We start from the raw sequence: 115,343 nt of genomic DNA, 5'->3' as shown, positions 1-115,343 counted from the left end.
AACCATCAGCGGTAGCGTAATCGCCAATGTCGTGACAACCGGCGCCGTAACCATCCCACTGATGAAACGAAGCGGTTATAAACCCGAACTCGCCGCTGCGATCGAGGCCTCTTCCTCAACCGGTGGCGTTATCATGCCCCCCGTTATGGGAGCGGCAGCTTTCATCCTGGCACTATTCGCTGGTGTTCCCTATCGGGATGTCATGCTGGCCGCTGCAATCCCGTCTTTACTGTACTTTTGGTCAATCTTCGTAACCGTCCACTTAGAAGCGAAGAAAGGCAACATCGGCGCTCTGCCGGAAAGCGAAATCCCCCGCCTCTGGCCACTCCTGCGTTCGCGCGGGTACATGCTACTGCCGCTCGTTGCCATTACTACCATCTTGATTATAGGGTACACGCCCACCGTTGCCGCCTTCTACGGATGCGTATCTACCATCGCGCTGTCTTACGTACAACGTGAAACCCGACTGACATTTCAAGGCTTTATCGAATGTCTGGTAGAGACCGCGCGAACCGCTGTTCCCGTCGTGATCGCCTGTGCTACTGCGGGAATCATCGTGGGCTCCGTGATGATGTCGGGCCTCGGCCTACGGATCAGCAGCCTGATTCTGGAGCTTTCACATGGCAGTCTATTACTTTCACTACTACTGACCGCGGTGGCAGCCATCATCCTGGGTATGGGCATGACCACGACGGCAGTCTACGTCACTTTGGCAGCACTGATCATTCCCGGGCTGGAAAGAACTGGAGTGGAGCCACTGGCCGCCCACCTATTCGTACTTTATTTTGGCGTAATTTCCTACGTCACACCGCCCGTTGCTCTCGGCGCTTTTGCCGCAGCGGGTGTGGCGCGTACCAAACCAGGGCGGACCGCGCTAACTGCATTCCGAGTAGCTGCAGCCGGCTTCATTGTTCCGTTTATGTTTGTCTACGGCCCGGAATTGCTCCTTATCGGGTCCCCAGGTGCCATCATACTGTCCGTGGCGACCGCCATTCTAGGAGTTACCTGTCTATCCGCCACTCTGTGTGGATGGCTACTCCTCTCGCTTAATTGGATAGAAAGAGTCTTGCTTCTAGGTGCTGCCATTCTGCTGATGCTATCGGGATGGGGAACAGATCTTCTCGGGATAGTGGTCTTACTCTCAGTCTTTACTTTCCAAAAATACCGGGTTCGGCCCACCCCCGAGCCAAGCGCATAACGTTACCCAAATATAAGCGCCAACCCAGTACCTTCAAACACTCGTCTTATGAGGTGATTTCATGAAAACAACAGCGTCCATTTGCTGCCTAGCTGCTGTTTTACTAGTTCTGTCATATATCGGAGAGAGAAGCCTCTTCTTCTCCAATTACCCCATGTTCGTGACAGTTTTTGCAGCACTGGCTTTGCTCATCTCAGCGATGGCCACCTGGGTGGGGGCCTCAGGCTCTGCGGGTGACAAAACAGAGTCGAACGACACCTCAAGCGATCACAACGGGAACGATGCCCGCGCGAATACGGAGTTTTGATGATGTTTAACCATGATTTTATTCAATCCTTGCCCGACACGATTGTGGATAACGGCAAGGGACCTTTGAGCGGTTTTTTAGTGCTTGATCTGACCCACTACTTGGCCGGCCCTCTAGCCAGCATGCTTCTTGCAGATATGGGAGCAACGGTGATCAAAATTGAGTCCCCCGGAGGAGACCGCTTCCGCTCCTATCCTTCCCATGATGAAAGAGCTTTAGATGAAGGGGCTGCATATCTTTGGGCGAACCGCAACAAGCAAGGCATGGAAATCGACTTAAAGCATCCCGAAGGCAAAAAGGCCATCCGTGCGTTGCTGGAAAAAGCCGATGTTTTAATTGAGAATTTTGCAAGCGGTGTAATGAAACGTTTGGAATTGGATTACGAGACAATCCAAAAAGCCCGACCATCGATCGTCTATTGCTCGGTGTCGGCCTATGGTAAGGATACCGAATTCTCGGCCCGCCCCGGCTTCGACTCGGTCGTACAGGCGGAAAGTGGCTTCGTCTCGATGAACGGCTATGGAGACCGTGAAGGCGTACGCACTGCCTCTTCGGTTATGGATATCGCGACAGCAATGTTCGCTTCTAGCGCGGTTCTTGCGGCCTTGGTACGCCGTCAAGTATCAGGAGAAGGCAGCCACGTGGAGGTGCCGCTATTCGGCAGCGCCCTTTCCATGACGGGTTATGCGGCGATGCAAACGCTATGCCGCGGCACCCCCCCCGAGCGTCATGGCAATACAAGCCCTGACAGCTGCCCCACTGGTGTATTCAGTTGTCGGGATGCAAGCTTCTTCTTACATTGTGGCAATTCCGAGATCTTCGCGCGCCTGTTCCGTGAGGTGGTTGGTCGAGAGGATATCGCGACATCAACCAAATACCAGACAGGCCCCGAACGCCTACGTCACCGCGAAGAACTGTTTGAAGTCCTCGAACCTTTCTTCGCCTCTCTCGACTGGAACGATTTACAAACGATGCTGGCCCGGGCACGAGTGCCCGCGGGCAAAGTACGCGATCTCAAAGATGCTCTTCTTAGCGACGAAGCTAAGTCACTTGGACTCGTCAGCAAAATTGCTCATCCCCAACTCGGGTGGGTACCCAACATCCAAAGCCCAATCTTCTTCAACGGTAGGCTTGTAGGCGCTAAAAAAGCAGCCCCTATGCGGGGAGAGAACACCGTGGAAATTCTGAAGAGTTTGGCAGCTTATTCCGAGGAAGATATTAATCGAGCTCTCAAAAGCGGCGCATTCGACAAACGTTGATGTGGTCAAGGCGGGTCATACCCGCACATAACATGAAATCCAAAGGTATATTTTATATGGCACTTGATAACGACACCTTCAACCTTCTTCGCGCCACGGTTCAGCGGTTTGTGAATGAAAGACTTATCCCTGCTGAGAATTATGTCGAGGAAAACGATAACATTCCTGAGGAGATCGTCTCTGAAATCAAGGAGATGGGCCTCTATGGACTTTCCATACCTGAAGAGTACGGTGGTATTGGATTGTCGATGGAGCAGGAAGCCGAACTGATCTATGACATCAGCCACACCTCCTTCGCCTTCCGCTCGCTATTCGGAACGAACGTCGGAATCGGCTCACAGGGAATTCTTATGGATGGAACCGCGGAACAAAAGCAATCTTGGCTGCCGCGTTTCGCATCAGGAGAGATCACGGTTTCCTTTGCCCTGACCGAACCCGAAGTCGGCTCTGACGCTGCGTCGCTGAAAACCCGCGCAGTCAAGGACGGGGATTTTTATATCTTAAACGGAACAAAACGGTTCATTACCAACGCAAACCGGGCTGGGGCTTTCACCCTAATGGCGCGTACAGGCGAAGCAGGCGCGAAGGGGATCTCCTCCTTTATCGTTCCGGCGGGGCTGGACGGCCTGACCATCGGCAAACACGACAAAAAGATGGGGCAGCGAGGGACTCGAACCGCAGATGTCATTCTTGAGGATGTGCGTGTACCCGCTGAAAATATTATCGGCGGTGTTCCCGGTAAGGGGTTCTATACTGCAATGAAGGTGCTTGATCGGGGGCGGCTGCATATCGCAGCTCAAGCCTGCGGCATGGCTGATCGCCTTATACGGGACGCCATGACCTATGCATTGGAACGCAAGCAATTTGGTCAACCGATTGCTAATTTTCAACTGATTCAAGGCATGTTTGCCGACAGCCAAGCGGAACTCTACGCCGCAAAAAGCATGTTGCAAAAATCGTCAGCGCTTTATGATACCGTGCCTTCAGGGTCCCGCAACGATGAGCTGAGTATGGCTGCCGCCTGCACAAAAGTTTTCTGCACGGAAATGGTGGGGCGAGTCGCTGACAGAGCGGTTCAGATCCATGGTGGGGCGGGGTACATCAGCGAATACAAAGTGGAACGCTTTTATCGCGATGTCCGATTGCTGCGGCTTTACGAAGGCACCACACAGATCCAGCAGGTCATTATCGCCAAACACCTGATGAAAAGAGATAACTCAATCTTTGGATAATGCCTATGCCATCGGACATAGCCTTATCCTTTTTGCCATGCCCGATGGCACCTTCGTCATTTACTCAATGCGCTGTAAGGGGGCTCAGGTAGTAGCGCCAGTACTCCCGTTCAATGAAACACCTGATCACCTACTGGCCGTCTGCTGCCAGATGCGGGTGATAACTCACTTATCGAGCTTCGTGCCTTGAACTTAGCCAAGACCGTTTACCGCTCACCTGCGCAGTGTTTGAGTTTGAATACAAGAAGAAACGAGCCTAAGGGGGTTTTATATGAATACGTATAGCGTCGCACTGGTGAACGGCAAAATCACCAAACTAAAGGGTAGTCGCAGCACGGAACTTGCCAGCCCACTAACAGGACTGTTGGATCGCCGGATATATCATGGCGATGCTGAGGATGTGAGTGCCGCAGTGTCGGCGGCTCAAAGAGCCTATAGCTCATGGTCAAAAACCGACGGAGCAGCACGTCGCAAAGTCATCGAGGCTCTGGCCCAAACCATCGAGAACCGTGCGGAGGCAATAGCGGCGGCCATCAATAGCGAGGTCGGCACTCCAGAAAAAATCGCACTCGCAGTGCAGGCAGGGTTGCCAGTAAATGTATTACGCGGCTTTGCCCATGACCTGGACTTGGCCCTGACGGATGAGACTATCGCTCACTCGACGATTCAATATCGTCCACTTGGTGTGGTGGCCGCCATCACACCTTGGAACTATCCACTGCATCAGGCAATGGCCAAAATAGGTGCTGCATTGGCAGCAGGCTGCACACTGGTCTTGAAGCCCAGCGACCTAACACCGAAAACCAACGCACTGATCATGGAAATGTTGGCAGAAACCACCCCTCCCGGTACCGTCAACATCGTTCCAGGAGATGCGACGACCGGCGCGGAGTTAATTGCACACGCAGGTATTAACGCTGTGTCTTTCACTGGTTCTGTCAAAGGAGGCCGCTCGGTCGCTCAAGCCGCTGCTAAAGCCCTAAAGCCCTGCTTCTTAGAGCTTGGTGGCAAGTCGGCAGGCATCCTGTTAGACGATGCAACCCCAGCAGTTGCCCTAAAGGCCATCGTCAATAGCGGCTTTCTGAACAGCGGCCAAACCTGCACAGCGCTAACACGGATTCTCGTTCCGAATACGATGCTGGACGAGGCAACTGCCCAGATTGGGAACTTGGCCGATAAGATGACCCACCGACTTGGGCCGATGATTTCGCAGGAGCAATACGACCGCGTGCAGGGTTTTATCGCGCGCGCCCAGCAGGACGACGCCGTCACACTAGTCACCGGGGGCGTAGGCCATCCTGATGGACGGGAAGATGGCTATTACGTTCGACCAACCGTGTTCATATCCAGGGATCCGAAAGCGGAAATCGTTCAGCAGGAAGTCTTCGGCCCAGTTCTGGTCATAATGGGGTATGACAATGATGATGACCTAATTGCCCTGGCGAATGGTACCGACTATGGCCTAGCAGCCGCAGTCTGGGGCAGCGATACCACACGCATCAAGGAGATTACCGGGCGCTTACTCGCTGGACAGATCGATGTCAACGGGGCTCTCTTTAACCCCCGCGCACCGTTCGGTGGTTTCAACTGCTCAGGTAGTGGCCGAGAAATGGGCTTACATGGAATCCGTGAGTTTCAGCGTCCGGTTTCCATCCAGCAAAAGAATTAAAAGCGCCGTTCATAACCTGGCAAATGCGTTCGAGCAAAAGAATTAAAAGCGCCGTTCATAACCTGGCAAATGCGTTCGGCTTTTCTGACGGCTTGAGAAGTCCCGGTGTCCAGTCTTCAAAATTGAGGTGCACGCCCCGTCTGACTGGGAAGGATCTGACTTCATTTGGGGAGAACTCATGCTGCATTTGGAGCTGCCAGAAGGCGGATATCTACTGTATATCCAGTTACTCACTGGAGTATGCCCTGAAACAAGAAGGCCTCGAAGCCTTCGAGAAGGCACTGGCTAGCCTCCCTGTCAAGTGGGGGGGCAGCGGTGGCCTACAGCGGCGGTATCGGTGTCGAAATCCCGCATGTCACAAGACCTTCAATGCCTCATAGGCACGCCCCTGACCCAGCGGCAGCACCGCGACAAGTGGTTCGACTACCTGCGCTGCATGCGAGACAGCCTGACGTTACGCGCCTCAGCGGATCGAGTGGGCATCGATTTGAAGACGGCCTTCCGCTGGCGTCATCGCTTTCTGCAAACGAGTGCACGAGACAATGCCAACGCCCTGTCCGGTATCATCGAGGTGGACGAAACCTTCTTTCTGGAGTCCTACAAGGGCAAGCGTAACCTCACACACTGCCAGCCCCGGAAACGCGGCGACCAATGGCAGCATCGAGCAACCGGACCGCAACATCCGTCAGAAAGCTGGCCTCAATCGCGCCATTCCCGACCAGGTTTGGTACGAGTTTCGGCGTCAACTCAATTACAAACTGGCCTGGCGCGGGGCGCATCTGATCCTGGTGCCACCGCACAACACCAGTCGTACCTGCCCAGAATGTGGGCATGTGTCGGCGGAGAACCGGCGCAGCCAGGCGCGATTCGCCTGCCTCGAATATGGCTTCGAGGCCAATGCCGACCATGTGGCGGCCATTAATGTGTTAAGGGCAGGGCATGCGGTTAACCTGTGAAGTGAGCGGCGCGGTAAGGCTGCCAGCAGCAGGAACCCACCGAAGCGACTCAGGGGCGACTCACTGCCGCGCCTGAGCGCCGTAGGAATCCCCTTCCTTTCCGCCATGGGTGGCAACATCCAGAAGGCGTTGAGGAAGGGGAGGATGTCAATGAGTGTCCAGGCTAGTGCTGTCAGGCTTAGCGAAACACGCATTGGAATACCCCGGAGCAAAAACATGCCCACCATCCCCATCGCTACAATGGCAGGCAGACCCGCCCAGCTCTGCCAGGTAAACATGGAAGTTACGCCACTGGCCGCCAACACAACTACCATTGCTACCTTACTGCCCGGATAGCGGAGTGCGAGTGCAACTCGCACGATCACCAGCAGCGACAAGGCAGCGGCTGAACAGTACCTATAGCGGGTTCAAACTTTCGGAAAGGCACAAGGCTGCAGACAACACATGCATCAGACCACCCAAGGACAAGCCCAGTGTCGAGGCGACGACTTCCGCCCTGCCGCCAGCGACGGTGCGTGCCACCACATAAGCGACACCGGGCTTCCTCGGCAACCGACTGGATACTGAGTTTGCGGCCCTGCTTGATGACCTTTGGACGACCTTTCTCTGGCCTGACGTATGGCCTTTGCCGTTAATTCGCCCCGCGCAGGGGGTGTTTAGGTTCTTCAGGTTGCGACATAAGCCAGGTCCTCTTTAGTTGCCCCAAGACCCGTCAAGACCGTCTCGCAGCGCTTAATGTCACGCTCAACCCGCTCGGCTCCTCCAGGTCCAATATCTGTGAGGTCGCGCATTTCGATCTGCTGGGCATAAATACCTTGCCACACAGTCTTCCGTGACTCATCAATGACCGCATTGCTACAGTCAGCACAACTTGTTTTCTCGACGCCTTGGCCACCGTTACAGCCTCCCGTATCGGCGGTACACCACGCGACGCCAGTAGCCCGCAGATGCACCAGGGGGCTAATCGTTTTGGCCATTTCAGCTCGATCCTCTTTGACGGTTAGAGCCTCGTTCTTCGTACGGAAGGCGCGGATTGGATCGGCAGCTCCACCCGTCAAAACTGCGTCAGGCTCCAGCCAGTGCTCCAGAAGGTCGGTCTTGATGCCCAGTGCGGCCAGACCTACGTTGTCGTAAAGCTCGGTATCTTGCTGCCGAGACATGGCGTACAGAGTGGTCATGGCTAGCGACCAGTGCTTGAAATGGTCCCGCAGGTAGCGAAGGTCGCCAAAGGCGTTGTGAGCCGCATAAACCGCAAAGATGCGCCGAAACTGATGAGGCGCAAAACACCAGTCCAGTCCACACTGGGCGGCAAACTCATTGAGACGGATAATCGCGCTTGCTTTGGAAAGCGTTCCAACCCAGTTTTCCTGTTGCCTTGTGACCGCGAGGAATAGGCGATTGGCATGCCCCTTCAATTGCGTAATTTCGGGATTCTTTGGATTGTCAGTTCTCAGGTCGAAAATGCGTTGCTCCAGTTGCGCTTGCAGCGGATGTACAAAGCGCTCAGCTACGGCAAATGCGCGGTGAGTTTCGGCCACCAGCCACTCACAGGTTCCCGCTCCTGTCTTGTAAGGGGTGCCACGCATCCAGTGAAAGGGTTCACCCTCTTCATCCAGCGTTTTGAACGTGCAATGATTTTCCAGTGAGCAGAGTTCGGACACGCGGACACCGCTGGTAATCAAGATGATGCACATGCACGCCGTTTGCAGGTGTTGATCCGCTTTGCGCATTCTTTTTAACGTCCAGCCAAGTTTTTTCAAGTGGTTGTGTATGAACTCCAGTCTTCCAGTTATTTTCGGCAATTAATGCGACGCTCAAAGCGTAATATCAGTCTATTATGGTAATCTATTTAGAATTGAATGCGACGAAAAGTAGGCTAATAACTGCGCCGGCCATGAAATTTTCAATATTTGGTGCGACAGCCCATGACACGTCCAACATCTGTTCGTAAAATCGGCCCTACTCGCCGGAGTGTATCTGGCTACTACGCATTTCGCGGGGATGAATCTATTGCTTTAGAGTCGACGCTTGAGCGTGACTTTCTGGTGAAAGCTGAGTTTGAACTGAACGTACTGGGAGTGATTTCTCAGCCATGAGAGATACCGTTTCACCATCCAGTTACCGGAAGACGCTACACCTATACCCCCGATTATTTGGTTTATTACCGTCTCGGTAACCGCCATTACGGGGACTACCCGATGAATCGCCCCGGATATTCTAGACACCCGTTAGGCTCTTAAAGTAACGCCTTTCATACTCAACCGGTGACAAGTTATCACTTGTGCCGTGTCGGCGCTTTGGGTTGTAAAACATTTCGATATAATTGAACACGTCGCGTCTAGCCGCTTCCCGTGTCGAATAAATCTGCCGCTTGATCCGCTCTCGCTTGAGGAGTTGAAAGAAACTCTCAGCAACGGCGTTATCATGACAGTTACCAAGCCGACTCATGCTGCCCACTAGGTGATTGGCTTTCAGAAAGCTTTGCCAGTCTCCACTGCTGAACTGGCTTCCTATCCGAATGCATCATCACAGTTCCTTGCGGCTTGCGTCGCCAAACTGCCGACAATAAAGCATTCAGCACTAACTCCATGGTCATACGAGACTTCATCGACCAGCCAACCACTTGACGAGAAAACAGGTCGATAACCACCGCTAAGTAAAGCCAGCCTTCGTACGTTCGGATGTACGTAATACCCGTCACCCAAGCAACATTTGGCGCTGTTACTTCAAACTGACAGTCTAAATGGTTGGGTGATACAACAGCCGGATTTCCACCGCCATAGCAGCCAGGGCGTCGTCGATAGCCCGTCTGAGAGCGTAAACCTTCTCTACGCATCAGGCGGGCCACTCGGTACTTACCGCAGGTTTCACCAGCCTCACGCAGATCTTGATAGATTTTGCGATAACCGTATACACCACCGCTCTCAAGCCAGGAATGCTTGATCAATCCCAAGAGACGCTGATCATCCCGGTCTCGATTAGACAGTGCTTTTTTGGGGTATCCGGATTAAATGGTTGATATGCGAGATTGGAAGATAAGCGACAAGTGAAACTCACAACGGATTAACTGATTGATGGCTGCTCAGTATGTTCACTTGATCGAAGTTGAGGGTATCCAGATAAATGGTGGATCCGATCCGACGAGCAGGGGCCGAGCCGGCATCCTCTCGACGGCATCCTCTGAGAGTCGCGATAAGCCAGGGATCTCGGGGAGAATCATATGCTCGAGGACGATGCGGGGCAGTGACCTGTCCTGATGATCCGTGGCAGCGCACGTCGCTGGGCGACAGCTTGGCTATGCCGCTCGCCTTGCTGGAGACCCGCTGGTGAGCACTGTGGCACGTGCCCTTCTGCCTGGGGCAGGCTTTGACAAGGAAGAAACGCCCATGCTAAGTTCACGACCATGATTTCATATTTGGCAGTTCGCCTCACTCCGCGATTTATGCACCCCCGGGATCCTTACGGCATCGGCGGGCGGTGAATTGTACACCTCTGAAAGCGGAACCCCCGGGCCAGACCCCGGGGGTTTTTGCTTTCAGCCGGCCTCCCATTCATCGAGAGTTTGATGAGTAACGCCTGATTTTTCCGCCGGTACCTACATCCTGGAGAAATCAGAAAATGTCTACGTTGTTATCCTCCGAAGCACTATGCTCCGCCCTCAACCTTGCGGACCTGACCAATCCGCGCCAGGGTACGCATGCCATGCAGTTGCTGCTGCAGGAAATCAGACAAGCGCTCACCAAGCAATGGCGCTGCAGGCAGCTCATGATTCGCAGCGGCTCTGTTGTGCCAATTACTAACAACTACGACCGTTTGGGCTATCCACCGGAAGGTGCAGCGCGAGACGCTCGCTACACACGCTACGTCGCCGATGGTTATATCCTGCGCACCCAGACGTCGGCGGCCATTCCCGATCTGCTGGACGGGCTGAGCTTGGACCCACCCGATGACTTGTTGCTGCTCTTACCGGGACTAGTCTATCGGCGCGACAGCATCGACCGCTTGCACTGTGGCGAACCGCACCAGTTGGACCTCTGGCGCCTAGTGGACGCTGCCCAAGGATCGGAGATGTCGGTATCCGAGTTACAGCAAATGGTTTCGGTGGTCATGGCCGCCGCCGTGCCCGGCCTGGAGTGGCGCACCCTAGCGTCGCCTCACCCTTACACCGAGCAAGGGATACAAATCGACGTTCGCTGGCGGGATGAATGGATGGAGGTTGGTGAGTGCGGCCTAGCGGCACGCGGGATACTGAACCAAGCGGGCCTTACTGGCCATACTGGTTTGGCCATGGGACTGGGGCTCGATCGGTTGCTGATGCTGCGCAAGCGGATCCCCGATATTCGGCTACTGCGAAGTGAAGACCCGCGCGTGCGCACGCAGATGAATGACCTGGTTACCTACAGGCCGGTATCTGCGATGCCTGCCATTCGTCGGGACCTATCTCTCTGCGTCGATACTTGGATTAACGAAGAACTTATCGGCGACATGGTCCGCGAACGGTTGCCCGAAGCGGAGAACATTGAAGCTCTGCTGATCAAGGCGGAAACGGCTTTCGAGGATCTACCGGCGTCGGCCCATCAACGCATGGGAATGAAGCCAGGGCAGAAGAATATCCTGCTGCAACCGACCCTTCGACACTTGGAGCAGACTCTGACCGACGAGGATGCCAACTTTATCCGCAACCAGGTCTATCGCCTGCTCCACCAAGGTGAACGCCAAGAACTGGCGCAGGATGGCAGTTGAAAGCAACCGCACCCGGGCATTTCCCTGGGTGCGGCTTCCGATCAGCCCCACCGCATAGTGGGGCAGCACTCGACACTGTCCAGCACCGCCTTGAGGGAACGCCTACTCCAAGCGGTGCAGTGTGTCTCAGTTAGAGAACCACGATCACCGATTGTCAATGTCGACAAGGAAAGTTTGCATGACCAGCCTGCCTGATAACATCCTTCATCTTCCTGAGTACCATATCCTGGATATTAAGGATGAAGAGCACGACCTCCACTTCCGGTTGGAAGCCCCCCATTCTGTAGCCTGCGAGGAATGTGGCGTAGAGGGGGAGTTTGTCCGATTCGGTAAGCGCGATGTTGCTTACCGAGACCTTCCCATCCATGGCAAGCGGGTCACCTTGTGGGTGGTTCGCCGGCGTTATACCTGCCGTGCCTGCGGGAAGACATTCCGTCCGACACTTCCAGAGATGGAGGATACCCACCGCATGACGCGGAGGCTTTACAGCCATGTCGAGAAAGAAGCTTTCAACCACTCTTACGCCTACGTGGCCGATAGCACGGGCCTTGACGAGAAGACCGTTCGCGAGATATTCAAGAAGAAGGCCGAGTTTCTGGGCCGCTGGCATCGCTTCGAGACGCCCCGCTGTTTGGGTATCGACGAGCTGTACCTAAACCGTCGATACCGCTGCATCCTGACCAACCTGGAGGAGCGCACCCTGTTGGACCTGCTACCCGGTCGTCAGCAGGAAGCGGTGACGAAGCGGCTCATGAGCATGGCCGAGCGCAATCAGGTCGAGATCGTCAGCATGGACATGTGGAAGCCCTACCGCCGTGCCGTCCAGATGGTGCTGCCACAGGCTCGGCCGGTTTGTGCCCTTTCCTTCACAGAGTGGTTTGAGTAGGCAGAAGAGATGCTGGCTCGCATTGGAGCACGGCAGCGATCTCATATAACTTTTCCACGGTGATATTAACTTCTCCTCGTTCGACTCTTCCTATATAGCTGCGGTCAATGCCAGCAGCTAAGGTAATCCCCCCGAAAAATAATCGCGATGATAAGTGGAATTTTGTAACCTGAACAGACAGGAGATTCCACATGCGCAAATCACGTTTTACCGACAGCCAGATCATGGCGATTCTGAAGCAAGCCGAGTCTGGCATGCCCGTTCCTGAGCTGTGTCGCGAACACGGTATGAGCAGTGCCACGTTCTACAAGTGGCGCTCCAAATACGGCGGCATGGACACCTCCATGATGAAGCGCCTCAAGGAGTTAGAAGACGAAAATCGGCGACTGAAAAAGATGTACGCCGAGGAGCGTCTGAAATCGGATCTACGCCAGGAAGCCCTTGAGGGAAAGTGGTAAAGCCATCTCAACGCCGAGAGATGGCAAAGAGTGCTGTTAAGGCCGGGTGCTGCAGTATCCGGCTAGCCTGCGAGGTATTTGGCATCAGCGAGACCTGTTATCGCTATCAGGCGAAGCTGAACCACGAAAACAGGGTCATTGCCGATTGGCTGGTGCAGCTCACGCACAACCAGCGCAACTGGGGCTTTGGCTTATGTTATCTGTACCTGCGCAACGTGAAGGGGTTTGCCTGGAACCATAAACGCATATATCGGATTTACCGAGAGCTAGAGCTAAATCTGCGGATCAAACCAAAGAAGCGGCTGGTGCGTGAGAAACCAGAGCCATTGACGGTACCAGTGGCGTTGAATGACTGCTGGTCAATGGATTTCATGCACGATCAGCTGGCTGATGGTCGAAAGTACCGGTTGTTCAATGTCATCGACGACTACAACCGGGAAGGCCTGGTCATTGATGCGGACTTCTCATTGCCGGCAGAGCGCGTTATACGGTCTCTCACCCAGTTGATCGAATGGCGCGGTAAGCCCAAAGCCATTCGATGTGACAACGGGCCGGAATACATTAGCGGCAAACTGATCAGTTGGGCAAAGCAGGAAAACATTGAACTGCAGTACATCCAGCCGGGTAATCCGCAGCAGAATGCTTATGTTGAACGCTATAACCGAACGGTACGCTATGACTGGCTAAGCCATTATCTGTTCGAGTCGATCCGCGAGGTCCAGGACTTCGCAACACGCTGGCTCTGGACTTACAACCATGAACGACCGAACATGGCACTAGGCGGCCTAACCCCGAAACAGAAGGTGGCCATGGCCGTGTGAAGAGCTTCTACTTATCACCCCGGTTATAAAAGGGGGGATTACCCTAAGGCAAAGGCGTCTTGTGAGTATTCCCAGCGTCGTCGCTAACTCACTCATACCCGCCTCATCAACACAGATCGGAACAACGCGCCTAATGCTGTCGGTCTAGTCGTTGCTACTGATATTGAACATGCGCATCAAATCGCTGAGCTTTTGCTTCATTAAGGGTGAAAGTTATGTGGTGGTGACCAGCCAAACACTGAAGTCGCATCAGCTAATTGACCAATACCGATAAAACAGTACGCGCTGGATTGTCGCGGTAAGCATGATTTCCGAAGGAACTGATATCCAACGGTTATGCGTTTGTGCGTACCTGAGCAGGATTCGAACAGAGCTACATTACCGGCAGGTTTTAGGGCGCATTTTACGCAAAATGAGCGATTCGGATGATAAAGCATGGCTCTATGTGATCGCCGAGCCACTACTGAGGAAATACACACAGCGTATTGCTGAAAGATTTGCCCGAAGATCAGGCGATGCTTCAAACACAAAAGCTGAACCTGCATTTAGAGCGCGCGCGTTCCAAGCAAAAGAACAAGACCGGGGAGAGTGAATCTGCAGCAAACAAACGCCAATCGTTATCTGCAGAAAGCATTAACGAGCCTGAGATGCTGTCTATCGAGCCTCCATCGCTAACGCTAACCTTCTCTGAACACTACCGCCAACATCTTTTATCTCTTATATAGGCTCTGCTTCTGCAAGGTTTGTCGGTCAAAAATTGTACCTTTCATTATAGAACGTTATTACGGTCACCATTTTTCGAAGGGAACCCTACCACTTTCTCGTTCTCCACGATGGCTCTTAGACGCTGGTTTTCCGCGGCTAGAGAGGCCATTTCAGAAGCTATGTCCTGATTAAGCTGGCGGGCATGGACATACTCCTGTCTTAGGTCTCTGTACTTGCTTCTCAGTTCTTTGAGCTCGGTATTCTTCTCATCTCTTTGTACTCGGGCAGCCTTATTTCCAGCCTCCCGAATACGCTCTGCAAGACCAGGATGATTGTTGTGAATGGTTGCTCTACTGACCCCGGCTTCCTCAGCCACAGCCTGGATGCTGAGCTTGCGCCCCGGCTTGACCACCTTTGGGCGACCTTTCTCTATTCGCACAATGGCCTGGCGTATGGCCTTTGCCGTCAATTCGCCCCGCGTAGTGGTTTGTGATGTGGCTTCAGGTTTCAACATCATCCAGCTCCTCTTCAGTTGCTCCAAGATCCTTCAGGACCATCTCGCAACGTTTAATATCACGTTCGACCCGCTCGGTTCCTCCAGGTCCAATGTCTGTGAGGTCTCGCAATTCCAGCTGCTGGGCATAAATACCCTGCCACACAGACTTGCGTGATTCATCGATGACCGCATTACTACAGTGAGCACAACGTGTTTTCTCGACGCCCTGACCGCCATTGCAGCCTCCTGTATCGGCTGTACACCACGCGACTCCAGTAGCCCGCAGATGAACCAGGGGGCTGATCGTTTTGGCCATCTCAGCGCGATCCTCCTTGGTGGTCAGAGCCTCGTTATTTGTGCGGAACGCCCTGATTTGATCGGCGGCACCTCCCACCAAAATGGCATCAGGCTCCAGCCAATGCTCCAGAAGTTCGGTTTTGATGCTCAGTGCGGCCAGACCCACACTGTCGTATAGTTCGGCATCTTGCTGCCGGGACATGGCGTACAGCGTTGTCATGTCTAGCGACCAGTGCTTGAAATGGTCCCGCAGGTAGCGGAGGTCTCCAAAGGCGCTGTGAGCCGCGTAGACCGCAAAGGTGCGCCGAAACTGATGAGGCGCAAAGCGCCAATCCAGTCCGCACTGGGCAGCAAACGCATAGAGGCGGACAACCGCCGTACCTAGGGAAAGTGTTGCTATCCGGTTGTTCTGCCCAGGTGAAACCGTCAGGAACAGGCGTTCAGCATGTCCCTTCATCCAGGCAATGCCGGGGGCCTTCGGATTGTCGGTTCGAAGATCGATAATACGTTGCTCAAGCTGCGCTTGCAGCGGACGCGCAAGGCGCTCAGCCACAGCAAGGGCGCGGTGAGTAATCTCGGCCACTAGCCACTCACAGGCTCCCGCGCCCGTTTTGTACGAGGTTCCGCGCATCCAGTGGAAGGGCTCATCCTGTTCATCCAGGGTTTTGAACGCACACTGATTTTCCAGTGAGCACAGTTCGGATACGCGGATACCACTGGTGATCAAAGTGATGCACATGCAAGCCGCTTGAAGGTGTTGCTCTGCTTTACGGATTCCGTAGAACGTCCAGCCGAGTTTTTTCAGGCTCGTTTTGATGAAACTCGGGTTCCGATACTCTGACTTCCAACTTTCAACTCGAGCACGGAGACTGATGAGCTCATCGATCCGATCCAGCCATTCAACCGCCGACTGGAACAGCGGCCCCAGGATGTCATCTGGGATGATTTCGGTCCTGGCCTCCTGAATTTGAGGATTGCCTTTCCCCGTCAACCCTGCCAGATGGCTAGATGATGATTCCGGCCAAGGGTGCCGCATGGGGTAATCGGACTGTTGACTGAGGATATGGAGCTTTTCTACAGCATGGAGACGGTTACGTAGAGCTGCCCCTGAAAACGTCTCTCCTTTAGCTCCCTTTAGCCCTTTGCTGAATTCCACATATTGCTGACAAATTAGCGGCGTCACATCGCTCAGTCGGTCTATGTGCTGTTTTTGAAGCCAAGTCAGGAAAGATACCGCCTTAACGAAAAACTTGCGTATCGTGTTGCCCTTGGGCCGACTGCCGCCTTCAGAGCCACTCAAAATATAATACAGTGTGCAGACACGTAGCGTTTCTCGAAACGGCAGAGGAACACGTGAGAAGTTGAGCTTTTTCTGGGAATCGACCATTCCCGCAGAGAAAAGGCTGTCAGGCAGACTCCAGACATTATCTCCAAAGCGACTCAGAACGTGGTACGAGCCGTCTTCCAGACGCATGCCGGTGACAACGGCGTTTGGGTCGATCGTTCCAGCGTGGAGGGCATGGAGTGCTTTGAATTGCTCTGCACAAAATTCGGCTGCGTTTATGCTAAGTCCTCCAATCTCTCCAGATCACGCCAGAAGGGGTGAGGATCAAATTTTGCCCGCTGCCTTTGAATGACCACCAGTTCGGCATCAAATTGCGGTGTGATCTCCTGGTCGATGATCCGAATGATGTGGCCATAAACCCGTTTCCATGCGTTGGCACCCATTTTCTGGCGCATCCGAACAAGCGCCCAGTAAAGGCTGAAACATCGGTGCAAATCATCACCTGTTACAACGAAGGACCGGCAGCGAAAGCAAGCAAGAAACTTCTGGCAGTGCTCGCCATTCTTGGGCGCATACCCACCGTTCAAGGTATCCCGACAACGTGCTACCGGCGTATTTTGCGTCGGCAGGGCCGCGACCTTGCCATGATTCAGGAGTTCTTCGCTTCGGACCTCGCCCATGAGCCGCCAGTCTTTCTCGGCGTTTTCAGGGGCTTCCAGATAGTGATTGTCGGACACCTTCATGGTGTGGCCGCCGAGTCTTGCGGTCAGAAATGGATCCTGACCAGACAGGGTAAACAGTCGGTTCTCAAACGTCTTACGCAGGCGCATAACGCTGAGCTTCAGAAGTTTGCCGTCAGCATCGGTTACCTGATGCCGCTCGAGAAATGTCTTAATACGGAAGGTGAGTGTGCCTTGCGTCAGACGAACCATTTCACCGGTGTTTTGCCCGCTTCGGTGCTCAAAGACAAACAGGAAAGCCGGGGAGTTGCTCGCCTGACGTGGCGGGGCGTTTCGCTCGCGCACAAGATCAATGATGCGAGCCACGTCAGGCAGCGCTGAAACCATCGACTCAACGTCGGCGGCACGGCGTAGGCTCTGGATGTGCGTAGCGTTGCCGCGACGCTTGAAGCTGACGAGCACGTACCGGTCAGCCTTGATGGGATGAGGCTGAAGGCAGTCAGCCAGGAGTTCTAGCATGGGGGTCGGGTTGATGCCCGTTCGCGCAGCAATGGCCAGCAGACAGACGACAAGCTCCTCCGAGGCTAGCGGTCCACTTCCCTTTATAATCGCCTGCATATCGGCTTTCAGCGCCCGCAGAACGCTACGACGTTCTGACTCGCTCAGGGCGGTCTGGCCCTTCTTTGATCGGTTGGAATTCGGAAAGGGATTGCGCGGAAAAATGTCTTTGGCAATCCAGCCTGATTGTCCCATCGCAACTAGTACCGACTTGGTGCTCTGGTATCGGCCCTTCTGAGACACGAGGCTGCCACCTGATTGACGCACATGAGCAATGAAGTGGTCGATAAACTGCCGTTCAATATCATCCAGTCGCAGTTCGCGTCTCAGCGCGGAGGCCATCGTGGCACAGAACGGCAGAAAGGCTGCTAGCCCGACATTGTAGTAGCTGACGATTGTAACCACGCTGAGCGTTTTCCCACCACTTTCGACGCTGGTCTTGGCCAAGCGATCTATTGCCTGTTGAGCGGCATAGACCACGACATCACAGCCGTTTCCATAGTACTTGGTGAAATCCAGCTTACGATTGGTGCTCGCATTCTCGGGCAAGGATACGACCGTCTTTGTTGGAGGCAAGCTCGTGAGATCCAGCGTTTCGTCATTGGCAGCTTTGCCAGGGCGGGAGGCTGTAGATTGCAGTTTTTTTCTAGGCACCTCCAATCTCCCTGCTGATCAGATCGATTTCGCTTTGGTAGTCGTTCATCAGCGCATCCTCAAGCTCTGAGATACAGTGCAGGTATTTCTCGGTGGTAGTGACCGAGGCATGGCCGAGTCGGTCGCGCACGTAGAGCAAGGCATGGGTCTGAGCCTTGGATTGCATCATCGTGTACAGCGTATGCGTGGCGTAGGTGTGGCGCAGGATATGGACGTTGAGGTAAGGAATATCGGCAGCTTTCCCAGACTTCTTTACAATGCCCAAAAAAGCTGCCCCGTCGTTCGCGAAGGGTTGGCCGGATTCCGTCAGGAACAAAGCGGAATGGCGCTGTCCCGAAATGATCTCATGCTGATGGCGACGGTTCAGGACGTATTGCCATAGGGCTTCCATAACAGTGCGAGGTATGTCTATCCCTCTAGGCTGATTGCCCTTGATGGTCATGTCACGTGGATCAAGATTTACCCGGATGAATGATCGGTGCTTGGTGTAAGTAACTGGGTTGATCACGTATTTGAGCGGAAACGTAGCCAGTTCCTCACGGCGCAGTCCTGTCGTGAGTGCCAGCCGCATGATCAGCTTGTGCGTTGGGTTGGTGGTGGCATTCATGAGATCAATCGATTGATGCTTGCTTAGCACCCGAATTACGGTTCGTGGTGTCTTCAGCATAACGTCTGCGGTCGTACGCCTCCCTCCACTCGCGTCGACGTGAGCGAAAAAGCCTTTAGGTTGCCTCACTGTCACCGTTTCCATCGCATACGGAACAGTCGTCACCCAACCACAATTGGCAGCATACCGATAGAATGCGCAGAGAAGTCGTAGCCGAGCATTTACCGTTGCTGCGGAAAGGCTTCCACCCTCGGGACTTAGATTCCAGTCACGGTACTCCGCCAGGATCGTAGCTTCTCGATCATTGCCCACATCACGCCAGTCAATGCAATTCACCTCACACCAACCAAAGAACTGATACAACGCTTTCCCGTAAGTTATCCACGACTTCCTGGATTGAACCCTGCCACGCTTGACTAGGTGCGTTATACAAAAGTCCAGCGCCTCCTCAACAATCTTCCCCTCCCCGGAAATAAGGATTGGAAAGCCGGTGTAGCTTACGCTGTTTAGTTTGAACTTATTGGTGCTAAAGAAGAGGTTCATTTTGAGACTTTAACAAGATGTATCACTTTAGCAAGCGGTAATCATAACGACTCCTTGTGAATTACCTATTTACTGTGGATGCAGGCACCCAGGTAGAATTTCAAGGCAATGAGCAGGCCGCTCTCCCAATAGACCAAACTCTACTTGGTGATGTTCCCCTTACGCGACAACCCCAAACACTCGCCCTATCGCGGAGGTTAACGCCATCGCAAGGCTGCCCCAAAACATCACTCTTGCGGCAGCTTTTAACATCGGCGCGCCACCTACTCGAGCAGCGATGGCACCCAACAAAGCCAAAAAAAGCAATGAAAACAGCGCTACCAGAGGAGTCAATAATGATGATGGTGCCCACCAGGCGATCAATAGTGGCAATAACGCTCCCGTGGTAAAGGTCGCTGCTGATGAGAGGGCTGCTTGAAGCGGGCGCGCTTGACCAGTGTCGGTGATGCCAATCTCATCCCGTGCATGGGCACCTAAGGCATCGTTGCTCATGAGCTGTTCGGCAACTTGCCGCGCCAATTCAGGCGTCAAACCACGGGTTTCATAAATAGCGGCGAGCTCTTCCTGCTCTAGTTCGTAATGCTCTGCCAATGCTTTGCGTTCAATACTAAGGTCGGCGTGCTCAGTATCGGCTTGCGAGCTCACCGACACATACTCTCCAGCGGCCATCGACATAGCGCCAGCCACCAAGCCAGCAACGCCTGCCAGCATGATATCGCTCTGCGCTGTGCTTGCCGCTGCAACGCCGAGGATGAGGCTACTGGTGGACACAATGCCGTCGTTGGCGCCTAGCACTGCAGCACGAAGCCAGCCTGAACGGTGAGACCGATGATGCTCTGTATGGATCATGGAATTAATACCATCCTGAGTATACCTAATCGCTGACGTTTAAATGCGCTTAGCTCCTTTAGAGCCTAGCAGGTCTTAGACATGGGCGTTGGGCACTTGTTGTCTAGCCACTCGGCAATTTAAGTTTGTCCGGCTGACTTCCAGGAAAGAGGCAAAGTCATTGGTAAAGCGCCTATCTAGGTTGGATTAGGCGACGTTGAATGCCTGTTTGGCTTTCATTATGCAATCCGTGTAGGGTTATTAAACAGGCATTCAACGAAAGGAATTCCCATGCAACGCCGTTTACTGGTTACGTCAATAACCCTGGGCCTTTTCGGTGGTGCTGCCACCACTGCGCTGGCGGAGTCCACATCGCTGGAAGAGCAGCTCAAAGAGCTTGAGTCATTTCAGGTAATTGCTCATCGAGGCGCCAGCGGGCATGCGCCGGAAAGCACGATGGCGGCCTACGAACTGGCCCACGAGTGGGGCGTCGATTACTTGGAACTCGACGCTCAAATCACTTCGGACGGTGAGGTGGTGGTGTTTCATGACGACACTATCGGCCGCACCAGTGACGGCGAAGGCGAGATCAATGATTACACGCTGGAAGAACTCAAGGCTCTAGATACCGGCACGTGGTTCAATGAGCAAAACCCTGACAGTGCCGATACGGCCTTTGAAGGTGCGCAGATACTTACCCTTGAGGAGTTATTGGAGCACTTTGGGCACGATGCACGCTACTACATAGAAACCAAGTCGCCGCAGTTGAATCCCGGCCTGGAAGAGGCATTGGTAGCACTGCTGGAAGAGCACGATTTGATCGAGAGTGGTCGCGTTCTGGTGCAATCGTTTGAGCAAGATAGTTTGCTGAAAGTGCACGAATTAAACGAGAACATCCCGCTTATTCAACTGGTCTGGTATTACCCCAGCGAAGAAAAAAATGGGCGATTGGTGGAGTGGACGGACGTGACGCCGGGGCCAGAAGAGATCACCGATGGAGACTTCCAGGCAGTGGCGGATTATGCGGTCGGTTTGGGCACCAATTTCATTTACGAAGGCGAGGAAGTGATTGACGCTGACTTCATCCGTCAGGCGAACGACAACGGCCTGCCGGTCCATGTCTACACCATCAATGAAGCTGATGAAATGGAGCGTTTGATGGAAATGGGCGTCAACGGTCTTTTCACCAACTATTCTGATCGTCTGCTCGAACTCGTAGAGTAAGACCGCCTATAAACACTCAGCACGCCCAGCCTTGGCTGGGCGTTTTTGGTGAATCGCTTTACGCTCTGAAGTCAGCGGCCAGGTCGAGTTGCGCCACTACCTGCTCCACTCGTTTACGGTCGTCCCCTTGTAGTGCTTTAAGTGGTTGAGGCAAGCAGGGTTGGCTGACCTTGCCGGTTAACTCTGCAATGGTGGCGGCTACCCGCAAGCTGCCACCATATTCACGATAAAGCGCCCATAACGGCTCAAGCGCACTGGAAAGCGCATTGGCCTGCTGGGTATCTCCCGCTTGGGCAGCCCGAGTCAGTGCCAGTGCTGTGCGGGGATAGAGCCCGCCGATAACGGAGTACCACGCATCGCAGCCGGCGTTTAGCCCTGTAGCGGCGGCCGGGTCGCCGCTGATGCCTATGGTGACCTCTGAAGGAATGAGCGCACGCAGCCGCACCACACGCTCGCGCGCTTTCTCGCTATCATTCACTACTGGCGGGATCTTGATAGAGCGCACCTGTGGCAATTGAGCAATACGCCCGTGCAGCTCATCGCTGAAATCAAAATGGGTGGTGCCGGGATTGTCATACACGCATAGCGGAACACTCAATGAACGGCTGACGGTGGCATAGAGATCGTACACTTCATCGTCGGTCAGCTTTTGATAGGACACCGGTGCCAATAATAGCCCACTGGCACCGGCTTGCTGGGCACGTTCCGCATTAGCCAGCACATCGCGGGTACGTAATGCACCTATGCCTACGACTACAGGCACAGTCCCGGCGTTTGCGACACTGAGACTGGCCACACAGGCGCGCTCTGCAACGCTTAAATAGGGGTAGTTGCCGGTCGATCCCAGCACGCCAATGGAGTCCACACCAGCTGCGGCCAAGTGCTCCACTAAGTGAATAAACTCACGCTCTTGAATGCCGTGTTCGTTCATGGGAGTTAGCGGGAATGCACTCAAGCCGGTGAACATGGCGGATGATCCTTTTAGAATGGCAGAGGAAGATTTTCAAACGAACTTAATGAAATGAGTATCGCACAGACGCTTAGCCATTAAGTACAAGCTCTCATCAGCGCCGGAAAGTATAAGCCAATCAAAATGGACAAAGTTAATGAAAAAATAAAAAACAACCGCCACCAAGGGTAATCCCCCCATTTATAACCGGAGCGATAAGTAGAGTTGGTTAGGCCGCCATGGCCACCTTCTGTTTCGGTGTTATCCCACCCAATGCCATGTTCGGTCGCTCGTGGTTGTACGTCCAGAGCCAGTGTGTGGCAAAATCCTGTACTTCAGCGATCGAGTCGAAAAGATAATGGCTCAGCCAATCATAACGGACTGTTCGGTTGTAGCGTTCAATGTAGGCATTCTGCTGCGGCTTGCCAGGTTGAATGTGCATCAGCTCAATGCCGTTCTGCTTCGCCCAACGGGTTAGTTTGCCACTGATGTATTCCGGGCCGTTGTCGCATCGAATGGCCTTGGGTCGGCCACGCCATTCGATCAACTGGTTTAAGGAGCGTATCACGCGCTCTGCTGGCAGTGAGAAGTCTGCATCGATGATCAGGCCTTCACGGTTGTAATCATCGATCACGTTAAACAACCGGTACGTTCGGCCATCGGCCAACTGATCATGCATGAAGTCCATCGACCAGCAGTCGTTCAGAGCAGTGGGCACAACCAACGGCGCAGGCTTTTCACGCACCAATCGCTTTTTCGGCTTGATGCGTAAGTTCAGCTCCAATGCCCGGTAAATTCGGTAGATGCGCTTATGGTTCCAGCGAAAGCCCTTCACGTTGCGCAAATACAAGTAACACAGTCCAAAGCCCCAGTTACGCTGATTGTGGGTCAGGCGCACCAGCCAGTCAGCGATAACGGCGTTCTCATGGCTAAGCTTCGCCTGATAGCGGTAACAGGTTTCACTGATCCCGAAAACCTGACAAGCCAGCCGAATACTGCAGCAACCGGCCTCAACGACATTCTTTGCCATCTCGCGGCGTTGAGATGGCTTTACCACTTTCCCTCAAGGGCTTCCTGGCGCAAGTCTGCCTTCAACCGCTCTTCGGCATACATCTTCTTGAGGCGCTGGTTCTCGTCTTCCAACTCTTTGAGGCGCTTCATCATGGAGGTGTCCATACCACCGTACTTGGAACGCCATTTATAAAATGAGGCACTGCTCATACCATGCTCGCGACACAGTTCAGGGACAGGCACGCCAGACTCAGCCTGCTTCAAAATCGCCATGATCTGGCTGTCAGTAAAACGTGATTTGCGCATGTGAAATCTCCTGTTTTTTCAGGTTACAAAATTCCACTTATCAACGCGATTATTTTTCGGGAGGATTACCCAAGAACCTTCGCTCTTCTTTAACATAGCTACCTGTTATTTTTTTTGAATTGATGTAGTGTTTGTGTCCGTGCCGTATCGCTACGACACAGTTTTTTGGTGCCTATCCCTTAGTTAAACAAAGGGCACTGAATATAAAAAACAACGCCGATAGACCGCGAGGGAGAACACGTCATTAACTCATACACCGATAAAGTACAAGATAGAACTGCATCGTGCATGAACCTGGCGTTCATCAATCAACCAGTAAGATACCGCCCATGCCTTCACCTGTCTTGAGCGGTTCTCTCATGCGATTGGCGTTACTGGCAATGGTCACCCTCATGTTGCTGGTGATGCTCATTTTCACATGCACAAATGCCATCGCTCGAGAAGCCCCTCTTTTTTTAGTCGCCCATCCTGACGTCGCCACCCGCTGGTTGAATCGCGATACTACCCGCGCGATTTTTGCGATGCGTCAACGCACATGGCCGGATGGTCAAGCTGTCAGGGTTTACGTTTTAAATAACAGTGATTCCGTGCATGCTCGCTTCACCAAAGAGCAGTTAGCGGTATATCCGCACCAGCTTCAGCTAGCCTGGGATCGCATGGTCTTCTCGGGGACCGGCCAAGCCCCAGACCGCGTCGCTGACCAAGCAGAGATGCGCGAGCGCGTTGCCACGACACCCGGCGCCATAGGTTACCTTGAAAGGGAGTATCTGGATGATAGTATCCAAGTTATCTCAATGGAATGAGCATCGTACTGTTACCGCTCTGTTAGGCATTGCCATATTAGGGGTGCCTACCCACGCCCATAGTAATGAAAACGTTATGGATACCCTGCAGATGCATGGCTTTCTTAGTCAGGCATTAGTCGTTACTGATGATAACAATTTTTTTGGTCCCAGCAGCCAAGATGAAGGTAGTTCCGAGTTCACCGAAATCGGTCTCAACGTCTCATTACGCCCTCATCAGGATGTGTTACTGGCCGCACAAATGCTAAGCCGACGTGCAGGTGGCGATAGCAGCGACGCTTATCCAGAGCTCGACTATGGCCTTATTGATTACCAAATGGTTTCCGATCAGCAGCGCACTTTTGGTATTCAGCTAGGCAGGATTAAAAATCCGTTTGGGTTCTATAATCAAACACGCGATGTGGCGTTTACACGCCCTAGCATACTGTTACCTCAATCACTTTATTTTGACCGGACTCGTTCATTGGCTCTAACAGGAGATGGAGTAACGTTATATCTGGAAGAGCGATTGGATAACGGCGTTATAAGAGGTCAGCTTGGTTTAGGAAAACCCCAGGCAGATAAAGACCTAAATCAGACGCTTCGGTTGCATCGTATACGGGGCTCTTTCGATCCGCAGCAATCTGCTATTGCACAAGTACGCTATGAGCATGATGCAGGACGTATCGTTGCGGCTCTCAGCCATGCCAATGTCAGATCCCAAATAGATACCTATTCCCCCAACGTGAGTGATGGAGATTTTTATTTCAGGCCCTGGGTTTTTTCGTTGCAGTACAATCAAGAACTCTGGAGTGTAACGGCCGAGTATGCACTGCGCCACTCAGGGTTAAAAAATTTCAATCAACCGGCTTTAAATTTCGATACGACCGGTGAAAGTTGGTATGTGCAGTATACGCGGCGCTTTTATAACGATTGGCAGTGGCTAATCCGTTATGACAGCTTAGTCAGTAACCGTGATGATGCTTCTGGTAAAGCCTTTGAAGCTAGTGGTCTGGGACCTGCTCACTCTCAGTTTGCAGATGATTTAACCTTTGGCTTGCAGTGGACGCCGCATCCTCAGGTAATGCTGGCAGGCGAATACCATCATGTGGATGGTACTGGTTGGCTGCCTGCTCAGGACAACCCGGATCCATCAGCGACCAGCCGACGCTGGAACATGTGGTTGTTCCAGTTATCGCTGCGTTTCTGATCTATTACTGATCCTGGCTAGGATACTACTGCGATGAAGATACCCGCCCTTTTTCAAACCCCACAGCGCCTTAGTCTGACCTGGCGTGTTATCGCATTGAGTAGCCTACTGCTTTTAGCATTAGTTAGCCTATTTACTTGGCTGGGCCACGAGAAACTCACCCGCCAGTTTCAGGAAAGCCGAAGCCAGCATCATGAACGTCAACAGCGTGAAATTCATTTAGCGTTAACGCGTTCCTCCGAGAATTTACGTCAATTAGCCGGATTGACCGCTGCTTCAGCAAGTTTAGGCTCACCTTTACAAGCAGGAAATACCATTGATGTGGAGCAAGCGCTGGATTCACAGTGGCCTGCACTCCAGCTTGAGGCGGGAATCGATGAGATTCTAATCGTTAATTCTCGTGGTCAAGTCTTGGGCAAATGGGGCTCCGGAGATGCAGAAGCACAGCTACCTATACTCAGTTGGGTGCAACGAGTCATGAATACCGAACGGCCACTAACCACGCTCCGCTGTGCCGTTAGCTGCCAACAATTTGCTGCAGTGCCGGTACTGGTAGAGGGGGAAAGTGTTGGCATGGTCTTGCTATCCCGCTCATTAGCGGATGTCACTCGGCAGGCGAAAGAAGTCTCTGGCAGCGAAGTCGCGTTACTGGTCACAGGCGCTGTTGAAGACAGTGAAGGCCGTAATGTAACGGCTCAACGACAACTGAAGGCATGGAATGGGCATCTGCTCGCACTTACCAATGAAGAACAAAGCCTGGCACCGTTACAGCGAGCAGCAGAAGCCGCGCCAGTGGACCGCCTGATAGAAGCACCGATACGCTTTGAGCATACTGGCCGGCATGTGGAGCTTAGCGCCGCACGCATGGTGGAGAGCAGCGAGCGCAACGATAATGGTTACTTCCTGCTGATATCGGATATTACCAGCCAAATTAATGCCATCCATAACGATACACGCACCCTATTGTTCGTTGGTGTGCTTGGCTGGATTGCCGCTGAATTACTACTGCTCGTCATACTGCTTGGCCCCATGGCACGGCTGCGAAGAGTCGCAGGCTTGCTACCCATACTGGCGAGTGGGCAATTTAGCGATATACGCTCCGCCCTTCCCAATCACCGCCATCGCATTGCAGACGAGATAGATATACTCGAAGTCACCACGCTTGAGCTTTCTCATCAACTTGAAAGGTTGGAAAGCGAAGTACAAGAGCGCGGCAAACAGTTAGCTGAGCGTATTGATGAGCTGGCCAATGAGCGTGATTTCGTCAATAGCTTACTGGATACCGCCCAGGTATTTATCGTTGCCCAAGACAGCGCAGGACGCATCAGCCTCGTCAATGAGTACACCCAATTGATGTTAGGAATAAAGGAGGCTTCCCTGCTTGGGCGCAATTTTGCAGATGTCTTCGAGGCTGGTGTCTTTACAGCGAATACTGTTGATCTTCCTCAACAAGAAGAGAAAACGCTGCGCACCCCTGATCATCATCTGCACACTATCGCTTGGTATCATGCGCCTTTGCATACAGGTAACGAGGAACCGGTATCGCGCATTTCCGTTGGCCTCGATATCACCGAACGCAAGGCCGCCGAAGCGCGGCTAACTTGGCTTGCCGAGCGAGACCCGCTGACCGAGCTATACAACCGGCGCTACTTCCAACATGCACTGCAAATCGCCATTGAACGCTCTGCCACTGCAAAAGGGGCGGTACTGCTGCTGGACTTAGATCAGTTTAAAGAGGTTAACGAGCTGAGCGGCCACCATGTGGGCGACAAACTGTTGCGTGAAGTGGCCGATACACTTTTCCATAAGCTAGGCCGCCGTGGCGTCATCGCCCGCTTAGGGGGTGACGAATTTTCGCTGCTACTCGAAGATACCAATGCCGACCAAGCAGTAACAGTCGCGCAATATATCGTTCAGCTGCTAGACGATATCGGCTTTGTGGTCGGAGAGCGGCGGCATCGCGTGACGGCAAGTATTGGTATTGCGCTGTTCCCCACCCATGGCAATACACCTGCCGATCTGATGGCGAGCGCTGATGTGGCTATGTACAAAGCGAAAGAGAGTGGTCTTCAGCACTGGCACCTTCTTTCTAAAGCTGAAAATGCCAAAGATGAGCTGCAGGATCGCGTCTACTGGGTTGAGCGGATACGCAGTGCGCTTGAAGAAGACAGTTTTGAGCTAATGGTTCAACCTATCATTAGGCTAGAAGACCAAGACATAAAACATTACGAAGTACTGCTGCGAATGCGCAACGCAGATGGCAGCCTGGTTTCTCCCGCACACTTTATTCCTATCGCCGAACAGAGCGGTCAAATCGTGTTGATTGATCGTTGGGTAGTGCGGCACAGCTTAAAAGCCCTCAGCCAACTGCAGGATCGAGGCATTACGTTTGCAGTTAACCTTTCCGGCCAGTCCTTGCATGATGAGGGGCTAAAGCAATATCTAGCCGAGGAAATAACCACCAGCGGCGCTGACCCCCACCATTTAATACTGGAAGTGACAGAGACCGCAGCGGTTACCGATTTCTCTGCTGCACGCGGTGTATTACAAGCCGTACGCAGCCTAGGGTGTCGTACCGCTCTGGATGACTTTGGTGTTGGTTTTAGTAGCTTTCACTACCTTGGGCAGTTACCCGTTGATTACATTAAGATAGACGGCTCTTTTATTCGCAGTTTGTTAATTAGCCCTGACAGTCGCGTTATCGTTCGCGCAATAGCGGATATAGCCAAAGGATTTGGTAAGCAAACTATTGCCGAGTTCGTTGACCAAGAAGCATTGCTGCCTATATTAAAGGGCTACGGAATAACGTATGGGCAGGGGTACCATTTAGGTAAGCCTACCAAGCTTACCGAAGATTTTTTTGGAATAAATTACTTATAATAGAAGCAGTTTAAATGTCACTCTTTGACTAAAAGGATAGCGCGTGATGTCATCACCTCGTATAGCAAAAAACAGGGAAGCACCTTCAGTATTACTGGAAAGGTTTATTCAAGATTTTAAATTTAAACTGTGTATCACTGAGCAGGAAAAGCATAAAGTTTACCGTTTAAGGCATGACGTTTACTGCGAAGAGCTGCAATATGAAGAACCGACCGACCCTTACAACAAGCTCGAATATGATATCCATGATCAAAACTCTATTCATTGCTTGATTGAACATCGCAGAACCGGCCTAGTGGCCGGATGTGTGCGAGTCGTCATTCCAAAGCCTTCTAGCCCTCAGCCGCTAAACCAGCTTCCTTTACAGACGTATGGCAGCCAAAGCCTAACTCATCCGGAATTCCATCCCGAAAAGCTGGCTATAAATAGTTACTATGAGATTTCTCGCCTTGCCGTTAATCCTCTATTCAGAGCAAAAGCAAAAGAAAAAGACATTTTAGCAAACACAAGCGCTATTACCTGTTTTTCCGTAGAGGAAAGGCAGCTATTTCCATTACTGGCAAGCGGGCTATTCATTACAGGTTATTCGTTAGGAAAGCAGCTAGGTAAAATACAGGTTTTTGCCATGATGGAACCTAGCCTGCCTCGGCTTCTCGCGCTAACAGGGTTTCACTTCACCAAAGTAGGAGAAACTATTAACTTTCATGGTAGAAGAAGCGCCTACTATATAGATAAGCAAAAAGCAGAAAGTGGTTTAAAGAAAACGTTGCTACCCTTATATTTGCACATTCAACAAACTCTCGCCCCTCAGTTAGAAGAATTGCTGGCCCAAGAAACCAGCATTTCTCTTACCATGTAAATAAAAATGCCTATTATAAACATAGAGCCTAGGCTTCGGCGGTTGAGCTCCCACGATCATCCAAAGCGTTCGAACGCTTAAAATCATTAACCGTAACGCTGGTAAATTTCTCCAAGAAAAATACTAGCGTTTCAGGATATCGAAAGCGCTCTACAAAGCGCTCTTGACCTTCTTGCGAACGCCGCGTCACGCTTGCTTGATAGCCGCTGTTAGATTTTGTCACTTTAACGCTATTTTCTCGAGCACCATCACTGGTAACAGCGGTTAGGGAAGAATTACTCGTTAGTAAGGCATCAAGCTGCTGGGCAGCCGTGTGTTCTTCTTCAGTCGCCCATAGAGGTTGATCGCGATCCCCGTAGTGGTAAAGCATAATTACCAACATGACGGAAAAAATACTGCTGGTAAGCATCCAGGTTAATAAAACGCTCGATAGCGGTGTGGTGAGCATTACAACTAACTGAAGCACGATACCCACCGCTAGTATGCCCGCCAACGGCCTCCACATACGCGGGTTCATAAACCGCCGCTTCAGGGTATACCCCCACAGCCCAATCACAGCTAATGCGCCCACCAGCAAATACACGGGAGAGAGCAGTGTCCCGCCACCTGCTAATAAGGCGATGACACCGATGATAAGCATCACTGTGTAGAAAGCTGCTAATAGGCGGTAAGCGCGGTCTAGATTCATCAGTCAATCTCCATGCTCAATGGCCGGTGTCATGAGTGGTGTACCGGCCTTTGTTTTTATCGGCTATGGTTCTCGTCATACTTTATGCAGTATAGGCAATGTTGTGACTTCTACACGCCACGCCGCGCCAATGATTTAATTTAAATTTGCATTAAAGCCCCTGGGCGCCCCGACGCAGCCAATCATGCACAAATGCCAGCTTGCGACGAGCGTTTTCAGAAAGCACAAAGGGATAGAGGTCCGGCAAGCCCATAGAGCGGTTAACATGATTAACGCCCACGGTGAGCGCCGCTGCCACGTAAATCAAGCGATCAGCATCTGGCTCCGCATAAGGCTCCCACTGATGACTGGGCAGCTCTGGTGAAGAGAGATCGGATGCTGCAAAGCTATCGGCAATATCGGTTAAATGCAGCAAGTGAGCAGCCGTCTCGGCCCAATCCTCATGGGGGTGTGCAGATGCGTAAGTGGTTAAATAACGCTCTTTCCAATCGGGGGGCGGTCCGTTTTGATAGTGGTGCTGGAGCGCGGCGGTGTAATCCTGGCGCTCGTCACCAAACATTTCCCGGAAAGCGGCAAGAAAATCTTCACGCAAGCTAAGCCGCCACCAAAGCATATGCGATATTTCATGGCGCATGTGGCCAATCATGGTGCGATAAGGCTCTTCTAACGCCTCACGCCGCGTTGTCACCAGAACAGGATCTACCTCGGCCACGCTGATGGTGACGACACCTTCAATGTGCCCCATGGGCACGGGCTTTTTGCCTTCCGCTAGAAGATGAAAAACCGGCGGCGCGCCTGGGTCTTCGGGACGGAACCAGTGCCAGCGGCCCAGGTTATCCAGCACCCAGCGCTTCGCCGCTTCAGTTTGGGCCCAGTTCGGAATCGCGTTAGGAAGACTGGGGTCGGGCGCCAGCGCAGTCATCGCACAAGAGCGGCAAAAAGCGCCCTGTTCGGGGGCTATCCAATTACAGCCGATGATGTCTCGATTAATACAGAACGGCGGCATAGGCACAAAAGCCCGGGCCTGGGGATCATAGGCGACGGGGACACCGTCAGCCGTCGTAAGATTGTCGAACCAAAGAGAGCCGGAGCCGACGGGGTTAGCAAATACGCGCATGCGGTGGAGCTCCTGAAAACGAGGAAAAGAGATCATCAAATAAACCGTTGAGCTTTCTCTTCTCCAAAATCCTAATAAAAAGTGTGCTGCGCTTATTTCTTCGTTGCAATACTGTTCATTTCAAAGCCATTTCATTTCAATGCTACTTCATTTCAAAACCACGCTTGATCAAGAAATCACGCATATGTGGGCGCAGCTTGGTATCGAAAAGTGGCATAAGATTATGTGACCAATCGGTATCTTTATTACTGCTGCTACGGGCTTGGTAGTAAGCCTGCATGGTGGCATCAAAACGTTTCACCTGCTCACCGTCTTCAGTGTAGTAGTCTTCTTTAAGAATCGCTTCCACTGGTAGGCGCGGTTTCACTTCAGGATCATGCTCTGGGTAGCCAAGACACATACCAAACACGGGGTAAACATGCTCAGGTAGGCGTAATAGATCACTAATTGCTTGGGGATTATTACGTATGCCGCCGATATAGCAGATACCCAGCCCTTCAGATTCAGCCGCCACTGCAACGTTTTGCGCCATCAGCGCCGTATCTACCGTCGCCACTAACAGTTGTTCAGTCATGCCGCGCACTACGTTCGCACCAGTCTGCTCAGATGCCTCAGTAGGGCGTTTCATATCGGCGCAAAACACTAAAAAGTCGGCACAGGTAGCAATGTATCCTTGCCCACCCGCCAGTTCTGCAATCTGTTCGCGATTAGCCTGATTTTTAACATGGATAACGGTATACGCCTGGACATGGCTGGACGTAGCAGCGCCCTGTCCGGCCTGGATAAGCTCAATTAGCAACTCCCGTGGGATCTGGCGGTCGCTGAATTTACGGATCGAACGGTGGGATTTAAGCAACTCAATAACGTCGTTCATGGTACCTCGTCTTGGCATATTGACTGTCACTAGTAGCGCTAGAACTACCTAGCATAACCCTCTTATCCTATCGGCTATGCCGAAACCTCACCAGTTTCTGCCAGCATCGAATGCCAATCGCTCTTCTGCTGGTGGCTATAGCATAGCTACCTTTTAAATGCCCTCTTTTTAGTGCCGTGACTCTGATTCTCTTTGTTGTTTCTTGCTCCAGCGCTCCAGCAGTAGGTACACCATGCACGCCAGCGCCAGAGGAAACAAAAAATAGAGGGCGCGATAACCGATCAAAGCAGCGAGAATCTCGCTCTTAGCCACTTGATGTTGCAACAAAGCGATGAACACAGCTTCAAGCACACCCAGGCCTGCGGGAATATGAGTCACCACACCCGCAATACTGCTGACAAGAAGAATCCCGAGGATAGTAGGATAGAAAACGCCCTGGGGTAGCAGTAGGTAGACAAGCGCGGCCATCAAGGACCAATTAATCGCGCCCAGCAACATCTGAAGCAGAGCTAGTCGTAGCGAAGGGAGAACGATTTCATGACCCCGCCATTGCCAGGTGCGTCGCCGTGAATAACAACACGCTGACAGATAGAAAAGGCAAACAAGCAATAACCCCGCCCCAATAACCTGCAACCCTAGCGTGCCAACTTGCCAGTGCTCAGGCAACTCAATCAGCCTAAGCGTAAATAGCGTCCCGGCAAGTAGCATATAGCCCAGCCAATTGGTGGTTAAGCTCACACTCAGCACACGCGTCACGGTCGCCACTTTAAGGCCAAACTTTGTGTATAGTCGATAGCGCAAGGCAATGCCGCCAACCCAGGCGCCCAGATTGAGGTTAAAGGCGTAGCATACGAAGGCTAACGGCAGCACCTGCTTGATAGGCAGCTCATGGCCGGTATAAAACTTGCCCAGCAGATCGTAACTGCTGAAGACGGCAAAGCTTGCGGCAGTAATGCCAAGCCCCATCATGACCAGGGCGGGACTATAGCCGCGCAGCGTTTCGATAACGGCCTGCCAGTCCATATTCTGGACCAGTGAAAATAACAAGATCGCGACCACCATAAAGAGCAGCAAAGTGACGCCGTGCTTCAGCCAACGACCCCAGGCACTGCGCAGTTTAGCGCTCGCTTTTTTGCTGTTTGACTGCATCCGGCTCACTCCTGTGCACGCTTGTGCTTCCGCGACCTCGGCGCCAACGTTTCCATTCGAGCCACATGAGCGGGTAACCAGCCCATTCGCCTAGGGAAATGACGCAGGAAATGAAAACTCGCGAACATAAGCGGCGCCCGCCACCAACGACCTTTTTCCGCGGCTTCGGTTGTTATCCTCTTACAACTGCTCTCGATAAGCTCAGATAGGTGTTGATGGATCTGTTGGTTGAGCCCAACGTCGCGAACGAATAGATTGGCTTCCAGGTTCAGTGACAGGCTGAGTGGATCAAGATTGCTTGATCCCACCGTTGACCATTCATGATCAACGATCGCGATCTTTCCATGTAAAGGATGCTCGGTATACTCAAAAATGCTAATGCCCTGCTGCAACATATAGCTGTAAAGCGAGCTGGAGAACATTCTAGCCCAGGGCATATCAGGGCGGCCCTGCAAAATCAGCGTGACGTTAACGCCCCGTCGCGCTGCGTTTCGCAATTCATGAAAGAGACGATAACTGGGAAAGAAATAGGCATTGGCAATGACTAGATGTGACTGCGCCGAACGAAATGCTTGGAGATAATGCTCTTCGATATCATTACGATGAAGGCTGTTATCACGAATAGCCAGCCTTATAGCGGCGCTGCCAGTGGGGGGAGGCAACGCCCGGATCTGCGGTAGTTCCTGTACCGCCTGATGCTCTACCAGAAGCGCTCCAGCAGCATCACGAATGTCCTTTACAATCGGGCCCCTTACTCGCAAGCCATAATCTTGCTTGCCCATGGCATATTTATCGGGCAGGTGATCGGCGCCGAAGTTGATACCGCCGATAAAAGCCACATCGCCATCCACCACGACGATCTTACGGTGAAGACGGCGAAACAGGTTAGTACGCATACCGAACAAGCGCGGTTTGGGGTCATAAACATGCAGGTGAATACCAGCGTCTGTCAGCTCTGTTATATACTCGTTGTCCAGATCCGCCGTCCCATAGCCGTCTACCGTGACGTCTATACGTACTTGCCTAGCGGCAGCGTCGAGTAGGGCCTCCTTTAGCTCCCGCCCCACTTCATCGTTGAAAATGATGAAGGTTTCAATCAACACTTCTTCGCGAGCCGAACGAATGCAGTCAAATACGCTATTAAAATACTGACTTCCATTGATTAGTAATTCGGCTTCGTTACTTTCCGTCCATTGGAAATTCACAAGCATATCTCGGCAATGAGGGGGACATGATCCGACAGGTGAGTCCAGGGCTTTCGAGACAATGCGCGGGGGTTACGCACTGAAACGTTACGCACATAGATACGATCAAGACGCAGCAGCGGCCAGCGCGCCGGAAACGACTTCGCTGGGTGACCATAATGGTGCACGAATGCTTCAAACAGCCCACATTCCGCCAGCACATGGTCTGCCTGACGCCGCCAGTCATTGAAGTCTCCTGCCACAATAACCGGCTCGTCATTTGGTAGGGTGTCGAGCAGTTCACACAGTAGCTTCATTTGCGCTAAGCGATGCCCTTGCCGTAGCCCGAGATGAACGCAAACGGCATGTACTCCACTGTGGCCAGGCACATCCAATTGGCAATGCAGCAGGCCACGTTTTTCGGTGTCCTGAATGGAGACATCCTTATTGTCGTACTGCAGTATCGGGTAGTGGGATAACAGCGCGTTGCCATGATCGCCATTTGGGTAAACAGCGTTACGACCATAGGCAAAGTCTGGCCATAACGTGTCAGCGAGGTATTCGTACTGGGGCACGCTGGGCCAGTCATGAAAGCGAACTGCATGTTTTCGGTGCTCACCTATCACCTCCTGGAGAAAGACCAAGTCTGCGGATAGGGTCGTTACCGCCTCACGTAGTTCCGGCAGGATATGACGTCGATTAAATACATTGAATCCCTTGTGCACATTGAGCGTCATGACCTGTAACGACGAGACAGGCGTAATAAGGCGTGACTGTTTTGTTGCAGACTCCTTAGCTGCAGACTGTTCCTTGGCACTCACCTAATACTCCCTTTCCGCTCCATGACATGGCCCACTTGGCAAACCATCAAGAAAAAGCGTAGCAGGAGAGCCTGGGTCTTGCCTTTTACCGGCCTCTTCTTGGTGCCAATGGCAACCGCTGGAGAGCTACGCGACAGAACAAATTACAACAAATGTATTATCGCCCCGCGTATACCGCGTTGATCAATCCATAATTTGCCTAACGTAATGGGAAGCTTAAACCGACGCTTTCCCGCCGCACCTGGATTAAAGAGCAACTTTCCTGACTGGGTTTCGTTGCGAGGTTTGTGAGAATGGCCGTGCAGAACGGCATCGTATGGGAGCGATGGGTCAAAATCCGCTAAACGATGAACAAGGTGCAGATGACGGCCATTGACCATAATGTCCTGATGCACCGGCAAGCTCCCCGCCCATGTTGCCGTGTCGATATTGCCCTGCACGCAGTGAACCGGCGCCAGAGCTTCCAGGTGTTCCAAGATCGCTTTGTCCTCTTCTTTGTTGCCCACGTCTCCCAAGTGCAGTATTAGCTCGCACCCCTGCAGCAGAACAAGTGCTTCATCACGCAACAACCCGTGAGTATCGGCAATAAGTCCGACGGGAGAAGCAATGTTGTAACTCGGCATTGATGAGTTCATTAATACGGTTTTCTCGCTTTTTTGAACTTTGTTGTAGTAACAATTTCGTCGCTTTTATTGATAGAACGCTACGTAACATTACTTAAATAGATCATATTTTTAAATAAGCGGAAATGTCGTGATGTCATTGTTTTAGATTTTTATCTATCTAATAGATTAAGCAACAGCAAGCTATACTATGATGGCTATCATTATATGACTGCCCCTTGATGGAATGATAACGACGCCAGGAAGCCGACATGACCAATATTTCTCCAAACGCACCCGGGCAAAAGTGGAACGCCAACGGCTACGCCAAGAATGCTGATTTTGTACCTAAGCTAGGCAGCGAAGTCGTCAAGCTGTTAGCGCCTCAACCCGGCGAACGCATTTTGGATCTTGGCTGTGGCGATGGCGCGCTGACAGAGCGCTTAGTGCAATTAGGGGCTGATGTACTAGGGATCGATGCCTCAGAAGAGATGGTGGAGGCAGCACGACGGCGCGGGATTACCGCACGCGTGGTCGATGGCCATCAGTTGCCCTTTGATCATGAATTTGACGCCGTGTTTAGCAACGCGGCGCTGCACTGGATGCTTGGCCCTCAGGCTGTTTTGGCAGGGGTTAAGCGGGCGTTGAAGCCAGGGGGCCGGTTTGTGGCCGAGTTTGGTGGCCATGGCAATGTCGCCGCTATTTGCACCGCCCTGATTGCAGCCTTGCAGTTCCGTGGCATTAGTGCGCGCGGACGCCATCCCTGGTACTTTCCTACCACACATGAGTACGGCCATAGACTGGAAACCGTAGGTTTCAAAGTAGAAAGCATTGAGCTGATTCCTCGCCCCACTCCCTTGCCTACGGGCATGATTGGATGGCTTGAAACGTTTGCCAGCCCGTTTTTACATGGGCTTGATGAAGATGTGCGGGAGGCCGTGCTGGAAAATACCTTAACGCTTTTAGGCCACAGCCTACGGGATGCGCAAGGAAACTGGACAGCCGATTATGTACGTCTGCGCGTTTCAGCCTGGGCATAAAACCTGACAAGCTTCTAAATAAAAAAGCCCCCGATATCAATATGAACCCTGACAACGAGAGATTAAAAAGTACTTTTAATGATAGTTCAGTCAGCGCTAAAAAGTCCTCACCTCTGAGCAGTACTGACGGTGCCCCCTAAAAATCAACTCCCGACAAACCTGCCGCGACTAAGAGCCAAGCTGTCCAGCACGATCAAACTGAAGCGTAAACGGGTGATAGGAGCCTTGTTGTTATCTGCATGCCTAATGGTACTGGGCACATACGCTACAAGCGGGATCACGGCGAACTTGAAAATGCCGCCATTGTCCGCTTAAACCGTCAAAAGTGGACAGCCCCTGGTGAGCAGTGCCTGCGCCGCTTAGTAGTTTGAAGGCTTCAACCGCTTGAAAGCTGCCGATCAAGCCTACCAGTGGCGCCATGACCCCACTCTCTGCGCAACTAAGAGCTTCGTCACCACTGTCATCGGGTGGATATAAGCAAGCGTAGCAAGGACACTCGGCATTGCGAGGGTCAAAGACGGCCAGTTGGCCTGAAAAACGAATGGCTGCGCCGGAAATCAATGGAACGCCGGCCTTTTGTGACGCCGCATTGACAGCATAACGGCTTGAAAAACGGTCGGTACAATCCAGTACCACGTCCGCTGAAGCCACTAAGCGCTCAAGCGCTGCGCCTTCTACATGCTGGTCTATCGCCACGATGTCACAGTACGGATTAAGCGCTTGCATGCTGGCCTGGGCGGATCGGGCTTTATTTACTCCTACGCTTGCCTGCTGATGGGCAATTTGGCGTTGAAGATTAGAAAGTTCGACGTGATCGGCATCCGCGATGGTGATCCGCCCTACCCCAGCAGCCGCTAAATAAAGCGCCGCTGGCGAGCCCAAGCCACCTGCCCCAATAATCACGGCGTGAGCAGATAGCAGGCGCTCTTGGCCCTCTATATCCACTTCGGGCAGCATGATTTGACGGCTATAGCGCAGCAGCGCCTGATCATCCATCATCGGCTTATTTATCCTCAAATTCCTCGAAGGCGGGGATGTGCAAATTGAAGCTCTCTTTCACCTCTTCCATCACCACATAACTTTTTGACTCTTTCACCCCAGGAAGCGTTAACACCACATCGCCCAACAGTTGGCGATAGGCCGACATTTCGGGAATACGGCACTTTAAAATGTAGTCGAACTGACCTGATACTAAATGACACTCTTGAATCTGGGGTAGTTTCTCGACCGCGCGGCGGAATTCATCAAATACGGCGGGCGATTGTGTTTCTAAACTGATTTCGACAAAGACTAATAAATTGGCCTTCAAGGCACGCGGATCGAGAATTGCCTGATAGCCACGGATAATGCCAGCCTTCTCCAAGCGCTTGACCCGCTCAAGACAAGGGGTTGTGGATAACCCTACTTCCGAGGCCAAATCAACATACGAAATACGCGCATTGTCCTGCAAGCAGTGCAGGATTTTAAGATCGATACGGTCCAGCGTTCTATTTTTAGGTTTCATGCCAGAGTCCTTAATGCCAAAGTCCTTAATGCCAAAGTCCTTCAAGCCAGAGCCCTTCATGCGAGCCCCATGCTAAGGGTTGTACTAAATGGCGCTGAGTGGGCAGACCACTTATATACAAATTCTAATCAAACAGTTAGTTATTAAAGTAGCCTCTCAACATCAGTGCTTGAGGATTTGCAGCGGTTGTTGATGTTAGCGCTGTCGTTTTAACCCGTTAAGTTTAAGTGGCTGTTATTAGGCGGCCTAGGGTAACCCGTTCATGGCCTCCCAGGTCACGCACGCTTTCAACGTTCTGGTAGCCAGCACTGCTCAGTGCCCTGCGTACCTTCTCCGCCTGTGTATAACCGTGTTCAAGCAACAGCCAGCCGGACGCTGTCAAATAGTGCCGAGCGGACTGCACCAAGTGCAACAAATCCGCCATGCCATCAGCGTTTGCAACCAGCGCCGAGCGAGGCTCAAAACGCACATCGCCTTCGGCAAGGTGAGGGTCATCGGCAGCAATATAAGGCGGGTTACTAACGATAATATCGAAAAGCGTACCGGCCTTAGCATCGCTTTCCAGCACGCCGAACCAATCACTCAACAGAAAATGGGCGTTGGTAATACCCAAGGCTTTCGCGTTGTTTGCTGCCAGCTCGACCGCCTCATCGCGCACATCGACGCCTAGCACTTGCCAATCGGGCTGCTCACTGGCAAACGCCAGCGCAATGGCGCCAGTGCCGGTTCCAAGGTCAAGCAGACGGCCAGTGGGCAAAGTTGCTCGACTAAGCGCAAGCTCAACTAACGTTTCAGTATCGGGACGAGGAATTAACGTATTGGGAGAGGTCGCTAAGCGCAGCCCCCAGAATTCACGCTCGCCGGTTAGGTAGGCCACTGGCGTGCCCTGGGCACGTGCGCCAATGAGCGCATCGAAGCGCGAATGCTCCTGTGAGGAACACATTTTATCGCCCCAGGTGTAAAGCCATGTACGATCCCGCTCAAGCACATGGCACATCAGCACTTCCGCATCCACACGCGGCGAGGTAGACCCCGCCGCCTGTAACCGTTGTGCCGCCTGTTTCAACAGCGCATCAAGCGACATTAGACGTCCTGAAGGGCTGAAAGCTGTTCCGCTTGATACTCGTGAATCAGCGGATTAATCACATCGTCCAACTGCTCGCCACTGACCACTTCATTCAGTTTATACAGGGTCAAGTTAATGCGATGATCGGTGATGCGACCTTGCGGGAAATTGTAGGTGCGGATGCGCTCGCTGCGATCCCCCGAGCCCACCAGCGAGCGGCGGGCATCGGCTTGCTCCTGACGCTGGGAATCTACCGCATTGCGTTTGAGCTTGGCTGCCAGCAGCGACATCGCCTTGGCACGGTTTTTATGCTGGCTGCGCTCTTCCTGGCATTCCACTACCACGCCGGTAGGCAGGTGAGTAATGCGGATCGCAGAGTCCGTGGTGTTAACGTGCTGGCCACCGGCACCACTGGAGCGGTAGGTGTCCACGCGCAGATCCGAAGGGTTAATATCGATATCGCCAACGTCCTCGACTTCTGGCATGACCGCGACGGTGCAGGCAGACGTGTGAATACGGCCCTGAGATTCGGTCGCCGGTACGCGCTGAACCCGGTGGGCGCCGGATTCAAATTTTAGCTGGGCGTAAACACCATCGCCCTTCACCCGGGAGATGATCTCTTTGTAACCGCCCTGCTCACCGTGGCTGGCGCTGACGATTTCAACCCGCCAACCGCGCTTTTCCGCATAGCGCGAATACATGCGGAACAGATCACCGGCAAAGATAGCAGCCTCGTCGCCGCCGGTTCCTGCGCGTACTTCTAAAAACACCCCACGCCCATCGTCAGGGTCTTTCGGCACCAGCAGACGCTTAAGCTCGATATCTAATTCTTCTAACCGCTCACGCCCTTCGCTCAGTTCCATCTCCGCCAATTCGCGCATGTCAGCGTCGCTGTCGCGGCTAAGCTGCTCGGCTTCATGCATATTGGTTTCGATGTCACGATAGCGCTGCCACGCGGCCACCAGCTCCTCTAACTCGGAGTATTCTCGTGAGTAGTCGCGAAAGCGCTGCTGGTTATTGATCACTTCAGGATCAGACAGCAGCATCGCCAGCTCTTCAAAGCGTTCTGTAAAGCTGTCTAAGCGTTGGCGCAAAGTCTCTTTCATGCGGGCGTATCATCCTTCTGGCGTTTAACCGGGGGCGCTGGCGTGGTTTCAAAGGCTGGTTTTATGGGCAACAGCAGGCGCGGCGCGGCATTCAGCAACTCGTGGTGCTCTTCTGATGCGGCATCACGTATGGCTTGAGTCGGCTGGTGCAACAGGCGATTGGTCAATTGATGCGCCAAGCGCTCAATGACTTTAGCAGGGTCTTCACCGCGCGCCAGCCGCTCTAACGCTTGATCGCGTGAAAGATCACGCAGCGCCTCGCCATGCTGACGATAGTCGCGAATCAACTCTCCGCCGTTGCGAATGCGTCGCTCATGCTGCCAACTGCCCACCCCGTGTTCAATCAACGACTCGGCTTGATCGGCGGCGACTTGGCGATGGCGGCGGTTCTCTTGAATCACCTCTTCCAGATCGTCAACGGTATAGAGGAATACATCGGCCAACTCGCCCACTTCGGGTTCGATATCACGCGGCACGGCGATATCGACCATAAATACCGGCCGATGACGACGCTTCTTGAGCGCCCGCTCCACCATCCCTTTACCGAGGATAGGCAGCGGGGCCGCGGTGGAAGAGATGACGATATCGGCATGCTCAAGGGCTTCAGGAATTTCTTGCAGGGTAATCGCCGTACCCCCCAAGGGGCCTGCCACGAGCTCGGCACGTTCGCGGGTGCGATTGGCGACAGTAAGCTGGCGAACACCGGCTTCGTGTAAATGCCGAGCGACCAGTTCGATGGTTTCACCAGCGCCAATAAGTAACGCACGTGAACGGCTAAAATCATCAAAAATGCGGCTGGCCATACTGACCGCCGCGTAGGCCACTGAGACAGGGTTTTTGCCAATACCCGTTTCGGTACGTACCTGTTTGGCCACCGCAAAGGTGTGCTGGAACAGGCGTTCAAGCTCACCGCCCAACCCTTTCGACTCGCGCGCCTGTTGATAGGCATCTTTCAACTGGCCCAGAATCTGCGGCTCGCCCAACACCATGGAATCCAGGCCAACCGCTACGCGCATTAAATGGCGCGCCGCATCGTTGTCTAGATAGTGGTAGGCACAGCGGGTCAGCTCATCGACGCGTAAGTTATGAAAGCGTCCGAGCCAATTGAGTACCGCCTGCTCGCCAGCCGCATCCGTGACGCAGTAAAGCTCCGTGCGGTTGCAGGTCGATAGCACCGCCGCTTCACTAATTTGTGGCAGATTGCGTAATTCAGCCAGCGCAGTGTCAAGCTGCGCGGGCGAAAAAGCCACCTGCTCACGCACGGCCACGCTGGCGGTACGATGATTTATTCCCAGGGCAAGAAGCGTCATGCGTTATGCGTCTTCGCTAGTGTGTCGGACTTTCGCCGACCGCCGGTCTTAAAGCGGCCGCACCGTCAATTAGGGCTTGCTCAAACAAGTCTTTGGTGTGGTTCAAGCGCTGCCTATAAAATAGGCATAAAGATTGCTGACCACTTTTTCAAGGAGGAACATTCTATCACAGCAGGCTATCATCTGGCCCACACCACTTTGCCGCAGGCAGGCAAGCCGCTATGCTGAGCATTCGGCCACTTAATCGAGAGACGCATGCGACCTCGCTTTTCATTATCGGGCCCTGTATTAATGGGCTCTACCTGTTCAGGCTTCTCATTAGTGAGCTCTATGTTACGGCATTCGATACTACTACCCGTGGCTGCCTCTGCTGTTCTGCTGCTGAGCGGCTGCCAATCTACGCCTAGCCCACAAGATGGCCCCCTCGGCACCTGGGCCGACGATCCGATGCGCAATGCGCCGCCGATCACCCGTGGCTTGGATGCCGCTGGGCTAAGCACGCTGCTCGGCGCCGAGCTTGCTGGCCAGCGTGGCGACTACCGTTACGCAAGCCAGGGCTACCTAGAAGCGGCTAATCGCTATCGCGAGCCAGCGCTTGCCGAACGTGCCACCTTCGCAGCCCGCTTTGGCAATGAAGCCTCATTAATAGAAGCTTCCGCGCTTCGCTGGCGAGAACTTGCCCCCCAGGCAGAAGCACCCAATCGCCTGTTGGCGGCTTTTTCGCTACAGCGCGGCGATTGGCTCGACAGCCTTGAACAGCGCATTGCTATTGTTGAAGCTGGCGGTCACGGCGATGTCACCGCCTTTGCAGAGATCGCGGTGGCTGAAGAGGCGCCATTGACGCTGATCGCCCAGCAACTGCGAGAGCATTTAGCCCAGCCCAACGCTGACCAGTTAGAACATCACAGCGATGTCCTACTGGGCACAGCACTGATTGAAGCCGCCCTTGGCGACACCGCCGTTGCCCAGCGGCGGCTTGATCAAGTCGCGCTGCTGGACCCTGAATCAGCGGCATTATGGTTAGTAAGAGCACGCCTTGCGCTAGAGACAGAAGACTACTCGGCTGCTCAGCGGGCGGCACAACAGGGCTTGGAACTCGCGCCTGACGATGTGCGATTTATTTTGCTACTGGCCCAGGCAGAGATTCGCCTCAACAACATCAGTGCGGCCGAGACGCAAACTAACGCACTGCTGGAGAGCCATGGCGGTAACCAGGATCTACGTTTATCGCTGGCACAGCTGTATCTGGAAGAGGGGCACCCCGAACCCGCCCAACGCCTGCTGCAGCCGCTGATTGGCCAGCCAGAGGTGCCGAATCTAGCCTATTACCTGCTCGGGGCAATTACCCAGGCCCAAGGTGATACCGACAACGCGCTACTTTATTACCGCCAAGTCAACGAGGGGGATGAATTTGTGCCCGCTCGCGCGGCTGCGGCGAAAATGTTGATTGAAGAAGACCGCCTGCTTGATGCCCGTGCCTTTCTGCGTATCGAACGGATGCGTTTTGACAGCTATTTTACCGAGCTGGTGATGCTCGAAGTTCAGTTGTTGGACGAAACCAATCAGACCGAAGAGGCCAATGCGCTATTAGACCGTGAAATCACCCGCACACCGGATGATGCTTCACTGCTTTATATGCGCGCTATGCGCCGCTGGGAAGCTGGCGACATTGCGGGAATGGAGGCTGATTTACGTCAAGTGCTGCGCACCGACCCTGACAATGCCGAAGCGCTCAATGCGCTGGGTTACACGCTGGCCGATCTCAACTTGCCTGGGCGCCTACAAGAGGCGTTTGAACTGATTGAGCGCGCCTACGAAGCCGACCCAGACAACCCCGCCGTACTCGACAGCATGGGCTGGGCCTATTTCCGCCTTGGGCAGCCAGAAGAAGCGCTTCCCTGGCTTGAAAGCGCCTATACACAGATACCCGATCAAGAGGTCGCTGCCCATTTAGCCGAGGTCTTGCAGGCACTAGGTCGTGAAGAAGAGGCGCGCCGTCTGATCGAGCAGATTATGCAGCGAACCAACCTGCATCCGCAGATTGACGATTTGCTTAAGCGCTATCCTGAACTAACACCCCAAGAGACACCCTAACGCTACACCACCCGATTAAGCGCACCGATCATGCTACTCTTGCGCCGTCATCACCTAACATGGAGCCTGTTTATGCCGACACTGACGTCCCTTCCTTTACGCTCACCCGTTGCACTTCCTTCCCCGCGGCTATGGGTTGTGGGTCTTACTCTCTTACTCCTTGCTGGGTGCGCTTCGCAAGGCCCGGTAGATGAAAGTGGCCGACAAGCAGGCCAGTGGGAGCGGCAGCAGGCTGAGGTAGAGGCATTCGACACCTGGACGCTGGTGGGCAAAGCGGGCCTGCGTACCTCGCAAGAGAACGTCAGCGCCAACCTGGACTGGAATCAGACCCCTTACTATTTCCGCATGCTGATCAGCGGACCGTTTGGTGGCGGGCGTAATGTGCTTGAGGGCCGTGAAGGTCGCTTCTCGCTCTCCAATAGTGACGGACGCTTTGAAGCAGAAACGCCGGAAGCCTTAATGGATGAGCAGCTTGGCTGGTCACTGCCTGTTAGTGCCATGCCTGACTGGGTACGCGGCCTACCCGGCGAAAATGACAACTATCAGATGGAAACCGATGAACTCGGCTTCCCCAGCCACTTGACACAAAACGGTTGGGAAATTGACTACCGCGACTGGGAACAGTTTGAAGGCATGTGGCTGCCGCGCCGGTTAATCATGAACTACGACGATGTACGTATCACGCTGGTCGTTAATCAGTGGCAAGCCAGCGACGAGTAAACCGTTTAAATGAATGCGAAACTTACATTACCCGCCCCGGCCAAGCTTAACCGCATGCTGCATATCGTGGGCCGTCGTGAAGACGGCTACCACACACTGCAAACGCTTTTTCAGTTTATCGACCTTAATGATCACCTTATGCTGGCTGCTCGCGATGATGGAGAGATCCATCTACCCCATGAGGTCAGCGGCGTAAACCACGATGACAATCTGATTGTGCGTGCCGCCCGTTTATTGCAGCGCCACAGCGGCACTCGACTAGGGGCGACCCTTTCCATACAAAAACAGTTGCCCATGGGCGGCGGCTTAGGTGGCGGCAGTTCCAACGCGGCCACCACGCTAGTGGGGCTCAATCACCTCTGGCAGCTTCATCTGTCGTTAGACGAATTAGCACGCTTAGGGCTGCAGCTGGGGGCCGACGTGCCAGTCTTTGTGCACGGCCATAGTGCCTGGGCTGAGGGGGTGGGCGAGCAGCTTACCGCGGTGACACTGGATACCCCTTGGTTCGCCATTATTCATCCCGGCATAAGTGTGTCTACACGTGACGTCTTCCAAGACCCCCAATTGACACGTGACAGCCGCCCCATTACTATGGCGCGCGCACTGCAGGGGGGAGCGCCGGAGTGGCGCAACGACTGTGAAGCCGTCGTAAAAGAACGCTATCCGCCAATTGCGGAAGCCCTTGATTGGCTCGCACAGCACGCACCTAGTCGGTTGACCGGCACGGGCGCTTGTTTGTTTGCTGCTTTTGAGACGCAGCAAGCAGCACAGGCAATCGCGCAATTAGCGGGTCAACGTTGGCCGACATGGGTAGCACGCGGACTCAACACCTCTCCCCTACATGATGCTCTGGGCTGTTTATAACCCCGCTCTGGGCAGTTTATAACCCCGCTCTGGGCAGTTTATAGTCCCGCTCTGGGCAGTTTATAGTCCCGCTCTGGGCTATTTACAGTCCCGCTCTGGGCAGTTAAAAGCGCCCGGTCAGCGCGTTAGGTTATTGCTGGGGTATCGCCAAGTGGTAAGGCACCGCTTTTTGGTAGCGGCATTCCCAGGTTCGAATCCTGGTACCCCAGCCAACCCAACAATGGCCTGCGTTTTTACCCCTGATTCCCAACACTGCAAAGGTGGCTGCGCGTGTCAAAATTGATGGTTTTCGCCGGGAATGCTAATCCCGCACTCGCTCAAAAAATTGCCGAGAGCTTAGACAGCCGTATGGGTAACGCTACGGTGGGTCAATTCAGCGACGGCGAAATCGCAGTCGAGATCAATGAGAACGTGCGCGGTAAGGATGTTTTCATCCTGCAATCCACCTGTGCACCGACCAACGACAATCTGATGGAGTTGATCCTGATGGTCGACGCACTGCGTCGCGCCTCGGCAACTCGTATCACCGCCGTTTTGCCCTACTTTGGCTATGCACGCCAGGATCGCCGTGTGCGTTCGGCACGTGTACCTATTTCCGCCAAAGTGGTTGCCGACATGATGGTCAAAGCAGGCGTTGACCGGGTAATGACCATGGATCTACACGCTGATCAGATCCAGGGCTTCTTTGATGTTCCGGTCGACAACGTCTACGGCTCGCCCATCCTGCTAGATGACATCGAGCGCCAGAATTACAGTGACCTTGTTGTGGTCTCGCCTGACGTTGGCGGTGTTGTTCGTGCCCGCGCCATCGCCAAACAGTTAAATGCCGATCTCGCCATTATCGACAAGCGTCGCCCCCAGGCTAATCAAGCCCAGGTGATGCACATTATTGGTGAGATTGAAGGCCGCACCTGCGTCGTGGTCGACGATATGATCGACACCGCAGGCACGCTATGTAAAGCCGGTGAGGCGCTCAAAGATCACGGCGCCAAGCGCGTCGTGGCTTATGCAACGCACCCGATTCTGTCCGGCCCAGCGGTCGATAATATTACCAACTCCGTCCTGGATGAAGTGGTGGTGACCGACACCATCCCGCTATCTGACGTTGCCCGTCGTAGCGGAAAAATTCGCCAGTTGAGCGTTGCCGGCCTGATCGCGGAAGCGATTCGTCGGGTCAGCAACGAAGAATCTGTCAGCGCGATGTTCCACTAAACGCCTGACGATATAGCCCCCTTCTGGGGCCACGGAAACGCCAGCGTCTGGTCGCGGTCGGTGGCGTCTTCCTTACTTAAACTAAGAGGCAATTCCATGTCTGATTTTATCCTGAAAGCCAGCGTTCGTAACGACCTGGGGAAAGGTGCGAGCCGCCGCCTGCGTCGTGCGAACCAGCAAGTACCTGCCGTTGTATACGGTGGTGAAAAAGGCGCGCAGTCTATCTCTGTAGAAAAAACTGCTTTCTACAAAGCGATTGAAGACGAGTCCTTCTTCTCTTCGGTCATCAAACTGATGATCGAGGGCAAAGAAGAGCAAGTGGTTGTTCGTGACCTGCAGCGTCACCCGTTCAAGCCGTTGCTAACGCACGCCGACTTTCTGCGCGTTGATGCTACCCACGAAATCACCATGAACGTGCCGCTGCATGTGACGGGCGAAGAAGCGTGTGTAGGCATTAAAGACCAAGGCGGTGAACTGCACGTACTGGCCAACGAAATTGCGATCAGCTGCTTGCCGAAAGATCTGCCTGACTTCATTGAAGTCGATATCGCTGCTGTTGAGCTTGGCACTACGCTGCACCTGTCTGACCTTACCCTGCCGGCCGGCGTCACTTCTGTTGACCTGTCCCACGGTGAAGAGCACGACAATGCAGTACTGAGCGTCACTAAAGTAAAAGTACGTACTGAAGAAGATGAAGACGGTGAAGGCGAAGGCGAAGAAGATTCCGACGCCGAGTAAGCAGTCCCGTTAAGCATTTCCGAGGGCCATGCCTGCATGGCTCTCGTGATGCTGACATGATGTTAGAATCAAGCGCCTCGGCGCTTGATTTTTTTTAGGGCTGGCGCTGGCGCGATGTCAAAAATTTCTCCTAGAAATGGGTATGAGGTGGGAATATGAGCCAGGTAAAGGCCATTATTGGATTAGGTAACCCCGGCGCGGAGTATGACGCCACTCGCCATAACGCCGGCTTCTGGTTGGTCGATGCAATTGCGCACAGCGCGCATGCAGAGTTGCGCCCGGAAAAGAAGTTTTTTGGCCACTATGCCAAAGTCCGCCTAGGCGACCATGAGCTGCACCTACTCAACCCCGCCACCTTTATGAATCGCAGTGGTGCCGCAGTAGCGGCCTTAAGCCAATTTTTCAAACTGACGCCCGACAATCTGCTGGTCGCCCACGATGAACTTGACCTTCCGCCAGGGCAGGCACGCTACAAAACTGGCGGTGGGCACGGCGGCCATAATGGCCTACGCGATATCATTAGCGCGCTAGGCGATCAAAAGCAGTTTCACCGGCTACGTATCGGCATTGGCCACCCTGGCGAGGCACGCCAGGTCACTAACTATGTACTGGGGCGGCCCGGCAAGGCCGAACAAGAAGCGATCACTCGCGCCATTGATGAGTGCATCACCACGTTGCCATTAGCGCTAGCGGGAGACTGGGCCAAAGCGATGAACCAGTTACACAGCCTTAAGTCAGAATAAACGCTATCGAAAGCTGGCTAGGTGACGCCGGTAGCTGACGGCTAGCGCATCTCGTAGAATGGCGATTATATTTACGCCCTACCACCTTATTTTCAGGAACATTTTATGGGTTTCAATTGCGGCATCGTCGGCCTGCCTAACGTCGGCAAGTCCACGCTATTTAATGCACTGACGAAGTCAGGCATCGATGCAGAAAACTTCCCTTTCTGCACCATTGAGCCAAACGTCGGTATCGTTCCGATGCCGGACCCGCGCCTTGATAAGCTCGCCGAGATCGTCAAGCCGCAAAAAGTACTGCCGACCACCATGGAGTTCGTTGATATTGCGGGCTTGGTCGCTGGCGCTTCCAAAGGCGAAGGCTTGGGCAACAAATTCCTGGCCAACATCCGTGAAACCCAGGCAATTGCCCACGTGGTGCGCTGCTTCGATAACGACAATGTTATCCATGTAGCCAATCAGGTCGATCCCCGCGCCGATATCGAAACGATCAATTTAGAGCTGGCGCTTGCGGATCTTGATACCGTCGAAAAAGCCAGCCAGCGCCTGGTACGTTCGGTAAAAGGCGGCGATAAAGACGCCATTGCCACCAAGGCGATTCTTGACCGTATTCAGCCCCATGTTGCAGAGGGCTTGCCATTACGCAGCTTTGGTTTGAGCGAAGAAGAGCAGCGTCAGGTTAAGAGCTTCGGCTTTTTAACCCTGAAGCCCACCATGTACATCGCCAACGTCAATGAAGACGGTTTCGAGAACAATCCCTACCTGGATATTGTTAATGAAATTGCCGCCGAGGAAGGCGCGCTGGTAGTCCCCGTGTGCAATCAGCTGGAAGCTGAAATCGCCGAGCTGGACGATGAAGAACGCTCCATGTTCCTGAGTGAGATGGGCATGGATGAGCCGGGCCTTGACCGAGTCATTCGTGCAGGGTACTCACTGCTGGGTCTACAAACCTACTTCACTGCCGGTGTTAAAGAAGTTCGCGCCTGGACAGTGAAAGAAGGCGCAACAGCCCCAGAAGCAGCAGGCGTCATTCACACCGACTTCCAGAAAGGCTTTATTCGTGCCGAAGTCGTCGCTTATGACGATTTTGTTTCGCTGGGTGGCGAGCAAGGCGCTAAAGATGCCGGCAAGTGGCGCCTGGAAGGGAAAGAGTACATTATTAAAGATGGCGACGTAGTGCACTTCCGTTTTAACGTATAAAACGGCGACGCCAACATTCTCAGCAATAAAACATTGACTAAAATCAGTGTTATCAGTATCATTCGCCCCCGTTGAAAGGCTACGTAGCTCAGCTGGTTAGAGCACATCACTCATAATGATGGGGTCCCCTGTTCAAATCAGGGCGTAGCCACCAAAGCTTATTGAAAAGCCCGCTGATTCTGTCAGCGGGCTTTTTTTGCTTTAACTCGGCTGTGGCTGTGGGCGCAATACGATCAACTCAACGTGGTGCGGTTTAAAAATTGCGTCAGCGCGCGAGTGAGGTACTCCACATCTTTAGTACCCGCGGTTTCTCGAATGGAGTGCATCGCCCACTGAGGGATACCAACATCAATGGTGGGTACGCCTAACTCGGTAGCGGTAATCGGTCCAATCGTGCTGCCGCAACCCATATCTGCCCGGGTTACAAACGACTGCACCGGGACATCCGCTTCACGACACACATCACGAAACAGCGCGCCGGTAACACTATTAGTGGCATAGCGCTGGCTCGCATTCACTTTGATCACCGGGCCGCCGTTAATCGCCGGACCGTGGCGCTCATCATGCTTGTCGAGAAAATTGGGATGCAGCGCATGGGCGTTATCACAAGAGATCATCAGCGACGACTGAATCAGCTGAATCAGTGACTCATCACTACCCTTGCCTTCCAGCTGACCATTAATGCGCTTTAGCACATCCGCCAGGAAAGGACCTTGAGCACCACAGGCGCTGGCACTACCCACTTCCTCATGATCGTTAGCCACCAGCAGGGCCCCTTGACTACCGTCGCAATCCAGAAGCGCTTCTAAACCAATGAAGCAGGAAAGCAGATTATCCAACCGGGCGCTGGCCACCAGCTCTTGCTTAACGCCAACCAGTGACGGCGGCTGAACATCGTAAAAGCCTAATTCAAAATCAACCACTTCCACTGCCCGCAGGCCGTGCTGCTCTTCTAACCACTGGGCCAGCAACTCGGCTAGCGTCGCCGTTTCGCTCTGCATTAACACTGGCGCCATTTGCGTCTGCGGATTCAGCGGGCGGCCACTGTTCACGTCACGATCAAGGTGAATCGCCAGGCTCGGCACCATGGCAATCGCCCGGTCAACATTGAGCAATACGCTTTCCAGGTGACCATCGGCATGGCGCACATGCACCCGCCCTGCCAACCCCAGGCCACGGTCAAACCACGGTGCCAACAAAACACCGCCGTATACTTGCACGCCTAATTGCAGCCAACCCGCTGAGCACTGAGTGGCATTAGGCTTTAGATGCAGCCCCGGGCTATCGGTATGCGCACCTATCATACGCAGCGCCGTTAATTCAGACTCAGGCAGTTGAAACGCAACAATCGCCGAGTCATTCCGGATAACATAGTAGCGCTTGCCCGGCGTGAGCTGCCAATTAGCCCTCTCTTCCAGCCGCTGAAAGCCGGCTTGCTCCAATCGTGCAGCCATATTGCCCGCCGCATGCCACGGAGTTGGTGATTGGCGCAGAAAATCGCACAACCGCGTTAAACGATCAGCGTTGAAAGTCTCCGACATGGAAATCCTCATAACAGTAATGATTGAGTCTCAGAACGCAGGTGACCTGCTACAATACTCCCTCGACCTACGCAACTCATGAGTCATATGCGGGTCTAGGGAAGAATGAGTGTACACAAATCCGGGAGAGCTTGACTGATGAGCTTGTTTGCAACGCTTTCGCGTTCGGTCGCCCTGGCTGTCATGCTGGTCATCACCAGCCCAGCCGCCTTAGCGCAACTTGAACCGACCGATGAACAACGCCAGGCGGCGGTGGAAATTGCGGACTCACTCCGCTACGGCCACTATGCTGATATTACTTTTGACGAAGCGTGGTCGCAGGATGCCTTCCAACGCTACTTGGATATTCTTGACGGTCAGCGCGCTTACCTACTGCGCAGTGATATCGAAGCCTACCGCCATTTAGAGACCAGCATGGCAGACGCCATTTTTAGTGGCGACCTAGATGACGCTTTCAATTTGTATAATGCGTTTAGTGAACGTCAACGCACCCGCGTTGAGTCGCTACTTACTCAGCTCGATGAAGGCCTTGATTATAACTTTGAAAGCAATGAACGCTTAGAGATTGATCGTGAAGACGCCCCCTGGGCCTCCCGGCAAAGTGAACTCGACGAGCTGTGGCGCAAACGGCTCAAAAATGACGCTTTAACCCTTGCCTTAACCGACCAGGACAGCGAACAGATTGAAACCAATCTGCGTCAGCGCTATGAAGGCCAACTGACGCGTCTGGAGCAAACCGAGTCTGAAGACGTGTTTGGCGTACTAATGGCAGCGGTCACTGGCAGCATCGACCCGCACACCGGCTACCTCTCCCCCCGCCAGGGTGAGTCGTTTGATATTCAGATGAGCCTTTCTCTTGAAGGGATCGGCGCTTTGCTTCAATCGGACGGCGAGTACGTTAAAGTCGCAAGCTTAGTACCCGGTGGCCCGGCAGAACGCGCAGGCGTCTTGGAACCAGCAGACCGCATCATCGCTGTTGGCCAGGAAGAAGGCGAGATGGTTAATGTCGTCGGTATGCGTCTGGATAACGTCGTTGACTTAATTCGTGGTCCTAAAGGCTCCATCGTTCGTTTAGATGTAGTACCTGCCCAAGCAGTCGATATGACTCGCTCGCAGATCGTTGAAATTACCCGCGATACCGTCAGCCTTGAAGATCAAGCTGCCAGTAGTGAAATCATTGAAGTCGAGCGCAACGGCGAGCCGCACCGCCTTGGGGTCATTAACGTGCCCACGTTCTACGTTGATTTTGACGCTTGGCAAGCCGGTGAAGAGGAGTATCGCAGTACCACACGCGATGTTGCCAAAGAAGTCGAACGCCTCAAAGAAGAGGGTGTAGAAGGTATCGTGCTTGATCTGCGCAACAATGGCGGTGGCGCCCTGCAAGAAGCCAATTCATTGATCGGCTTGTTTATTGATCGCGGCCCCACCGTACAGGTACGCGACGCCCAGGGCCGCATCCAGCTCTACGGCGATAGCGAAGCAGGCACGCTCTATGACGGCCCGTTAGGCGTCTTAGTGAACCGCCTCTCTGCCTCTGCATCGGAAATTTTCGCTGGCGCTATTCAGGATTACGGTCGCGGCCTAGTGCTCGGCACGCCTACGTTCGGCAAAGGCACCGTGCAAACGCTTAATGACCTGAGCCATGGCCAGATCAAGCTAACTCGCGCCAAGTTCTACCGTATTTCTGGCGATAGCACCCAGAACCGCGGCGTAGAGCCGGATATCGACTTTCCCAGCCTGATCGACCCCGAGCGTATTGGTGAAAGCAGCCTGGATAACGCACTAGCATGGGATACCGTTCAGAACGTTCAATATCGCCGCTATGGCGAACCTGAAAACATGCTGGAGCAACTCATTACCCAACATGATGCACGTGCGCAGGATAATGCCAATTTCCGCTATCTTGAACGCCAGTCCACACTTGCTCGTCAGCTACGCGAACAGCACACCAGCGTGAGCTTAAACCGCGAACAGCGCGAGCGTGAAATGGAAGCCCAGGAAGCCGAACAGCTCTCACTGGAAAACCAACGCCGCCGTGCGCTGGGCCTGGAAGAGCTGGATGAGTGGATGGACGCTCGGACAGACGCCACGGCAGGAATAGGCAGCGAAGAGAGTGATGCTGCTGCCTCACAAGAGAGCGAAAGCGAAGAGGATGAAGCACTGGCCGTCGATCGCGCCTACGTGCTGGAATCAGCAGAGATACTTCTCGATTACGTCCATCTGCAGGATTCTCAGCGGTTAGCGGCTAAGCGTTAATACGCACGGTTAAAGCACACTGAGAAAAAACGCCGGCTCCTTTATAAGGGTCGGCATTTTCATTGCGCTATTTTTTAATCTATTTTTTAATCGCCTGCCTGTTTTATCACCCAGCCTGCCTCTGCATCGCGTTAACACAGCGCCGCTCGGCGGGCAGGCCGATCACCCATTCGCGTTAAGCGCTGCGTGAGTGCCGCTAATTGCACAGCGCTGCCTTGGGTGCCCGCCTGAACAATATCGTGGGTCCAGGCAGGTAATTGAGAGGCAAGGCGGTAATAGACCCACTGCCCCTCGCGCTGATCGCTAAGCAACCCACATTGACGTAACTGAGCCAAGTGCCGTGACACTTTGGGCTGTGACTCCTGCAGCGCATGGGTCATTTCACACACGCACAGCTCCTGCTCTTGAGCAATTAGCAGCACTAGCATTAAACGCGTTTCATCGCTTAAACACTTAAATACTTGCAGCGCCTGGGGCGCAGTAACGTTGCCCACCATAAATTTCCTAAACTAATGGATTATCAACGTAGTTTACGTCACTAAATCGGTTGACGGTAAGCACCGATACTTCTAATGGCGAACCAGCTCACAACGTCAGACACGACAAAACCGCCTAGGCATTAGCTGGCAGTGGATATAGCAAAGGAGAAAAGGAAACACTAGAAATGAACGCTTTCAGTCAACGCAGAGAAAACTGGGCGCAAATGAAAAGCAAATAAGAAGGGGGGGGGGAATTAATTGGCTCCTCGAGCAGGACTCGAACCTGCGACCCAATGATTAACAGTCATTTGCTCTACCAACTGAGCTATCGAGGAATCATGCACTACCCAAAACGGTACACCGTAAAAAGGCAGTTAAAAAGATACTACCGTTACTACAACTTGGCTCCTCGAGCAGGACTCGAACCTGCGACCCAATGATTAACAGTCATTTGCTCTACCAACTGAGCTATCGAGGAACATCATAAGTTGTCGTGTTTTAAGCAGAGCCCTTCGCCTTAAAGCGGTAGCAAAGATTGGCTCCTCGAGCAGGACTCGAACCTGCGACCCAATGATTAACAGTCATTTGCTCTACCAACTGAGCTATCGAGGAACTGCTCAAACACGGTGCGTAGTATACCCATTGAAATGTGGTGGTCAAGTATCGATTATGGCCGAATGCTAGCCCCAGGTTTCTTGTGCCCGTATAATGGGGATATCCAAAAGTGGCATGGCCCACTATCCGACACTCCATTCATCCTCGTCCCTTGACGACTCATAGATGACAGGTACCGATGGCGAAGAAGCTCTTCATCAAAACGCACGGCTGCCAAATGAACGAGTACGACTCCTCCCGTATGGCGGATCTACTCGGCGAATCTCACCAGCTCGAACTCACTGATAATGAGCGTGAAGCCGATGTCATTCTGTTAAACACCTGCTCGATTCGCGAGAAAGCGCAGGAGAAAGTTTTTCATCAGCTGGGCCGCTGGAAAAAACTTAAAGATGCCAACCCCAATTTGGTGATTGGCGTGGGTGGCTGCGTGGCCAGCCAAGAAGGCGAAGCCATTCGCAAGCGCGCACCGCATGTGGACATGGTATTTGGGCCGCAAACCCTGCACCGCGTCCCCTCAATGCTGGATGCCCGCAGTAATAACCAAATTGCCGCCGTGGATGTCACCTTTCCTGAGATCGAAAAGTTCGACCATCTGCCCAAACCTTCCTCCGATGGCGCCACCGCATTCGTGTCGATCATGGAAGGCTGCTCCAAGTACTGCACCTTCTGCGTGGTGCCTTACACTCGTGGTGAAGAAGTTTCACGTCCCTTTGAAGCGGTTATGGATGAAGTCATCCACCTTTCCGATCAGGGCGTGCGTGAGATAAATCTGCTGGGCCAGAACGTGAATGCCTATCGCGGTGAGAATCAGCTTGGCGACGAGATCGACCTGGCCGAGCTGATTGCCTGTGTGGCGGCAGTAGACGGGATCGATCGCGTCCGCTTCACCACCTCGCACCCGGTTGAGTTTACCGACAGCCTCGTGGACGCCTTTGCGGATATCCCCGAGCTGGTGAGCCACCTACACCTGCCGGTACAGTCGGGTTCAGACCGTATTCTTAACGCTATGAAGCGTGGTCATACGGCGGCGGAGTACATTGAAAAGATGGAGCGTATCCGCGCCAACCGCCCGGATATCAGCTTCTCTTCAGACTTCATTATCGGTTTCCCCGGCGAAACGGAAGAAGATTTTGAAGCGACGATGAACCTGATTCACCAGATTGGCTTCGACCACTCGTTCAGCTTCGTTTACTCCGCACGCCCCGGCACACCTGCTTCTGGCCTGCCGGATGAAACACCGGAAAGCGTGAAAAAGCAGCGTTTGGCAATTCTGCAGGAGCGGATCATTCAGCAAACTGCGCAAATTAGCCGCCGCATGGTGGGTAGTACGCAGCGTGTACTGGTTAACGGCTTTTCGCCCCGTGACCCCGGCCAACTCTCAGGGCGTACCGAGAACAACCGCGTGGTGAACTTCCGTGCCGCCAACCCCACCGAGCTAATCGGCTACTTTGTCGATGTGGAGATCACCGAGGCCTTCCCCAATTCGCTGCGCGGCGAACTGGCCTCACCCGAGCGCTATTAAACGTTCACTTAGCACCGCCATTAACACAGGTCATTGCCCCGCTTCAGGCGGGGCAGTAAGCTGAACGATACACACACTAACGAGGGGTTCCCCACTCTTGAGCCAGCCAACACCTCAGGCCAATCGCATCATCACCTTAAGCCTTGAACCCAATGATCCGCAGCGCCTTGCTAGCCTTTGCGGCCAGCAGGACGAGCATTTGAAGCTGATTGAAAGCCGCCTGGACGTGACGCTGCGCAACCGAGGCAATGTGTTCCAATTGGCGGGCCCCGCCAATCGCATTAAAGCAGCGGCAAACGTACTGGAACATCTCTACCGCGAAACGGCATCCAGCGAACTTGAAGCCGATACCGTCCACCTGTTCCTACAGGAATCTGGGCTTGAAGCAATAGAAGATGAAGAAGATGGTAGCGCCAGCAGCGACGAAGTGATCATGCGCACGCCACGCACCATGATCAAACCACGCGGCCTTAATCAGCAGCGCTATGTGTCCAGTATCCGCGAACACGATATCAATTTTGGTGTTGGTCCTGCGGGCACAGGCAAAACCTATCTAGCGGTCGCTGCGGCGGTTGAAGCGCTCAACCAACAGGAAGTACGCCGCATTCTGCTTGTGCGGCCTGCCGTCGAAGCGGGTGAGAAACTTGGCTTTCTACCTGGCGACCTGGCCCAAAAAATTGACCCCTACTTGCGCCCTCTTTATGACGCTCTGTACGAGATGATCGGTTTTGAGCAAGTGGCGAAACTAATTGAACGACAGGTAATTGAGATTGCCCCGCTGGCCTACATGCGTGGCCGCACGCTTAATAATTCCTATATCATTCTGGATGAGAGCCAAAACACGACGCCAGAACAGATGAAAATGTTCCTGACCCGAATTGGTTTTGGTTCTACCGCCGTCATTACCGGCGATGTGACCCAGGTCGATTTACCCAAGGGGCAGCGTTCAGGGCTGATTCAGGTGCTCGACGTATTGAAAGACACCCCAGGCATTGGCGTTACTCACTTTGCCGCCAAGGATGTGGTTCGCCACCCGTTGGTTCAGCGCATTATCGAAGCCTACGACATGTTCGAGTCTCAGCAAGAAGTGGAAGAGCGTGCCCGCCGTGAAGTGCGCCAGCAAGAACGTGATGCCCGCATGCAAACGCGAGAAGGCTCCTGGGATAGCTCGCGATGAACGAGCCTACGACTGATGAGCTAATAATTGATCGTCAGGCAGCGATCAACGAACCCCTGCTCCCCTCTCTGACACAGCTCACCCACTGGGTGGGCTGTGTTTTTGCGCACCACCCCGAGGACCAGCGTCGGGAAGTGACTATCCGCTTCGTGGATGAGAGAGAAAGTCAGACGCTTAACCGCGACTACCGGGGCAAAGACAAAACCACTAACGTGCTGTCGTTTCCCTTTGAGAGCCCGCCCGGGGTCGAATTACCGCTACTGGGTGATCTCGTGATTTGTCACGCCGTAGTGGCTCAGGAAGCTCGCGAGCAGCGTAAACCGCTTGAGCATCACTATGCTCATATGGTCGTGCATGGCATCTTGCATTTAATGGGCTACGATCATATTAACGATGAGGAAGCTGAGGAGATGGAGCAGTTCGAACGCGAGCTATTGGCAGAGCTGAATATTCCCGATCCCTACTCCGATAGCCTCCAAGCGCCTGATGGTGATGAAGCCTAAAAGCGTACGTCTTGATTATTCGATGGTGGTTGCGTTAATTCACGTAACAATGAATCTGGTACTATCCCCCGCTTCAGTGATAAAACGGCTACCTGACGATGTAGCTAACACCTAGCAACTGACTGCCAGCAAACGAGAGAATTGACGCATGAGCGAAGACCGATCGAGCAACCCTAGTCAAAAATCCTGGCTCGAGAAACTCTTTGGCGCCCTTTCCGGAGACAACGACGAACCCAGCTCACGGGATGAGCTGATGACGTTTTTACGCCATACCGCAGGGAAATTGAAGCTGGATCAAGACGCCATCATGATTATCGAAGGCGCGCTTGAAATCAGCGATCAGCAAGTACGCGAAGTGCTGATACCCCGCTCCCAGGTCTCAGCCATCGCCCTGGATCAAACCAGCGACGGCTACCTTCCGCTGATCCAAGAAACCGGCCACTCCCGCTACCCGGTGATTGGAGAAAACCTGGATGACATAAAAGGCATTCTGCTGGTAAAAGATTTACTCCCCCTGCTCTCCCAGACCCAGGCCCAACGCGATGCGTTCAAGCTAGATGATATCTTGCGCCCGGCGATGTTTATCCCGGAATCCAAACGCCTTAACAGCCTGCTCAAAGAGTTTCGAGATACCCACAATCATATGGCGGTGGTGGTTGATGAATATGGCGGCACCGCGGGCATTATCACCATCGAAGACATTCTTGAGCAAATCGTCGGCGACATCGAAGATGAGCACGATACCGATGAAGAGGACGATATCCGCGAAATAGAGAATGGCCGCTACGCCATTCGTGCGCTGACGCCTATCGAAGACTTCAACGAACGCTTTGACACCGAGTTCTCTGACGATGAGTTCGATACCGTTGGTGGCTTGGTGATGCAGCAGTTTGGCCATCTACCCCGGCGCGGTGAACACACCATTCTAGGCGGCTGGCGGTTTGTGATTCTCAATGCCGACACTCGGCGCATTCGTCTACTCGAAGCCTACCGCGACACGCGTCGTGATGACGAAGAGGATGATGACCAGGAGAACAAACCCGACTAGGTGTTGGTTGTCACGCTGTTCTCTACCCACTTTCTTGCACCTTACCGTAGATAGGTTATCGCTATGGGTTTCCCCCCCGCGTTTATGTTACAGCTGCTTGCTGCCCTGGTTGCTGGTGGATTCACCACCCTTACGGCCTCACCGTTTGAACTGTGGTGGCTTGGCCCGGTGGCCATTGGTTTACTTTATGTGGGCCTGCACGCCTTAACTCCCGCCCAAGCGGCACTAAAAGGCTGGTTATACGGTGTGGCACTGTTCGCCAGCGGCACCTCCTGGGTGTATGTCTCTATTCACGACTATGGCTATACCGGTGTACCACTGGCCGTTTTCCTAACCGCGCTGTTCGTGACGATTTTGGCGCTGTTTTTTGCCGGGACCTTCTGGCTCTACCGCCGTTTCACCTCCGCCCGGCTAGCGTTTATCAGCTTTGCCGGTGCCTGGGTGTTGGGCGAGGTGCTACGTACCTACCTGTTTACCGGCTTTCCCTGGCTGCTGCTGGGCTCTGGCTATGTCGATTCGCCACTAGCCGCCTGGGCACCCGTTGGTGGCGTCTATCTGCTTTCTCTATTAGTAGCACTTAGCGGTGCGCTTGGTGCTGAACTACTGCTGCGTCGTCAATGGTGGGCACTCGCACCACTGGCAGCTATTTGGCTAGTCCCGTTGGCATTGCCTCAGCAGTGGACCACGCCAGTAGATGAGCCCACCCGTGTCGCCCTGTTACAAGGTAATCTGCCGCAGCTATTGAAGTGGACCCCTGAAGGGCAAAGGGAAGCCGCTAACACCTACAGCGAACTAACTCGCGAAGTTGGCGATGACGTTGACCTGATTATCTGGCCTGAAACCGCTCTGCCGATGATGGAAACCCAGGCCCGCCCAGTGCTGGAACGAGTGCAATCTAACCTACCGCCCGATGTCGCCCTGCTCACCGGCATCGTTCAGCGCGACGACCAAGAGCGCTATTTCAATAGCGTCATTGGCGTAGGCAATGTAGAGGGCAGCTACCAGAAAGAGCACTTGGTGCCTTTTGGTGAGTACCTGCCGCTGGAGAGTGTACTCCGCGGGGCGATTGATTTTTTTGATCTGCCTATGTCGACCTTTACCAAAGGTGAGCATGAGCAAACACCGATGCAGGCCGCCGGGATTAATATTGGCAATGCGATCTGCTATGAGATTATCTACCCGCAGTTAGTTGCCCGCCGCGCGCAAGACAGCGGTGTGATCATGACGGTCTCCAACGACACTTGGTTTGGCGCCTCGATTGGCCCCCATCAGCATTTGCAGATGGCCCGACTGCGAGCGCTAGAGAATGGTCGCTATGTGGTCCGCGCCACCAGCAACGGTATTACGGCGATTATCGACCCCAAAGGCCATATCGTTGAGCGCGCACCGCAGTTCGAAACGACTCTGATAACCGGTGAATTCTACGCCATGGAAGGTTTGACACCGTTTACCCGCACAGGCAGTTGGCCCGCTTGGCTGCTAGCAGGCTTGTTGCTTTTACCCGGCGTCGTTGCCACGCGCAGCAAACGTGACGTAAAAAGCTGATACATAGTACTCGCCCGTAGCAAAATGGCCCGCGTCCTTTGTAGAACGCGGGCCATTTCGTTTGTTCAAGCTAGCGCTATGGGCAAGTAAATGCCAATAGATTAGGCAGCGCTGTTTTTCAACGTCGCCATATCAATCACAAAGCGATAGCGTACATCGCCTTTTTCCATGCGCTCAAAGCCTTCGTTGATGTTGTTGATATCCAACATCTCGATATCACAGGTAATGCCTTGGTCAGCACACAGCTTGAGCAGCTCTTCGGTCTCTGCAATGCTACCAATCAGCGAACCGGCAACCACACGACGTTTGAAGACCAAGTTAAAGGCTTCAATGGCTGGCTCAATAGGTTCAAGCAAACCGACAATAATGTGCGTACCGTCGTACTTCAGCGACTTCAGGTAAGGGTTAAGGTCATGCTGTACGGGTACGGTGTCGAGCATAAAGTCGAAGGTTTCAGCCACCGCATCCATCTGCGCCTGGTCGCTGGAAACCACCACGTAGTCAGCCCCGTTGCGCTTAGCTTCTTCAACCTTGGCATCTGAGCGGGTGAATACGGTGACTTCCGCACCCAACGCCTTAGCCAGTTTAACGCCCATATGGCCTAAGCCACCCATGCCAATCACACCAACTTTATGGCCTTTACCGACGCCATGATGCTTGAGCGGTGAATAGGTCGTCACACCGGCACAAAGAATCGGCGCTGCTGAGGCTAGATCGATACCATCAGGCATCTGCAGTACAAAGTGCTCACTCACTACGATGGAGTCGGAGTAGCCACCCTGGGTTATGGTGCCGTCTTGGCGGTCTTCGCTACCATAGGTCATGGTGAAGCCTTCCAGGCATGCTCTACGCCGTCTTTGCAGGCAGCACAGATACGGCATGAGTCGACCATACAACCGACACCCACCAGGTCACCGGCTTTAAAGCGCGATACTTTATCGCCGACAGAGGTCACGCGTCCGACAATTTCATGGCCGGGCACGACGGGGTACTGACTCATGCCCCAATCGTTACGTGCAAAGTGCAGGTCACTGTGGCAAACGCCGCAGTAAAGAATTTCGATGGCAACGTCATCGGGACGCGGCTGGCGACGATCAAACGAAAACGGCGCTAAGGGCTTATCGTTAGCAAATGCCGCATAGGATAATGCTTGGCTCATCGGTAGAACTCCTCATCATCAAAAGACTGCCTTATACATCAGCAGACATATCCCTCGCGTGCGAGGCATGCCAATAGTATTGGCCTATTCAGTAATGATAGCGATGAACGAAGCTACGCCATTTTTGCCAATTACTCCGACGGCACGTAATAAAATAACAAAAAATAGCCAAAAATAGATATGATTGTACAAAAGCCACCAGAAACCAGAGAGAACCATCATGGCCTCAACCGCTCAGGCTGGCAATGCGCTGGCTGCTGTTATCGCCCCTCTCATCAAGCGTGACGGTATCAGTGACACCCCTCTGCCGGGGCGTGTCATTACTCTGTTTAAGCCGCCATCAGGTACGGACCCCGCTTCTGTATGAGCCAAGCCTGACTATCATTGCCCAGGGAAGAAAAATGGGTTATCTGGGTGATCGCGAAATCTATTACGATCCCGGTCACTATTTAGTCCAAACGCTACCACTGCCCTTTGAGTGTGAAACCTACGGTTCACCGGAAGCTCCGTTGCTGGGTATATCGGTACGCCTTGATCCGGCACTGTTAAGCGAGATGGTCACCGCCATGGGTAACGCCGGGCATCACGACCAGGCACCCTTACCAATGGCTTCAGTGGCCATGACAGAGGGCATGCAAGACGCCGTTTTGCGCTTGGCACGCACGCTAAATGAAGCGGTAGAGTGCAACACAATGGGCACCGCACGGATCCGTGATGTGGTATTTGAGGCGCTAAAGGGAGAGCAAAGCCAAGCATTGAGGGCACTGGTCCTAGGGCACGGTAATTATTCACGCATTGTGCAGGTGCTTTCCAAACTCCATGCTAACGTTGCCCAAGACTTTAGCGTTGAACAGTTGGCTGCACAGGTCAATATGAGTGCGTCGACGTTTCACCAGCACTTCAAGCAGATTACTCGCTCGTCCCCGGCCCAGTATTTGAAACGGCTTCGCCTAATCAAAGCACAGCAGTTACTGCTGCAGAATAATCACAACGTTAATCAGGCCGCTGCGGCGGTGGGTTACCGCAGCGTGCCTCAGTTTAGCCGCGACTATAAGCGCTACTTTGGCGAGCCCCCGCTTCAGCATCGCCGTCAAGAGCAGGCGTTACGCGCTTAAAACGAGGGCTAATGCAGTAATTATTTGGCAAACACCTGACTCATATCTTTAAACGCCTTGAACTCTAGGGCGTTTCCGCATGGGTCAAGCAAGAACATGGTGGCCTGCTCACCCACTTCACCTTTAAAGCGAACATAGGGCTCGATCACAAATTGGGTATCGCGCGCTTTCAGACGCTCGGCTAGGGCTTCCCACTCATCCCACTCTAAAATCACACCAAAGTGCGGCACCGGAACGTTGTGTCCGTCTACCGGGTTAGTGTGGGCACTCTCTTGGCCGGGCGTTTTGGGTTGTTCATGAATCACTAACTGATGGCCGAAGAAGTTAAAGTCGACCCACTGCTCGCTGGAACGCCCCTCTTCCAAGCCGAACACATCATTATAAAACGCCCGTGCCAGTGCTACATCGTCAACAGGAATAGCCAAATGGAAAGGTGAAAGGCTCATTGTCATCTCCAGCTTATTAGGCTTTTAAGGGGTTGAATGGCACTTTATGCTGCCACGCTGTATTCATCCTAGGGCGACGCATGGGAAAATAAAATCAATAACTATTTGGCTGATTCACAAAAAGGATTTATCAATGATCCGCGAGCTGAAAACGCTGATTGCGGTAGCACAGGAAGGCACCTTTGCCGCGGCAGGTAACAAAATTGGCCTGACTCAAGCAGCGGTCAGTGCGCAGATGAAACGCCTTGAGGGAGAACTAGGCATTGCCCTGTTTGAACGCAAAGGGCGTGCCGCCATATTGACCCAACGAGGGCAAGAGACGTTAAAGCAAGCCCACGCCCTGCTGACGCTGTATAGCACGCTGGGCGTGTCCATGTCAGGCCAGCCAGCCACACAACGGATCAATATCGGCGCCATCGCCTCCATCCAGCGCTCGCTACTGCCTGATGCGCTCGCGCGCTTTCATCACGCTTATCACGATTGCTGTACCCGCGTGGTACCGGGGCTTTCCATGGAACTGGTAAATCAGGTCGACGCTGGCGAACTGGATATGGCAGTGATTATTCGCCCGCCCTTTTCGCTACACAGTGATTTGCGCTGGACACCCCTAGCTCACGAGCCTTTTCGGTTAATCTTGCCACCGCATATCAACGGCGACCAGTGGCGGGAACTGCTCTCCAACCAGCCGTTTATCCGCTACGACCGTGCCTCCTTTGGGGGCAGGCAGGTGGAGCGCTTTCTACGTGATAACCACTGCAATGTGCGCGAGGTATGCGAAGTCGACGAACTGGAAGCGATCATTAAGCTGGTCGCCAAGGGGGTAGGCGTGGCCCTGGTGCCCGAGGCCATCGCCCACTCACGCTGGCCAGCCGGCGTGCGTGCGATTGATTTAGGCGAGCGTACCTTTCATCGTGATATAGGGCTAATTCATCCTACCAGTGGTCATTTGAGCGAACCCGCCCGAGCGCTTGCTCATTTGATTGGCGAAACGGCACAACAACCTGGTAATTGTGTTTAGCCCCCATTTAAGGCCACAGGAGTTAACGCATGAAACCAGAGGATCTGGAAAAGCTAGTCACCCGTACCATGCCCTTTGGCAAGTATGAGGGCCGCCTGATCGCCGACCTCCCCGGCCCCTATTTAAACTGGTTTGCTCGGGAAGGGTTTCCTTCTGGCGAGATTGGTCAACTGCTGCATTTGATGCACGAAATCGATCACAACGGGCTTGGCCCGCTGCTCGACCCGCTGCGTAAAAAGCCTAGCCAGCGCGGCGAAACTTAACGCTGGTAATCATCGAGCTCGTTTAAGGCGCGCTGAAACTCAGCCCGGTAAGCCAACTCGTGGAGGGTCGAGTCTTTGGGAAAACGGCCTAAAGCGACAGCTAACTCAAAAAAGCCCGTAGCGGGTAACCCATCGCCCCGGCGGCTGATTACTAAGGCGGCGATAAAAGGTGTTTGTTGCGCGGCGTCTTCACGCATTAACTGCTCAAGCGCTTGGGTAACTTGCCCAATGGTGCGCGGCGGCGTCAGCCCCAGCTCGGTGGCCACCTGCTGGTAGGTCATTGGCAGCGCTTCTTGCGGTACGCTGAGAAGCAACTGGCGTAAAGCGGTTACGTGATCGGTCATGTACATCCTATTGTCAGGTTTTAAACGTTCAGATTGCCAATTGGCGTTGTATTTGTGCTAAGAATAGCTGAATACGATGTGACAAGGAGGGAACATGGCAACGCAACTGAAGGCGTCACACCCACGCGGTGGCCGCTGGCCAGGCATACTGGCAGGTTTAGCCATTCTGCTGCTTGTAGCGGCGGCACTGATGATGGCGGGCGCAGGGCCGGCTTATCGGGGCGAACTTATCAGCCTGGGCGAGGCGTTTAACTTACTACGTAACGGCGTTTATGCCGCTGGTGGTGCAGTGGCAGTCAGCATCATTACGCTGCTGCTGAGCATGCTGGCTCGTCGCTTCACATCAGCCTTGATGGCCTCAATGGTCATTATCGCTGCGGCGGCGCTGCTTTTTGTGCCTTGGCAGCACTGGCAACGTGCCCAAGAGGTACCGGCCATTCACGACATCACCACCGATACCCAGAACCCACCTGCTTTTGAAGCTTTAGCCAACGCAAGGCGTGCTGCACCTAACGCGGTCGATTACCCTGGTGAGGCAACCGCCCTGCAACAGCGAGCAGCCTATCCTCACATCAAGCCGATAATCGTAGCTGAATCTCCGCAAACCGTACTGGCAGCTGCCCAAGCAGCGGCGGAAGAGTCTGGCTGGCGCATCGCCCGAATTACCGACAATCACATAGAGGCCACCGCAACCACGCGCTGGTTTGGCTTTGAGGATGACATGGTTATTCGCTTAACCGAGCTGGACCAGGGTGTACAGGTCGATATGCGCTCAGCGTCACGCCTGGGCGCAAGCGATGTGGGCACCAATGCAGCGCGTATTGAAGAATTTTTAAGTGCGCTGGAAGCACGGCTCGAATAACGGCTCTACTTCCTTCCCAGCCCCCCTTCTCAGCCGCCGTTTTTAATGTAAGGAGTCCTGCCTGTTGCCAGCTTCACGCGCTAAAATTTGCTCCGCGTCCAGGGTGGCGATGGGTACTTGATGCTGAACTGGAATATCGCCACTCAATTGAAGCGCTTGGTAACGCAGGGCGCAAACGCGTAAAAACGAGGTGAAGTTACCCAAATCGTGCCCTGCATCGATAGATTCGTGATACAGCCGGGTAATCATCTGAGCCGTGTTCATACCATCGCGCTGGGCGATCTCTTCGAGAATGTGCCAGAAGTAATTTTCCATTCGCACACTGGTGACCATGCCATCGATACGCAGGGAGTGAGTTGCACTTCGCCACAATTCAGGGTCGGCTTGAATAAAGAGTTTACACATGGGTATTGTCTCTCGGCGTATTCGCATCCACTCGAATTATTAGCATAGCGGCAATTATTGGCACAGCAAATCAGAGCGCCCAGCGGGAGCTGGGCGCAAATGTAGTTGGGTTATCGCGGTCAAGCTCACTTATTCAGTAGCGCCATAAACTGCGCAAGCCAGGCCGGGTGGGCAGGCCATGCGGGAGCGGTAACCAAGTTGCCATCGGTGACTGCATCGGTCACTTCCAGGTCGGCAAAGTGACCACCCGCAAGCTCTACTTCCGGCTGACAGGCCGGGTAAGCGGAGCACTGCTTTCCTTCCAGCACTTTTGCAGCGGCGAGTAGTTGAGCACCGTGACAAATCGCAGCCACGGGTTTGTTGGTCTCAAAAAAGTGCTGAACCATGGTTAGCACCTCTTTGTTCAAGCGAAGATATTCAGGTGCGCGGCCGCCAGGAACTACCAAGGCATCGTAATCAGCGGGATTAGTGCTGGCGAAATCGGCATTCAATGCAAAGCGATGGCCGGGCTTTTCGGAATAGGTTTGATCACCTTCGAAGTCATGAATCGCGGTCGCCACGGTGTCACCCGAGGCTTTCCCAGGGCAGATAGCATCAACACGGTGGCCAACTGCCATCAGTGCCTGGAATGGCACCATGGTTTCATAATCTTCAGTGAAGTCGCCGGTGATCATTAAAATGCGCTTGCTGCTCATCTCAGTGCTCCTCTTATCTATCTCTTATGGTTATCGATCGAGTATGTGAGCACACGCGGGGCGTGTTAAATGAGACTAGCAAGCGCTTTACGACAACAGGTAGTAATTGCTTACTACTAGATAATTTCTTCCTTCTGTGGAAGAGCTAGATGTCGCTGTCCTGCCGTGTCGCTGACACGGAAGCGCCCTACCAGTGCATGCATATCCCCGGCACGATCATCCAGCGTATGGCTGGCGGTGGTCGCTTCTTGCACCAACTGCGCATTCTGGTGTGTCACTTGATCCAACTGCGAAATCGCCTGATTGATCTGATCAATACCGGCGGATTGCTCATGGGTCGCCCCTGCAATCTCAGTAACATAGCGCGTCACCTCACCCAGGCTATCTATGATTTCCTGCAGGTGTTTGCTTGAGGCGCTTACAAGCTGCTCGCCCTCGCTCACCTTGGCGACACTGTCGTCGACCAAATGACGAATTTGGGCCGCTTCTTCGGCGCTGCGTCCGGCGAGTTTGCGCACTTCTTGCGCCACCACTGCAAATCCACGCCCCTGCTCGCCTGCCCGGGCGGCTTCAACGGAGGCGTTTAGCGCGAGCAAATTGGTCTGAAAGGCAATATCGTCGATCGCTTTAATGATGGAGGTGATTTTTTCACTAGCCTCGCGGATATCTCCCATTGCTGCCGTCGTGCGCGTTGAAACATCGCCAGCGGCGCGGGCGCGCTGGTCAACATTACCGCTGGCATCTTTGGCCTGATCAGCGTATTCAGCCGTTTGCTTCACGGTCGCGGTGATTTCCTCAAGACTTGAGGCCGTTTCAGCTAACGAGGCCGCTTGCTGGTCGGTGCGCTGGGAGAGGTTTTCATTCCCGGCAGCAATTTGACGACTGCTGGTTGCAATAGCTTCGGCGCTTTGACGAATTTGCGCCACCATACCTTCAAAGGTATCCATCATGTTGTTAAATGCTTGAGCGGTCTGGCCAACTTCATCATTACGCTTTAGCTCAAGTCGCATTGAAAGGTCGGCACCCTCTCCAGCTGCACCGCTGATATCTTCCATTTGTCGACGCATTGCCACGAGTGGTCCCAGTACGCGAACCAGAGTGCGCCAGCCAAAGATCGCCAGTAATACAATCACGACCAGGGTCACTATAATCAGTAACGAACGGCCCGCATTGGCTAGCGCCTCTGCCTGAGTAGCGGCACTGTCCGCTTGCTCCACGGTGTAGGCTTCAACATCGGTCAGCGCCCCACGCATCTGATTCATGGCTTGGGCAACATTCTCCAGCGCCGCTTGCACTTGCGCGTGTAACGCGAGTTGTTGCAAGCGAAGCTCATACACAGCGTTGTCATCGGATACCATCAACCCATCCAGCTCCACAATGACATTATCTAAGTCATTGATGAGTTCGCGCTGCTCTACTTCGGTGCTGGGTGCATCTGCGATCGCTGCCAATGATTGCCTAGCTAGCCCAACCTGCTGGGCAATTTCATTGTGACGCAAATTGACCAGCGCATCGGCGCTGGTCAATTGCATCATCTGGCGACCTAAGTCAGACAACTGCGCTAACGCCATGCGTGCGTTACCGCTTAAGCGTCCAATATCCGCTTGTGCGGTAAACATATTGTCAAGCAACTGGGTAGGCAGCGTGGTCATGCCATCTTCACGCCAGGCTTCCATTAACTCGCGTTGCTCCCGGTCACTACGCACTTGGGCCAGTGCCGTGCGCCCGGCCATATCTTCGGCACTTAGCATCACCTGCCTAATCAGCGTTTGCATAGCACCAATGCGCTCGGCCATCTGAGTTTGTAAGCTCAGCTCTTCTCGGCGCACCGCTTCCAGCGAAGTATCACCGTCTAGCAACGCCTGATAATGACTGTCCAGTTCACTCAAACCTTCAGATTGATCAACACCACTAAGTTCCCCTCGTGCATCGCGAAAGCGTTCATCTAATGCGGTTTGTGTGGTGACGTCATCTAGGCTGGTGGCATTTTCTGCGGCCAGTAAATCCGCGTGACGTTGACCAAACGCCCCCATCGTTAGCACCATGTCCCGGCTGGCACCCTGAAGGGGTAAAACTTCACCGGTTATATAGCGCTGCGAGTCGATTAACCGCTGGTTAGTGGTCCAACCTGTTGCCGCGAGCACCACGGCGCCCAGCACTGCCGCTAAAAACAGGCTGATCAGCATGGCTCTAATACTTAACGTTTTTTTCATTATCTGTTTTCACTTGTGTCAGGGTCTTACAGGTAACATCAGCTTTAGTAACGTAACCGTTATGGCAACAGGCTCGCCCACTCCACCGACTCGAAACGGCCGTTTGTGATAATGGTTGGCCACACCGCGTCGCTGGCTTGATGGTCATTAGGCCCCAGGCTCAATGGCTCTTCTAAGCCTATGTCGATATCTCCCAGGCCGAGCAAGCCATCCACGATAGCTTCACGGTCCGGGTTTGAGCCTGCAGCCTTAACACCCTCAACAAACAGCTTCGCGGCGAGGTAACCTTCGAGGGAAATAAAGTCTGGTTCGCTACCGCGCGCATGGGTTGCCAGCGCTTGCCGATAGGACTCAACGGCAGGCAGGTCGGCATTTAGCGGCGGTACTACCTGAGTAATAATGACACCTTCTGCCAGATCGCCAAGTTCATCCATTAGCGCTTGGCTGCCCACAAAGGAGACGTTCAGAAACACCGCGTCAGGGAGGTCATTTTTCGCTTCACGAATGAAATCAGCAGCGGGGCCATAGGTACCGACAATGATAACGGCACGGGGTGTCACCGGTGCTTCCAGAATGGTCGCTAAACCCTGGTGAATATTACGGGTACCACGAGTAAAGCGGCCATGGGCCAGCGCTGCAATATTATTCACTCCATGATCGGTTAATGCTTTTGTGGCGCCGTTGTATCCTGCATCACCAAAGCTATCGTTTTGGGTAAAGAAGGCAATTTCTTCGGGTAAAATACCTGCTTCCAAGAGCCCGTCCACCATTGCGGCGGTTTCTTGTACGTAGCTAGCTCGGTAATTGATCACATAGCGGTCAGGCGGTGACCGGCGCAACACCCCTGCACCAGTAAACGCCCCGTAAAGAAGGGTCTTATATTCGTTATAAATGGGAATGGTAACGGTAGCCGTCGGAGTGCCGACGTTGCCAATCGCAGCCAGCACTTCATCTTCTTGAATAAGCTCTCGGGTATTGCTGGCAGCTTGCAGCGGTTTGTACTGATCATCCCGCGCAAGCAACGCCAGCGTTTCACCATTAACACCACCCGCCGCGTTCACCTCGGCAAAGTAGGTCTCTATCCCTTTTTGCATGCCCAGCCCAAGTGGCGCTGCACCACCGCTGGAAGGAGCGACAATACCAAAAGTAAGCTCCGCCTGGGCCAGCGGTGACACCAATAGCCCGGCGAATAAAGATACTTTTAATAGCGGAGTTTTTAACACCCCTTTTTGTAACAATAGCGTTCCCAATCGTCGCATTGATCTGCTCCTTACTCGCTAGATCACTTCTCCACCCGATAAATGGCATGTTGAAAACAGACAATGGGAACCATGGCCTGATTTTTACATTACCGATCCGTTACCCCTTACTATCGGCAGGAGAATATACGACTAAAGATTAATTATCGTTAATTACTGAGTAATTATTGTTGGCCAACTGTAACGACTTGGCAATTATTGGTCATGAAATCAAAATTAGTATTACTAATCATCACCTTAAACAGGCTAAACACTTCTAATCGGGGCGCTCAATAGCAAAGCGGTCACTGATTCGGATGTAATCGCTGCCCGCTAGGCGACCCACGGGTTTGAGCTTATCCATATCAATATGGCGGCCGTCCCAAAGAGTGTCATCGATATGAATAGAGACCACTTGCGCCAGCACTAATGTGCCGGCCAACGGTTGGTCGCCAAATCGAATCATATCGTAGAGTTTGCAACCAAACGCGACGGGGGCGTTGGCAATCCGCGGAACGCTAACGCCCGGCATATCAGCTTTTTCAAGCCCGGCCAGGGTAAACTCATCCTCTCCTGGCGGCAAGCTGGCACTGGTGGTGTTAAGCGCTTCAATCAACGCTTCGCTCCCCACATGTACAACACATTCTGCGACTTCATTTAGGTTACGCACCGTGTCTTTCAGCTCACCGCTGCCATTAAGCAGTGGCGAAAACGCCAGCACGGGTGGGTTTACACTCGCAACGTTGAAGAAAGAAAACGGCGCTAAATTAGCATTTCCATGCTTATCCTGGGTAGATACCCAGGCAATAGGCCGTGGGCACACAGCACCGGATAACAAACGATAAATGACACCGGGGCTTAAGAGGGATTCATCTAATAGGTAATCGCTCATTTTGGCTTGCTCTTCAGTCGTGAAATGGCTGTTGTCCAATCGGTCTCACTGCTTATTCATGATAGATACGCTTGTACATGATAGACGGGCTTAGGCTTGGCGTGCTTTGAGATGATTAATTACACCACCTACCCGCAAAAGCTCACGCTGACGCTCACTCAGCCCATGATGGAGGCGAATTATGCCTTTGCCGACTATTTCTGCCTCTAGCGTAGAGCCATTTGCTATTTGCGTATGCACGTTCTCAATCACAACGCTATCGCCCTGAGCTAACCGCTCAGCATCATTTTCATTGATAAATGTCAGCGGCAGTGCACCAAAACAGATTAAGTTTTGCCAGTGGATTCGTGCAAAACTTTTTGCCAATACAGCCTGTAAGCCAAGGTAACGAGGCACAAGAGCGGCATTCTCACGGCTAGAACCTTGGCCATAGTTATGCCCCCCCACAATAATATGCCCCCCTAAGTTACGCGTTGCCTCCGCACGCTGTGAATACTCAGCATCGACGGCTTCAAAGGTAAAAGGTGCGGAAGCATAGATGCTACTCCAGTACGGCATTACGCGCTGACCAGCAGGCATGATGTCATCGGTTGAGATGTTATCGCCCGTGACGAGTAACACGGGGATCTCCAAACGATCGGGTAGCGGGTGGAGTGTCGGTAGTGCCGGCGTGTTGTCGGTTTTTTGTAGCGGCGTTAAGCGGGCTTGCTCAAGCGGCAGTGGCGACGTAAAGACATCGCGATTAACCACCATAGCGTCAGGCTCACTAATACGCGGATAGTCCATTTGCATACTACGAGGATCGCTGATCACCCCAGCCAACGCCGAGGCAGCGGCTGTTTCTGGACTGCATAAAAAGACGCTGTCTTCTCGCGTGCCGGACCGGCCGGGAAAGTTACGCGGTACCGTACGTAAACTGTTGCGCCCTACGGCAGGCGCTTGCCCCATTCCAATACAGCCGTTACAGCCAGCTTGGTGTAAGCGTGCACCACTAGCCACTAGCTCACCTAAATAGCCTTCTTGAATCAAGGTGGAAAGTACTTGGCGCGACGAGGGATTGATGTCCAGCGATATGCCGTCTGCCACCGAGCGCCCTTTTACCATGCTCGACACGATGGCAAAGTCACGATAGCCAGGATTACCCGACGAGCCAATATAGGCTTGGTGCAACGGCTGCCCGACGACTTCACTCACAGGCACGACCTTATCGGGGCTAGAAGGCAGTGCAATGAGCGGCACCAGCGTGGATAAATCGATCACCTCTTCCACATCGTAATGGCAACCGGGGTCTGCTGCGAACGGCTGCCAATCGCCTTCGCGTCCCCGGGCTGCCATAAAGCGTCGCGTACTATCATCACTAGGAAACACACTGGTCGTGGCCCCCATTTCAGTGCCCATATTGGCGATGACTAGACGATCCATGGTCGAGAGTTCATCAAGTCCTGGGCCATAGAATTCGAGAATGCTATTTTTGCCGCCCGACACGCCATGTCGACGAAGCAGCTCCAGAACCACATCTTTAGCCGATACCCAGTCCGGCAAACGCCCTTCCAGGCGGATGCCCCAAATCCGCGGCATGGTGATGTACAGCGGCTCACCGGCCATTGCCATAGCGACTTCAATACCACCTGCACCGATGGCCAGCATTCCCAATGCACCCGCCGAAGTCGTATGGCTGTCGCAACCGACCAGCGACTGGCCAGGCACACCAAAATTTTCCATATGCACGGGGTGGCTAATGCCATTGCCAGGGCCTGAGTACCAAACGCCAAAGCGTTCACAGGCACTCTTTAGAAATAGATAGGTCTCGGCATTGAGGTTATCGGCTTGGACAAGTCCGTGATCGATATACTGAACGCTCGGCTGAGTGTGCACCCTGTCAATGCCCATAGCTTCAAGCTCGAGCATCACTAAAGTACCAAGCACGTCCTGCAACAACGCTTGGTCGATGCGCAGGGCAATTTCGCTCTCAGGAAGCAATTCACCGCTGACCAAATGATCACCGATCAATTTTTGAGCTAAGTTAAGAGGGGCTACAGGGGAGGCTTGAGAAGTCATAGATGAAGTCCTAATGTTTTTTATTATCATTAAAGAGAAAAGCGACTAACCATATTGTTTTCAATGATTCTTTTTAATTATTAGTCTTACTAACTAATTAACAATTCCTTACTAAACCGATGCGCGACTTCAACTTTATTGTCGGGCTGTTTTTGGCGCATTTGTGCAGTTCGTGCCGCTAATATGTGCGCACGCATAATGGCAGCCGCCCACTCACCATCGCCGTGTTGCAAGGCACGAATAATTTCTCGATGGTGCTGCATACTGCCCAGCAGCTCCTCACGGGTGTAATGGTGAAAACTGCGCCGAGATACCGGCACTTGCACAATCGTTTCTAATAATCGTTGGAGGCGGGGGCTTTCCGCCGCCGTCACCAGTTCAGCGTGGAACTGATTATTAAGCACGGCGATTTCATCCACTGCCCGCTCATCATCCTGCTGGCAAAGTATTTCCATTTGATCGGCAAAATGACTCAGCGTGGAGAGTTGTGCGTCGCCAATACGTTTAGCGGCCCGTCTCACCACCTGGGGCTCTAGCAAGACTCTCAATTCAAACACTTCTTCCACGTCATGCTGTGTCCAACCCACCACACGAGCGCCATGGTGGGGAATAGCTTCAACCCAGCCATCGGATACCAAACGACGCAATGCTTCGCGAATGGGGGTGCGGCTGTAATCAAGCTCCTCTCCGATAGCCGCTTCACGTACATAGCTACCCGCAGCGTAGCCACCATTGAGGATGCGCTGCTTGATGATGTGGTAAACACGGTCGGCTGCAGTCATAACGACACTCCAGAACGTTCCAGCGACTTGGTTTATATCACTGCTGATGCGTATTTAATTGGATCCTAACGACTAAGGTCGTCAAGCTAATCGTGTACGACTTGTTGCGCAGATGGCCAATATAGGCCTACATTTGTCAAAAATCGAGCCTAGTTGCATACAATAATTTGAATATTGCTCATCCAGGTGGGTACTCTTGCCATAAAATAGGAGTTCAAAATGAAACTCGACCCCACGTCTTTACGGCTATTTGTGCGGGTAGCAGAGATGGGCACCATAACCGGTGCAGCTGATGCTGAGTTCATTGCAACTTCTGCGGTTAGCAAGCGGTTAAGTGAGCTTGAATCGCATTTCAGTACGCCGCTGTTACACCGCAATAACCGAGGCGTAGAGCTAACACCCGCAGGTAACGCGTTGCTGCACTTGTCCCGAGGGGTGCTGCATAACCTGGAAGACTTGGATCTACAGATGCGCGATTACACTAGCGGTGAGCGCGGCATTATTCGCATTTTTGCCAATATGTCCGCCATCACTCAGTACTTGCCCGGTGAAACGCAAGCGTTTTTTGAAAAGCATCCTGATATAGGTGTGCAGCTTGAAGAAAAAGTCAGTCCAGTGATTACCCGGGAAATTATGGCGAACGGTGCAGATATTGGTATATGCGCCAAACTCCCTCATGGCTATGACTTAGCTGAGCTGCCTTATCACACCGATGAGCTCGTGCTTGTCACGCCGTTAAATCACCCTCTTGCCAACCGCAATGCCATCGATTTTCGCGACAGCTTAGAACACGCCTATGTCGGGCTGCACTCTTCAAGCGCTATCAATCTTCAGCTCTTAAAGGCCGCCAGCTTAGCCAACAGACCATTAAGGCTACGCATTCAAGTCACTAGCTACGACGCGCTCTGCTTGATGGTGCAAGCAGGATTAGGAATCGGGGTGGTTCCGAGAGGCGCCATCCGCCAATACGTGGGGGGATTACAAGTGCGTGTACTGCCTATTCGAGATGACTGGGCAAAACGACCGCTATGCATTTACGTTAACAATATAGACCGCATCTCGATGGCGGCCAAGCTATTCGTTGACCATCTTATTGAATCTTCAGCTAATTCCAGACAAGCAATGCAACTAACAACAATAGATGACCACACAACTTCGTCCGTCGTTTAGCACTATTTTTATGCCTGCCTTCTCGTTTCGCGAAAGCAGGCTCATCAATCACTAATACCCAAATGCGTTCGTAACGGGTATCTATAGTATGGAGGTGGTTATGTAAAACACCGATTAATCACAACAACAAACCTTCCACGACAATAAAAGCATCCAAATGCTTGAGGTAACAATAATGAAATCTTTTGCTCAAAAATCACGTCTGCTTATCCCTGCTTCCATCCTGGCATTCGGTACGCTTACCAGCGCCGTTGTGCAGGCCCAGGAAGATGCTTTGAATATTGGCGCCGTACCGACAGGTACTGGCTGGTTCTTTGGTATTTCAGAAGGTACGCGGGTTATTAGCGCTAACACACCTTACGAAATTACCGTACGCGAGACTGGTGGCACCCGTGAAAATGCTATTCGTTTAGGGCGCGACGAGCTGGACCTTGCCTTCACTGAAGCTCTAGTGGGCTATGAGCAATACAATGGTATAGGCCGCTTTGAAGACACGCCTAACGAAAACGTACGCTTAGTGTACTGGATTGCACCTTCCACGATGCACTGGGCCGTCCGGCAAGATGCTGAAATCAGCACCTTTGAAGACCTTGCTGGTGAACGCTTTAATCCGAGCAGCATCGGTGGCGGCGGCGAGTACATCACCGAATTAGTGTTTGATATTTTGGGTGTTGAGCCCGACTTTCAGCGTATGCGCATTGACGATGCGGCAGAAGGCGTTATCGACGGTCGTTTAGTCGGTTTCAGCTATAATGGCATCCCGCCCATTCCTGCGTTCACTGAAGTTCACTCATCTCGCCCGCTGCAGCTTCTGTCCCTTTCAGAAGAGCAGCTGGAGACTGTCACTGCAGAGCTTCCTTTTTTATCCCCATCCATCATCCCTGCAGACACTTACCGTGGCATGGAGGAGGCAACGTCCCTAGGAATCTATATGGGCGTTTCAGCCAATAGCTCTCTCGATGACGATATTGTTTATGACATCACCAAAGCCTATTGGGAAAATCATGATCAAGTTTCGGCGTCTTTTGCGCCTGCAAAAGGAATGACCCCACAAGACGTCATTGATAATGCCACCTTCCCGATCCACGCGGGTGCGTTGCGCTATTACCAAGAGCTGGGTCTTGAGATTCCTGAAGACGTTATTCCTCCCGAAGCACGCTAATACCTGCTGACACCCGCAGACGTTTAAGCGTCTGCGGGTGTTTCACTGCATGCCTCTTTAACACCTCTTTTTAGACGCGCCTGTAATGGTTGCTTAACAGCAAAATGGCGTGGGAGCTATCCGATGGACACCCCAGAAAGCAATAAAATTGTTGAAAAATATTCAGAAGACTCGGGTAAGCGTCAGCTTACGGGTTTCTGGTTTTTAGTGATGAGGCTAATCGCGGTGGCGATGGCGGTGTTCCATCTTTACGCCGCTATAACAGGGGCAGTAAATACTCAAAACGCCATTCACCTGCTATTCGCACTGCCGTTAATTTTCTTGGGCTACTCCTGTCGCGCAAAGGATAACCAGCGTCTCCCCTGGTTTGACGTCATTCCGGTAGTGCTTGCAGTCGCAGTGAGTGGCTATTACATCATGCAGTTTGATCGCATTATTTATGAGCTTGGCTATCTAATGCCGACCACCTATGACTTGGTGTTTGGCTTATTGGCAATTCTGCTTCTCCTCGAGGCCTGCCGACGTGCCATTGGACTAGCATTCCCTATTTTGGTACTTATTGCCCTCTCCTATGCCTATTTTGGTAACCACTTGCCGGGTGTTTGGGGTCATGGGGGATTTGGCTGGGCAGACTTGGTGGCCACTTTCTATATGAGCCCGACGGGTATCTACGGCAGTTTGATGCGTACCTCCTCGACGGTGATTGTGGTGTTCATTATGTTTGGTGCGCTACTGGTAACGACAGGTGGTGGCGATACGTTTATGCGGTTGTCTAACTCTGTGACGGGCGGTATGGCAGGTGGTCCTGCTAAAGCCGCCACCCTATGTAGCGCCCTGTTTGGTAGCATCAGCGGCAGTACCGCTGCCAACGTGGCCACCACGGGCGTGTTCACCATTCCGTTGATGAAAAAAAGCGGCTATAGCCCACGCTTTGCGGCAGCCACGGAAGCCTCTGCTTCGACAGGTGGACAAATTTTGCCGCCTATAATGGGCGCGGCTGCGTTTGTCATGGCCGACGTTATTTCTGTTAGCTATCTCGAAATCATTGGTGCTGCTCTTATTCCCGCGCTGCTTTTCTATCTCGCCATCTGGATGAGCGTTCACTTTGAAGCTAAGCGTCTGGGGCTCAACCCAATACCTAAAGATCAGCGCCCGACGTTACGCGAAGGCCTGTTCAATATTGAAACGCTGCTGCTACCGATTATCGTACTGATTACTATGCTGGTGCTGCGTTACACCCCGACTACCGCCGCTGTAGCCGCGTATTTCACCGCACTGCTGATCTACCTCTTCTCCTGGCGTAGCCCAGGCAGTTTTATGGATCGTTTGAAGTCGATCCCTGCTGCCTTGGAAGCAGGCGCCATGACCGCGGCTATGATCGCCGTTATCATCGGTAGCGTTGCGATTATTGCCTCGGTGATTAGCCTTACCGGTTTAGGCCTGAAAGTCTCATCGGTGATTCTTGTCGTCAGTGGCGGCGATGTATTGGTTACCCTGCTGCTGGCCATGGTCGTCGCGATTATTCTAGGCATGGGCCTACCGACAGTAGCAGCCTATATGCTGGCGGCGTCTGTGGTGGCCGCGGCATTCATTGAAGCGGGCTTACCCAGTCTTTCAGCGCACCTGTTTATCCTCTACTTTGCGATTCTTTCGGGGGTCACACCACCCGTTGCGTTAGCGGCTTATATCGGTGGTGCCATTGCTGGTTCACACTGGTTCAAAACTGCCCTGACGGCGACAAAAATCTCCCTTGGCGGCTTCTTGATTCCCTTTATGTTTATCTACCACCCTCCGCTGCTAGGCAATGGTACTCCGCTTGAAATTGCTCTCGCTGTGGCCTCTGGCGTGGTAGGCATAGTGGCGCTAGCGGCATCGACAATCGGTTTCTTCTTACGTCCGTGCAGTTGGCTGGAACGCGGACTGTTACTGGCGGCAGCGCTGATGCTGATTAACGGCATGGTGATAACCGATGTAGTCGGCATTGTGCTTATCGCGGGGCTGTTTGCATGGCAATACCACCTGAATCGTAATGATAGGACAAGCGTATCTCTGCCCAGCTAAGGAATCGACTCAATGAAGATTACTATTCCCGATGATTATCAGGACTGTGTGCGCAACTTAGACGCCTTCAAACAGCTAGAAGGCCACGATGTAACGATCTATCACGACACTCTTACCGACCTGGACGCGCTAAGTGCGCGTTTTCAGGACGCCGAGGCGTTAGTGCTGATTCGCGAACGTACCCCAATTACCGCCGCGTTGCTGGAGCGCCTGCCCAACCTGAAAGTCATTAGCCAGACGGGGGGCGGTGCGGCGCATGTGGATATAGAGGCTTGCCGTCGCCACGGCGTTACCGTGATGGCGGGCACTGGCTCGCCCTACGCCGCAGCAGAATTAACCTGGGGGTTGGTGCTGGCGGCTATGCGTCATATACCGGCAGAGGTTGAGAACCTGAAAGCGGGTCGTTGGCAGCGCACGTTAGGCACGGGCCTTAAAGGGCGTACGCTAGGCATCTTTGGCTATGGGAAAATCGGCAGCTTGGTAGCACGCTATGGTCAGGCATTTGAAATGAATGTACTGGTCTGGGGCCGGGAAGGCACCCGCCAGCGCGCGGCCGCTGCTGGACTTGAAGTGGCCGAAAGCCAGGCAGCGTTGTTTCAACGCTCAGATGTTCTGAGCCTGCACCTTCGCTTGAACGACGATACCCGCGGCATCGTCAGCGCTGAATCCCTCGCCCAAATGAAGCCTACATCACTGCTGGTAAACACTAGCCGTTCTCAGTTAGTGGTGCCAGGCGCACTTGAGCAGGCACTTCAAGCTGGCCGCCCAGGTCAGGCAGCAGTAGACGTCTTCGATGCAGAACCTGTGTTAGAAAACTCACTGCTAGCACTGACCAATTTCGTCGCTACGCCACACCTTGGCTATGTGGAAAAAGATAGCTACGAGCTCTACTTTGGCGATGCGTTTAGCAATCTGCAGGACTATATCGATGGTCGGCCAGTCAATAATCTAGCGAGTTAATAGAGCGCGCTAAATAGAGGCCTCTGTGCCAATTGTGCTAGCCTTGTGGGTTCACGAGTCACACAGGGGCCATTAATGCTCACCATTTCTAGCAACGTTACCCTCGCTGACTGGGAAATTGATATCAGCCAGATTCGCGCCCAAGGTGCGGGCGGTCAGAACGTCAATAAAGTCGCCTCAGCGGTACACCTGCGCTTCGATATCCTTAGCTCCACGCTACCACCCCTCTATAAAGAGCGCTTGATGGCGCTCTCGGATCAACGCATCAGCAAAGAGGGTGTGGTGATTATTAAAGCCCAAAGTCATCGCAAGCTTGAGCTCAATAAAGAAGATGCGCTGGCACGTTTAAAAGAGCTGATCCAGAGTGCCACCAAACCGCAAAAAGTGCGCCGTGCCACCAAGCCGACTAAAGGCTCCCAGCGCCGCCGCGTCGATCACAAAACCCGCAAAGGCAAGATCAAATCGCTACGTGGTAAAGTGCCTGCCTCTTAATACGCGAATTTGTTCCGAAGGCCTCATCCAATGACGATACGCTCCACCTCTTACGCCGCGCGACCAGTGTCACCGTGCGTGCAAATCTGTCAGATCGAACCCTCAACGTCGATTTGCGAAGGCTGTGGTCGTACGTTGGATGAAATTGCCTGTTGGGGAAGCATGACCGAGGCCGAGAAAGCCCCGGTATGGGAACGCCTGGAAAGCGAAGGTTATGTGTGTAATGGCCAGGATTCTACTGACTAGGTTTCTGATGGCAGTGCCGTCGGCTGATGACGGTCGCTCAATATATGATGCAGCTCACCGCAAGCTACCATTGGATCATCGCAGTTGATAACAATATCCGAATGCGCCAGTACATAACTGCGACCAGTAATGGTGTTTTCCACTACCTGATAAGCACCCTCTTGATGAGTGCCAATAAAGGTACCGATAAACCCCGTCTCACGCAGTGACACCGTCTCTAATTTATCGCCTATCTTCAGCCGCCCTTCATAATTCATCAACGCCAGGCGGGCCGAGGTGCCGGTGCCTGTGGTACTACGGCAAATAACGCCTGGGTGCACATAGGTGGTCGAGCGTGAGCGTATATAACCTTCCGTTACTTGCTCCTCAGGCCCCATAAAGTGCAAAAAAGGTAATGGCCCTACATCGCCCAGGGTGTAGTGGGAAAAGCCTCGCTTGGCCTTAATTGCTTCGACAATTTTATAGGCGCATTCAGAAAGCGCGCGCTCTTCATCACGCGTGAGCTTAAATCCCAACTCTGTAGCATCCACTAAGGCGTAAAAACCACCGCTGTAGGCGATGGAATAGGTGACGTCACCAATACCCGGCACATTAATCGTATCCCGATAGGTGTCGATATAGCTGGGCAAGCCGCCACAGGTGACTGACTCCACCACACCGTTATGTACTTTGGCTTCGATCTGTACTAAGCCTGCGGGCGCTTCCAGCTTAAAGCGCTGTATGCCTTCCTGCTTGGGCACAATGCCGCTTTCCAGTACCGCCGTTGCGGTACACAGCGTGTTGGAGCCAGAGTAAATGGGGTATCCCATCACTTCCATAATGATATAGCCCGCTACCGCTTCCGGGTGGCTGGGAGGTACCAATAAATCCACCGACATTTCCGGAATGCCGTAGGGCTCTTCCAGCAGCAATCGACGCAAACCGTCGGCATCGTCACGCAGGTACTCCATCTGCTCGCGCACAGTGGCGCCCGGCAACAGATCAATACCTCCTGTAACAATACGGCTGACATCGCCACCGGCATGGGTATCCATAAGCTGGATCGTGTGAAGGTTATGCACTAGCGGCGCTCCTCGGTGGTAGAAGAGGAATTTTCAACCGCGAACGGCGCACCGTGAGATGCCCACTGAGCATCGGGAACAAGCACAATTTTGCCCAGATAGTTGCTGCCCCGATTGACGAAGTAGCGCTCGGCATCATGTAGCTCGGAAAGCTTAAACGCTGCATGCAGCACAGGCTTTAACTCACCGCTGCGAATCCATGCTACCAGCTGTTCAGCCTCTTCACGGGTGCCGTGGGAAACGCCAAAAATCTGCACTTGGTACAGATAAACGCGCGTCCACATCATTTCGCTCAGATTGCCACCGCTGGCACCCGCAATGGAAAGGCGCGGGTAGCTCTTACGTCCCTGCATATCGACAATCATGGTATCGATAAATAGATTGGTCATTTCACCGCCGACCAGATCCATCACCGCGTCAATCGGTTTACCGCTGGTCGTTTCCAGCACGCGATCCACAAATGTCGGCAAGTCGCCACGGTCAATCACCGCTTCTGCGCCTAGTGCTTTAAGGGCGTCAGCTTTGTCTAGCTGGCTTACCGCATAGGGAATAGCGCCCACAACGCGGCAGAGCTGAATCAGTGCGGTCCCCACGCCACCGCTGGCGCCACTGACCAACACGCGCTCACCAGCACTCACCTTGGCGGCGGTCATCATGTGGTAAGCGGTTTGATACGAACACATGCCCATTGAGGCAAGCTCTGCATCGTGCAGCTCAGGATTAGGCACATGATAGAACTGATCAGCAGGAACCGCGATATACTCAGCAAAGCCGCCATCGGCGCCATGGCCGTAGTAATCAGGAGTGAGGTTAATATCACGGCGCTCGTCGGCGTAGATATTAAAATCGAGCAGCCCTCGCTGGCCAATGCGCTCAGCGTCGACCCCCTCTCCGACCGCCACGATACGACCTGCCACATCGGCCCCTTGAATACGCGGGAAGGTAAGCGTCGGGGTGCCACCCATGGCAAAGGAAGTCACATCACCTTTATCTTTGGTGGGATAAAGGCCTTCACGCGCTTTTCGGTCAGTATTGTTCTTTGCTGTCGCCGTCACCTGCACCAGCACTTCGCCCGCCTTGGGCTTAGGTGTAGCGACATCCGGATGGTACTCCAATTTCTCGATACCGCCATGTCCAGTCAATAGCATGGCGGCCATCGTCGGCGGCACCGTGTGTTCAGTTTCGGCCATGAGCTGACTCCTTAATATGGGTATATTGGCGCTCAAATGACAATAACAAACTCTTGCCGAGTCTCAAAAGCCATATAAGCGGCAATGGCGGCAACGCGTGGTTGCGAGGCCGCCAGAAGAACAAAGCACACTTATTAATATTAGCCAATACAGATATTAATTAAACATAAGCATTAGCTAAAAACAGGGACACCAATCAACACGGTGTGCAAGTAAAAAGCAAAGACGACATACGCCACCAGCCCGATGAGTACGGTAGCAATAGTAGCCATTTTCGTGGTGCTAACTGGCGCAGCTGACGTCAAACGATCACGCTTTTTGGCAGCTTTAAACGCCAGGATTGCCCAGATAAGAAAGGCTGCAAAAAAGATAATATCGCCTAAGCGGCCGTTGGCTAGCAGGTGGGCAAATGCCCATATTTTTACTGACAGCATCATCGGGTGGCCCAGCTTGGCCTTAATAGCATTATGGGGAACATACGCCGCCACTAGCATAATAAAGGCAGGCAGCATGAGCAGCGCGACCGCATGGCGCATTCCCATGGGTGGTTGCCACACATAAATAGGGTCAAGGCGCATCTGCCCAAACCCATAAATGGCAATCGCCAAGCCGATCACGGACACTGCCGAATAGGCTATTTTCCACGTGGTTTCGCCGAATTTGGCAATTTGCTGCTGACGCCAATTTTCAGCAAAAATACGCACAGAGTGGCTGCCTAAAAAAATCAGCAGCCCGATGATCATTATGGCCATGAAAAATGCTCCCAGTGAAAATGCTAGTCGACGGCTTGATGCCTTATAGTCTTGGTCGCTGCAGAGGATGCCACACTCACCCCTCAACCACCTATGCATGCGTCAACTTTTCGTTTCCTGGCGAGTCGTTCACTGACAAGCTTAAAACCAGTGTTTGCGTTTAAATAACCAAATCAATATGCCGCCGATGCCCAGCATCGCTCCTAAGACAAAAAAGTAGCCGTACTCATAGCGCAGCTCGGGCATATTTTCGAAGTTCATGCCGTAAATCCCAGCAATAAACGTCAGGGGTACAAAGATCGCGGTAATGACGGTGAGAACACGCATGGTGATATTTAGCTGATGAGAAGAAATAGAGATGTAGCCATCGACTAAGTCACCACAAATATCGTAGTACATCTGGGTCAAGGTATAGAGACGTTCAAAGCGATCCGCCACATCGTTAATAGCGTGCAGGGTTTCACTCTCTTCCCGGGGCAGATGTTCGTAGTCATAGGCCGTCAATTCTTGGGTAATACCCTGGTGATAACTAAAGATGCGGCGCATCTTAACCAGCCGGGATCGATAGGTAATGATCTTACGCATTAGCGTATCGTTACCGTTTTCTAATAATTCATCTTCCAGGTCACTCAGCTCCGTCTCAAACTCAAGCAGGCTATCGATATAAAAACCCGCTGAAATATACATTACACGCAATGCTACGTGTTCCGGTGAATGAGCCAGCAGGGCTTTTCCATGCTCGTTAAAGAGCCGCTCTATGGAGAGCGCTTGACCGGGGTGAAGGGTGACCAAAAACCGTTCGCCCACAAAAAAACAGACCTGTTGAGGCAAATAGTTCAGCTCGGCATCGAAGGAGGAGATACCGCGATAAATAATCAGCGTATGGTTATCAAACTCTTCTATTTTAGGTGGATGGCGCTCTTTATGGGCATCTTGAATCGCCATCGGGTGAAACTCGAATGCCTCTAAAATCGACCGTTCGCTCTGCTGGGTTTCTCCCTGCATATCAATCCAGATATGGCTTCCCGGCGTAGCCCGCCACACAGCCATTAGGCTTTCACCGCCCTCATGGGTCTCGCCTTCAGGCGTAGTCAGAATAGTTCGAATCATGATCGTCCTTGAATATTTCCGGTCTTTCTTAAGAAGCACTACCCAAAGGCTGCACTATGCGAACTTGGGCTTTTCCCAAGCGCTTGGCATCATACATGGCAACATCGGCTCGCTTTAATAGCTCGTTGGCCGTTTCAGCACTAGTCGGCATGTACATGACAACACCTATGCTTGCACTGATATTCAGCGCCGCATTGCCAGCAGCAAACGGCTCTTCAATCACCTGTATTAATTTTTTAGCCAACGGCTCAATCGCCATGGTCTCACTGCTTTCTAATAGCAAGACAAACTCATCTCCGGCCCACCGCGCTATATAGTCGGTTTCACGAACGGTCTCCACCAATCGTTTAGCCATCACACGCAACAGCTCATCACCCATGGCATGGCCATGAGTGTCGTTAATCGCTTTAAAACCGTCCAGATCCATGAATAAAACTGCTAAGGGCTTTTGAGTACGCCGAGTACGGGCCATTGCATCAGGCAGGCGTTCATCTAGGGCGCGCCTGTTAGGCAGTTTAGTTAATACGTCTTCACGGGCCTGTTGATCGCGCAAACGCTCTAGCTGCTGTCGTTCGGCAATATCATGGATAAAAAGACTGCGTCGCTCGCGGCCATCAATGATTAATGTCTTGATGCGAACCTCGACGGGCAGTTCCCTGCCATCATGGCACCGCGCTGTATAGGTGATAGGGGCTTGATCACTCTCAGTTGGCAAGCCATTAGGAAAGAGTAGTTGTGTGATTGGCCTTGCCAGCACCGCCTTGCGTGGCCAGCCAAACATTAGCTCAGCCGCTCGATTCCAATCCAGAATAACGCCCTGTGAATCAACGCTGATATAGGCGTCATAGGCGGATTCAATGACCAGATTAAGCTCGTTAGTGCGCCGCTCAATCTGGCACTCCATGCTGTAATGAAGCTCGCTTAACGCCCGCTGAGACTCCTGTGCTTTTTTTCTCTCTCGGATCAGCCGCTCACGCAGGCGAATTTCATCAGTCACAATCGCCGCTAAATCTTTCAAAGCCGCCAGTTCCTGCTCACTAAGAGTACGAGGTTTAATATCAATCGCGCAGAGGGACCCCAATGCAAGCCCATTGGAGGTGCACAGCGGAATACCTGCATAAAAGCGGACCCCATCCGAAGCGGTCACATAGGGATTTTGCGCAAAGCGAGGGTCCTTGCGTGCATCTTCAACAATTAACGGCTCTGAGGCCATCACTGTATAAGCGCAAAAAGCCACATCTCGCGTTGTCTCGCGGGTTTCCACGCCCACGCGCGACTTAATCCACTGACGCTCGGCATCAATCAACGTGATCGTTGAGATAGGCACATTCAGTAACTGGGTAACCAGCCTGGTGACGCGGTCAAACGCTGGTTCATCCGGGGTATCTAATAGTTCAAGCTCATAAAGAGCGGCTAACCGCGCCTCTTCATTAAGTGCTATGGGGTAGCTCATTGTAATGTCACCCCTTTAGGTAGGTGTAGTTCTACCAGCATATCGCGACCAGCACTTTCCTGCTTACTGCTTATGGTTTTGACTCCTACTCGCGAGCAACACACTCACCAGCGTTGAGGCGACTAGCGCGCCGACAAACGGCCCCAGCGTAGGAATGCTGCCTGGGAAACTGGCAGCTACCACTCCCGCGATGAGACTGCCCTGACTGAACCACCCTGGAATAATGGCGCCCAGCAATCCTGCAATACCTCCCGCAATAGCCGCAAAAGGGGTCATGCGTTGCCACAGGCCTAGCAGCACAGGCACCACAATGGCGGCACACAGTAAGTCAGCAATCAGGAACAGCCGCAGTACCGACAACCCCTGCAAAGCAATCACTACCACCGGTATCATCAATGCAATCGTGACCCAGCGGGCAGCGGCGATGGAAACACCCCGCTGTTCGCTGCGCGACACCACCAGGGAAGCGATACCATTTTGTAACGTATCAACACTGGAGGCTACCAAAGTGACTGCCAGCACTAAAGCGGGGAGTGTCAGCCAAGCTGGGGCCTCCGTTAGCAGCGCGAAAAACGGCATCGGCGGCTCGCCAAGGGGAACCCCACTTATTGACGCCAGCATGCCCAAACCACCAATGAGCATCACGACTAAGACGGTCATACCGCCGCCTAGCCAAGCGCCACGGCCCAGGCTTTGATCGTCCTTTGCCGCCCAAACGCGCTGCCAATACCCCTGATGGAAGAGGTTCGCTGCGGTGACGGCGATGACCAGCGTTAACGCAACGCTTAGCGCGCTGGCAACGGGGATTGAAGGCAGCGTTGCCTCGCTAGGCATTGTGGGTAGGCGCCATAACGTAACGCTACCTACCGCCAACAAAAGCGCTAGCAACAGCCATGCCTGCCATCGGTCCGTGGCAAGGCTGGCACGCAACCCGCCAACCGCCGTATACACCAGAGTGGTGAGGGCAACGCCAATAATCACCAGCGCGGGCGGCACATCTGACAATAGCGCGGTGATTGACCCAATGGCGGTGAGCTCCGCTGCCAGAAAGCAAGCCATATAGCCAACCGACACCAACGTTACCCAGCGCCGCACGCCTGGGCCATAGCACGCTTCTGCAAACTCGGCGATGCTGCGCCCTTCCGGCAATGCACGGCGAATTTTTGGGCCATAGAGTCCTAATACAATAAACGGCAGTGCCGACCCTAGCGCATAACCTGCTAATGCGAGGGGGCCAACAAAAGCGCCAATTTCGGGCGGGGCAAAGAGTATCCACGCCCCCATGCCAGAGGCAAGAAAGGAGAGACCCAGGGTTGAAGCTGTTTGTGAGTTACGAGCCGTGACATAGTCATCAACGGGGCCATCTACCCAGCGAGCCCGTAGGCCTAAAAAAGCAAAGCAGCACAGCGCCGCGCCAAGCACGGCTGACGTCAGGTATAGCATGTCGCACTTCCTCCGCCGGTACGAACCGGATCAGGTTCCAGGGTCTGCGCAGCGCGCATTCTCAGCCCTTGCAAGCAGGGCTCCCCTGGCGACAGTGAATGAAGACAGTATCGTCAACCAAAAACGCGTCTTAGTAAAGTTTCGCGTCTTAGTAAAATTTAAGGTGTGTTGGCAGCCTCCGCGCGGGGCACCCGTCCCATCAGATAGAACTCCTCATTGGGCGGCGTACCCGCCAGGGTGACCAGTCGATTCGACAAACCAAAAAACGCCGCGATGGCGCCTATATCCCAGCAGTCCTCTTGGCTAAAACCTTCTTCCCGCAGGCGCGTACGCCACTCATCGGTCATTTCACCGACATCAATGGCACAGTGCATGGCAAAGTCGAGCATGACGCGGTGGCGCTCACTAATCGGCGCCACGCGATGGTTGACAGCGACCTGATCCGCAAGCAGCGTGTCTTTGCTGTAGATGCGCACCAGTGCCCCATGCGCCACCACGCAATACAAGCAGCGATTGCGCGCACTGGTAGCGACCACAATCATCTCTTTCTCGGCTTTAGTGAGCGAGTCAGATTTACGCTCCATTAGCGCATCATGGTAGGCAAAGAAAGCACGAAACTCAGCAGGACGATGGGCCAACATTAAAAATACATTAGGCACAAACCCTGCCTTTTCCTGGACGGCCAAAATAGTATGGCGAATATCGTCGGGCAGATCATCTAACGTTTCTGGTACGTTAAAACGGCTTAATGGAGCAGACATAATCACCTCTTTATTGTTCAGTTTAACCATCTCATAAAAACGACTTAGCCATAACGAAATAAAAGAACACATCTCCGGTCGTCTAAACGAACTGTTTTCTGACCCCTACCAAGCGTTTGAAAATGCTACGGATGAGCGCCAACTACTTATTCGGATCATGCTGCATATGTTACTGGCCCGCCCAATGACGCGGGGCCAAATGACCTTGAGAGCCATTCATGGCTGGGAAAATGGTGGGTTTGAGCCCGACGGCCTTCAGCATGTCGACTACGCCCTCAGTAACGTCTCTGACTTCAAACGAGCAGTGCAGGATTTTGAACACGCCTCCAAGCACAACACGCCCTGCTGGTACTGCATGAAAGCCAACTCGGCCCCCTTGAACAATTGCTGGAAGAAAGCTTGCCGTTGTTTGATAACTTTTAAATCACGATATGTCGGTTCATCGGCTTGGCTTTGGCCTCACCTGCTATCAATTGACCCCGCTTAATGCGGGGCCAGCCTCAGGCATTGAATAGCGCTTCATTTAGCCAAGCGAAATCGTACTATTAATGCCACTGGAAACATTCTCTGGTTCAAACCAACGCGCTGTGACGGTTTTGGTTTGCGTCCAGAAGGCAATCGCCTGTTTGCCGTTAGGCCCTAAATCCCCCAGCTTTGATGCCCGCGAGCCAGTGAAGCTGAAGTAGGCAACCGGTACGGGGATGGGCACATTGATACCAATCTGACCCACGTCGATATCGGTTTCAAAACGGCGAGCAATCCAACCAGAGTTAGTAAAGATAGAGGTGCCATTGCCGTTGGGGTTGGCGTTGATAAATTCGATCGCTTCATCGAGGGTTTCAACACTGACCACACACAGCACAGGCCCAAAAATCTCTTCGCGGTAAATGGTCATATCCGCGGTCACATCCGAAAACAGAGTGGGGCCCACGAAGTTACCGTTGGGGTAGCCGTCCACTTGAACATTGCGACCATCGACCATCAGTTTGGCGCCCTCTTTTTCGCCTGCATCGATTAAACGCAGCACACGATCACGAGCAGCCGGCGATACCAGTGGCCCTAAATCGGCATCCAACTGGGTGCCCGGCCCCACTTTCATTGCCCGCGCCGCCTCAACAATGTCGCTTAGCCATTCGCGTGCCTCACCGACTAGCACCACCACCGAATTCGCCATGCAGCGCTGGCCCGCCGCACCAAAGGCTGAGCCCAGCAAGTTATTGATCGCCTGACTACGGTTGGCATCCGGCATCACCACGCAGTGGTTCTTGGCCCCCATCATCGCCTGCATGCGCTTGCCCGCTGCCGCCGCGCGGTTATAAAGCAGCGAACCCACGTGGGTAGAGCCAATGAATGAGAGCGCCTTGATATCCTGATGGTCAGCAATTTGATTGGCCACATCCGGGCCCCCGTGTACCACATTAAGCACGCCGGGCGGGATGCCGGCTTCGTGAGCCAGTTCGACTAAGCGCATAGTGGAGCTTGGGTCTTGCTCTGAAGGCTTGAGAACAAAGGTATTGCCGGTAGCAATGGCCAGCGGAAACATAAAGCACGGCAACATAATGGGGAAGTTGAACGCGGTAATGCCGGCCCCAACACCCAGCGGCTGGTGCATGGTGTAAACATCCACCTCATTGGCGGCATTTTCAGCCAGCTCACCCAGTTGGAGCGAGGTAATCGAACATGCGTGCTCCACCACTTCCAAGCCACGGCCTACTTCGCCTTCCGCATCCGGCAGGGTTTTGCCGTGCTCTTCAGTAATCAGCGCCGCCAGCTCTGCGGTATTGTCACGAATTAACGCCTGAAGCTTGAGCATGATGCGCATTCGCTTGCCAAGCGGCACTTTACGCCACTCCTTGAAAGCCTCCTTAGCATTACTGATGGCACGCTCCACTTCGTCAGCGGTGCAAAACGGCACCCGCGCAACCACCTCTTGTGTGGCGGGGTTAATCACATCGCGCCATTCCTGACTTTGCGAAGGTACGGGCTGACCATTGATATACATGGGTATTTCGCGAACGGACATAACGTTGCTCCTGTTTATAGTTGTGGTTTTGGTGGTGGTTTTGACTATGGTTGTTATGGCTGTGATTGCTGTCATAAAGCAGTGACTGCCTGCGCACCGCTGTCAGCAAGAACACAGGGTATAGCAGCAAGTTAACGTTAACGTCAACCAAGTATCCTATGAGTAAACAAAATCTGCCGCATGGCGTCAATTAGCCTTTTCATTGTTGTGCCGTGGTGGCTATGCTTCCGCTAACCAGGGGCGCCGTGGTTTTTCAAACCGTTCACGGCAAACGCTACGCATGACGTGTTTAAGCACAGGGAACTAACGATGCAGACCTTCAGCTGCCGCTGTGGCAATTCACTCTTTTATGAAAACACCCACTGCCTTACCTGCCAATCAGACGTCGGCTGGTGCCCCGCCTGTAGCAATATTGTCGCGATTGAGCCGTTGGACAACGGTGGCTATCGCTGTACGCACCCAGGTTGCGATACAGCGCTGATGAAGTGCCACAACTACGCCGTTGAGAACGTCTGTAACCGCATGGTGGTGATGGAACGCGGCCAAGCGGATGTACTATGTGACTGCTGTCGTTATAACGAGGTAATTCCCGACCTCAATATTGAAGGCCATCGTGAACGCTGGGCGGCGCTTGAAGCAGCAAAGCGGCGGCTATTTCATACCCTCGATCTACTCAAGCTGCCACATGGCACCAAAGACGATTCCATTAACGTGCCGCTAAGCTTTTCATTTATGGCCGATGCCCTTCCCGACCAGGGGTTATGGCGCTCTACCGCGAAGCAAGAGAAGGTGTATACCGGCCATGCGTCGGGCCATATCACCATTAACGTCAAAGAAGCCGATGACGTTGAGCGTGAACGCTTGCGCGTCGATATGAACGAATCACACCGCACACTCATCGGTCACTTCCGCCATGAAATTGGCCACTATTATTGGGATGTATTGGTAAAGGATCGCGATGAAGAGGCGTGTCGTGCGTTGTTTGGCAACCACCATCGACCAAGCTACGCAGAGGCGCTAGAGCGTTACTATCAGCAGGGCGCCCCCAGCGACTGGCCTGCGCGTTTTATCTCTGCTTACGCCACCATGCACCCCTGGGAAGACTTCGCCGAAACCTTCGCCTATTACTTGGATATGGTGGCCGTGCTGGATACCGCACTGCACATGGGCATTACACATGTCGAATATGACGGTAGCCTGGACAGCATGTTGATGGCTTTTCATCAGGTCGGCTTGGCGGTGAACGAACTCAACCGGGATATGGGGCTACTCGACCTTTCGCCAGCGGCGCTCGCCCCCGCCGTGCGGGATAAACTGGCGTACCTGCATCAACTGATCCAAGCCGCCAGCCCTGTTGAGCGCTAGCCCGTCAATCGTTGTCGTTGTCCCCTGCGTGGCTTTGGCTTTGTGTCTGGCTTTGCGTTTGTGCCACTCGGGGAACAGTGTCGTCATTCACAAAGTAGGTCGCACTAAGCGTATCGTGAATGGCAGCAAAGCCAATTTGCAGCTCGTCGATAAAGGCATGCAGCTTGCTCGGCGAATGGGCAAGCGCTTGGATATCGGCATCGACTACGTCCGCTCGAACCAGCGAAACCGTGGCCGCGGGGCGGTCTTGACGGGGAAGCAAAGTAAGCTCATGGCCTAGCGTTTCTAGGCTGCAGGCAATCGAACGTGGCAGGCTGGGGTCTTGGAGCAAAAAGCGCAGCACATCCGGCCCCCGTACGCGTAAACGCACCTGCTGACGGTACATTTGATACGCGGTGAGTGATTTAAGCACACTCATCCACTGCAAGTTTTCAAATGGCAGCAGCTCCTCAGGGTTTTGCGGCAGCAAGCTGGCAGAGCGCACGTCCACAATGCGCGTCGTCATATCCGCCCGCTCCAACTGGCGCCCTAATTCAATAAACGTACGCGCCGGGCCATGACTCAAGGTGCCCTCAATGAGCCCCGTTAACGCTTGGCAACCACGAATCACGCTTTTGAGAAAGCTATCGCGGCGGCGCGGGCTAACGCCATGTTCAGCATGGTCGACGACGCTCAGATAGAGCTGATTAACCTCCTCCCAAATCTCCCGAGGCACCACATCCCGGGTGGTTCTGAGGTTCTCGCGAGCACTGGCGAGGGCGGAGATAATCGAAATATCATTCTCGGTATCGGCACATAAAAAATGTACGACATTGCGCTCATCGAAGTCTGTATGGCGTGCGGTGAAGGCTTCCAGGCTGCCGGTCATTTCGATAAGTGGAGCCCAACCTAACGGCAAGCGTCCCGGCAAATCCAGCATAAGGTGGCTGTTAACGCTCAATAGGCGCGCGGTATCTTCCGCTCGTTCAATATAACGCGCCATCCAGTAAAGATTCTCAGCAACGCGTGACAGCATGGCGTTAGGCTCCTTTCACCGCGGCCGCTGCCGCCTTATCGTCGGTTTCTACAATCCAGGTATCTTTACTGCCGCCGCCTTGTGAAGAGTTCACCACCAGCGATCCTTCTATCAAAGCCACCCGCGTCAAACCACCGGTCGTGACATGAATTTCAGGCCCTGAGAGTATGAAAGGGCGTAAATCCACATGGCGCGGCTGCGGTAACCCATTCGCTAGCGTAGGCGTAGTCGAAAGCGCCAGGGTGGGCTGGGCCATATAATTGCGGGGATTTGCCTTGATCAACTGCGCAAACTCATCGCGGGTCTCTTTGGTTGAGCGCGGGCCAATCAACATGCCGTAGCCGCCCGACTCATTGGCGGGCTTGACGACCAATTCATCCAGGTGGTCGAGCACATAGCGGCGGTCGTCTTCAAACATGCACAGGTAGCTCGGCACGTTGGGCAACAGCGGCTCCTGATCGAGGTAATAACGAATCAGCGCAGGTACGAAAGCGTAAACCACCTTGTCATCCGCCACCCCAGCGCCCGGCGCGTTGGCCAGCGCGACTTTACCCGCCCGCCAAGCGCGCATCAGGCCCGCAACACCCAGCATTGACTCAGGATTAAACGCTTCCGGGTCGAGAAATTCATCATCAACACGGCGGTAAATAACATCCACGCGGCGCATACCCTCGACGGTGCGCATATACACCACATCATCGTCATCCACTAACAGGTCACTTCCCTGCACCAGTTCTACACCCATTTGCTGGGCAAGATAGGCGTGCTCGAAGTAGGCAGAGTTATAAATCCCTGGGGTCAGCACCACAATTTGCGGGTCATCGCCAGGTCGCGGCGACATCGACGCTAGCATGTCGTAAAGCTGAGCCACGTAATCATCAACCGGCAAAATCTTGCCTGAGGCGAATAACTCCGGCAGCACTCGCTTAGTGACATTGCGATTTTCAAGCATGTAAGAGACGCCGGAAGGAATGCGCAGGTTATCTTCCAGCACAAAAAGCGTACCGTCGCCATCGCGCACCAGGTCTGACCCGCAAACATGCGCCCACACGCCGTGAGGGGGATTAATACCTACACACTGAGGGCGAAAATTAACCGACTGCGCCAATACCTCAGCGGGTAATACTTTGTCCTTGATCACCTTTTGGTCGTGATAGAGATCATCAATAAATAAGTTTAGCGCCTGCACGCGCTGCTTGAGCCCCGCCTCGGTTTTACGCCACTCATTGGCGGGAATAATGCGCGGCACAATATCAAACGGCCAGGCACGGTCGATCATTGCCCCTTCTGAATAAACGGTGAAAGTAATCCCCATGGTACGGATGGCGATCTCCGCCGCCGTCTTGCGCTCCGCTAACTCTTCTGCGCTAAACCTTGCCAACATGTTGCACAGTTCACCCGCTGACTCGCGTGGCTGACCGGGCGCTGCCATCAGCTCATCGTAAAAATCACGACACGCATAGTTATTCCAATTCACTTGGCTCATGGGCGCTCTCCTGGCGCTGGGGTGGAAGCGGCAACTTCCTCAATGCTCAGTGTAGGCCTGCCGCGTGCAAAACAATCAAACAATTGAGAGCAAAATACGTACCATCTTTTGCGATATTTCAACGTTCGCTTACTTAAACACGACTCAAACATTACTTGGCAGAGCATCAGCGCCCATCAAACCCCTTTTATGCTTTCTTTTGGTGCGTCTAGTTGGCTTCAAGTTGGTGCATAACGCCATTTCCACTTTAGTTAAACGTCTTACTTAATATAGCGGCTGCAAAAAAGTAAAAGTGGAACGATACTTGCGAAACGTTCGGTTATTCCCTAACCCAGCCGACTATCCGGTTGATAACGGTTCTCTTGAGGGTGGCCCATGACCATTCGCGTTGCCTTGTACCATCGTACGACATACCACTTTGACCGCCCGGTGCGTCTATCACCCCATGTTATTCGGCTACGTCCGGCGCCCCACTGCCGCACGCATATTGAGGCGTACTCACTCAAACTCTCCGGCGATGACCATTTTTTAAACTGGCAACAGGACCCGTTTGGCAACTTCAACGCCCGCGTGGTGTTCCCAGAACCGCGTAAAGAGCTAACCATTGCTGTCGAACTGATCGCCCCGATGACGGTGATTAACCCGTTCGATTTCTTCCTGGACGACATTGCGCAACAGATTCCCTTCGATTACCCGGAAGCGCTGCGGCAAGAGCTGGGCCCCTATCTTGAAATCACCGAGTCCGGGCCGCGCTTAATGGAGTGGCTCAAGGGCGTGCCCCGCGAACCGACCACCACCGTCGATTTCCTGGTCGCGCTTAACCAACGCTTACAAGACGATATCGGTTACCTGGTGCGCCTGGAGCCAGGCGTACAAAGCTGTGAAGAGACTCTGTCCCTGGCCAGTGGCTCCTGCCGCGACAGCGCCTGGTTGCTGGTGCAGATTTTTCGCCACCTGGGACTCGCGGCACGCTTTGTATCGGGCTATCTGATTCAGCTTAAATCCGATGTCAAAGCACTCGATGGCCCCAGCGGTACAGAAGTAGATTTCACCGATTTACATGCCTGGACCGAAGTCTTTCTGCCTGGTGCAGGCTGGGTAGGTCTTGATCCAACCTCCGGCCTGTTCGCAGGTGAAGGCCATATTCCGCTGGCGGCTACTCCAACGACAGGTAGCGCAGCCGCCATTACCGGTTTTTCGGATAAGTGCGAAGTCACGTTCGATGTGACCATGGAAGTGGAGCGTATCCACGAAGACCCACGGGTCACCAAACCGTATAGCGATGAGCAGTGGCAGCGTATCTGCAACCTCGGCGACGACGTGGATGCCGAGCTTCTTCAGCAAGATGTGCGCCTGACCATGGGTGGCGAACCTACCTTTGTATCGGTTGATGATATGGAGAGCCCGCAGTGGAATACCGAAGCGCTCGGTGAGCACAAGCGCGAGCGGGCCGAAGCACTACTGACACGCCTTCAGGCCGCCTATGCCCCCGGCAGCGCCATTCAGCAGCAGCAGGGCAAGTGGTATCCCGGCGAACCGCTGCCCCGCTGGGCGCTGGCCTGCTACTGGCGTAAAGATGGCGTGCCGCTATGGCGCGACCCACAGTGGCTGGCCTGCCTGGAGGCTGCCCCGAAAGTGCACGTGGATAACACCATGGCGCAACGCTTTACCAAGGCACTTAGCGAGCGGCTGGGTGTGGCCGAACGTTACTGGATTCCAGCGTTTGAGGATGCCTACTACTATCTTTGGAAAGAGCAGTCGCTGCCAGTTAACGTTGACCCGCGCGAAGCCAACCTCAAAGACGATGTCGAGCGCCACCGCTTAGCCCGCCTATTGGAACAAGGTCTGGACGAAGTCGTTGGTTACGCTCTGCCACTGCGCCACTCGATCAGCCAAGCCCACCGCTGGGAAAGCGGCCGCTGGCCGCTCAAGCGCGACCACCTTTTTCTGGTACCCGGCGATTCCCCCATGGGGCTGCGCTTACCGCTTTCGGCGTTGCCCTGGGCTGACCCGGAAGAGCAGCCCCAGCCTGAATCACTATTCGCGCCCCGCCCGGCACTAGGCGATATTCACGGCGAGGTTGCCCGTCGTAATGCTGAACAGCTGCATATCAGCGACGCCGAACGCCTGGGTCGTTCCAGCCACCCCAGCCCATCGCACCCTGAAGGCGAAGATGTTCAGCAGCAGCCACGGGCAGAAAGCGACCGCGAGAGTGGCATTATTCACACCAGCCTGTGTGTGGAACCACGGGACGGTCGCCTGCATATTTTCCTGCCACCGCTGACCAGCTTAGAGCACTACCTTGACCTGCTCAGTACGGTTGAAGAGTGCGCTAAAGAGCTCGCTTGCCCGGTGATGGTAGAGGGCTACTCGCCGCCTCGCGATCCGCGTCTGGAAAACTTTATGATCACCCCCGACCCGGGCGTGATCGAAGTGAATATTATGCCTGCGGCCAGTTGGCAAACCTTGGTCGCGCAAACCGAACGGCTCTACGCCGAAGCACGAGAAACTCGCCTGGGCACCGAAAAATTTATGCTCGACGGACGCCACACCGGCACCGGCGGTGGCAACCACGTCACGCTAGGCGGCCTGACGCCTGACGATTCACCGTTCTTACGCCGCCCGGATCTGCTTGCCAGCTTAGTGACTTATTGGCAGCATCACCCTAGCCTCTCTTATCTGTTTTCGGGTCTCTTTATTGGCCCGACAAGCCAAGCGCCACGGGTGGATGAAGCGCGTCACGAAGCACTTTACGAGCTGGAAATTGCGCTACAGCAAATGCCCGAAGGCGACGTAGTACAACCCTGGCTGGTCGATCGCTTGCTGCGCCATCTGCTCACCGACTTGACTGGCAACACCCACCGCGCCGAGTTCTGTATCGACAAGCTCTATTCGCCGGATAGCGACAGCGGTCGACTCGGCTTATTGGAGCTGCGTGGCTTTGAGATGCCGCCCCATGCGCGTATGGGCCTGATGCAGATGCTGCTGATTCGCGCTCTTGTCGCGCGCTGCTGGAAAACACCCTATCGGGCCAAACCGGTGCGCTGGGGCAGCGCCTTGCAAGATCGCTGGATGTTGCCCCACTACTTGTGGAACGATCTTGACGATGTGCTCAGTGATCTACGCCACCACGGCTTCGATTTTGATCTTGAGTGGTTCGCCCCCTTCCTGGAGTTCCGCTTCCCGCTGCACGGTCGCCTGCATACGCCCATGCTGGATATCGAACTACGCCAAGCCATCGAACCCTGGCATGTACTGGGTGAAGAGGCTTCGGCTGGCGGTACTGCTCGCTATGTGGACTCCTCGGTGGAGCGCCTGGAAGTCAAAGTCAGCGGCATGAGCGGTGACCGTTACGTGGTGACCTGCAACGGGCGCCGAGTGCCGCTTTCAGCCACCGGCAGAAACGGGGAAGCAGTCGCCGGGGTGCGCTACCGCGCCTGGCAGCCGCCCTCGGCATTGCATCCGCAGATTCCTATTCATGCACCGCTGGTGTTTGATGTGATCGATACCTGGAATCAGCGCTCTGTGGCGGGCTGTACCTATTACGTGGTGCATCCCACCGGGCGTAATTTCGATACCTTCCCGGTCAATGCGTTTGAAGCCGAAGCCCGGCGACTGGGGCGTTTTAGTGACAGTGGCCATCGTCATGGCCAACAAGCTCCCAAGCTGGAAACCCCCAGCCTGGAACTGCCACAAACGCTCGATCTGCGCTGGACGCCTAGCTAATGTTTTTTAACTAAGCTAATGCTTTTCTCTTAGTAGCCAGTGCTGGATAATCCGCCCCCTTACCTCTCAGGATTACAAGGATAATGACGGCCCCTGTCTCACCCTCACTTCTCGCGCCCGTGGCTAACGGGCTTGTTGAGGATTACTTGAACCAGCTAGGCAAGGGACAGCCCGGCACGTATGACGCCATGCTCGATGGCCAAGGGCAGTTACGCCCGGGCTGGGAAAGCTTATTGGGCTCGCTGGAGGGCATGGGCCCCACGGGGCGTTTGCAGCAGCATGAAGAGATTCAGCGCCTGCTGGCCGAAAACGGCGTCATCTTTAATATGCATGACGAAACCCAAGGGCGTTCTTGGCGGCTTGACCCGCTACCCTGGGTGATTGATGAAGTCCAGTGGCAAGCGCTGGAGGCGGGGCTTACTCAGCGCAGCCGCCTGCTGACCGCCCTGTATAACGATATATACGGGGCCAAAACACTCTTTGACCTAGGCCTGTTGCCGACTCAGGAACTGCTTGCGTCACCGCTTCTCTTGCTGCCCTGCCATCGTTCGCTACCCAACGACCGTGCGCCGATCGGTTTTCACGGTGTGGATATTATTCAGGACACCCAAGGACAATGGCGGGTTATGTCCGACCGGCTACAGGCACCATCCGGTACGGGCTTTGCGCTTGAAAATCGCATATTGATGGCCCGCGCCCTACCCGGCATGTACCGTAACGCGCCCTTAAAGCGGTTGGCGGGTTTCCTGGATTTGCATCACCGAACGCTCATCGCCATGGCCTACCAGCACCGCGATAACCCCACCCTGATTCTATTAACGCCGGGGCCGGCGAGCCCGCGCTATTTTGAGCACGCCTATTTGGCTAATTATCTCAATATCGCGTTGGTAGAAGGGCAGGATTTGGTGGTGCGCGATACGCAGGTTTGGCTGCGCACCCTGGGCGGCTTGCAACCGGTCGATGTGATCTTGCGCCATTGCGATGACGCTTACTGCGACCCGCTGGAGCTGCGCGGCGATTCGCAGCTCGGCGTGCCGGGGCTGTTACAAGCTATGCGTTCAGGCGGTGTAGCGTTATCGAACGCACTGGGTGTGGGCATTTTAGAAGCCCCGGTATTAGCTGACTACCTGCCAGCACTGTGCGAACACTTACTGGGTGAGACCCTGCTGCTACCCAACGCCGATGCCTCTACGCAACCGGCCAGCGCACCGATATTTGACAGCCACCTGCAGCGACTTGAGCCCACTACGTTAAACCTGCGCTGTTTTGTGACCCACACCCCGGCTACCGTCAACCGCAACACGGCGGACGAATACCAAGTGATGCCCGGCGGTTTAGCCTGGGTCGGTGCGCCTGGCTCACCCTCACTGAGCACCAGCATTGTCAAAGATGTGTGGGTCACCGCAGCCTCACCCCAGCCGCATGTCAGCCAGCTGCGCCAAGCCCGCGGCCCGGTAGTGGCGACGCGGGATGGGACGGATCTACCCAGCCGGGTGGCTGAAAGCCTGTTTTGGCTAGGCCGCTACGGTGAGCGATTAGACACCCGCGCCCGCTTGCTGCGTGAAGCACTGCTAAGGCTAATGGAGTACGACCAGGACGCGATTGCCGACCAGCTGTTGGATGAGCTGCTGCTAGCCCTGGATATCACCACACTCAGCAAAGACGACGAGCACCGCTTACAAGCGCCACTGATCGGTTTTGAACAGAAGCGTGCGGCACTATTGGCGCAGTTCGATGACGTGGAGCCCCAAGCGCTGCAGCCACTATTCTCGCAATTAATGCGCAATGCACGCAGCGTGCGCGACCATTTAGGCGACGACTCCTGGCGGGTGGTGCACCAGTTGCGCCAACGCATGGCCACCTTTAACCCCAGCTTGGGAGCCAGCGCGGCGCGGCGCGCTTGTGAAGGGCTATCGGCCCAGCTGGCTGCGTTTTTCGGACTCTGCAACGAGACCATGCCGCACCACTACGGTTGGCGATTCATGGATATTGGCCGCTTTCTGGATCGCGTGTTGGGCTTGCTCTCGCTGCTCAAACTTACCCTTAATGCCCCGCATTCGCCGGGATTGGCACTGTGGGAAGTCGTGCTTGCCACCACCGATAACTTTACCGCTTACCGGCGCCGCTACCGCAGCGAGCTACATCCAGCGGCGATTCTTGACCTACTGCTGTTCGACGAGACTAACCCTCGCTCGGTGGGTTATATGCTCAAGCGCATTGAGCGTCAGATGGATCGCCTACCCGGCACTACATCCCCCTACCGTAACGCCGAACGCAGGCTGTTGATTCAGGCGAATGCAGCGCTCCATCTTGCCGATATTGATCGCTTGAGCCATTTAGCGGATACCCCCGAGGCGCAAGAGGCGCTAGAACAACTGCTGGACGCTCTGATTGAGCCCCTGAGTGCGCTTTCTGAAGCCATCAGTCAAAGTCATTTCAGCCATGTGGAACGACCTCGCCAACTAGTTAGTATGGAGCCCGAGGCATGAACTATACGTTGCGGCATACCACCCGCTACCATTACAGCGCTCCGGTAACGTTGTGCCATAGTGAAGCGCGGGTGCTTCCACGCAAAACGCCCCATCAGCAGTGTGGCGCTTCGGAATTACATATTAGCCCTGCGCCGCAGGTACAAAAGGAGCGCTGCGATATATTCGGCAACCGGGTGCTCTATTTCGCCATGGAAGGGGTTCATCAAACGCTGGATGTCACTGTGGTAACACCATTGAATACTCAGCCGCTCACCGCCCTGCCTGATGTTTCGCCGCCGTGGAAAAACGTGGCCCAGCTGCTTAGCCAGGACAACAGCTTTGATGTACAGCTCTACCGACTGGACTCACCATTTATCCGTCGTAACGACGAGCTAGCCGCCTTTGCCCGTAGCTGCTTCACCCCAGGCAGACCACTTATTGAGGCGGCGCTAGCGCTGAATGAGTTGATTTATAGCACTTTTGAATACGACCCCAGCTTCACTACGCTGGCGACACCGTTAAGCGAGGTGCTTGCCAACCGGCGTGGTGTTTGTCAAGACTTCGCCCACCTGGCGATTGGCGCATTGCGTTCGGTAGGACTCGCCGCGCGCTACGTCAGCGGATACCTGGAAACCCAGCCACCGCCCGGGCAGCCGCGGCTGATCGGCGCTGATGCCTCCCATGCGTGGCTGGCGACCTGGATCCCCGACTGGGGCTGGCTGGCGCTTGACCCCACCAATGGCTCAGTGGCCGGTGAACAGCACCCCGTACTGGCTTGGGGGCGAGATTATGCAGATGTCGCGCCACTCAAAGGGGTTATGAACGGCGGCGGCGAGCATCGTCTTGAAGTTGAAGTCGATGTCATGCCGCAGGCGAGCTAAAACATTAACAATTATTAATGCCTGATAGCCATCAGGCTGATTCGTAAGCAGCTTTAAGACGATAAAACTCTTCTACAATAGCGGCCATTTCATCGGCGTCGTAATCGCATAGGCCGCTCACGACAAGCTTCTTAGAGCCCACACCCACCGCTTCACCAGCGGACTCGATCGAGAACTCCAAGCGGGCATCGGCACGCTTACCGTGAACCTCTAGCGAAGAGTGGTTCAGCGTCAATCCTGGAGAAAAACCATCTAAACGCCCAAGTGAAAAACCCATGCTATCGTAGATCACCAGCGGACGTTTAGGGTTAAACATAACCCCATGTTGCTCCATAAGTGGTTTGAGATAGTGTGGAAAATTCTTGCCTGAAAACGCCACATAACAGCGTGCAAAGGCTTCCACCACATCGGCATCGTGGGTAATGTCACCGCTACGCACTACCTGTAAGTAACCTTTGCCGCTCTCATCACAGACATGCAGTGTACCGTCGTCTGCTTCGCTGAACTTTAGCGGTGTATCGGCGCCCACCATGTTGGTGAAGCGAAATTCCATTTGCCGCGACAACCCAAACTTTGTGAGCACCAATGCAAACAGCAGATCACCGGGCACACAAAAGCGGCGTGCATCCGGATTATGAATAGGGTTGTAGTCACCCGCCACGCCTTTGGCGAAGCGACTGGCCTGCTCTGCGGAGATCACCACATACTCTCCGCGCTGCGTATAAAAATCCTTGAACATGGCGTTTGTTGCCTGCCTAGCGTTGAAATCGAAAACCCGTCACTGCCCAACGCCGCGCATAATGCCATAAAACACGCCCCAACAGGAGTTATCTGCTAGGGAAGCCACTATGTCAGACGTGAACACTCGTAAAAATCGCCTACCCCGACTGCTTTTCAGGGTGTTGATTGGCTTGCTATTTATCATCCTGATCTGGGTAGCGGGCAGCTATTGGCTGCTTAATAGTCAGTGGCTACCCAAACGCATTTCCCAATTTGAAGGCATCGACATCCGCTGGGAGCAAGGTGCCAGCCGACACCCTGGCCGCTGGGAAGTCGAGGGGCTGTATCTCGCACGTGAAGATGAAGCCTTACCCATCTCCATTGAGGCTGAACGCGCGACCCTTTCGCTCTCTTTGCTGGCCCTGCTACGCGGCGAGCTGCATATTAATGCCCTCGATGCTGAGGGCATTCGCCGCCTGACCGTCGGTGATATCGCGCTGGAAGCGGAAGGCCAGCTACACGTCGTAGAGACCACATTGAGTCGCGACACCCTGGCTATCCCTAATGTTTCGCTCGCCATTACTAATGGTCGTTTAGTTCGCGTGAGTGATCAAGCAACCCTAGTGCACGATATTGATCTTACCGCTGATGCGACACTCGACACGATAACCCCCGTCGACGCCACCAGTGGCCAACTTAACCCCAACCTGCTGGCGGCGCTTTCGGCGCAGCTTCAGTTGAATGCCCAAGCGGATGCCTGGGATGTCTTTATGCCCTATTTAGACGCCCTGCCCTGGCTAACCCTGGAGGGGCGCGGGGCACTCACCGGCACACTTGAGCTAACCGCTGGTAAGTTACAGCCCGGTAGCGAATTAATGCTGGACGCGCCAGTGTTGCGCTTAGCGGTAGATGAGCAGCGTTTACGTGCTCCAAGCGACTCACCCCGCTGGCTAATCGCTGACAACCCACCACCACGTCACACCGCCACCGGTAAAGGCCAGGTTCGCTTGGCAGTTGAGAACGACCAACTGCATTTTTCGACCCAGCTTGCCAATGTTGAGCTAGCTGAAGTAGAACCGGCTGAAGTAGAACTGGCTGAAATAGAACTGGACGAGCCGCGCCCTTATGCAGAGCACGCTGAGCTTCGCCTGGCGACCCAAATTCCCAATCAACGCCTGGATCAGCTCGACCTTCCCACAGCGGCTACCCTGGCCTTACAGGGCGACATCATTCGTTTGGATATGCTTGACCGTTATCTTACTGCGTATGCTGACGAACAGGGCATCCGCCTTTCTGGCCATGGCCAAATGGATGCCTCAGCCAGCATTCGCGAGTCGCGCCTCTACGATGCTCAACTGAACATTCAAGCACCGGAGCTGGCAGCCGATACACGCGGCTTTATCGCCCAAGGCAGTGGCTCACTCAATGCCCGGTTAACGCCGCAAGAGATAATGGAAGCCACGCTCAACTTTAACGATGCCACGTTGCATCACCAAGAGCGCCTGCTACTTGACGACGCTGACATCAACCTTATCGCCACAAGCCCTATTAATCCGCAAAAAGCGCCTGATGAAGCCACCGCCATGCTTAGCTGGCAAGCGGCTCGCCTGCCCGATGTTAGCGTGTTACAGAGCTATTTAGTGGCCATTTTACCCACCCCTACACCTCTGCAGCTGCTTAGCGGCCAAGCCACGAGTCACGGCCAGCTCACTATGACGTCAGAGCAACTCAGCGGTGAGGTGCATTTAGCGGGAAACGGGCTAGCGACTCGCTGGCAGCACGGCGAACAGGCAGGCACGTTAACCAGTGATATGCAGCTATTCCTGCCACTCCAGCAAGTAGCGATGGATGGTTCAGAATTGAACCTCAGCGGCGCCCGGCTGAGCTGGCAAGTGGCCGCTATCGACCGACCTAGCGAGCGCCTAGAGAGCGTATTAGTGTTAACCGACGGACGTTTTCAGCGCCGCAATAGCGTGCCTAGTGGACAGTTTGCACTTGAAGGTAGTGTGCAACGGCTAGGCTTTTTAAATGCGTTTTTGCCTGACGCCCATGGTTTGGCCATTGCTGGCGAAGGCCAGCTCTTTGCTCAGGGCGCCTTTCGCGATAACCGCCTGCTGGCACCGACTCGGCTGCGCGTTAATGCCGACCAGCTTGAGGTTACATTTTTAGACTATCTCGCCACAGGGCGTGGAGAGCTCACCGCCCAATTGGATAGCACCGAGCAGGCCCAGCTCTCGCTTGGCATTCCCCGCTTTGACCTAAAGCGCCAAGACGATGACAGCCCACACGTACAGGGGCGCCACTTTGCCCTCACCACGCAAACCGAGCAGTTTAGCGAGGTGCTTGAATCGCCCCAACCCGAGCACTTCACCACCCGTATTGCGCTACCGATTACCGAGGTGCCCGACTTCACCCGTTACAACCGCTACCTGCCAGAAGGGGCAGGTGTCACCTTGCTTGATGGGCAAGCCAGCCTAGCCAGCGAATGGCTGCTGGAGGGTTTGAACGCCCAAGGAGAAATAACGCTGCGCGCTTTTGGTGCCGAGCTGGCGCTACTGGATCAGCGTCTACGGGGCGATGTGCACTTGTATTTGCACCTCACCGACGGCGATCTGAATACACGCCGCTTTACTGCTAATGACTCTTTCCTACGCCTGGAAAACGTTAACCTTCAGAGTGAAAACGGCTCATCGGATGCGGGTTGGTGGGTGCAACTTTCAATGTTTGATGCGCAGTTAGCGTGGGAAGACCCTGTTCGCCTAGCCAGCCAACTACGTTTGGAAATGCGCGATACGGGCTTGCTCGCCCGGCTATTTCTCGCCCGCGCCAGGGATAGCGACTGGCTCGGGCGACTGTTAAATGTTCACGATATCGAGGGCACTGCACAGCTAGAGATCAGCGGCGAGCAGATTAGCCTTAGCGACTTGACGCTCACCGGCGGCCCACTACTGCTGCTTTCGGATGTCGCTCTGGCAGACCGCAGTGCCAATGGCGCGCTCTATGCGCGCCTTGGCGTGCTTGGATTAGGGGTTGAACTTGAAGACAGCGAACCAACCTTGCGCTTTATTCAACCGCGCCGCTGGTTTGACCGCTGGCGGGAGGCCAATGGCAGGTAACACAAATAACCGTTGCCTAGCGTTTTTTGCGCTCACGACGAATCATCCTGACTCGTTCTTTAGCTTTTTGCGGCGTGGAGAGCGGCGCTGCCGTCTCATCATGGGTTTTGGCGGGCACTGTGACCCAGGCAAACACCGGCAATGCCAAGTGCCAATGAATGGCCGCCAACCGAAGCCCAAGAGTGACGCTTAGTGAGGCAGCAATCGCCAACGTAAGCGGCGCCTCCAGCGCATGCAGCGCGACGTAAACGATGCCTCCCGCCATCGCGGCGGTGGCGTAGATCTCTTCGCGCAAGACCATGGGCACTCGTTGCGCCAGCACATCACGGATCATGCCGCCCGCCACGCCGGTCATCATGCCCATCAACACCGCCACCATGCCAGACGTGCCCAGCAGCAGTGCTTTATGGGCGCCAATAACGGTGAACAGCGCAAGGCCGAACGCATCGGCAATCGGCAAGAAGCCCCGCGAGAGACGGTGGATATAGTGAAACCCCACCAGCGAGACGCCTACGGTGGCTAAAATCACCCATAAATAGGTCGGGTCGGTCACCCAGAACACCGGCTTTACGCCTAACACTAAATCCCGCAGTGTGCCCCCACCGATGCTGGTCACTGCCGCCAGCACCAGCATGCCAATTGGGTCCATGCGCGACCTGCACGCCAACATCACACCCGACAGCGCGAACACGATGACACCCGCCATATCCAGCCAATAGACCACGCCTGACACGCTCTTCTCCTTAATGTTCGCTATCGATAAAGGCGCCAAGAATAACACTCTTCCCCAAAACACTGGCTCCAGCGCCATTACTCAGTTGGGATAAATACTCGGGATTAGGTTACGCTGGCCGATTAGGTTAACTGTGGAGTTGGAGCGTTTATGGATTGGAACCCGGCTTACAGCTGGCTGGTACTCGCCCTACTATTAAGTCTGGCAGAGCTATCTTCTGGCGCAATGGTGCTGCTTGCACTGGGTATTGCCGCGGCGCTAACGGCGGCCGTTACGGCGTTAGGTTTAACGCTCCCCTGGCAACTGCTTAGCATGGCTATTTTTACCGGGGTGCTGCTACCGCTATGCATTATGGTCATTCGTCCTCGTTTCTCTCCCCGTGGCGTGGCTTACGGCACTACTGGCACGGGCGTCGAGAAAGGTAATCGCTACACTACCCTACGCCGGGATTTTGATGATGCCACGGGCATTAAAGTTAACGGCGATTTCTACCGTCTCCGCGTCGTTGAAAGCGGTGAAACCGAGCTACCCAGCGGTACGCTGGTCATATTTAAACGATTTGAAGGCACCACTGCGCTAGTCGCGTTACATCAGCCTGATGACATAGCCCCTCACGAAGACGATTCCCAACGCAAGGAGCCTTAACAATGGATTTACCTATTAGCCCAGGTTTATTAATAAGCCTTATTATTGTGGTGATCGCGGTACTGATCATTTCTAAAGGTCTGATCATTATTCGCCAATCGGAAGTCATGGTGGTGGAGCGCCTTGGTTCATTCCATCGCGTGTTAGAAAGCGGCATCAACATCATCATTCCGTTTATCGAACAACCTCGTGCGATCACCATGCTGCGTTACCGCAAAATGGGTGAGGACTACACCGCTATTACCAGCGACGAGACCCGTATTGATCGCCGCGAAACGGTGATGGATTTCCCCGGCCAGCCGGTCGTTACCACCGATAACGTCACTGTGCGCATTAACGGCGCCCTGTACTATCAGATCATTGACCCCAAGCGGGCGGTCTATGAAGTCGAGAATATGAGCCAAGCCGTCGAAGTTCTGGCGAAAACCACGCTGCGCTCAGTAGTCGGCAAAATGGAACTGGATAAGCTGTTTGAGTCCCGTGCGGAGGTGAACAACGAGATTCAGGCCGCCATGGAAGAGCCTGCTTCCAAGTGGGGGGTCAAAATTTCCCGTGTCGAAGTGCAGGATATTGCCATGCCCGAAGAGGTGGAAACCGCCATGCGCCTGCAGATGGCCGCCGAGCGTAAACGCCGCGCTACGGTTACCGAAGCAGAAGGTGAAAAATCAGCGGCAATTGCCATGGCCCAGGGTCAGCGTGAGTCTTCGATTCTTAACGCTCAAGGCGATAAAGAGTCCGCTATTCTGCGCGCTCAGGGTGAGCAGGAATCGATCAAGCTGGTGCTGAGCGCCATTGGCGATAGCGAAGAGAATAAGCGCACGGTGGTGGGCTACCTGCTAGGCCAAAGTTATATCAAGGTACTGCCCAACATGGCGAAGAATGGCGAGCGGGTATTCGTGCCTTATGAATCATCGGCGTTGCTCGGCTCAATGGGCATGTTCCGTGAAATGGCGGGATCACCTGAGGACACGGTGGCTAACCACCTAAAAAACCGTAGCGGCAGTGACAGCGATTTTCGTAGTGGAATCGTCGGTGGCGCGGTCAGCGGCCACTAATTAGCGCCATCAAGAAACCGCAGGAATTACCTTAAGCCGGGCCCCGCGGGGCCCGGCTTTTTTGCTACGACTTGCCGACGAAGCACTTTATCTGATCAAGCACAGCGACCGTAACCGCTGTGTCATATGGGCTGAATCGCATCACGCTCAGCAGTTCATGTTGACCCCAGCAGGCATTTCCATCGGTCTGACGACTAGGGTGAATCGGTCGCCAGAAAGTGATCAATAAACACTGCGTAATCCTGCTCAGTGCAGTCGGCGTATGCGACTGCCAGTGTTGAAACGACCTCGACAAACTGCGTTTCCCTTCCTTTCAGGCGTTGGCAAACGGACTTAGCAAAGCGTGTCGCGTCACCTCGATTAAGCGCCTGGGCACCGCGCAGGTGTTCACGGGCAAGAATTTCCCCCCACTGCTGCGCCAGCTTTTTATACGACTTACCACCAGAGAGCTTATGGGTCGGGATGTCTTTCTTGAACGGCGAGCGCTCGCGAACCGAAAACACCTTGCCGTTCATGGTTAGCCAGCCAAGATAAGCATCCGGGTGCTCGGCAATGGCATGGAATGCCGCAGCATGGCGGATACCTTCATTGGGAAATAGCTTTCGCCATGCCTGCTGCTGAGGCTTGTCCATCAGCCGGAACGCTTCTGGCGGCACCTGCTCTTTGATATCCAGAATGATATCGTCGTGCTCGTGCTCAACGCCTCCTTCAATCAATACGTAGTAACGCTCCACGCCCAGCGAGCCGGTACCTGCATCCAGACGTCGAGCCGTATCTTTCACACGAAAATGGTGAGGGTCACTCTCTTTAAAGGCGTGTTGCAGCGTTTGCTGGTACTCCTGCTCAATCAGACGGCGTAGCTGGCTGGCTACATCCGCCGGTAGATTAGCGAGCTTACCGGGCCGCTCGGCAAATTGACGGCCTTTCTGATCATCAAGCGTCGTCCACTTTTCGAGCATCCGCGCACGGCTCTGCTTATCCGCCACCTTATTCATGAACGGCTTCAGCGGGCCCTTGGCGGTGTCGAGCGTTACGGCGTGAATGGGCTTACCATCGACATGATCCGCCAGCGTTTGGTAATAGCCTTCTATTAGCTTTTCAAGCGCTTTATCAATCGCCTTGGCATCCAGCTCCGCGTTTTCGCGACCATCCAGTACCACGCTGATAGCCAGTCGCCAAACGTCATACTGGTAATCGCCAATTAACGCATCGTCGAAGTCATCCATGCCATAGCGCACCTGATCATCATGGTGCCCATAAGCGCCAAAGTTATAGACGTGAGCATCGCCTTGTAACCACGTCTGGGTTTCCGGCCACCCACCAAACAGAGCAAAACGCCAATCGTGCCAAACATCGTTCCAGAAAAGATGGTTGCTACCGCGGTAAAATCGGTAGGGCGATGCAGCCATTTTGGCGTACTTGGCTTGGCGGGTGGCCGTGGCCAATATCTTGTTCGCCTGATGGGTTGCCTCAATCACTTTCTGAGGGCGGTTATGTCCAGTCAGTGCATGGCTCATTGCGTTGCCTTTTAGTGTATTCATTCTGTCTGCCCGGTGCGTAAAAAGCGCTCGGTGCATCAAAGCGGTTATCTGCAAGGGTAAGCGATGAACATGAACAGATTAAGTCAGCGTTTACTATCCACCTTTGCGCCCTAAGCGTGTTAACCCGCGAGGAGCCGCGATACGAAAGAAGCGCTCAACCACTTCTGCATTAGTAGAGGGCGTCATTAATGAGACGGTGACGAATATCGGCAAATTGACCATTAGCCCCCAAAATCCCGCATGAATACCCATCGGGTGTGGCCAAAGGATAGTCAATGCCGTGGTAATCAGAAAACCCGCCACGATACCCGCCATTACACCCAAGCGAGAAGCTCGCGGCCAAAAGAACATTCCGATGAATGCAGGTAGTACCTGAGAGGCAAAGCCCAGCCCCACCAGCAGAATCATCACCAGGCTACCGGGCTCAGCAATCGCCAGTGGTGCTATCACCAGAAACATGATGGGTAAAATCAACAGCCGCGCCAACCTGCCGGTGACGGCGTCGGATAGCTTCAACATTGGCTGAAGCACATCCTTGCTGAACGACAATGACACCGAATGAATGAAGGGTTCGCTAGAGGACATCGAGGCCGCCAGAGTACCCGCTCCCAGCAGGCCGACCAGGACTACAGGCAAGTGCTGCATAGCGTATTCCAGCACCACGGTATCCGCCCGTTCCAACTCAGGCAGGCTGAAAATACCGATAAAACCCACCACGACCATGGGCAGAATGACAACATAGTAAGTAGGCAACCACGTAGCGCTGCGGCGAATGGTACGCGCCGATGAGGCACTCATCCACTGCGTCCAAACGGGTGGCATGAACGAGAACATCGAAACGATAATCGAGGTTGTCCAGAAGCTAAAACTCATGTCGCCTTCCGCCCCGGGCAGGGTGAGAAACTCGCTATTCTCAGCCTGGATACGCTCAAATACCCCCGCAAAACTTAACCCACCGGTAGCGCTATGTACGGCCCACAGACCAACTGCCCAGGCGACAATCAGCATCAATACGCCCTGAAACGCATTGGTACGGCCAATCGCCCGCTGTCCGCTAGCGTAGAGATAGACGGCAATGCAGGCCAGCACCAGCACAACCCCCAACCAAATGGGAATAAAACCGCCGCTCATCACAAACAGAATATAAGCCGAGCCGATCGTTTGCAGTACCGCATAGGCAATAGAGCCGATCGCCATCACGAGAGCCGCCAGTGCTCCCAGCGAAGGACTCTGGTATCGGTCGGATATGGCGCTTGCTTGGGTTACATGACCAAACTGCTCGCCGAACTGCCACACTTTGGGCCCGAAGTACCATGCGACCAACGCCAGATAGGCAAGGTAGATCGCTACATAAAATACCGCGACGCCTTTGGAGTAAGCCCAACCGGGCGCTCCCATAAAGGTGTAAGCGCTCACACTACCGGCGGCGATCAGCAGGTAGAGCGTTACCGGCCCCATGCTGCGACCCGCTACGCCCCACTCCTCCAGGCTGTTCATGGAGCGGCCTGCCTTGGCGCGTAGGCCAATCACCATCGCAATGGCCACATACGTCAGCGTTATCAGCAATGGCAAAGGGCTATTCATGGTCGTCTCGCTCCACAATGCGATTACCGATCAGCATGACCACCACGCAGGCGAAAATAACCAGATAGCTCCAGACCACCATCAATGGAAGCCCCATCACCAGCGTTGCCCGGTTCACCAGGCCAATCACTGGCCAGGTTCCCGCCAGCACCAGGGCCACGAAAGCAATCAATAACCCCCACCCTGCCCGAGAGGTAGGCAGTACCAAAAAGCGTCGCATGAGCGTTCCCTTCGTTATTAATGATTAGACGTATTCAGAGGCAGAGCCATGTAAAGACCGATGTTAACTGACGGTTGCCTTTTCGGCTGGCAGCATCGGCCAGCGTGATGGTAACGCCAGGCGCGTCTCCAATTGATGAGCCAATTTCAGCACGAAATGATCGTCGAAACGTGGACCAATCAACTGCACACCAATAGGCATGTTAGCGGCTAAGGCCGGTGACGTTGCTGGACTGCTGAATCCAGCGTTAAGCGAGATTGCAGGCTGCTCCCCCATGTTCCACGGCACGGTGTAGGCAATATGCTCGAACGGTTGGCGCGGATCATTGCTGGGTGATGGCCACTCGGCAGGAAAGGCGATAGTGGGCGTTGAGGGTGAGATTACCGCATCGACCTTGTCAAATACCGCTTCAGTAGCACGCCGCATGGCCATCGTCTGCTGAAACCCCTGCAACGCGGCTACGCCGCTTAAACGTTCACCACCATCTGCCCAGGCCAAAATCGCAGGCAGCACTTTTTCGCGCTCCTCAGAGGAGAGCTTTAGCAGTTCTCCCCACTGCCGAGCCTGCCAAAATTGATCCAGCCCATCCAGCATGTCTCGAGTCAACACTGGTGCTAAAGGCACCAGCTTTGCACCTGCGGCTTCCAGTTGCTTTGCTGCCTGCTCGACATGACGGCGAATCTCGTCATCCAGCGGTAAGCCGCAGCCTGCCTCCATCATCACTCCTATGCGCAGGCCCTTCATCTCTAGCGTTAAATCCAGCCAATCTATCTCTTCCGGCGGCAGGCGCATTGCATCGCGCCGATCCGTCCGGGCCAGCGCTGTCATCATTAATGCGGCATCTTCTACACTGCGCGTCATAGGCCCTGCACAGCGGCCCACATAATACGGATCTATCGGTATACGACCCAGGGTCGGCTTAAAGCCCACTACGCCGCACCACGCGGCGGGCAACCGTATCGAGCCACCGATATCGGTACCCACATGCAGCGGCCCAAATCCGGCAGCCGCCGCAGCGCCTGCGCCCGAGCTGGAACCGCCGGTATTACATGCCAGTTTCCAGGGATTACGGGTCAGGCCATGAAAGGACGATAGCCCTGATGACAGCATGCCAAAATCGGGGCAGGTGGTTTTCGCCACCATCAGCGCATGGTCTTCCTCAAGCCGCGCAGCCGGAGGCGCATCTTCGCGAGCAACCGCCTGCTCCCCCAGCCCTGTCCCTCCAGGAACTGGCATTCCCTTGGTGGCAATCAGCTCTTTCAGGGTTACCGGCACTCCATCCAGTGTGCCGCCTGGCTCACCTTTGGCCCAGCGCCGGGTCGAAGCCTCCGCGATTTCCAGCAGCGACTCGGGGCGATAGGTGTAAAGCGCGTTGATATGTGGCTCCCATTGATCAATATGGGAAATCAGTGCTTCAGCAACATCCAGAGGAGAAAATGCTTGAGTGCGGTAACCTTCGAGTAACTGGGTAGCGGTCAACTGATGTAGTTCGGGCATCACATCACCTTTGCTGTTGTTATCATGTCGTCATTATCACTAATGTCAGCATGAACCCACTCAGTGCCTTCTGCTATTTCAATATTGACCACAGCGTGTCCACTTTTTGTGTGCACATTGCTTTCAAGACGACGCTTCCGTCATCGTTTGCAGGGCACTCGCCAGTGAATCAATCTGACGGCTGATAGCCGTGGGGGCGATATGCAACTGGGTTGCGGCTTGCCGCAAGGAGTGACAATGGGCAACCGTATCGAAGTACCGCGGAGCCCGGCCGCTGATCATAACTACCTCGATCTCTCAGATGGCCAGTCCGCGACTACGCTGGTATTAGCGTTGTGGGTGTAAGGCCGTTGGAGGGTGATATCGCTTTGCATTCATAGCACTCAGCTTTTTTAGCACAAGCGAATACAGTAGCGATAAACGAAACGCCTCGCTAGAGGAAACGACTCAAACAGCTTTGTAGTGAAAACAACGTGATTTAAAGAGCGCTATTACTGTTCGCCCAACGCCTTTTCAAGCGGGCTGCCTGCCAAGGATTGCCCCCACGTATCCCCATGCACCAGTTCGCTCAATGGTAAGCGGGAGCGCCAGCCTTTGGCTTCAAGCTCCGGCTGATCTAAAAACTCGCTCACATAGCCAAGGCAGAGATACGCCAGCGGATAAACATGTTCAGGCAAATTCAGCGCAGTGCTTAGCTGCTCTTGATCGAGAATACTCACCCAGCCAACGCCAATACCTTCCGCCCGCGCCGCTAGCCAAAGATTTTGCACTGCTAAGCAGGTACTAAACAGGTCGGTATCGACAATGCTATTGCGCCCCAGCACATGCGGGCCGCCCCGGCTTCGGTCACAGGTAATACAGAGATTGAGTGGGCTTTCCAGAATGCCTTGCAGTTTAAGGCTGCGGTAATGCTCCTTGCGCTCGCCTTCAAAGCGCTCGGCGGCCTTCCGGTTCTCCTGCTCGAACATCGCCAGCACGGTTTCCCTGACGTCACGACTTTCAATCACGATGAAATCCCAGGGCTGCATGAAACCTACCGAAGGCGCATGGTGTGCAGCTTCTAAAAGACGGGCCAGCACATCAGGGGGAATCCGGTCGGGCAGAAATTGCGAGCGCACGTCGCGCCGTTCGTGTATGGCGCGGTAAAGCCCACGGCGCTCAGCATCGGTAAAACGGTGATTCGAGGTGGTCATGGCGCTTGTCGGACCTTTTGCTGATCTGATTTATAGACGAGTGAAGAGTCTACACGAGGTCAGCCCAGCCTCCATCGCAGTGGCGTTGTTTGGCGTAATACACCGTCCTCGTCCCAGTCGCCCCAGCCAGCAAAGGGGATGGCCAGTTCACTATTTAGGCTTAGGCTCTTCAGCCGAGATGCCCAGGCCGCTTTACAAGCCTCCAGGTGGCCAATGAGGTCAGCTTCCGCTTGATAACGAATACCGCCGCCTTGAATGCCGTAGCTCACCTGGGGCGCCAGTACGTCAAAGCCAACGTAGTACAGTGATGAATGAATCGGCCAAAGCCAGTGAACCATGTTGCCTGCACGACCAAAGGGCTGAAATGTCATTTCAGGCGAGCCCGTGGTCACCGAGAGCATGGCCCTCTTGCCACGATAATAGCCTTTATCGTAACGCATGCAGCTTGTATAGCGCCCGCCATACACCAGCACCCGATCAAACCAGCCTTTCAAAATGGCAGGCTGGGCGTGCCACCATAAGGGAAACTGGAAGATCACCAAGTCAGCCCACTCCAACCGCGCCAACTCCCGCTGGACGTCCTGCGGCAATGTGTTTTCTTCGTGGTGAGCCCGCTGCTCATTGAGGGGATAGAAGTAGTCCGATGCCACAGCGCTATGCGGATAGTGCCCAGCGCGCTCCACTGGATCAAACTGCTCCGCATAAAGATCATCCACTTCCACTGTGTGACCCTCGCCTATCAGCTGTGCTACCGCTCCATCTACTAGGCCGCCATTAAACGACTTGCGTTCAGGATGAGCCAAGACGATCAATACATTCATACTGCGCTTCCCCTATCGATTGGTTCAACGACAGACTAACCTGTTCATATATGCTCAAAAATTGGCTAAAAATGAGAACCGGGCTTGCATGAATGAACAACGGATAAGATGGGACGACCTAGAAATTGTGCTAGCGATTGCCGAGGCGGGTTCACTATCCGGCGCCAGTCGAACGCTGCGTATCAGCCACGCCACTGTCTTCAGGCGTCTCAGCGAGATGGAGAGACGTCTGGGCGTTACCCTTTTTGAGCGCAGCCGTAACGGCTATACGCCGACCATGGCAGGCGACGATTTAACAGCGTCGGCCCTGCGTGTGCAAAATGAGATCAACGGCGCGGAGCGCCGAATCATCGGGCAGGATTTAGCGCTTACCGGCAGCCTGCGAATCACCACGACCGATACACTTTTCGCGGGCCTGCTCTCCCCGCTATTGGCAAGCTTTCGAGAAACCTATCCGGCTATCTCGCTGGAAGTGGTCATCTCCAACCAGCTTCATAGTTTGACGCGACGTGAGGCCGATATCGCTATCCGTCCAACCTGCAAGCCACCGGAAACGCTTGTAGGCCGAAAAGTAAGCGACATCCCCTTGGCAGTTTATGGACAACAAGCGCTTTGGCAAAAAGCTCCTCTGCCATTAGATCCAACGTCACTAACAACAGAAAACTGGATAGGCCCGGATGTTCACCTAGGCGATACAGCGCTTGAGCAGTGGATGGTGGGTAAACACGCGGCCTACCGACTGGACAGCATGCTGGGGATGCAGCTGGCGGTCCGTCATGGGGCGGGCATTGCGGTACTGCCTTGCTATCTTGGCGATGCCGATGAAGCACTACTCAGACTCAGCCAGCCGATTGACGCGCTGACGACTCAGCTTTGGCTGCTCACCCATCCAGATTTGCGTCATGTGGCTAAAGTACGCGCGTTTATGGAAACGATCACTGAGGGGCTTCGCGGACGGTAACCACAAGGTCTGGTACCTGAAGGGCGAATCAAGTGACAGCGCACTCCGATGGCAAAAGCGATCACTCCTGCCCAACCCCCGCCAGGAACTGCTTTAACAACGCATCCAGTTGTTGACGTTGTTCGTCAGTCAGCCCGCTCACCAGCTGCGCCTGTGTCTCTACATGAGCAGCCACCGCTTCGTCGATCAGATCAAATCCACGCTGAGAAAGAGAGATCAGAAAACCGCGACCATCATCCGGGTTCTTGACCCGCTCGATCAGTCCTGACTTTTCCAATTGATGGATACGGTGAGTCATGGTGCCTGAGGTCACCATGGTGGATGCCATCAAATCGCTCGGCGATAGCGCATAGGGCGCTCCCTCTCGGCGCAGCGTTGCCAGTACGTCAAAGCTCGCATCCGTCAGGCCATATTTCGCCCAGGTCTTCTCCATCGCGCGCATCAAGGTGTGGTTCAGCCGTTTGACCCGCCCGATAGTACCCATCGGGGCTACGTCGAGGTCGGGACGCTCCTGGCGCCACTGTTTGAGTATGTGGTCTACATGATCCATAAACGTATTTTGCGCCTATATACCTTGACGTCAAGGTTAATCTTACATACCTTGATATCAAGATATAATCCTTGAAGGCTGCTAATGACATTACCCAACAAACCCAAGCTATACTCCTCTAAAAGAACCTGGCTTGCCCCGCTGCTGTATCTGCTCGCCGGTGGCGCCTTGCTGGGCCTGTCGACTAATTTGGCAAAGCTCGCGGGTGAAATGCAGCTATCAGCGCTCGCTTTTCTGTTTTGGTCCATTTTGGGAGCGGCCATTATTCTGC

At 53.9% G+C, this 115,343-nt stretch carries 99 protein-coding genes, 5 tRNA genes, 6 pseudogenes and 1 riboswitch (2 of these 111 running past the window's edge); of the genes and pseudogenes, 52 read left to right on the top strand and 58 right to left on the bottom strand.

The genetic code is table 11. From position 1 onward, the window contains the following. From KO116_RS07425 to KO116_RS26270, 7 genes and pseudogenes are all read left to right on the top strand, one after another. A protein-coding gene (locus KO116_RS07425; protein WP_082072561.1) for a TRAP transporter permease crosses the window boundary here: on the top strand, positions 1 to 1,198 show its 3' portion. 755 nt of this gene lie to the left of the window's left edge; only the last 1,198 of its 1,953 coding nucleotides appear in the window; the start codon falls outside the window, past its left edge; its stop codon occupies positions 1,196 to 1,198. A gap of 61 nt (positions 1,199 to 1,259) precedes the next feature. Further along, positions 1,260 to 1,505, top strand: coding sequence for a hypothetical protein (locus KO116_RS07420; RefSeq protein ID WP_035560222.1), 246 nt, complete (start codon positions 1,260 to 1,262; stop codon positions 1,503 to 1,505). After that, positions 1,505 to 2,764 carry a CaiB/BaiF CoA transferase family protein gene (locus KO116_RS07415; protein ID WP_052703738.1) on the top strand — a complete coding sequence of 420 codons (1,260 nt, stop codon included), beginning with the start codon at positions 1,505 to 1,507 and terminating at the stop codon, positions 2,762 to 2,764. Before KO116_RS07420 ends, KO116_RS07415 begins: the two co-directional genes overlap by 1 nt. Positions 2,765 to 2,820: 56 nt before the next feature. After that, the gene (locus KO116_RS07410) at positions 2,821 to 3,996 is read left to right on the top strand and encodes an acyl-CoA dehydrogenase family protein (protein WP_035560219.1); all 1,176 of its coding nucleotides are present in this window, start codon (positions 2,821 to 2,823) and stop codon (positions 3,994 to 3,996) included. A 271-nt stretch (positions 3,997 to 4,267) separates the two neighbouring features. Beyond that, a complete protein-coding gene (locus KO116_RS07405) occupies positions 4,268 to 5,665 on the top strand; it encodes an aldehyde dehydrogenase family protein (RefSeq protein WP_035560217.1) in 1,398 nt (465 codons plus the stop codon). Positions 5,666 to 5,961: 296 nt separating this feature from the next. After that, a pseudogene (locus KO116_RS25010) lies at positions 5,962 to 6,317 on the top strand (IS1595 family transposase); the annotation flags it as partial. Beyond that, positions 6,208 to 6,531 (top strand): annotated as a pseudogene (locus tag KO116_RS26270) (zinc ribbon domain-containing protein); the annotation flags it as partial. The pseudogenes KO116_RS25010 and KO116_RS26270, both read left to right, overlap by 110 nt. On the opposite strand, the gene KO116_RS25720 reads toward KO116_RS26270, so the two are convergent. Next, positions 6,417 to 6,980 carry a YgjV family protein gene (locus KO116_RS25720; protein ID WP_235272523.1) on the bottom strand — a complete coding sequence of 188 codons (564 nt, stop codon included), beginning with the start codon at positions 6,978 to 6,980 and terminating at the stop codon, positions 6,417 to 6,419. The pseudogene KO116_RS26270 and the gene KO116_RS25720 overlap by 115 nt on opposite strands. 306 nt (positions 6,981 to 7,286) lie before the next feature. After that, positions 7,287 to 8,351, bottom strand: coding sequence for a tyrosine-type recombinase/integrase (locus KO116_RS07390; protein ID WP_144408569.1), 1,065 nt, complete (start codon positions 8,349 to 8,351; stop codon positions 7,287 to 7,289). Between the two features lie 195 nt (positions 8,352 to 8,546). On the opposite strand from KO116_RS07390, the gene KO116_RS25440 reads away from it, so the two are divergent. After that, complete coding sequence (locus KO116_RS25440) at positions 8,547 to 8,717, top strand: hypothetical protein (protein WP_200897135.1); 171 nt, start codon at positions 8,547 to 8,549, stop codon at positions 8,715 to 8,717. A 121-nt stretch (positions 8,718 to 8,838) separates the two neighbouring features. Here the strand turns inward: KO116_RS25440 and KO116_RS07385 are convergent. Further along, positions 8,839 to 9,610: pseudogene (locus tag KO116_RS07385) on the bottom strand (IS3 family transposase); the annotation flags it as partial. Positions 9,611 to 10,239: 629 nt separating this feature from the next. Between KO116_RS07385 and srmL the strand changes: the two are divergent. Both srmL and KO116_RS07375 read left to right on the top strand, forming a co-directional pair. Beyond that, the gene (gene srmL, locus KO116_RS07380; protein WP_035560211.1) at positions 10,240 to 11,364 is read left to right on the top strand and encodes a PheS-related mystery ligase SrmL; all 1,125 of its coding nucleotides are present in this window, start codon (positions 10,240 to 10,242) and stop codon (positions 11,362 to 11,364) included. Between the two features lie 178 nt (positions 11,365 to 11,542). Next, positions 11,543 to 12,217, top strand: a pseudogene (locus tag KO116_RS07375) (ISL3 family transposase); the annotation flags it as partial. Between the two features lie 13 nt (positions 12,218 to 12,230). Here the strand turns inward: KO116_RS07375 and KO116_RS24540 are convergent. Continuing rightward, on the bottom strand, positions 12,231 to 12,443 hold the full coding sequence (locus KO116_RS24540) for a helix-turn-helix domain-containing protein (RefSeq protein ID WP_082072560.1): 213 nt from the start codon (positions 12,441 to 12,443) through the stop codon (positions 12,231 to 12,233). Here KO116_RS24540 and KO116_RS07365 point away from each other — a divergent pair. Then, positions 12,442 to 13,529, top strand: a protein-coding gene (locus tag KO116_RS07365) for an IS3 family transposase (protein WP_144408568.1) whose coding sequence is annotated in 2 segments (ribosomal slippage) — positions 12,442 to 12,697 and positions 12,697 to 13,529 — 1,089 coding nt in all. Because the reading frame shifts where the segments join, the coding sequence is not laid out codon by codon here. The two genes, KO116_RS24540 and KO116_RS07365, sit on opposite strands and share 2 nt — an antisense overlap. Positions 13,530 to 14,014: 485 nt before the next feature. Next, positions 14,015 to 14,254, top strand: a complete 240-nt coding sequence (locus tag KO116_RS07360; protein ID WP_035560203.1) for a hypothetical protein — start codon at positions 14,015 to 14,017, stop codon at positions 14,252 to 14,254. Between the two features lie 44 nt (positions 14,255 to 14,298). On the opposite strand, the gene KO116_RS07355 is transcribed toward KO116_RS07360, so the two are convergent. From KO116_RS07355 to KO116_RS07335, 5 genes are all read right to left on the bottom strand, one after another. Beyond that, on the bottom strand, positions 14,299 to 14,751 hold the full coding sequence (locus tag KO116_RS07355) for a hypothetical protein (RefSeq protein WP_235272522.1): 453 nt from the start codon (positions 14,749 to 14,751) through the stop codon (positions 14,299 to 14,301). Next, on the bottom strand, positions 14,735 to 16,501 hold the full coding sequence (locus tag KO116_RS07350; protein ID WP_235272521.1) for a hypothetical protein: 1,767 nt from the start codon (positions 16,499 to 16,501) through the stop codon (positions 14,735 to 14,737). Before KO116_RS07350 ends, KO116_RS07355 begins: the two co-directional genes overlap by 17 nt. 86 nt (positions 16,502 to 16,587) lie before the next feature. Continuing rightward, complete coding sequence (locus tag KO116_RS07345; RefSeq protein ID WP_035560183.1) at positions 16,588 to 18,204, bottom strand: hypothetical protein; 1,617 nt, start codon at positions 18,202 to 18,204, stop codon at positions 16,588 to 16,590. Further along, positions 18,197 to 18,811: a tyrosine-type recombinase/integrase gene (locus KO116_RS25715; protein WP_235272520.1), complete on the bottom strand. Its 615-nt coding sequence runs from the start codon at positions 18,809 to 18,811 to the stop codon at positions 18,197 to 18,199. Before KO116_RS25715 ends, KO116_RS07345 begins: the two co-directional genes overlap by 8 nt. A 702-nt stretch (positions 18,812 to 19,513) precedes the next feature. Further along, complete coding sequence (locus KO116_RS07335) at positions 19,514 to 20,203, bottom strand: VIT1/CCC1 transporter family protein (RefSeq protein ID WP_035560177.1); 690 nt, start codon at positions 20,201 to 20,203, stop codon at positions 19,514 to 19,516. 270 nt (positions 20,204 to 20,473) lie between these two features. On the opposite strand from KO116_RS07335, the gene KO116_RS07330 reads away from it, so the two are divergent. After that, on the top strand, positions 20,474 to 21,406 hold the full coding sequence (locus KO116_RS07330) for a glycerophosphodiester phosphodiesterase family protein (protein ID WP_035560173.1): 933 nt from the start codon (positions 20,474 to 20,476) through the stop codon (positions 21,404 to 21,406). 58 nt (positions 21,407 to 21,464) lie between these two features. Here the strand turns inward: KO116_RS07330 and KO116_RS07325 are convergent, their stop codons facing one another. Continuing rightward, positions 21,465 to 22,373, bottom strand: a complete 909-nt coding sequence (locus tag KO116_RS07325; RefSeq protein WP_035560171.1) for a dihydrodipicolinate synthase family protein — start codon at positions 22,371 to 22,373, stop codon at positions 21,465 to 21,467. A gap of 211 nt (positions 22,374 to 22,584) precedes the next feature. Continuing rightward, a protein-coding gene (locus tag KO116_RS07320; RefSeq protein ID WP_144408567.1) for an IS3 family transposase occupies positions 22,585 to 23,672 on the bottom strand; the annotation gives its coding sequence in 2 pieces (ribosomal slippage) (positions 22,585 to 23,417 and positions 23,417 to 23,672; 1,089 coding nt in all). 329 nt (positions 23,673 to 24,001) lie between these two features. On the opposite strand from KO116_RS07320, the gene KO116_RS07310 reads away from it, so the two are divergent. The 4 genes from KO116_RS07310 (at position 24,002) to KO116_RS07295 (ending at position 29,403) form a co-directional block, all read left to right on the top strand. Beyond that, complete coding sequence (locus KO116_RS07310) at positions 24,002 to 24,475, top strand: hypothetical protein (protein ID WP_200897134.1); 474 nt, start codon at positions 24,002 to 24,004, stop codon at positions 24,473 to 24,475. A 76-nt stretch (positions 24,476 to 24,551) separates the two neighbouring features. Next, the gene (locus tag KO116_RS07305; RefSeq protein WP_035560162.1) at positions 24,552 to 25,664 is read left to right on the top strand and encodes a hypothetical protein; all 1,113 of its coding nucleotides are present in this window, start codon (positions 24,552 to 24,554) and stop codon (positions 25,662 to 25,664) included. A gap of 33 nt (positions 25,665 to 25,697) precedes the next feature. Then, positions 25,698 to 28,544 carry a bifunctional diguanylate cyclase/phosphodiesterase gene (locus KO116_RS07300; RefSeq protein ID WP_035560158.1) on the top strand — a complete coding sequence of 949 codons (2,847 nt, stop codon included), beginning with the start codon at positions 25,698 to 25,700 and terminating at the stop codon, positions 28,542 to 28,544. Positions 28,545 to 28,590: 46 nt separating this feature from the next. Then, positions 28,591 to 29,403, top strand: a complete 813-nt coding sequence (locus tag KO116_RS07295) for a PEP-CTERM/exosortase system-associated acyltransferase (protein ID WP_035560153.1) — start codon at positions 28,591 to 28,593, stop codon at positions 29,401 to 29,403. A 28-nt stretch (positions 29,404 to 29,431) separates the two neighbouring features. Here KO116_RS07295 and KO116_RS07290 read toward each other — a convergent pair whose 3' ends face one another. The 7 genes from KO116_RS07290 to KO116_RS07260 form a co-directional block, all read right to left on the bottom strand. Then, a complete protein-coding gene (locus KO116_RS07290; protein WP_035560150.1) occupies positions 29,432 to 30,091 on the bottom strand; it encodes a hypothetical protein in 660 nt (219 codons plus the stop codon). 151 nt (positions 30,092 to 30,242) lie between these two features. Further along, positions 30,243 to 31,208, bottom strand: coding sequence for a zinc-binding metallopeptidase family protein (locus KO116_RS07285; protein WP_035560148.1), 966 nt, complete (start codon positions 31,206 to 31,208; stop codon positions 30,243 to 30,245). 142 nt (positions 31,209 to 31,350) lie between these two features. Next, a complete protein-coding gene (gene nfsA, locus KO116_RS07280; RefSeq protein WP_035560145.1) occupies positions 31,351 to 32,082 on the bottom strand; it encodes an oxygen-insensitive NADPH nitroreductase in 732 nt (243 codons plus the stop codon). A 168-nt stretch (positions 32,083 to 32,250) separates the two neighbouring features. After that, positions 32,251 to 33,231 (bottom strand): lysylphosphatidylglycerol synthase domain-containing protein, encoded by a 981-nt coding sequence (locus tag KO116_RS07275; protein WP_045812091.1) that lies wholly within the window; start codon positions 33,229 to 33,231, stop codon positions 32,251 to 32,253. A 5-nt stretch (positions 33,232 to 33,236) separates the two neighbouring features. Then, positions 33,237 to 34,442, bottom strand: coding sequence for a cardiolipin synthase ClsB (gene clsB, locus KO116_RS07270; RefSeq protein ID WP_144408566.1), 1,206 nt, complete (start codon positions 34,440 to 34,442; stop codon positions 33,237 to 33,239). Next, positions 34,433 to 35,236: an endonuclease/exonuclease/phosphatase family protein gene (locus tag KO116_RS07265; RefSeq protein ID WP_035560142.1), complete on the bottom strand. Its 804-nt coding sequence runs from the start codon at positions 35,234 to 35,236 to the stop codon at positions 34,433 to 34,435. The genes clsB and KO116_RS07265 overlap by 10 nt, the downstream gene beginning before the upstream one ends. Positions 35,237 to 35,379: 143 nt before the next feature. Next, positions 35,380 to 35,859, bottom strand: coding sequence for a metallophosphoesterase family protein (locus tag KO116_RS07260; RefSeq protein ID WP_035560138.1), 480 nt, complete (start codon positions 35,857 to 35,859; stop codon positions 35,380 to 35,382). Between the two features lie 251 nt (positions 35,860 to 36,110). Between KO116_RS07260 and KO116_RS07255 the strand changes: the two genes are divergently transcribed. After that, complete coding sequence (locus KO116_RS07255) at positions 36,111 to 36,878, top strand: class I SAM-dependent methyltransferase (RefSeq protein WP_035560136.1); 768 nt, start codon at positions 36,111 to 36,113, stop codon at positions 36,876 to 36,878. A gap of 243 nt (positions 36,879 to 37,121) precedes the next feature. Here the strand turns inward: KO116_RS07255 and KO116_RS07250 are convergent, their stop codons facing one another. The 5 genes from KO116_RS07250 to hemA form a co-directional block, all read right to left on the bottom strand. After that, positions 37,122 to 37,877: a HesA/MoeB/ThiF family protein gene (locus KO116_RS07250; RefSeq protein ID WP_035560133.1), complete on the bottom strand. Its 756-nt coding sequence runs from the start codon at positions 37,875 to 37,877 to the stop codon at positions 37,122 to 37,124. A 4-nt stretch (positions 37,878 to 37,881) separates the two neighbouring features. Beyond that, complete coding sequence (locus tag KO116_RS07245) at positions 37,882 to 38,382, bottom strand: Lrp/AsnC ligand binding domain-containing protein (protein ID WP_035560378.1); 501 nt, start codon at positions 38,380 to 38,382, stop codon at positions 37,882 to 37,884. A 223-nt stretch (positions 38,383 to 38,605) separates the two neighbouring features. Next, a complete protein-coding gene (prmC, locus tag KO116_RS07240) occupies positions 38,606 to 39,466 on the bottom strand; it encodes a peptide chain release factor N(5)-glutamine methyltransferase (protein ID WP_035560130.1) in 861 nt (286 codons plus the stop codon). After that, positions 39,466 to 40,554: a peptide chain release factor 1 gene (gene prfA / locus KO116_RS07235; protein WP_035560128.1), complete on the bottom strand. Its 1,089-nt coding sequence runs from the start codon at positions 40,552 to 40,554 to the stop codon at positions 39,466 to 39,468. The genes prmC and prfA overlap by 1 nt, the downstream gene beginning before the upstream one ends. After that, on the bottom strand, positions 40,551 to 41,864 hold the full coding sequence (gene hemA / locus KO116_RS07230; protein WP_035560125.1) for a glutamyl-tRNA reductase: 1,314 nt from the start codon (positions 41,862 to 41,864) through the stop codon (positions 40,551 to 40,553). Before hemA ends, prfA begins: the two co-directional genes overlap by 4 nt. 330 nt (positions 41,865 to 42,194) lie before the next feature. Here hemA and KO116_RS07225 point away from each other — a divergent pair, with 330 nt between their 5' ends. The 9 genes from KO116_RS07225 (at position 42,195) to KO116_RS07185 (ending at position 49,586) form a co-directional block, all read left to right on the top strand. Continuing rightward, complete coding sequence (locus tag KO116_RS07225; RefSeq protein WP_035560122.1) at positions 42,195 to 43,958, top strand: tetratricopeptide repeat protein; 1,764 nt, start codon at positions 42,195 to 42,197, stop codon at positions 43,956 to 43,958. 72 nt (positions 43,959 to 44,030) lie between these two features. Further along, positions 44,031 to 44,678 carry a lipoprotein insertase outer membrane protein LolB gene (gene lolB / locus KO116_RS07220; RefSeq protein ID WP_035560119.1) on the top strand — a complete coding sequence of 216 codons (648 nt, stop codon included), beginning with the start codon at positions 44,031 to 44,033 and terminating at the stop codon, positions 44,676 to 44,678. Positions 44,679 to 44,687: 9 nt separating this feature from the next. Continuing rightward, positions 44,688 to 45,542 carry a 4-(cytidine 5'-diphospho)-2-C-methyl-D-erythritol kinase gene (ispE, locus tag KO116_RS07215; protein ID WP_035560116.1) on the top strand — a complete coding sequence of 285 codons (855 nt, stop codon included), beginning with the start codon at positions 44,688 to 44,690 and terminating at the stop codon, positions 45,540 to 45,542. 137 nt (positions 45,543 to 45,679) lie between these two features. Further along, a tRNA-Gln gene (locus KO116_RS07210) sits at positions 45,680 to 45,754 on the top strand. Positions 45,755 to 45,812: 58 nt separating this feature from the next. After that, complete coding sequence (locus KO116_RS07205; protein WP_009287569.1) at positions 45,813 to 46,754, top strand: ribose-phosphate pyrophosphokinase; 942 nt, start codon at positions 45,813 to 45,815, stop codon at positions 46,752 to 46,754. A 96-nt stretch (positions 46,755 to 46,850) separates the two neighbouring features. After that, entirely contained in the window at positions 46,851 to 47,492 is a 642-nt protein-coding gene (locus tag KO116_RS07200; RefSeq protein WP_035560113.1) for a 50S ribosomal protein L25/general stress protein Ctc, read from the top strand. 155 nt (positions 47,493 to 47,647) lie between these two features. Beyond that, positions 47,648 to 48,235 carry an aminoacyl-tRNA hydrolase gene (pth, locus tag KO116_RS07195; RefSeq protein ID WP_035560110.1) on the top strand — a complete coding sequence of 196 codons (588 nt, stop codon included), beginning with the start codon at positions 47,648 to 47,650 and terminating at the stop codon, positions 48,233 to 48,235. Positions 48,236 to 48,340: 105 nt separating this feature from the next. Further along, on the top strand, positions 48,341 to 49,432 hold the full coding sequence (gene ychF / locus KO116_RS07190) for a redox-regulated ATPase YchF (protein ID WP_035560108.1): 1,092 nt from the start codon (positions 48,341 to 48,343) through the stop codon (positions 49,430 to 49,432). Between the two features lie 77 nt (positions 49,433 to 49,509). After that, a tRNA-Met gene (locus tag KO116_RS07185) sits at positions 49,510 to 49,586 on the top strand. Between the two features lie 79 nt (positions 49,587 to 49,665). On the opposite strand, the gene KO116_RS07180 is transcribed toward KO116_RS07185, so the two are convergent. Continuing rightward, positions 49,666 to 50,973: a M18 family aminopeptidase gene (locus KO116_RS07180; RefSeq protein ID WP_035560105.1), complete on the bottom strand. Its 1,308-nt coding sequence runs from the start codon at positions 50,971 to 50,973 to the stop codon at positions 49,666 to 49,668. Positions 50,974 to 51,111: 138 nt separating this feature from the next. On the opposite strand from KO116_RS07180, the gene KO116_RS07175 reads away from it, so the two are divergent. Continuing rightward, positions 51,112 to 53,229, top strand: coding sequence for a carboxy terminal-processing peptidase (locus tag KO116_RS07175; RefSeq protein ID WP_035560101.1), 2,118 nt, complete (start codon positions 51,112 to 51,114; stop codon positions 53,227 to 53,229). 131 nt (positions 53,230 to 53,360) lie between these two features. Here KO116_RS07175 and KO116_RS07170 read toward each other — a convergent pair whose 3' ends face one another. The 4 genes from KO116_RS07170 to KO116_RS07155 all read right to left on the bottom strand — a co-directional run bounded on the left by KO116_RS07170 (position 53,361) and on the right by KO116_RS07155 (position 54,320). After that, positions 53,361 to 53,726 carry a metalloregulator ArsR/SmtB family transcription factor gene (locus KO116_RS07170; protein WP_035560098.1) on the bottom strand — a complete coding sequence of 122 codons (366 nt, stop codon included), beginning with the start codon at positions 53,724 to 53,726 and terminating at the stop codon, positions 53,361 to 53,363. 241 nt (positions 53,727 to 53,967) lie between these two features. Then, a tRNA-Asn gene (locus KO116_RS07165) sits at positions 53,968 to 54,043 on the bottom strand. Positions 54,044 to 54,110: 67 nt separating this feature from the next. Beyond that, positions 54,111 to 54,186: transfer RNA gene (locus KO116_RS07160), tRNA-Asn, on the bottom strand. 58 nt (positions 54,187 to 54,244) lie between these two features. After that, positions 54,245 to 54,320: transfer RNA gene (locus KO116_RS07155), tRNA-Asn, on the bottom strand. Positions 54,321 to 54,501: 181 nt separating this feature from the next. Here KO116_RS07155 and miaB point away from each other — a divergent pair. From miaB to lnt, 5 genes are all read left to right on the top strand, one after another. Next, entirely contained in the window at positions 54,502 to 55,845 is a 1,344-nt protein-coding gene (miaB, locus tag KO116_RS07150) for a tRNA (N6-isopentenyl adenosine(37)-C2)-methylthiotransferase MiaB (RefSeq protein WP_035560095.1), read from the top strand. A gap of 97 nt (positions 55,846 to 55,942) precedes the next feature. After that, positions 55,943 to 57,022, top strand: a complete 1,080-nt coding sequence (locus KO116_RS07145) for a PhoH family protein (protein WP_035560092.1) — start codon at positions 55,943 to 55,945, stop codon at positions 57,020 to 57,022. Next, on the top strand, positions 57,019 to 57,525 hold the full coding sequence (gene ybeY / locus KO116_RS07140) for an rRNA maturation RNase YbeY (protein ID WP_035560089.1): 507 nt from the start codon (positions 57,019 to 57,021) through the stop codon (positions 57,523 to 57,525). The genes KO116_RS07145 and ybeY overlap by 4 nt, the downstream gene beginning before the upstream one ends. Positions 57,526 to 57,673: 148 nt before the next feature. Further along, positions 57,674 to 58,573 carry an HlyC/CorC family transporter gene (locus tag KO116_RS07135; RefSeq protein WP_035560085.1) on the top strand — a complete coding sequence of 300 codons (900 nt, stop codon included), beginning with the start codon at positions 57,674 to 57,676 and terminating at the stop codon, positions 58,571 to 58,573. Between the two features lie 63 nt (positions 58,574 to 58,636). Then, positions 58,637 to 60,118: an apolipoprotein N-acyltransferase gene (lnt, locus tag KO116_RS07130; RefSeq protein ID WP_035560082.1), complete on the top strand. Its 1,482-nt coding sequence runs from the start codon at positions 58,637 to 58,639 to the stop codon at positions 60,116 to 60,118. 101 nt (positions 60,119 to 60,219) lie between these two features. On the opposite strand, the pseudogene KO116_RS07125 reads toward lnt, so the two are convergent. After that, positions 60,220 to 61,277 (bottom strand): annotated as a pseudogene (locus KO116_RS07125) (NAD(P)-dependent alcohol dehydrogenase). Positions 61,278 to 61,497: 220 nt separating this feature from the next. Here KO116_RS07125 and KO116_RS07120 point away from each other — a divergent pair. After that, positions 61,498 to 62,392 (top strand): annotated as a pseudogene (locus KO116_RS07120) (AraC family transcriptional regulator N-terminal domain-containing protein). 20 nt (positions 62,393 to 62,412) lie between these two features. Here the strand turns inward: KO116_RS07120 and KO116_RS07115 are convergent. Continuing rightward, positions 62,413 to 62,838: a VOC family protein gene (locus tag KO116_RS07115; RefSeq protein ID WP_035560079.1), complete on the bottom strand. Its 426-nt coding sequence runs from the start codon at positions 62,836 to 62,838 to the stop codon at positions 62,413 to 62,415. A 133-nt stretch (positions 62,839 to 62,971) separates the two neighbouring features. On the opposite strand from KO116_RS07115, the gene KO116_RS07110 reads away from it, so the two are divergent. Both KO116_RS07110 and KO116_RS07105 read left to right on the top strand, forming a co-directional pair. After that, positions 62,972 to 63,856 carry a LysR family transcriptional regulator gene (locus tag KO116_RS07110; protein ID WP_035560076.1) on the top strand — a complete coding sequence of 295 codons (885 nt, stop codon included), beginning with the start codon at positions 62,972 to 62,974 and terminating at the stop codon, positions 63,854 to 63,856. A 29-nt stretch (positions 63,857 to 63,885) separates the two neighbouring features. Beyond that, positions 63,886 to 64,119: a DUF3820 family protein gene (locus tag KO116_RS07105; protein ID WP_008957358.1), complete on the top strand. Its 234-nt coding sequence runs from the start codon at positions 63,886 to 63,888 to the stop codon at positions 64,117 to 64,119. On the opposite strand, the gene KO116_RS07100 is transcribed toward KO116_RS07105, so the two are convergent. After that, complete coding sequence (locus tag KO116_RS07100; RefSeq protein ID WP_035560072.1) at positions 64,116 to 64,463, bottom strand: hypothetical protein; 348 nt, start codon at positions 64,461 to 64,463, stop codon at positions 64,116 to 64,118. The genes KO116_RS07105 and KO116_RS07100 overlap by 4 nt on opposite strands. Positions 64,464 to 64,557: 94 nt before the next feature. Here KO116_RS07100 and KO116_RS07095 point away from each other — a divergent pair, with 94 nt between their 5' ends. Beyond that, a complete protein-coding gene (locus KO116_RS07095) occupies positions 64,558 to 65,325 on the top strand; it encodes a DUF1499 domain-containing protein (RefSeq protein ID WP_035560069.1) in 768 nt (255 codons plus the stop codon). A gap of 42 nt (positions 65,326 to 65,367) precedes the next feature. On the opposite strand, the gene KO116_RS07090 is transcribed toward KO116_RS07095, so the two are convergent. The 7 genes from KO116_RS07090 to KO116_RS07060 form a co-directional block, all read right to left on the bottom strand. Further along, a complete protein-coding gene (locus KO116_RS07090) occupies positions 65,368 to 65,730 on the bottom strand; it encodes a ribbon-helix-helix domain-containing protein (RefSeq protein ID WP_035560066.1) in 363 nt (120 codons plus the stop codon). 125 nt (positions 65,731 to 65,855) lie between these two features. Next, a complete protein-coding gene (locus KO116_RS07085; protein WP_035560063.1) occupies positions 65,856 to 66,425 on the bottom strand; it encodes a DJ-1/PfpI family protein in 570 nt (189 codons plus the stop codon). A 116-nt stretch (positions 66,426 to 66,541) separates the two neighbouring features. Next, entirely contained in the window at positions 66,542 to 68,638 is a 2,097-nt protein-coding gene (locus KO116_RS07080) for a methyl-accepting chemotaxis protein (RefSeq protein WP_035560060.1), read from the bottom strand. 59 nt (positions 68,639 to 68,697) lie between these two features. Continuing rightward, entirely contained in the window at positions 68,698 to 69,897 is a 1,200-nt protein-coding gene (locus KO116_RS07075; RefSeq protein ID WP_045812090.1) for an ABC transporter substrate-binding protein, read from the bottom strand. 256 nt (positions 69,898 to 70,153) lie between these two features. Further along, entirely contained in the window at positions 70,154 to 70,768 is a 615-nt protein-coding gene (locus KO116_RS07070; protein WP_035560057.1) for a flavin reductase family protein, read from the bottom strand. A gap of 90 nt (positions 70,769 to 70,858) precedes the next feature. Next, positions 70,859 to 72,826: an aconitate hydratase gene (locus tag KO116_RS07065; protein ID WP_035560053.1), complete on the bottom strand. Its 1,968-nt coding sequence runs from the start codon at positions 72,824 to 72,826 to the stop codon at positions 70,859 to 70,861. Between the two features lie 89 nt (positions 72,827 to 72,915). Beyond that, positions 72,916 to 73,608: a GntR family transcriptional regulator gene (locus tag KO116_RS07060; RefSeq protein WP_082072558.1), complete on the bottom strand. Its 693-nt coding sequence runs from the start codon at positions 73,606 to 73,608 to the stop codon at positions 72,916 to 72,918. A 219-nt stretch (positions 73,609 to 73,827) separates the two neighbouring features. Here KO116_RS07060 and KO116_RS07055 point away from each other — a divergent pair, with 219 nt between their 5' ends. The 6 genes from KO116_RS07055 (at position 73,828) to KO116_RS24535 (ending at position 79,699) form a co-directional block, all read left to right on the top strand. Further along, positions 73,828 to 74,778 carry a LysR family transcriptional regulator gene (locus KO116_RS07055; protein ID WP_045812089.1) on the top strand — a complete coding sequence of 317 codons (951 nt, stop codon included), beginning with the start codon at positions 73,828 to 73,830 and terminating at the stop codon, positions 74,776 to 74,778. A gap of 175 nt (positions 74,779 to 74,953) precedes the next feature. After that, positions 74,954 to 75,940 carry a TAXI family TRAP transporter solute-binding subunit gene (locus KO116_RS07050; protein WP_035560051.1) on the top strand — a complete coding sequence of 329 codons (987 nt, stop codon included), beginning with the start codon at positions 74,954 to 74,956 and terminating at the stop codon, positions 75,938 to 75,940. Positions 75,941 to 76,063: 123 nt separating this feature from the next. Further along, positions 76,064 to 78,001, top strand: coding sequence for a TRAP transporter permease (locus tag KO116_RS07045; protein WP_035560049.1), 1,938 nt, complete (start codon positions 76,064 to 76,066; stop codon positions 77,999 to 78,001). A 12-nt stretch (positions 78,002 to 78,013) separates the two neighbouring features. Then, positions 78,014 to 78,961 (top strand): D-2-hydroxyacid dehydrogenase family protein, encoded by a 948-nt coding sequence (locus tag KO116_RS07040; RefSeq protein ID WP_035560046.1) that lies wholly within the window; start codon positions 78,014 to 78,016, stop codon positions 78,959 to 78,961. Between the two features lie 75 nt (positions 78,962 to 79,036). Further along, positions 79,037 to 79,453, top strand: a complete 417-nt coding sequence (gene arfB, locus KO116_RS07035; protein ID WP_035560043.1) for an alternative ribosome rescue aminoacyl-tRNA hydrolase ArfB — start codon at positions 79,037 to 79,039, stop codon at positions 79,451 to 79,453. Between the two features lie 30 nt (positions 79,454 to 79,483). Continuing rightward, on the top strand, positions 79,484 to 79,699 hold the full coding sequence (locus KO116_RS24535; protein ID WP_035560040.1) for a DUF1289 domain-containing protein: 216 nt from the start codon (positions 79,484 to 79,486) through the stop codon (positions 79,697 to 79,699). Here KO116_RS24535 and KO116_RS07025 read toward each other — a convergent pair. The 8 genes from KO116_RS07025 to KO116_RS06990 form a co-directional block, all read right to left on the bottom strand. Continuing rightward, on the bottom strand, positions 79,696 to 80,760 hold the full coding sequence (locus KO116_RS07025) for a proline racemase family protein (RefSeq protein WP_200897133.1): 1,065 nt from the start codon (positions 80,758 to 80,760) through the stop codon (positions 79,696 to 79,698). The two genes, KO116_RS24535 and KO116_RS07025, sit on opposite strands and share 4 nt — an antisense overlap. Next, positions 80,760 to 81,950 (bottom strand): alcohol dehydrogenase catalytic domain-containing protein, encoded by a 1,191-nt coding sequence (locus KO116_RS07020; protein ID WP_035560037.1) that lies wholly within the window; start codon positions 81,948 to 81,950, stop codon positions 80,760 to 80,762. Before KO116_RS07020 ends, KO116_RS07025 begins: the two co-directional genes overlap by 1 nt. A 173-nt stretch (positions 81,951 to 82,123) precedes the next feature. Further along, positions 82,124 to 82,702 (bottom strand): NnrU family protein, encoded by a 579-nt coding sequence (locus tag KO116_RS07015; protein WP_035560035.1) that lies wholly within the window; start codon positions 82,700 to 82,702, stop codon positions 82,124 to 82,126. 141 nt (positions 82,703 to 82,843) lie between these two features. Continuing rightward, entirely contained in the window at positions 82,844 to 83,812 is a 969-nt protein-coding gene (locus tag KO116_RS07010; protein ID WP_035560032.1) for a magnesium transporter CorA family protein, read from the bottom strand. Positions 83,813 to 83,840: 28 nt separating this feature from the next. Then, positions 83,841 to 85,265, bottom strand: coding sequence for a sensor domain-containing diguanylate cyclase (locus KO116_RS07005; protein WP_035560029.1), 1,425 nt, complete (start codon positions 85,263 to 85,265; stop codon positions 83,841 to 83,843). A gap of 63 nt (positions 85,266 to 85,328) precedes the next feature. Continuing rightward, a complete protein-coding gene (locus KO116_RS07000) occupies positions 85,329 to 86,708 on the bottom strand; it encodes a sodium:solute symporter (RefSeq protein WP_035560028.1) in 1,380 nt (459 codons plus the stop codon). Next, positions 86,698 to 86,805: riboswitch (TPP riboswitch) on the bottom strand. (Overlaps the previous gene by 11 nt.) Before the next feature lie 61 nt (positions 86,806 to 86,866). Further along, positions 86,867 to 87,469: a peroxidase-related enzyme gene (locus tag KO116_RS06995; protein ID WP_035560362.1), complete on the bottom strand. Its 603-nt coding sequence runs from the start codon at positions 87,467 to 87,469 to the stop codon at positions 86,867 to 86,869. A 523-nt stretch (positions 87,470 to 87,992) separates the two neighbouring features. Next, positions 87,993 to 89,492 carry a CoA-acylating methylmalonate-semialdehyde dehydrogenase gene (locus KO116_RS06990; protein ID WP_035560026.1) on the bottom strand — a complete coding sequence of 500 codons (1,500 nt, stop codon included), beginning with the start codon at positions 89,490 to 89,492 and terminating at the stop codon, positions 87,993 to 87,995. A gap of 309 nt (positions 89,493 to 89,801) precedes the next feature. Here KO116_RS06990 and KO116_RS06985 point away from each other — a divergent pair, with 309 nt between their 5' ends. Further along, complete coding sequence (locus KO116_RS06985) at positions 89,802 to 90,857, top strand: zinc-binding metallopeptidase family protein (RefSeq protein WP_035560024.1); 1,056 nt, start codon at positions 89,802 to 89,804, stop codon at positions 90,855 to 90,857. A 4-nt stretch (positions 90,858 to 90,861) separates the two neighbouring features. On the opposite strand, the gene KO116_RS06980 is transcribed toward KO116_RS06985, so the two are convergent. Together KO116_RS06980 and KO116_RS06975 are read right to left on the bottom strand one after the other, a co-directional pair. After that, entirely contained in the window at positions 90,862 to 91,872 is a 1,011-nt protein-coding gene (locus KO116_RS06980) for an alpha-E domain-containing protein (RefSeq protein ID WP_035560020.1), read from the bottom strand. Between the two features lie 4 nt (positions 91,873 to 91,876). After that, positions 91,877 to 93,358, bottom strand: coding sequence for a circularly permuted type 2 ATP-grasp protein (locus tag KO116_RS06975; RefSeq protein WP_035560017.1), 1,482 nt, complete (start codon positions 93,356 to 93,358; stop codon positions 91,877 to 91,879). 375 nt (positions 93,359 to 93,733) lie between these two features. On the opposite strand from KO116_RS06975, the gene KO116_RS06970 reads away from it, so the two are divergent. From KO116_RS06970 to KO116_RS06960, 3 genes are all read left to right on the top strand, one after another. Next, entirely contained in the window at positions 93,734 to 97,084 is a 3,351-nt protein-coding gene (locus KO116_RS06970) for a transglutaminase family protein (protein ID WP_035560014.1), read from the top strand. Positions 97,085 to 97,167: 83 nt separating this feature from the next. After that, positions 97,168 to 99,573: a circularly permuted type 2 ATP-grasp protein gene (locus tag KO116_RS06965; protein WP_035560010.1), complete on the top strand. Its 2,406-nt coding sequence runs from the start codon at positions 97,168 to 97,170 to the stop codon at positions 99,571 to 99,573. Beyond that, entirely contained in the window at positions 99,570 to 100,436 is an 867-nt protein-coding gene (locus tag KO116_RS06960) for a transglutaminase family protein (protein ID WP_035560007.1), read from the top strand. Before KO116_RS06965 ends, KO116_RS06960 begins: the two co-directional genes overlap by 4 nt. Before the next feature lie 31 nt (positions 100,437 to 100,467). Here the strand turns inward: KO116_RS06960 and KO116_RS06955 are convergent, their stop codons facing one another. Then, positions 100,468 to 101,175 carry a DUF3581 family protein gene (locus tag KO116_RS06955; RefSeq protein ID WP_035560003.1) on the bottom strand — a complete coding sequence of 236 codons (708 nt, stop codon included), beginning with the start codon at positions 101,173 to 101,175 and terminating at the stop codon, positions 100,468 to 100,470. A 109-nt stretch (positions 101,176 to 101,284) separates the two neighbouring features. On the opposite strand from KO116_RS06955, the gene KO116_RS06950 reads away from it, so the two are divergent. After that, on the top strand, positions 101,285 to 104,272 hold the full coding sequence (locus KO116_RS06950) for a hypothetical protein (protein WP_035560000.1): 2,988 nt from the start codon (positions 101,285 to 101,287) through the stop codon (positions 104,270 to 104,272). Between the two features lie 16 nt (positions 104,273 to 104,288). On the opposite strand, the gene KO116_RS06945 is transcribed toward KO116_RS06950, so the two are convergent. Beyond that, entirely contained in the window at positions 104,289 to 105,005 is a 717-nt protein-coding gene (locus KO116_RS06945; RefSeq protein WP_082072557.1) for a trimeric intracellular cation channel family protein, read from the bottom strand. 150 nt (positions 105,006 to 105,155) lie between these two features. Here KO116_RS06945 and KO116_RS06940 point away from each other — a divergent pair, with 150 nt between their 5' ends. After that, positions 105,156 to 105,650 (top strand): NfeD family protein, encoded by a 495-nt coding sequence (locus tag KO116_RS06940; protein ID WP_035559989.1) that lies wholly within the window; start codon positions 105,156 to 105,158, stop codon positions 105,648 to 105,650. A 2-nt stretch (positions 105,651 to 105,652) separates the two neighbouring features. Further along, positions 105,653 to 106,705, top strand: coding sequence for an SPFH domain-containing protein (locus KO116_RS06935; RefSeq protein ID WP_035559986.1), 1,053 nt, complete (start codon positions 105,653 to 105,655; stop codon positions 106,703 to 106,705). A 194-nt stretch (positions 106,706 to 106,899) separates the two neighbouring features. Here KO116_RS06935 and KO116_RS06930 read toward each other — a convergent pair whose 3' ends face one another. From KO116_RS06930 to KO116_RS06905, 7 genes are all read right to left on the bottom strand, one after another. Then, positions 106,900 to 108,222: a DUF2252 domain-containing protein gene (locus KO116_RS06930; RefSeq protein ID WP_035559984.1), complete on the bottom strand. Its 1,323-nt coding sequence runs from the start codon at positions 108,220 to 108,222 to the stop codon at positions 106,900 to 106,902. Positions 108,223 to 108,339: 117 nt separating this feature from the next. Continuing rightward, entirely contained in the window at positions 108,340 to 109,830 is a 1,491-nt protein-coding gene (locus tag KO116_RS06925; RefSeq protein ID WP_035559981.1) for a sodium:solute symporter family protein, read from the bottom strand. Beyond that, entirely contained in the window at positions 109,823 to 110,050 is a 228-nt protein-coding gene (locus KO116_RS06920; protein ID WP_035559978.1) for a hypothetical protein, read from the bottom strand. Before KO116_RS06920 ends, KO116_RS06925 begins: the two co-directional genes overlap by 8 nt. Positions 110,051 to 110,113: 63 nt before the next feature. Continuing rightward, a complete protein-coding gene (locus tag KO116_RS06915) occupies positions 110,114 to 111,547 on the bottom strand; it encodes an amidase (RefSeq protein ID WP_035559975.1) in 1,434 nt (477 codons plus the stop codon). A gap of 123 nt (positions 111,548 to 111,670) precedes the next feature. Further along, positions 111,671 to 111,829: a helix-turn-helix domain-containing protein gene (locus KO116_RS24525; RefSeq protein WP_235272519.1), complete on the bottom strand. Its 159-nt coding sequence runs from the start codon at positions 111,827 to 111,829 to the stop codon at positions 111,671 to 111,673. Positions 111,830 to 112,038: 209 nt separating this feature from the next. Further along, on the bottom strand, positions 112,039 to 112,740 hold the full coding sequence (gene bluB, locus KO116_RS06910; RefSeq protein ID WP_035559972.1) for a 5,6-dimethylbenzimidazole synthase: 702 nt from the start codon (positions 112,738 to 112,740) through the stop codon (positions 112,039 to 112,041). A 59-nt stretch (positions 112,741 to 112,799) separates the two neighbouring features. Then, positions 112,800 to 113,561 carry an NAD(P)H-dependent oxidoreductase gene (locus KO116_RS06905; protein ID WP_035559969.1) on the bottom strand — a complete coding sequence of 254 codons (762 nt, stop codon included), beginning with the start codon at positions 113,559 to 113,561 and terminating at the stop codon, positions 112,800 to 112,802. Positions 113,562 to 113,649: 88 nt separating this feature from the next. Between KO116_RS06905 and KO116_RS06900 the strand changes: the two genes are divergently transcribed. Further along, positions 113,650 to 114,522 carry a LysR family transcriptional regulator gene (locus KO116_RS06900; RefSeq protein WP_035559966.1) on the top strand — a complete coding sequence of 291 codons (873 nt, stop codon included), beginning with the start codon at positions 113,650 to 113,652 and terminating at the stop codon, positions 114,520 to 114,522. Between the two features lie 61 nt (positions 114,523 to 114,583). Here the strand turns inward: KO116_RS06900 and KO116_RS06895 are convergent, their stop codons facing one another. Further along, a complete protein-coding gene (locus tag KO116_RS06895) occupies positions 114,584 to 115,072 on the bottom strand; it encodes a MarR family winged helix-turn-helix transcriptional regulator (RefSeq protein WP_035559963.1) in 489 nt (162 codons plus the stop codon). A gap of 84 nt (positions 115,073 to 115,156) precedes the next feature. Here KO116_RS06895 and KO116_RS06890 point away from each other — a divergent pair, with 84 nt between their 5' ends. Next, positions 115,157 to 115,343, top strand: the 5' end (the start) of a protein-coding gene (locus KO116_RS06890; protein ID WP_035559960.1) for a DMT family transporter. Its footprint extends 752 nt past the window's final position; the window shows 187 of its 939 coding nt (coding positions 1–187); the start codon lies at positions 115,157 to 115,159; its stop codon lies off the right edge, out of view.

Origin of the sequence: Halomonas sp. KO116 (assembly GCF_000734975.2) — a bacterium.
GTDB lineage: Bacteria > Pseudomonadota > Gammaproteobacteria > Pseudomonadales > Halomonadaceae > Vreelandella > Vreelandella glaciei.
The sequence above is the reverse complement of the archived record's forward strand: the minus strand, read 5'-3'. Positions and strand labels throughout refer to the sequence as shown.

Coding starts and splice junctions, on each gene's coding strand:
- KO116_RS07420 (WP_035560222.1), top strand. CDS start 1,260: ATGAAAACAACAGCGTCCATTTGCTGCCTAGCTGCTGTTTTACTAGTT.
- KO116_RS07415 (WP_052703738.1), top strand. CDS start 1,505: ATGATGTTTAACCATGATTTTATTCAATCCTTGCCCGACACGATTGTG.
- KO116_RS07410 (WP_035560219.1), top strand. CDS start 2,821: ATGGCACTTGATAACGACACCTTCAACCTTCTTCGCGCCACGGTTCAG.
- KO116_RS07405 (WP_035560217.1), top strand. CDS start 4,268: ATGAATACGTATAGCGTCGCACTGGTGAACGGCAAAATCACCAAACTA.
- KO116_RS07390 (WP_144408569.1), bottom strand. CDS start 8,351: ATGCGCAAAGCGGATCAACACCTGCAAACGGCGTGCATGTGCATCATC.
- KO116_RS25440 (WP_200897135.1), top strand. CDS start 8,547: ATGACACGTCCAACATCTGTTCGTAAAATCGGCCCTACTCGCCGGAGT.
- srmL (WP_035560211.1), top strand. CDS start 10,240: ATGTCTACGTTGTTATCCTCCGAAGCACTATGCTCCGCCCTCAACCTT.
- KO116_RS24540 (WP_082072560.1), bottom strand. CDS start 12,443: ATGTGGAATCTCCTGTCTGTTCAGGTTACAAAATTCCACTTATCATCG.
- KO116_RS07355 (WP_235272522.1), bottom strand. CDS start 14,751: ATGATGTTGAAACCTGAAGCCACATCACAAACCACTACGCGGGGCGAA.
- KO116_RS07350 (WP_235272521.1), bottom strand. CDS start 16,501: ATGCGTCTGGAAGACGGCTCGTACCACGTTCTGAGTCGCTTTGGAGAT.
- KO116_RS25715 (WP_235272520.1), bottom strand. CDS start 18,811: ATGAATGCCACCACCAACCCAACGCACAAGCTGATCATGCGGCTGGCA.
- KO116_RS07335 (WP_035560177.1), bottom strand. CDS start 20,203: ATGATCCATACAGAGCATCATCGGTCTCACCGTTCAGGCTGGCTTCGT.
- KO116_RS07330 (WP_035560173.1), top strand. CDS start 20,474: ATGCAACGCCGTTTACTGGTTACGTCAATAACCCTGGGCCTTTTCGGT.
- KO116_RS07325 (WP_035560171.1), bottom strand. CDS start 22,373: ATGTTCACCGGCTTGAGTGCATTCCCGCTAACTCCCATGAACGAACAC.
- KO116_RS07310 (WP_200897134.1), top strand. CDS start 24,002: ATGCCTTCACCTGTCTTGAGCGGTTCTCTCATGCGATTGGCGTTACTG.
- KO116_RS07305 (WP_035560162.1), top strand. CDS start 24,552: ATGGATACCCTGCAGATGCATGGCTTTCTTAGTCAGGCATTAGTCGTT.
- KO116_RS07300 (WP_035560158.1), top strand. CDS start 25,698: ATGAAGATACCCGCCCTTTTTCAAACCCCACAGCGCCTTAGTCTGACC.
- KO116_RS07295 (WP_035560153.1), top strand. CDS start 28,591: ATGTCATCACCTCGTATAGCAAAAAACAGGGAAGCACCTTCAGTATTA.
- KO116_RS07290 (WP_035560150.1), bottom strand. CDS start 30,091: ATGAATCTAGACCGCGCTTACCGCCTATTAGCAGCTTTCTACACAGTG.
- KO116_RS07285 (WP_035560148.1), bottom strand. CDS start 31,208: ATGCGCGTATTTGCTAACCCCGTCGGCTCCGGCTCTCTTTGGTTCGAC.
- nfsA (WP_035560145.1), bottom strand. CDS start 32,082: ATGAACGACGTTATTGAGTTGCTTAAATCCCACCGTTCGATCCGTAAA.
- KO116_RS07275 (WP_045812091.1), bottom strand. CDS start 33,231: ATGCAGTCAAACAGCAAAAAAGCGAGCGCTAAACTGCGCAGTGCCTGG.
- clsB (WP_144408566.1), bottom strand. CDS start 34,442: ATGCTTGTGAATTTCCAATGGACGGAAAGTAACGAAGCCGAATTACTA.
- KO116_RS07260 (WP_035560138.1), bottom strand. CDS start 35,859: ATGCCGAGTTACAACATTGCTTCTCCCGTCGGACTTATTGCCGATACT.
- KO116_RS07255 (WP_035560136.1), top strand. CDS start 36,111: ATGACCAATATTTCTCCAAACGCACCCGGGCAAAAGTGGAACGCCAAC.
- KO116_RS07250 (WP_035560133.1), bottom strand. CDS start 37,877: ATGATGGATGATCAGGCGCTGCTGCGCTATAGCCGTCAAATCATGCTG.
- KO116_RS07245 (WP_035560378.1), bottom strand. CDS start 38,382: ATGAAACCTAAAAATAGAACGCTGGACCGTATCGATCTTAAAATCCTG.
- prmC (WP_035560130.1), bottom strand. CDS start 39,466: ATGTCGCTTGATGCGCTGTTGAAACAGGCGGCACAACGGTTACAGGCG.
- prfA (WP_035560128.1), bottom strand. CDS start 40,554: ATGAAAGAGACTTTGCGCCAACGCTTAGACAGCTTTACAGAACGCTTT.
- hemA (WP_035560125.1), bottom strand. CDS start 41,864: ATGACGCTTCTTGCCCTGGGAATAAATCATCGTACCGCCAGCGTGGCC.
- KO116_RS07225 (WP_035560122.1), top strand. CDS start 42,195: ATGTTACGGCATTCGATACTACTACCCGTGGCTGCCTCTGCTGTTCTG.
- lolB (WP_035560119.1), top strand. CDS start 44,031: ATGCCGACACTGACGTCCCTTCCTTTACGCTCACCCGTTGCACTTCCT.
- ispE (WP_035560116.1), top strand. CDS start 44,688: ATGAATGCGAAACTTACATTACCCGCCCCGGCCAAGCTTAACCGCATG.
- KO116_RS07200 (WP_035560113.1), top strand. CDS start 46,851: ATGTCTGATTTTATCCTGAAAGCCAGCGTTCGTAACGACCTGGGGAAA.
- pth (WP_035560110.1), top strand. CDS start 47,648: ATGAGCCAGGTAAAGGCCATTATTGGATTAGGTAACCCCGGCGCGGAG.
- ychF (WP_035560108.1), top strand. CDS start 48,341: ATGGGTTTCAATTGCGGCATCGTCGGCCTGCCTAACGTCGGCAAGTCC.
- KO116_RS07180 (WP_035560105.1), bottom strand. CDS start 50,973: ATGTCGGAGACTTTCAACGCTGATCGTTTAACGCGGTTGTGCGATTTT.
- KO116_RS07175 (WP_035560101.1), top strand. CDS start 51,112: ATGAGCTTGTTTGCAACGCTTTCGCGTTCGGTCGCCCTGGCTGTCATG.
- KO116_RS07170 (WP_035560098.1), bottom strand. CDS start 53,726: ATGGTGGGCAACGTTACTGCGCCCCAGGCGCTGCAAGTATTTAAGTGT.
- miaB (WP_035560095.1), top strand. CDS start 54,502: ATGGCGAAGAAGCTCTTCATCAAAACGCACGGCTGCCAAATGAACGAG.
- ybeY (WP_035560089.1), top strand. CDS start 57,019: ATGAACGAGCCTACGACTGATGAGCTAATAATTGATCGTCAGGCAGCG.
- KO116_RS07135 (WP_035560085.1), top strand. CDS start 57,674: ATGAGCGAAGACCGATCGAGCAACCCTAGTCAAAAATCCTGGCTCGAG.
- lnt (WP_035560082.1), top strand. CDS start 58,637: ATGGGTTTCCCCCCCGCGTTTATGTTACAGCTGCTTGCTGCCCTGGTT.
- KO116_RS07115 (WP_035560079.1), bottom strand. CDS start 62,838: ATGAGCCTTTCACCTTTCCATTTGGCTATTCCTGTTGACGATGTAGCA.
- KO116_RS07110 (WP_035560076.1), top strand. CDS start 62,972: ATGATCCGCGAGCTGAAAACGCTGATTGCGGTAGCACAGGAAGGCACC.
- KO116_RS07105 (WP_008957358.1), top strand. CDS start 63,886: ATGAAACCAGAGGATCTGGAAAAGCTAGTCACCCGTACCATGCCCTTT.
- KO116_RS07100 (WP_035560072.1), bottom strand. CDS start 64,463: ATGACCGATCACGTAACCGCTTTACGCCAGTTGCTTCTCAGCGTACCG.
- KO116_RS07095 (WP_035560069.1), top strand. CDS start 64,558: ATGGCAACGCAACTGAAGGCGTCACACCCACGCGGTGGCCGCTGGCCA.
- KO116_RS07090 (WP_035560066.1), bottom strand. CDS start 65,730: ATGTGTAAACTCTTTATTCAAGCCGACCCTGAATTGTGGCGAAGTGCA.
- KO116_RS07085 (WP_035560063.1), bottom strand. CDS start 66,425: ATGAGCAGCAAGCGCATTTTAATGATCACCGGCGACTTCACTGAAGAT.
- KO116_RS07080 (WP_035560060.1), bottom strand. CDS start 68,638: ATGAAAAAAACGTTAAGTATTAGAGCCATGCTGATCAGCCTGTTTTTA.
- KO116_RS07075 (WP_045812090.1), bottom strand. CDS start 69,897: ATGCGACGATTGGGAACGCTATTGTTACAAAAAGGGGTGTTAAAAACT.
- KO116_RS07070 (WP_035560057.1), bottom strand. CDS start 70,768: ATGAGCGATTACCTATTAGATGAATCCCTCTTAAGCCCCGGTGTCATT.
- KO116_RS07065 (WP_035560053.1), bottom strand. CDS start 72,826: ATGACTTCTCAAGCCTCCCCTGTAGCCCCTCTTAACTTAGCTCAAAAA.
- KO116_RS07060 (WP_082072558.1), bottom strand. CDS start 73,608: ATGACTGCAGCCGACCGTGTTTACCACATCATCAAGCAGCGCATCCTC.
- KO116_RS07055 (WP_045812089.1), top strand. CDS start 73,828: ATGAAACTCGACCCCACGTCTTTACGGCTATTTGTGCGGGTAGCAGAG.
- KO116_RS07050 (WP_035560051.1), top strand. CDS start 74,954: ATGAAATCTTTTGCTCAAAAATCACGTCTGCTTATCCCTGCTTCCATC.
- KO116_RS07045 (WP_035560049.1), top strand. CDS start 76,064: ATGGACACCCCAGAAAGCAATAAAATTGTTGAAAAATATTCAGAAGAC.
- KO116_RS07040 (WP_035560046.1), top strand. CDS start 78,014: ATGAAGATTACTATTCCCGATGATTATCAGGACTGTGTGCGCAACTTA.
- arfB (WP_035560043.1), top strand. CDS start 79,037: ATGCTCACCATTTCTAGCAACGTTACCCTCGCTGACTGGGAAATTGAT.
- KO116_RS24535 (WP_035560040.1), top strand. CDS start 79,484: ATGACGATACGCTCCACCTCTTACGCCGCGCGACCAGTGTCACCGTGC.
- KO116_RS07020 (WP_035560037.1), bottom strand. CDS start 81,950: ATGGCCGAAACTGAACACACGGTGCCGCCGACGATGGCCGCCATGCTA.
- KO116_RS07015 (WP_035560035.1), bottom strand. CDS start 82,702: ATGGCCATAATGATCATCGGGCTGCTGATTTTTTTAGGCAGCCACTCT.
- KO116_RS07010 (WP_035560032.1), bottom strand. CDS start 83,812: ATGATTCGAACTATTCTGACTACGCCTGAAGGCGAGACCCATGAGGGC.
- KO116_RS07005 (WP_035560029.1), bottom strand. CDS start 85,265: ATGAGCTACCCCATAGCACTTAATGAAGAGGCGCGGTTAGCCGCTCTT.
- KO116_RS07000 (WP_035560028.1), bottom strand. CDS start 86,708: ATGCTATACCTGACGTCAGCCGTGCTTGGCGCGGCGCTGTGCTGCTTT.
- KO116_RS06995 (WP_035560362.1), bottom strand. CDS start 87,469: ATGTCTGCTCCATTAAGCCGTTTTAACGTACCAGAAACGTTAGATGAT.
- KO116_RS06990 (WP_035560026.1), bottom strand. CDS start 89,492: ATGTCCGTTCGCGAAATACCCATGTATATCAATGGTCAGCCCGTACCT.
- KO116_RS06985 (WP_035560024.1), top strand. CDS start 89,802: ATGCAGACCTTCAGCTGCCGCTGTGGCAATTCACTCTTTTATGAAAAC.
- KO116_RS06980 (WP_035560020.1), bottom strand. CDS start 91,872: ATGCTGTCACGCGTTGCTGAGAATCTTTACTGGATGGCGCGTTATATT.
- KO116_RS06975 (WP_035560017.1), bottom strand. CDS start 93,358: ATGAGCCAAGTGAATTGGAATAACTATGCGTGTCGTGATTTTTACGAT.
- KO116_RS06970 (WP_035560014.1), top strand. CDS start 93,734: ATGACCATTCGCGTTGCCTTGTACCATCGTACGACATACCACTTTGAC.
- KO116_RS06965 (WP_035560010.1), top strand. CDS start 97,168: ATGACGGCCCCTGTCTCACCCTCACTTCTCGCGCCCGTGGCTAACGGG.
- KO116_RS06960 (WP_035560007.1), top strand. CDS start 99,570: ATGAACTATACGTTGCGGCATACCACCCGCTACCATTACAGCGCTCCG.
- KO116_RS06955 (WP_035560003.1), bottom strand. CDS start 101,175: ATGTTCAAGGATTTTTATACGCAGCGCGGAGAGTATGTGGTGATCTCC.
- KO116_RS06950 (WP_035560000.1), top strand. CDS start 101,285: ATGTCAGACGTGAACACTCGTAAAAATCGCCTACCCCGACTGCTTTTC.
- KO116_RS06940 (WP_035559989.1), top strand. CDS start 105,156: ATGGATTGGAACCCGGCTTACAGCTGGCTGGTACTCGCCCTACTATTA.
- KO116_RS06935 (WP_035559986.1), top strand. CDS start 105,653: ATGGATTTACCTATTAGCCCAGGTTTATTAATAAGCCTTATTATTGTG.
- KO116_RS06930 (WP_035559984.1), bottom strand. CDS start 108,222: ATGAGCCATGCACTGACTGGACATAACCGCCCTCAGAAAGTGATTGAG.
- KO116_RS06925 (WP_035559981.1), bottom strand. CDS start 109,830: ATGAATAGCCCTTTGCCATTGCTGATAACGCTGACGTATGTGGCCATT.
- KO116_RS06920 (WP_035559978.1), bottom strand. CDS start 110,050: ATGCGACGCTTTTTGGTACTGCCTACCTCTCGGGCAGGGTGGGGGTTA.
- KO116_RS06915 (WP_035559975.1), bottom strand. CDS start 111,547: ATGCCCGAACTACATCAGTTGACCGCTACCCAGTTACTCGAAGGTTAC.
- KO116_RS24525 (WP_235272519.1), bottom strand. CDS start 111,829: ATGATCAGCGGCCGGGCTCCGCGGTACTTCGATACGGTTGCCCATTGT.
- bluB (WP_035559972.1), bottom strand. CDS start 112,740: ATGACCACCTCGAATCACCGTTTTACCGATGCTGAGCGCCGTGGGCTT.
- KO116_RS06905 (WP_035559969.1), bottom strand. CDS start 113,561: ATGAATGTATTGATCGTCTTGGCTCATCCTGAACGCAAGTCGTTTAAT.
- KO116_RS06900 (WP_035559966.1), top strand. CDS start 113,650: ATGAATGAACAACGGATAAGATGGGACGACCTAGAAATTGTGCTAGCG.
- KO116_RS06895 (WP_035559963.1), bottom strand. CDS start 115,072: ATGGATCATGTAGACCACATACTCAAACAGTGGCGCCAGGAGCGTCCC.